General features: G+C 54.4%; 110 protein-coding genes, 1 tRNA gene, 1 other RNA gene and 1 pseudogene (1 of these 113 running past the window's edge). 45 read left to right on the top strand and 68 right to left on the bottom strand.

The features are described 5' to 3' along the window. The 4 genes in view from DBY68_RS09655 to hxlB are tightly spaced (at most 54 nt apart) and all read left to right on the top strand, a layout consistent with a single transcriptional unit that may run on beyond the window. On the top strand, window positions 1-546 hold the final stretch of the coding sequence (locus DBY68_RS09655) for a PTS transporter subunit IIC (protein WP_108475881.1). 825 nt of this gene lie to the left of the window's left edge; 546 of the gene's 1,371 nt are visible here — the last part of the coding sequence; the start codon falls outside the window, past its left edge; it ends in the stop codon at window positions 544-546. A 21-nt stretch (window positions 547-567) separates the two neighbouring features. Beyond that, window positions 568-861, top strand: a complete 294-nt coding sequence (locus tag DBY68_RS09650; RefSeq protein WP_108475880.1) for a PTS sugar transporter subunit IIB — start codon at window positions 568-570, stop codon at window positions 859-861. Further along, the gene (locus DBY68_RS09645) at window positions 861-1,319 is read left to right on the top strand and encodes a PTS sugar transporter subunit IIA (protein ID WP_108475879.1); all 459 of its coding nucleotides are present in this window, start codon (window positions 861-863) and stop codon (window positions 1,317-1,319) included. Before DBY68_RS09650 ends, DBY68_RS09645 begins: the two co-directional genes overlap by 1 nt. 54 nt (window positions 1,320-1,373) lie before the next feature. Continuing rightward, window positions 1,374-1,895 (top strand): 6-phospho-3-hexuloisomerase, encoded by a 522-nt coding sequence (gene hxlB, locus DBY68_RS09640; protein WP_108475961.1) that lies wholly within the window; start codon window positions 1,374-1,376, stop codon window positions 1,893-1,895. Between the two features lie 29 nt (window positions 1,896-1,924). Here hxlB and DBY68_RS09635 read toward each other — a convergent pair whose 3' ends face one another. From DBY68_RS09635 to DBY68_RS09620, 4 genes and pseudogenes are all read right to left on the bottom strand, one after another. Beyond that, on the bottom strand, window positions 1,925-2,890 hold the full coding sequence (locus DBY68_RS09635) for a sugar-binding domain-containing protein (protein ID WP_108475878.1): 966 nt from the start codon (window positions 2,888-2,890) through the stop codon (window positions 1,925-1,927). 385 nt (window positions 2,891-3,275) lie between these two features. Then, a tRNA-Gly gene (locus DBY68_RS09630) sits at window positions 3,276-3,349 on the bottom strand. A gap of 82 nt (window positions 3,350-3,431) precedes the next feature. Further along, on the bottom strand, window positions 3,432-4,166 hold the full coding sequence (gene actS / locus DBY68_RS09625) for an amidase activator ActS (protein WP_108475877.1): 735 nt from the start codon (window positions 4,164-4,166) through the stop codon (window positions 3,432-3,434). A 67-nt stretch (window positions 4,167-4,233) separates the two neighbouring features. Further along, window positions 4,234-5,136: pseudogene (locus tag DBY68_RS09620) on the bottom strand (LysR family transcriptional regulator). 169 nt (window positions 5,137-5,305) lie between these two features. Between DBY68_RS09620 and DBY68_RS09615 the strand changes: the two are divergent. From DBY68_RS09615 to idi, 4 genes are all read left to right on the top strand, one after another. Continuing rightward, window positions 5,306-6,778 carry a UbiD family decarboxylase gene (locus tag DBY68_RS09615; protein WP_199538660.1) on the top strand — a complete coding sequence of 491 codons (1,473 nt, stop codon included), beginning with the start codon at window positions 5,306-5,308 and terminating at the stop codon, window positions 6,776-6,778. 10 nt (window positions 6,779-6,788) lie between these two features. Beyond that, on the top strand, window positions 6,789-7,373 hold the full coding sequence (locus DBY68_RS09610; RefSeq protein WP_304598579.1) for a UbiX family flavin prenyltransferase: 585 nt from the start codon (window positions 6,789-6,791) through the stop codon (window positions 7,371-7,373). Window positions 7,374-7,391: 18 nt separating this feature from the next. Continuing rightward, window positions 7,392-8,108 (top strand): DUF554 domain-containing protein, encoded by a 717-nt coding sequence (locus DBY68_RS09605; RefSeq protein ID WP_108475875.1) that lies wholly within the window; start codon window positions 7,392-7,394, stop codon window positions 8,106-8,108. 120 nt (window positions 8,109-8,228) lie between these two features. Beyond that, the gene (idi, locus tag DBY68_RS09600; protein ID WP_108475874.1) at window positions 8,229-8,792 is read left to right on the top strand and encodes an isopentenyl-diphosphate Delta-isomerase; all 564 of its coding nucleotides are present in this window, start codon (window positions 8,229-8,231) and stop codon (window positions 8,790-8,792) included. A gap of 135 nt (window positions 8,793-8,927) precedes the next feature. Here the strand turns inward: idi and lysS are convergent, their stop codons facing one another. From lysS to xerD, 5 genes are all read right to left on the bottom strand, one after another. Then, window positions 8,928-10,445 carry a lysine--tRNA ligase gene (gene lysS, locus DBY68_RS09595; protein WP_108475873.1) on the bottom strand — a complete coding sequence of 506 codons (1,518 nt, stop codon included), beginning with the start codon at window positions 10,443-10,445 and terminating at the stop codon, window positions 8,928-8,930. A gap of 9 nt (window positions 10,446-10,454) precedes the next feature. Continuing rightward, window positions 10,455-11,553, bottom strand: a protein-coding gene (prfB, locus tag DBY68_RS09590; protein WP_108475872.1) for a peptide chain release factor 2 whose coding sequence is annotated in 2 segments (ribosomal slippage) — window positions 10,455-11,477 and window positions 11,479-11,553 — 1,098 coding nt in all. Because the reading frame shifts where the segments join, the coding sequence is not laid out codon by codon here. 91 nt (window positions 11,554-11,644) lie between these two features. Beyond that, window positions 11,645-13,378: a single-stranded-DNA-specific exonuclease RecJ gene (gene recJ / locus DBY68_RS09585; RefSeq protein ID WP_108475871.1), complete on the bottom strand. Its 1,734-nt coding sequence runs from the start codon at window positions 13,376-13,378 to the stop codon at window positions 11,645-11,647. Between the two features lie 5 nt (window positions 13,379-13,383). Beyond that, entirely contained in the window at window positions 13,384-14,097 is a 714-nt protein-coding gene (dsbC, locus tag DBY68_RS09580) for a bifunctional protein-disulfide isomerase/oxidoreductase DsbC (RefSeq protein WP_108475870.1), read from the bottom strand. Window positions 14,098-14,120: 23 nt separating this feature from the next. Further along, window positions 14,121-15,017 carry a site-specific tyrosine recombinase XerD gene (gene xerD, locus DBY68_RS09575; protein WP_108475869.1) on the bottom strand — a complete coding sequence of 299 codons (897 nt, stop codon included), beginning with the start codon at window positions 15,015-15,017 and terminating at the stop codon, window positions 14,121-14,123. 102 nt (window positions 15,018-15,119) lie between these two features. Here xerD and fldB point away from each other — a divergent pair, with 102 nt between their 5' ends. Further along, complete coding sequence (gene fldB, locus DBY68_RS09570) at window positions 15,120-15,641, top strand: flavodoxin FldB (RefSeq protein WP_108475868.1); 522 nt, start codon at window positions 15,120-15,122, stop codon at window positions 15,639-15,641. Here the strand turns inward: fldB and DBY68_RS09565 are convergent. Further along, the gene (locus tag DBY68_RS09565) at window positions 15,638-16,054 is read right to left on the bottom strand and encodes a protein YgfX (protein WP_108475867.1); all 417 of its coding nucleotides are present in this window, start codon (window positions 16,052-16,054) and stop codon (window positions 15,638-15,640) included. The two genes, fldB and DBY68_RS09565, sit on opposite strands and share 4 nt — an antisense overlap. Next, the gene (gene sdhE / locus DBY68_RS09560) at window positions 16,035-16,301 is read right to left on the bottom strand and encodes an FAD assembly factor SdhE (protein ID WP_108475866.1); all 267 of its coding nucleotides are present in this window, start codon (window positions 16,299-16,301) and stop codon (window positions 16,035-16,037) included. The genes DBY68_RS09565 and sdhE overlap by 20 nt, the downstream gene beginning before the upstream one ends. A 247-nt stretch (window positions 16,302-16,548) precedes the next feature. Here sdhE and ygfZ point away from each other — a divergent pair, with 247 nt between their 5' ends. Then, on the top strand, window positions 16,549-17,529 hold the full coding sequence (gene ygfZ / locus DBY68_RS09555) for a tRNA-modifying protein YgfZ (RefSeq protein WP_108475865.1): 981 nt from the start codon (window positions 16,549-16,551) through the stop codon (window positions 17,527-17,529). 95 nt (window positions 17,530-17,624) lie between these two features. On the opposite strand, the gene DBY68_RS09550 is transcribed toward ygfZ, so the two are convergent. Both DBY68_RS09550 and yqfB read right to left on the bottom strand, forming a co-directional pair. Next, entirely contained in the window at window positions 17,625-18,284 is a 660-nt protein-coding gene (locus tag DBY68_RS09550; protein WP_108475864.1) for a hemolysin III family protein, read from the bottom strand. A 124-nt stretch (window positions 18,285-18,408) separates the two neighbouring features. After that, complete coding sequence (gene yqfB, locus DBY68_RS09545; RefSeq protein WP_108475863.1) at window positions 18,409-18,759, bottom strand: N(4)-acetylcytidine aminohydrolase; 351 nt, start codon at window positions 18,757-18,759, stop codon at window positions 18,409-18,411. A gap of 51 nt (window positions 18,760-18,810) precedes the next feature. Between yqfB and DBY68_RS09540 the strand changes: the two genes are divergently transcribed. Further along, on the top strand, window positions 18,811-19,539 hold the full coding sequence (locus DBY68_RS09540; RefSeq protein ID WP_108475959.1) for a MurR/RpiR family transcriptional regulator: 729 nt from the start codon (window positions 18,811-18,813) through the stop codon (window positions 19,537-19,539). Window positions 19,540-19,658: 119 nt separating this feature from the next. Then, window positions 19,659-21,092: a 6-phospho-beta-glucosidase BglA gene (gene bglA, locus DBY68_RS09535; protein WP_108475862.1), complete on the top strand. Its 1,434-nt coding sequence runs from the start codon at window positions 19,659-19,661 to the stop codon at window positions 21,090-21,092. Window positions 21,093-21,274: 182 nt separating this feature from the next. On the opposite strand, the gene DBY68_RS09530 is transcribed toward bglA, so the two are convergent. The 8 genes from DBY68_RS09530 to DBY68_RS09495 form a co-directional block, all read right to left on the bottom strand. Further along, a complete protein-coding gene (locus tag DBY68_RS09530; protein ID WP_108475861.1) occupies window positions 21,275-22,018 on the bottom strand; it encodes an SDR family oxidoreductase in 744 nt (247 codons plus the stop codon). Between the two features lie 56 nt (window positions 22,019-22,074). Next, the gene (gene gcvP / locus DBY68_RS09525; RefSeq protein WP_108475860.1) at window positions 22,075-24,948 is read right to left on the bottom strand and encodes an aminomethyl-transferring glycine dehydrogenase; all 2,874 of its coding nucleotides are present in this window, start codon (window positions 24,946-24,948) and stop codon (window positions 22,075-22,077) included. Between the two features lie 125 nt (window positions 24,949-25,073). Beyond that, window positions 25,074-25,463, bottom strand: coding sequence for a glycine cleavage system protein GcvH (gcvH, locus tag DBY68_RS09520; RefSeq protein ID WP_108475859.1), 390 nt, complete (start codon window positions 25,461-25,463; stop codon window positions 25,074-25,076). Between the two features lie 25 nt (window positions 25,464-25,488). Beyond that, window positions 25,489-26,583 carry a glycine cleavage system aminomethyltransferase GcvT gene (gene gcvT, locus DBY68_RS09515; protein WP_108475858.1) on the bottom strand — a complete coding sequence of 365 codons (1,095 nt, stop codon included), beginning with the start codon at window positions 26,581-26,583 and terminating at the stop codon, window positions 25,489-25,491. A 407-nt stretch (window positions 26,584-26,990) separates the two neighbouring features. Beyond that, window positions 26,991-28,193 carry an FAD-dependent 2-octaprenylphenol hydroxylase gene (gene ubiI, locus DBY68_RS09510; protein WP_108475857.1) on the bottom strand — a complete coding sequence of 401 codons (1,203 nt, stop codon included), beginning with the start codon at window positions 28,191-28,193 and terminating at the stop codon, window positions 26,991-26,993. A gap of 9 nt (window positions 28,194-28,202) precedes the next feature. After that, window positions 28,203-29,381 (bottom strand): 2-octaprenyl-6-methoxyphenyl hydroxylase, encoded by a 1,179-nt coding sequence (ubiH, locus tag DBY68_RS09505; RefSeq protein ID WP_108475856.1) that lies wholly within the window; start codon window positions 29,379-29,381, stop codon window positions 28,203-28,205. After that, a complete protein-coding gene (gene pepP, locus DBY68_RS09500; RefSeq protein ID WP_108475855.1) occupies window positions 29,378-30,694 on the bottom strand; it encodes a Xaa-Pro aminopeptidase in 1,317 nt (438 codons plus the stop codon). The genes ubiH and pepP overlap by 4 nt, the downstream gene beginning before the upstream one ends. Window positions 30,695-30,727: 33 nt before the next feature. Continuing rightward, window positions 30,728-31,306, bottom strand: coding sequence for a YecA family protein (locus DBY68_RS09495; RefSeq protein WP_144052225.1), 579 nt, complete (start codon window positions 31,304-31,306; stop codon window positions 30,728-30,730). 160 nt (window positions 31,307-31,466) lie between these two features. Between DBY68_RS09495 and zapA the strand changes: the two genes are divergently transcribed. The 3 genes from zapA (at window position 31,467) to DBY68_RS09475 (ending at window position 32,640) form a co-directional block, all read left to right on the top strand. Continuing rightward, window positions 31,467-31,796 carry a cell division protein ZapA gene (zapA, locus tag DBY68_RS09485; RefSeq protein ID WP_015963113.1) on the top strand — a complete coding sequence of 110 codons (330 nt, stop codon included), beginning with the start codon at window positions 31,467-31,469 and terminating at the stop codon, window positions 31,794-31,796. A 41-nt stretch (window positions 31,797-31,837) separates the two neighbouring features. Further along, a non-coding RNA gene (gene ssrS / locus DBY68_RS09480) (6S RNA) lies at window positions 31,838-32,021 on the top strand. Window positions 32,022-32,043: 22 nt separating this feature from the next. Beyond that, window positions 32,044-32,640 (top strand): 5-formyltetrahydrofolate cyclo-ligase, encoded by a 597-nt coding sequence (locus DBY68_RS09475; protein WP_108475854.1) that lies wholly within the window; start codon window positions 32,044-32,046, stop codon window positions 32,638-32,640. 730 nt (window positions 32,641-33,370) lie between these two features. Here the strand turns inward: DBY68_RS09475 and serA are convergent. Beyond that, window positions 33,371-34,603 carry a phosphoglycerate dehydrogenase gene (serA, locus tag DBY68_RS09465; RefSeq protein ID WP_108475852.1) on the bottom strand — a complete coding sequence of 411 codons (1,233 nt, stop codon included), beginning with the start codon at window positions 34,601-34,603 and terminating at the stop codon, window positions 33,371-33,373. Window positions 34,604-34,865: 262 nt separating this feature from the next. Next, window positions 34,866-35,525, bottom strand: coding sequence for a ribose-5-phosphate isomerase RpiA (gene rpiA, locus DBY68_RS09460; protein WP_108475851.1), 660 nt, complete (start codon window positions 35,523-35,525; stop codon window positions 34,866-34,868). A gap of 148 nt (window positions 35,526-35,673) precedes the next feature. Between rpiA and argP the strand changes: the two genes are divergently transcribed. After that, a complete protein-coding gene (gene argP / locus DBY68_RS09455; RefSeq protein ID WP_015963109.1) occupies window positions 35,674-36,567 on the top strand; it encodes a DNA-binding transcriptional regulator ArgP in 894 nt (297 codons plus the stop codon). Window positions 36,568-36,610: 43 nt separating this feature from the next. Here the strand turns inward: argP and DBY68_RS09450 are convergent, their stop codons facing one another. The 8 genes from DBY68_RS09450 to DBY68_RS09415 form a co-directional block, all read right to left on the bottom strand. Beyond that, a complete protein-coding gene (locus DBY68_RS09450; protein ID WP_108475850.1) occupies window positions 36,611-37,357 on the bottom strand; it encodes an oxidative stress defense protein in 747 nt (248 codons plus the stop codon). A 91-nt stretch (window positions 37,358-37,448) separates the two neighbouring features. Continuing rightward, window positions 37,449-38,084, bottom strand: a complete 636-nt coding sequence (argO, locus tag DBY68_RS09445) for an arginine exporter ArgO (RefSeq protein ID WP_108475849.1) — start codon at window positions 38,082-38,084, stop codon at window positions 37,449-37,451. A 138-nt stretch (window positions 38,085-38,222) separates the two neighbouring features. After that, the gene (locus DBY68_RS09440; RefSeq protein ID WP_108475848.1) at window positions 38,223-39,077 is read right to left on the bottom strand and encodes a small-conductance mechanosensitive channel MscS; all 855 of its coding nucleotides are present in this window, start codon (window positions 39,075-39,077) and stop codon (window positions 38,223-38,225) included. Between the two features lie 123 nt (window positions 39,078-39,200). Further along, window positions 39,201-40,133, bottom strand: a complete 933-nt coding sequence (gene allS, locus DBY68_RS09435; protein WP_108475847.1) for an HTH-type transcriptional activator AllS — start codon at window positions 40,131-40,133, stop codon at window positions 39,201-39,203. Then, window positions 40,090-40,923 (bottom strand): DUF2877 domain-containing protein, encoded by an 834-nt coding sequence (locus tag DBY68_RS09430; protein WP_108475846.1) that lies wholly within the window; start codon window positions 40,921-40,923, stop codon window positions 40,090-40,092. The genes allS and DBY68_RS09430 overlap by 44 nt, the downstream gene beginning before the upstream one ends. 39 nt (window positions 40,924-40,962) lie before the next feature. After that, entirely contained in the window at window positions 40,963-42,225 is a 1,263-nt protein-coding gene (locus DBY68_RS09425) for a DUF1116 domain-containing protein (RefSeq protein WP_108475845.1), read from the bottom strand. Between the two features lie 15 nt (window positions 42,226-42,240). Next, window positions 42,241-43,902 carry an acyl-CoA synthetase FdrA gene (locus DBY68_RS09420; protein WP_108475844.1) on the bottom strand — a complete coding sequence of 554 codons (1,662 nt, stop codon included), beginning with the start codon at window positions 43,900-43,902 and terminating at the stop codon, window positions 42,241-42,243. Between the two features lie 12 nt (window positions 43,903-43,914). Beyond that, window positions 43,915-45,138 (bottom strand): MFS transporter, encoded by a 1,224-nt coding sequence (locus DBY68_RS09415; protein ID WP_108475843.1) that lies wholly within the window; start codon window positions 45,136-45,138, stop codon window positions 43,915-43,917. A 322-nt stretch (window positions 45,139-45,460) separates the two neighbouring features. Between DBY68_RS09415 and DBY68_RS09410 the strand changes: the two genes are divergently transcribed. Then, on the top strand, window positions 45,461-46,363 hold the full coding sequence (locus DBY68_RS09410) for a carbamate kinase (protein ID WP_108475842.1): 903 nt from the start codon (window positions 45,461-45,463) through the stop codon (window positions 46,361-46,363). Between the two features lie 66 nt (window positions 46,364-46,429). Here DBY68_RS09410 and fbaA read toward each other — a convergent pair whose 3' ends face one another. The 3 genes from fbaA to epd form a co-directional block, all read right to left on the bottom strand. Continuing rightward, the gene (gene fbaA / locus DBY68_RS09405; protein WP_108475841.1) at window positions 46,430-47,509 is read right to left on the bottom strand and encodes a class II fructose-bisphosphate aldolase; all 1,080 of its coding nucleotides are present in this window, start codon (window positions 47,507-47,509) and stop codon (window positions 46,430-46,432) included. 97 nt (window positions 47,510-47,606) lie between these two features. Then, window positions 47,607-48,770, bottom strand: coding sequence for a phosphoglycerate kinase (gene pgk, locus DBY68_RS09400; RefSeq protein ID WP_015963098.1), 1,164 nt, complete (start codon window positions 48,768-48,770; stop codon window positions 47,607-47,609). A 47-nt stretch (window positions 48,771-48,817) separates the two neighbouring features. After that, window positions 48,818-49,837, bottom strand: a complete 1,020-nt coding sequence (gene epd / locus DBY68_RS09395; protein ID WP_108475840.1) for an erythrose-4-phosphate dehydrogenase — start codon at window positions 49,835-49,837, stop codon at window positions 48,818-48,820. Between the two features lie 991 nt (window positions 49,838-50,828). Between epd and DBY68_RS09390 the strand changes: the two genes are divergently transcribed. Genes DBY68_RS09390 through DBY68_RS09370 form a run of 5 tightly spaced genes read left to right on the top strand, consistent with a single transcriptional unit; the run spans window position 50,829 to window position 58,226 of the window. Beyond that, on the top strand, window positions 50,829-52,460 hold the full coding sequence (locus tag DBY68_RS09390) for a PTS transporter subunit EIIC (RefSeq protein ID WP_108475839.1): 1,632 nt from the start codon (window positions 50,829-50,831) through the stop codon (window positions 52,458-52,460). Continuing rightward, window positions 52,460-52,810: a hypothetical protein gene (locus DBY68_RS09385; protein WP_108475838.1), complete on the top strand. Its 351-nt coding sequence runs from the start codon at window positions 52,460-52,462 to the stop codon at window positions 52,808-52,810. Before DBY68_RS09390 ends, DBY68_RS09385 begins: the two co-directional genes overlap by 1 nt. Continuing rightward, window positions 52,798-53,667 (top strand): CehA/McbA family metallohydrolase, encoded by an 870-nt coding sequence (locus DBY68_RS09380; protein ID WP_108475837.1) that lies wholly within the window; start codon window positions 52,798-52,800, stop codon window positions 53,665-53,667. The genes DBY68_RS09385 and DBY68_RS09380 overlap by 13 nt, the downstream gene beginning before the upstream one ends. Before the next feature lie 3 nt (window positions 53,668-53,670). Then, window positions 53,671-55,659, top strand: a complete 1,989-nt coding sequence (locus DBY68_RS09375) for a DUF5054 domain-containing protein (RefSeq protein WP_108475836.1) — start codon at window positions 53,671-53,673, stop codon at window positions 55,657-55,659. After that, window positions 55,656-58,226 (top strand): hypothetical protein, encoded by a 2,571-nt coding sequence (locus tag DBY68_RS09370; RefSeq protein ID WP_108475835.1) that lies wholly within the window; start codon window positions 55,656-55,658, stop codon window positions 58,224-58,226. The genes DBY68_RS09375 and DBY68_RS09370 overlap by 4 nt, the downstream gene beginning before the upstream one ends. Before the next feature lie 45 nt (window positions 58,227-58,271). On the opposite strand, the gene tkt is transcribed toward DBY68_RS09370, so the two are convergent. After that, window positions 58,272-60,263, bottom strand: a complete 1,992-nt coding sequence (gene tkt / locus DBY68_RS09365) for a transketolase (RefSeq protein ID WP_108475834.1) — start codon at window positions 60,261-60,263, stop codon at window positions 58,272-58,274. 280 nt (window positions 60,264-60,543) lie between these two features. Between tkt and DBY68_RS09360 the strand changes: the two genes are divergently transcribed. Then, window positions 60,544-61,302 (top strand): M48 family metallopeptidase, encoded by a 759-nt coding sequence (locus DBY68_RS09360; RefSeq protein ID WP_015963094.1) that lies wholly within the window; start codon window positions 60,544-60,546, stop codon window positions 61,300-61,302. Window positions 61,303-61,787: 485 nt separating this feature from the next. Further along, entirely contained in the window at window positions 61,788-63,056 is a 1,269-nt protein-coding gene (locus tag DBY68_RS09355) for an OprD family outer membrane porin (protein ID WP_015963093.1), read from the top strand. 241 nt (window positions 63,057-63,297) lie between these two features. Here the strand turns inward: DBY68_RS09355 and DBY68_RS09350 are convergent, their stop codons facing one another. The 14 genes from DBY68_RS09350 to DBY68_RS09285 all read right to left on the bottom strand — a co-directional run bounded on the left by DBY68_RS09350 (window position 63,298) and on the right by DBY68_RS09285 (window position 76,017). Then, on the bottom strand, window positions 63,298-64,938 hold the full coding sequence (locus DBY68_RS09350) for a thiamine pyrophosphate-binding protein (protein ID WP_108475833.1): 1,641 nt from the start codon (window positions 64,936-64,938) through the stop codon (window positions 63,298-63,300). Between the two features lie 15 nt (window positions 64,939-64,953). Continuing rightward, entirely contained in the window at window positions 64,954-66,423 is a 1,470-nt protein-coding gene (locus DBY68_RS09345; RefSeq protein ID WP_108475832.1) for an aldehyde dehydrogenase, read from the bottom strand. A gap of 9 nt (window positions 66,424-66,432) precedes the next feature. Then, entirely contained in the window at window positions 66,433-67,203 is a 771-nt protein-coding gene (locus tag DBY68_RS09340) for an aspartate dehydrogenase (RefSeq protein WP_108475831.1), read from the bottom strand. Window positions 67,204-67,212: 9 nt separating this feature from the next. Then, a complete protein-coding gene (locus DBY68_RS09335; RefSeq protein ID WP_108475830.1) occupies window positions 67,213-68,007 on the bottom strand; it encodes an SDR family oxidoreductase in 795 nt (264 codons plus the stop codon). Continuing rightward, window positions 67,991-68,761, bottom strand: a complete 771-nt coding sequence (locus tag DBY68_RS09330; RefSeq protein WP_108475829.1) for an alpha/beta hydrolase — start codon at window positions 68,759-68,761, stop codon at window positions 67,991-67,993. The genes DBY68_RS09335 and DBY68_RS09330 overlap by 17 nt, the downstream gene beginning before the upstream one ends. 9 nt (window positions 68,762-68,770) lie before the next feature. Further along, window positions 68,771-69,301, bottom strand: coding sequence for a cupin domain-containing protein (locus DBY68_RS09325; protein WP_108475828.1), 531 nt, complete (start codon window positions 69,299-69,301; stop codon window positions 68,771-68,773). 10 nt (window positions 69,302-69,311) lie between these two features. Continuing rightward, the gene (locus DBY68_RS09320) at window positions 69,312-70,568 is read right to left on the bottom strand and encodes an MFS transporter (RefSeq protein WP_108475827.1); all 1,257 of its coding nucleotides are present in this window, start codon (window positions 70,566-70,568) and stop codon (window positions 69,312-69,314) included. 26 nt (window positions 70,569-70,594) lie between these two features. Beyond that, window positions 70,595-71,791 (bottom strand): FAD-dependent oxidoreductase, encoded by a 1,197-nt coding sequence (locus DBY68_RS09315; RefSeq protein WP_108475826.1) that lies wholly within the window; start codon window positions 71,789-71,791, stop codon window positions 70,595-70,597. Next, window positions 71,788-72,714, bottom strand: a complete 927-nt coding sequence (locus tag DBY68_RS09310; protein ID WP_108475825.1) for a VOC family protein — start codon at window positions 72,712-72,714, stop codon at window positions 71,788-71,790. The genes DBY68_RS09315 and DBY68_RS09310 overlap by 4 nt, the downstream gene beginning before the upstream one ends. Before the next feature lie 87 nt (window positions 72,715-72,801). Beyond that, entirely contained in the window at window positions 72,802-73,590 is a 789-nt protein-coding gene (locus DBY68_RS09305) for an IclR family transcriptional regulator (RefSeq protein ID WP_108475824.1), read from the bottom strand. 16 nt (window positions 73,591-73,606) lie between these two features. Then, the gene (locus DBY68_RS09300; RefSeq protein WP_108475823.1) at window positions 73,607-74,356 is read right to left on the bottom strand and encodes an SDR family oxidoreductase; all 750 of its coding nucleotides are present in this window, start codon (window positions 74,354-74,356) and stop codon (window positions 73,607-73,609) included. Then, window positions 74,356-75,378, bottom strand: a complete 1,023-nt coding sequence (locus DBY68_RS09295; RefSeq protein ID WP_108475822.1) for an aromatic ring-hydroxylating dioxygenase subunit alpha — start codon at window positions 75,376-75,378, stop codon at window positions 74,356-74,358. The genes DBY68_RS09300 and DBY68_RS09295 overlap by 1 nt, the downstream gene beginning before the upstream one ends. Before the next feature lie 10 nt (window positions 75,379-75,388). Then, entirely contained in the window at window positions 75,389-75,697 is a 309-nt protein-coding gene (locus tag DBY68_RS09290) for a recombinase-like helix-turn-helix domain-containing protein (RefSeq protein ID WP_108475821.1), read from the bottom strand. Next, window positions 75,694-76,017, bottom strand: coding sequence for a non-heme iron oxygenase ferredoxin subunit (locus DBY68_RS09285; RefSeq protein WP_108475820.1), 324 nt, complete (start codon window positions 76,015-76,017; stop codon window positions 75,694-75,696). Before DBY68_RS09285 ends, DBY68_RS09290 begins: the two co-directional genes overlap by 4 nt. Window positions 76,018-76,432: 415 nt before the next feature. Here DBY68_RS09285 and DBY68_RS09280 point away from each other — a divergent pair, with 415 nt between their 5' ends. Further along, window positions 76,433-77,644 carry an MFS transporter gene (locus DBY68_RS09280; RefSeq protein WP_108475958.1) on the top strand — a complete coding sequence of 404 codons (1,212 nt, stop codon included), beginning with the start codon at window positions 76,433-76,435 and terminating at the stop codon, window positions 77,642-77,644. A gap of 4 nt (window positions 77,645-77,648) precedes the next feature. Here DBY68_RS09280 and speB read toward each other — a convergent pair whose 3' ends face one another. From speB to yqgB, 3 genes are all read right to left on the bottom strand, one after another. After that, window positions 77,649-78,569 carry an agmatinase gene (gene speB, locus DBY68_RS09275; protein ID WP_015963077.1) on the bottom strand — a complete coding sequence of 307 codons (921 nt, stop codon included), beginning with the start codon at window positions 78,567-78,569 and terminating at the stop codon, window positions 77,649-77,651. A gap of 220 nt (window positions 78,570-78,789) precedes the next feature. After that, the gene (gene speA / locus DBY68_RS09270) at window positions 78,790-80,766 is read right to left on the bottom strand and encodes a biosynthetic arginine decarboxylase (protein ID WP_108475819.1); all 1,977 of its coding nucleotides are present in this window, start codon (window positions 80,764-80,766) and stop codon (window positions 78,790-78,792) included. A gap of 8 nt (window positions 80,767-80,774) precedes the next feature. Continuing rightward, window positions 80,775-80,906: an acid stress response protein YqgB gene (gene yqgB, locus DBY68_RS09265; protein ID WP_144052291.1), complete on the bottom strand. Its 132-nt coding sequence runs from the start codon at window positions 80,904-80,906 to the stop codon at window positions 80,775-80,777. Window positions 80,907-81,544: 638 nt separating this feature from the next. Between yqgB and metK the strand changes: the two genes are divergently transcribed. The 8 genes from metK to ruvX all read left to right on the top strand — a co-directional run bounded on the left by metK (window position 81,545) and on the right by ruvX (window position 88,779). Next, a complete protein-coding gene (gene metK / locus DBY68_RS09255; RefSeq protein WP_015963075.1) occupies window positions 81,545-82,699 on the top strand; it encodes a methionine adenosyltransferase in 1,155 nt (384 codons plus the stop codon). 348 nt (window positions 82,700-83,047) lie between these two features. Beyond that, window positions 83,048-84,442, top strand: a complete 1,395-nt coding sequence (gene galP / locus DBY68_RS09250; protein ID WP_108475818.1) for a galactose/proton symporter — start codon at window positions 83,048-83,050, stop codon at window positions 84,440-84,442. Window positions 84,443-84,521: 79 nt separating this feature from the next. Then, window positions 84,522-85,022, top strand: coding sequence for a SprT family zinc-dependent metalloprotease (locus tag DBY68_RS09245; protein WP_108475817.1), 501 nt, complete (start codon window positions 84,522-84,524; stop codon window positions 85,020-85,022). A 94-nt stretch (window positions 85,023-85,116) separates the two neighbouring features. Further along, window positions 85,117-85,824 carry a deoxyribonuclease I gene (gene endA, locus DBY68_RS09240; protein WP_108475816.1) on the top strand — a complete coding sequence of 236 codons (708 nt, stop codon included), beginning with the start codon at window positions 85,117-85,119 and terminating at the stop codon, window positions 85,822-85,824. Between the two features lie 122 nt (window positions 85,825-85,946). Then, the gene (gene rsmE / locus DBY68_RS09235) at window positions 85,947-86,678 is read left to right on the top strand and encodes a 16S rRNA (uracil(1498)-N(3))-methyltransferase (RefSeq protein WP_108475815.1); all 732 of its coding nucleotides are present in this window, start codon (window positions 85,947-85,949) and stop codon (window positions 86,676-86,678) included. Window positions 86,679-86,701: 23 nt separating this feature from the next. Next, window positions 86,702-87,649, top strand: a complete 948-nt coding sequence (gshB, locus tag DBY68_RS09230; RefSeq protein ID WP_108475814.1) for a glutathione synthase — start codon at window positions 86,702-86,704, stop codon at window positions 87,647-87,649. A 144-nt stretch (window positions 87,650-87,793) separates the two neighbouring features. Beyond that, the gene (locus DBY68_RS09225; protein WP_108475813.1) at window positions 87,794-88,357 is read left to right on the top strand and encodes a YqgE/AlgH family protein; all 564 of its coding nucleotides are present in this window, start codon (window positions 87,794-87,796) and stop codon (window positions 88,355-88,357) included. Further along, a complete protein-coding gene (gene ruvX / locus DBY68_RS09220; RefSeq protein WP_108475812.1) occupies window positions 88,357-88,779 on the top strand; it encodes a Holliday junction resolvase RuvX in 423 nt (140 codons plus the stop codon). The genes DBY68_RS09225 and ruvX overlap by 1 nt, the downstream gene beginning before the upstream one ends. 94 nt (window positions 88,780-88,873) lie before the next feature. Here the strand turns inward: ruvX and DBY68_RS09215 are convergent, their stop codons facing one another. Then, window positions 88,874-89,527, bottom strand: coding sequence for a LuxR C-terminal-related transcriptional regulator (locus DBY68_RS09215; protein WP_015963067.1), 654 nt, complete (start codon window positions 89,525-89,527; stop codon window positions 88,874-88,876). A 484-nt stretch (window positions 89,528-90,011) separates the two neighbouring features. Further along, on the bottom strand, window positions 90,012-90,992 hold the full coding sequence (locus tag DBY68_RS09210) for a type IV pilus twitching motility protein PilT (protein WP_108475811.1): 981 nt from the start codon (window positions 90,990-90,992) through the stop codon (window positions 90,012-90,014). A 17-nt stretch (window positions 90,993-91,009) separates the two neighbouring features. On the opposite strand from DBY68_RS09210, the gene DBY68_RS09205 reads away from it, so the two are divergent. From DBY68_RS09205 to hemW, 5 genes are read left to right on the top strand one after another with little or no spacing between them, the layout of a single operon-like run. Further along, the gene (locus tag DBY68_RS09205) at window positions 91,010-91,723 is read left to right on the top strand and encodes a YggS family pyridoxal phosphate-dependent enzyme (RefSeq protein ID WP_108475810.1); all 714 of its coding nucleotides are present in this window, start codon (window positions 91,010-91,012) and stop codon (window positions 91,721-91,723) included. Window positions 91,724-91,731: 8 nt separating this feature from the next. Further along, entirely contained in the window at window positions 91,732-92,298 is a 567-nt protein-coding gene (locus tag DBY68_RS09200; protein WP_108475809.1) for a YggT family protein, read from the top strand. Further along, complete coding sequence (gene yggU / locus DBY68_RS09195) at window positions 92,295-92,585, top strand: DUF167 family protein YggU (RefSeq protein WP_108475808.1); 291 nt, start codon at window positions 92,295-92,297, stop codon at window positions 92,583-92,585. Before DBY68_RS09200 ends, yggU begins: the two co-directional genes overlap by 4 nt. Window positions 92,586-92,593: 8 nt before the next feature. Further along, window positions 92,594-93,187 carry an XTP/dITP diphosphatase gene (locus DBY68_RS09190; protein ID WP_108475807.1) on the top strand — a complete coding sequence of 198 codons (594 nt, stop codon included), beginning with the start codon at window positions 92,594-92,596 and terminating at the stop codon, window positions 93,185-93,187. Next, a complete protein-coding gene (gene hemW, locus DBY68_RS09185) occupies window positions 93,180-94,316 on the top strand; it encodes a radical SAM family heme chaperone HemW (protein WP_108475806.1) in 1,137 nt (378 codons plus the stop codon). The genes DBY68_RS09190 and hemW overlap by 8 nt, the downstream gene beginning before the upstream one ends. A gap of 38 nt (window positions 94,317-94,354) precedes the next feature. Here hemW and ansB read toward each other — a convergent pair whose 3' ends face one another. Both ansB and DBY68_RS09175 read right to left on the bottom strand, forming a co-directional pair. Beyond that, window positions 94,355-95,401, bottom strand: coding sequence for an L-asparaginase 2 (gene ansB, locus DBY68_RS09180; RefSeq protein WP_108475805.1), 1,047 nt, complete (start codon window positions 95,399-95,401; stop codon window positions 94,355-94,357). Between the two features lie 180 nt (window positions 95,402-95,581). Further along, entirely contained in the window at window positions 95,582-96,586 is a 1,005-nt protein-coding gene (locus tag DBY68_RS09175) for a DUF1202 family protein (protein ID WP_108475804.1), read from the bottom strand. 150 nt (window positions 96,587-96,736) lie between these two features. Here DBY68_RS09175 and DBY68_RS09170 point away from each other — a divergent pair, with 150 nt between their 5' ends. Continuing rightward, window positions 96,737-97,123 carry a DUF559 domain-containing protein gene (locus DBY68_RS09170; protein WP_108475803.1) on the top strand — a complete coding sequence of 129 codons (387 nt, stop codon included), beginning with the start codon at window positions 96,737-96,739 and terminating at the stop codon, window positions 97,121-97,123. A 363-nt stretch (window positions 97,124-97,486) separates the two neighbouring features. Here DBY68_RS09170 and DBY68_RS09165 read toward each other — a convergent pair whose 3' ends face one another. The 3 genes from DBY68_RS09165 to trmB are packed head-to-tail and all read right to left on the bottom strand — an operon-like array spanning window position 97,487 to window position 99,303. Next, entirely contained in the window at window positions 97,487-98,206 is a 720-nt protein-coding gene (locus DBY68_RS09165; RefSeq protein WP_108475802.1) for a DUF2884 domain-containing protein, read from the bottom strand. Between the two features lie 51 nt (window positions 98,207-98,257). After that, window positions 98,258-98,584 (bottom strand): YggL family protein, encoded by a 327-nt coding sequence (locus DBY68_RS09160; RefSeq protein ID WP_015963056.1) that lies wholly within the window; start codon window positions 98,582-98,584, stop codon window positions 98,258-98,260. Beyond that, a complete protein-coding gene (gene trmB / locus DBY68_RS09155; protein ID WP_108475801.1) occupies window positions 98,584-99,303 on the bottom strand; it encodes a tRNA (guanosine(46)-N7)-methyltransferase TrmB in 720 nt (239 codons plus the stop codon). The genes DBY68_RS09160 and trmB overlap by 1 nt, the downstream gene beginning before the upstream one ends. Before the next feature lie 150 nt (window positions 99,304-99,453). Here trmB and mutY point away from each other — a divergent pair, with 150 nt between their 5' ends. From mutY to mltC, 3 genes are read left to right on the top strand one after another with little or no spacing between them, the layout of a single operon-like run. Then, window positions 99,454-100,512 carry an A/G-specific adenine glycosylase gene (gene mutY, locus DBY68_RS09150; protein ID WP_108475800.1) on the top strand — a complete coding sequence of 353 codons (1,059 nt, stop codon included), beginning with the start codon at window positions 99,454-99,456 and terminating at the stop codon, window positions 100,510-100,512. Between the two features lie 26 nt (window positions 100,513-100,538). Then, window positions 100,539-100,814: an oxidative damage protection protein gene (locus tag DBY68_RS09145; RefSeq protein WP_108475799.1), complete on the top strand. Its 276-nt coding sequence runs from the start codon at window positions 100,539-100,541 to the stop codon at window positions 100,812-100,814. A 45-nt stretch (window positions 100,815-100,859) separates the two neighbouring features. Then, window positions 100,860-101,939, top strand: coding sequence for a membrane-bound lytic murein transglycosylase MltC (gene mltC / locus DBY68_RS09140; protein ID WP_108475798.1), 1,080 nt, complete (start codon window positions 100,860-100,862; stop codon window positions 101,937-101,939). Window positions 101,940-101,978: 39 nt separating this feature from the next. Here the strand turns inward: mltC and citG are convergent, their stop codons facing one another. Genes citG through DBY68_RS09100 form a run of 8 tightly spaced genes read right to left on the bottom strand, consistent with a single transcriptional unit; the run spans window position 101,979 to window position 109,321 of the window. After that, window positions 101,979-102,800 (bottom strand): triphosphoribosyl-dephospho-CoA synthase CitG, encoded by an 822-nt coding sequence (gene citG / locus DBY68_RS09135; RefSeq protein ID WP_108475797.1) that lies wholly within the window; start codon window positions 102,798-102,800, stop codon window positions 101,979-101,981. Next, complete coding sequence (gene citX / locus DBY68_RS09130; protein WP_108475796.1) at window positions 102,778-103,317, bottom strand: citrate lyase holo-[acyl-carrier protein] synthase; 540 nt, start codon at window positions 103,315-103,317, stop codon at window positions 102,778-102,780. Before citX ends, citG begins: the two co-directional genes overlap by 23 nt. Continuing rightward, a complete protein-coding gene (gene citF / locus DBY68_RS09125; RefSeq protein WP_108475795.1) occupies window positions 103,317-104,840 on the bottom strand; it encodes a citrate lyase subunit alpha in 1,524 nt (507 codons plus the stop codon). The genes citX and citF overlap by 1 nt, the downstream gene beginning before the upstream one ends. A gap of 10 nt (window positions 104,841-104,850) precedes the next feature. Next, entirely contained in the window at window positions 104,851-105,726 is an 876-nt protein-coding gene (citE, locus tag DBY68_RS09120) for a citrate (pro-3S)-lyase subunit beta (RefSeq protein WP_108475794.1), read from the bottom strand. After that, complete coding sequence (gene citD, locus DBY68_RS09115) at window positions 105,723-106,016, bottom strand: citrate lyase acyl carrier protein (RefSeq protein WP_108475793.1); 294 nt, start codon at window positions 106,014-106,016, stop codon at window positions 105,723-105,725. The genes citE and citD overlap by 4 nt, the downstream gene beginning before the upstream one ends. Window positions 106,017-106,034: 18 nt before the next feature. Then, entirely contained in the window at window positions 106,035-107,057 is a 1,023-nt protein-coding gene (gene citC, locus DBY68_RS09110; protein WP_108475792.1) for a [citrate (pro-3S)-lyase] ligase, read from the bottom strand. A 15-nt stretch (window positions 107,058-107,072) separates the two neighbouring features. Then, on the bottom strand, window positions 107,073-107,936 hold the full coding sequence (locus tag DBY68_RS09105; RefSeq protein ID WP_108475791.1) for a fumarylacetoacetate hydrolase family protein: 864 nt from the start codon (window positions 107,934-107,936) through the stop codon (window positions 107,073-107,075). A gap of 23 nt (window positions 107,937-107,959) precedes the next feature. Next, the gene (locus tag DBY68_RS09100) at window positions 107,960-109,321 is read right to left on the bottom strand and encodes a 2-hydroxycarboxylate transporter family protein (RefSeq protein ID WP_108475790.1); all 1,362 of its coding nucleotides are present in this window, start codon (window positions 109,319-109,321) and stop codon (window positions 107,960-107,962) included. A gap of 323 nt (window positions 109,322-109,644) precedes the next feature. On the opposite strand from DBY68_RS09100, the gene DBY68_RS09095 reads away from it, so the two are divergent. Together DBY68_RS09095 and DBY68_RS09090 are read left to right on the top strand one after the other, a co-directional pair. Next, window positions 109,645-111,282, top strand: coding sequence for a sensor histidine kinase (locus DBY68_RS09095; RefSeq protein ID WP_108475789.1), 1,638 nt, complete (start codon window positions 109,645-109,647; stop codon window positions 111,280-111,282). Continuing rightward, complete coding sequence (locus tag DBY68_RS09090; protein ID WP_108475788.1) at window positions 111,272-111,964, top strand: response regulator; 693 nt, start codon at window positions 111,272-111,274, stop codon at window positions 111,962-111,964. The genes DBY68_RS09095 and DBY68_RS09090 overlap by 11 nt, the downstream gene beginning before the upstream one ends. Window positions 111,965-112,073: 109 nt before the next feature. Here the strand turns inward: DBY68_RS09090 and DBY68_RS09085 are convergent, their stop codons facing one another. Next, window positions 112,074-114,209 (bottom strand): ornithine decarboxylase, encoded by a 2,136-nt coding sequence (locus DBY68_RS09085; protein WP_108475787.1) that lies wholly within the window; start codon window positions 114,207-114,209, stop codon window positions 112,074-112,076. Between the two features lie 259 nt (window positions 114,210-114,468). Here DBY68_RS09085 and DBY68_RS09080 point away from each other — a divergent pair, with 259 nt between their 5' ends. Then, window positions 114,469-115,179 (top strand): DUF554 domain-containing protein, encoded by a 711-nt coding sequence (locus DBY68_RS09080; RefSeq protein WP_108475786.1) that lies wholly within the window; start codon window positions 114,469-114,471, stop codon window positions 115,177-115,179. Window positions 115,180-115,343: the final 164 nt, after the last annotated feature.

Raw genomic sequence — 115,343 nt, 5'->3', positions numbered from 1 at the left:
GGCCTGGTTCCGCTGTCCAACGTGGCACGTAAGAAACTGGTTAAACGTTTTCCGGACCGCGAGATCACCGTCGGGATGGATACCGCGCTGATTGTGGGTCATCCTTCAGTTATCGCGCCAGCACTGCTGCTGATCCCGGTTATTGTTATCCTCGCCGTTGTCCTTCCCGGCAACCGAGTGATGCCTCTGGGTGATCTCTCGCAGTTCGTATTCTTTATTGCGTGCATGGTACCTGTTTTTAATGGCAACATTATTCGTACCTGGGTGACCTCCATCATCCTGTTTGGCGGCGGCTTATACATCGCTTCCTGGATGGCTCCAGCAACGAATGAAGTGTTCCAGAAATTCGGCACCAATCCTGATGCCAGCGTGATGTACTCATCGCTTAATCCATCAGCTAACCCGTTCACCGGTCTCTTTGCTGGACTCAGCCATATTGGCATCGCAGGCTATGTTCTTGCCGCTGTATTGCTGTTGTCCGTAGGCTACTTACTCAAACAAAAAGCGCGCCGTCAGTTGAAAACTGAGGCAGAAAAAACGGCTTAAAACTTCATAAGGTGATTGAAAATGAAAAAGATTTTAGTTGTATGTGGAAACGGTATTGCTTCTTCTTCCATTATGGTTTCTGTTCTGCAGGACTACCTGAAAGAACAGAATATCGAAGCGCAGGTAGATAAATCCTCATTGATGGCTTGTACCACAGATACGTTTAACAACTATGACCTGATTGTCTCTTCAACCAAGCTGGATAACCCAGGTATCACTACTCGTGTGATTGTGGGTGCAGGCCTGTTAACGGGTCTTGGCGAAGATGAGATTTTTGATGCTGTTAAAGAAGAAATGCTTAACCAGGTGAAATGATGAAGCTTGAGATTCTGGTAAATGACGTCGAGGGTACGATCGCTGACTGGTCTACAGCAATTGAGTTTGCAGGCCAGAAGCTTTTGGAGAAAGGCTATATCACTCCCGAGTATATTCAGGCCTGCCTGGAGCGTGAGAAGACTTATCCGACGGGTTTAATGATGGCGAACGGTCAGGGCATTGCCATCCCGCATGCAGACTATACGCTGGTAAAAACCAATAGCATAAGCATTGTGCGTTTTGATAAAGGGGTCGTGTTTGGTCAGATGGAAGATGCTGACCTCACAGTGGAATGCAGCATTATGTTTAATCTCGCATTCGCAACCAGCGATCAGCATATGTCTGTTCTACGTCGCCTCTTTACACTCTTCCAGGATATTTCGTTCATCGAGTCGTGCCGTAATCTTAAAACGCACGAAGTCGGGAAATATGTTGAAGAGATGCTTGCCGCATCCTGATAAACAAAAGGCAGATATCCCCTATCTGCCTTTTTTTAATAAAGAATGACCATCATGAAAAATTACTCCCTCGTTTTAAACGAGTTATCTTCGCTTATGGATAAAATCGATGAGAAAGAATTTCACTCACTCGTTGATTCTATTATCACAGCCGGTCATGTATTTCTTGCCGGTGCAGGACGTTCAGGGCAAATGATTAATGCTTTTGCCAACCGGCTGATGCACCTTGGCCTGTCCGTCAGCGTGGTAGGGGAAATCAGTTCTCCACATTCTCGCAAAAACGACCTTATGATCGTTGGTTCAGGTTCCGGAGAGACCCAACGCCTGATCAATCAGGTGAAAATAGCAAAGCGTAATGGCGTGTATATCGCGCTAATTACTACCGCACCAGATTCATCTCTGGCGACCCTGGCAGATTATGTACTCACCATTCCGGCAGGTCACAGCGCCCAACCAATGGGCTCTCTTTTCGAACAGGCTTCCCTCCTGACCTATGACGCTATTGTTCTGTCATTAATGACCAATCTTAATGAAACGAGTCAGACAATGAAGGAACGTCATGCCGATATTGAATAATACCGGCGAGGCGTAAGCGCGAGCGGCTATTAATCCAGAAGTTTAATAGCCGTATCAAAATCAGTGATCAGCACATTCAGAAGACCTGATTTGAGAGAGGCAACAATACCTTCATATTTTTCGTCCCCACCAGCCACACCAATCAGTTTCTTTGTGGCGCGCAATTGATCTGTCGTAATGCCGAAACCCAGGCGGTTCAGCGGACTATCCAGAATTTCCCCTTTGCTATTTACCAGTGTTACGCATACATCAGCAGTAATATCCTGACTCATTAAAGTCTCACGCCATGTTTCAGGGAAAATATCACATAAACTGGAAGAGCCGGTTTTCCAGGCGCCAATGCCGGTAATAACGACATCCATATTTGAATAAAATTTTTGTGTATCCTGAACAGCCTGATCGTCAGCGAGTTTCTGGGCTAAACCTTCATCATCCACCCACATAGGAACATACATCGGATGCGCTCTTCCGTGGGAAATGGCAGCCACTTTGTGAATTAAATCAATGGGGCCCTGACTAAATTCAATGCCCGGATGAACACCAGAAAGTTGAACCACATCCAGAACGGGTAATGTCGTCAGTTGACTCACCGTACTTGAAAGTACCCGCCCCCAGGCCAGACCAAACTTCATACCCTCTTTGAGATTTTCACTCAAGTAGGTCGCCGCTATCCCTCCCAGCTTGACGTTTAATTGTTCCTGAGAAGACCAGGACTCGGAAACGGAAAGTACAACGGCATCCTGCAATCCGTATTTCTTACAGAGATTTTGTGCTATTTCCTCGTCCAGAGCCTGCTGTTTAGGAAAGGTAAATTTGACATACTCTTGCGCAATCGCTTCATCAATCAGGCGTGCAACTTTGAAGCGAGACAGACCGAGTTCCTCAGCAATTTCTATCTTGGTCTTCATTTCAGAGAAGTAACGCTTCACAACAAGAGAGTAGATAAAACGAGGATCGTAGTTGCGCAGTTTCGGATTTTTGTTCTCTTTTGGCATAGCGGTTATCCATACGTAACATGAGGCATCACAAGTCATTTGAGCGGCATGCTCAGATGCAATACTCAAAAGAGTACACTTTTCCTTGCTCATCAGATACCTTTGCAGAAGGGGATTTTGTATTTTGTGATGTAAAACGTTTGGCTCATGTACGAAAGGAATCACTAAGAGCCTCAGTGCTATTTAGGTTATGCAGTTTTAACCTGATGAGTTGCCAGTTTCATAGGGGGATGTTTCAGCAGCGGGTACAATTATAGCCCCCCCCTCCCTTACATTTAGCTTAAACGAGAGGCGTACTATTGGGTTCAAATGACCAACAGAATTTTAAAATTTCTTATTAATCAATTGGATAATAAATTAAGGAAACGTCTGGAAGCCTTGAATCTGGAGCGGGCGAAGGGAATCGAACCCTCGTATAGAGCTTGGGAAGCTCTCGTTCTACCATTGAACTACGCCCGCTTCGGCGTGTGCGAGGAGCATTATAAACCTTATGCCTTCGCTGGCAAGCCTCATCGCCACTGACTGGCGATAAAATAGTCTTTTAGCACTTAGGCTTACTGCCCTGCGGCGGTAAGTAGCGCAGTGGATCAATCGCCGTCGCGCGGTAGCGGATCTGGAAGTGCAGTCGCACGGAATCAGCATCGCTGCTGCCCATGGTGGCAATCTTCTGACCTATCTTCACGCTTTGCCCGTTGTTCACCAGCAGCGTGTCGTTATGCGCGTAAGCGGTGATGTAATCTTCGCTGTGTTTAATCATGATCAGATTGCCGTAGCCACGCAGCTGGTTGCCGACGTAGACCACCTTCCCTGCCCCTGCGGCGTAAACCGGCTGACCACGACTGCCGGAAATATCGATACCTTTGTTACCGCCATCTGCGGTGGAGTACGGCATGATGACTTTCCCGCTGGTCGGCCAGCGCCAGCAGCGTTGCCCCACCGGCGGCCATGATGATTGCGGCACGGCGGAGGACGGTGTGACTTTTGCCGTGCTGGTCGGCTTTTTGCCGAGAAGTTTGGATGAACTTCCGGTTTTAATCTTTTGCCCCACTTCAATAATGTAAGGCGGTTTAATGCCGTTCAGACGCGCCAGCTCAGCCACGCTGGTGCCTGTGGCGCGGGAGATGCGCGACAGGGTATCGCCACGTTTTACGGTGTAGACCGAACCATCATAGCTGCCGGAGCCCGATTTGCTCCCGGAACAGCCCACCAGCACCACGCCGAGGAACAGGCACAGTAAAAAACGCATTGGCTGGGTACTCAGGCATCCTGCTAGCAAAACATCGTCCTCAGGTTAGTTCGGTCAGGTCGCCTATGATAGCAGGCTGATGGCGGATGCCAATATCTCAGACAGAAGGAGGAGAGTTAAAAGGATACCCTTCCGCCACCAACTCCATCACTTCCGGTACCCAGTTCGCGACGGGCATTTTCACCAGCGCGGGATAGAAAACCTGCGGCGAGGGGAAGACATCAACCACGTGGCAGTGGGATAAGCGCGTCAAGTCCACTTCCGATGAGGGTAGCAGCGTGGCGGCAGACAGCCCCGATTCGAGCCAATCGAGGATCATGCCCGGCTGGGTGATATGCATAATCACATTCGGATTTACCCCCGCCTTCCTGAACAGATCGATAAGCATCTCGTAAGTGCCGGAATCTTTCGCCCGATGCAGCAATACCAGCGGAAAGTCAGCCAGCGCCGTGTAGTCGAAAGGGTTCGCGGGTGCCTGGGGCAAACATTTTTTGCTGATGACCGCCACCAGCTTGATGGGATCAAATGAAACGAAATCAAACCCTTCACTGCGATAGGGTCGCTGAATTAGCGCTCAATCAATGGCCCCTTCATTGAGTAGCATCTCCAGATGACTGGAATCGGTGACCGAGATATTCACCTCAATGTTGGGATTGCGCTCATACAGCGCCAATAGCAATGGTTTAAAGTAGGACTGGAAAAGGTGCGTGAGGCCAAGACGAAACTGCGGATGATCTTTTTGCGCGATCTCCATGGTTTCTCGCGCGGTGTCTTCCACCTGACGCAAAATCTCGCAGGCTTTGCGATAAAGGAAAAATCCTGCCTCTGTCGGCTCAATTCGATTACCCCGACGGGTAAAGAGCGGTGTTTGCAGCTCATCCTCCAGCTCCTGGATACGTTTACTGAGCGGCGGTTGCGCCATATTCAGCACTTTCGCCGCCTGGCTTATCGAGCCTTGCTCCACTACCCGACAAAAATAGCGTAATCGTTTTAAATCCACGAAACCGTCCTCCTCGCCAACGTCCTGAAGGCTAGTGTACGTCAGCCACCACACCTGCCTCACACTTTTTTGATCTACTCAGACGCAGCTAAACGGTATTTGTCCCTTTTTCTGTTGGGGATTAGGGTAACCGCAGACAGTTTTACTGCTTACTCACAGGAATAGCACAATGAAAAGTAAGGTTCATGACCTACGCTCCGCGCTGGCGCTGTTGAAAACGCTGCCAGGCGAATATGTTGAAACCGATACCGAAGTTGACCCGCACGCGGAACTCTCCGGTGTTTACCGCTATGTTGGCGCAGGCGGAACCTGCCAGCGTCCAACCCGCAAAAATGGCCCGGTAATGATGTTCAACAAAATTAAAGGCTTTAACGATATCAGCGTCGCCATTGGCCTTAACGGTTCCCGTCACCGCGTCAGCCACTTCCTGAACTGCCCGCCGGAACGTCTGGGTCATCTGCTGAAAGATTCCGTACAGACGCCAATCGCGCCCGTTCTGACTACCGCACCTGCTGTAGGTCAGGAAGTGGTTCACCTCGCTACCGACGCCGGTTTCGACCTGCGCAAACTGCTGCCTGCGCCGACCAATACTGAAGAAGATGCCGGCCCGTATATCACCATGGGGCTGTGCTACGCCTCAGATCCGCAAACGCATGAATCGGATATCACCATTCACCGTTTATGCGTGCAAAGTAAAGATGAGCTTTCAATGTGGCTCACTCCAGGCCGTCATATTGATGCGTTCCGCATGAAAGCCGAAGCCGCGGGCAAACCACTGCCGATTTCTATCAGCATCGGCGTTGACCCGGCGATTGAAATTGCCGCCTGCTTCGAGCCGCCAACCACGCCACTGGGCTTCGATGAACTGAGCATCGCCGGTTCGCTGCGCGGTCATGCCGTTGAAATGGTACAGTGTAAAACCATCAACGAGAAAGCGATCGCCCACGCGGAAATCATCATCGAAGGCGAACTGCTACCTAACGTGCGCGTGCGTGAAGACCAAAACACTAACACCGGCAAAGCAATGCCGGAATTCCCTGGCTACACCGGCGAAGCGAAAGAAGCGATTCCGGTGATTAAAGTGAAAGCGGTAACGCACCGTAAAAACCCAATCTGGCGCACCACAGTAGGGCCAGGCGAAGAACACGTGAACATGGCGGGTATCCCGACCGAAGCGAGCATCCTCGATATGGTTGAACGCGCGATGCCGGGCAAACTGCTGAACGTCTTTGCGCATACCGCAGGCGGCGGCAAACTGCTGGCGGTGATGCAATTTAAAAAATCCGCCGCCGTTGATGAAGGTCGTCAGCGCCAGGCTGCCCTGCTCGCCTTCTCCGCGTTCCCGGAGCTGAAACACGTCATTCTGGTGGATGAAGATGTCGATATTTTCGATAGCGATGATGTGATGTGGGCGATGCAGACGCGCTATCAGGGCGACGTGGACACCGTCACTATTCCGGGCGTACGTTGCCACCCGCTCGATCCGTCTCAGGTACCGGCTTACAGCCCAAGCATTCTGCAACAGGGGATGTCCTGCAAAACCATCTTTGACTGCACCGTACCGTTCCATCTGAAAAGCCACTTTGAACGCTCGAAATTCAAAGAAGTCGATGTGAAACGCTTCCTGCCGGACTTCGAATAAGGAGAACACCGTGGCCACGAAACGCATGATTGTCGGCATTAGCGGCGCCTCCGGGTTCCAGTACGGCGTGAAAGCGCTGGAACTGTTGCAGAAACTGGACGTTGAGGTTCATCTCGTTGTCTCGAAAGGGGCGGAGAAAACCTGCCAGCTGGAGACGGATTACCGCCTGGAGGATGTCTTCGCCATGGCGGACGTCGTTCACCCGATTGGTCATCTGGGCGCGGCGATTTCCAGCGGTTCATTTAAAACGGCGGGGATGATTGTTGCCCCCTGTTCAATGAGAACACTGGGCGCTATCGCCCACTGCCTGACCGACAATCTGCTGACGCGGGCGGCAGACGTTGTGCTCAAAGAGCGCCGCCGTCTGGTGCTGCTGGCGCGAGAAACGCCGCTTAACCTCGGCCATATTCGCAATATGGGCGCGGTGACCGAAATGGGCGGCATTATCTTCCCGCCGGTACCTGCGCTTTATCAGCGGCCACAAACGGCTGACGAGATCGTTACTCATAGCGTCAGCCGTGCTCTCGATCTGTTTGATTTTGATATTAACGATCTTCCGCGCTGGGGCGAAGGATCTCTTAGCCACACTGAATAACTCTATCAGGACACTTCCATGTTAATTGGCCCCTATGTGAACGGCGCGGCGGTGATCGTCGGCGGCCTGTTCGGATCGGTCATCGGGACGCATATTCCCGATCGCGTTAAAACGGCGCTGCCGCTGACCTTCGGGCTTTGCTCGGTAGGCCTTGGCATCAATCTGGTCATCAAGGTGAAATTCATGCCCGCCGTGGTGCTGGCGATGGTTATCGGCGCGGTGATTGGCGAAATATTTTTCCTCGAAAAACAGATTGGTAAAGCCGCGGGCAGTACTCGCGGACTTATCAATCGCATCTTCCCGCCGGTTCAGGGCTTAACGCACGACGAGTTCACCGAGAAATTTGTCGCGATTCTGGTGCTCTTCTGCGCCAGCGGTACCGGTATTTTCGGTGCGATGCATGAAGGGATGACCGGCGATCCGTCGATCCTCTACATTAAAACCGTGCTCGATTTATTCACTGCGGCAATTTTTGCCACCATGCTCGGATTTTCGGTGATGACGATTGGCATTCCGCTGATTGCTGTTCAGGTTGCGCTGGCAGTGCTGGCGGTGCATATCCTGCATTTGATTACACCGGATATGATGGCCGATTTCTCCTGTGCAGGCGGGTTGATTATGGTCGCCACCGGGTTACGCATCTGTAATATCAAAGCGTTCCCGGTCGCCAATATGCTGCCAGGCTTAATTCTGGTTATGCCTATTTCCGCACTGTGGGCCAGTTTGTTCGCCTAAGCTTGAGGTATAATCGCTGTGCCCGGTGGCGCTTCGCTTACCGGGCCTACGGAGTAATATTCGTAGGCCGGATAAGCGCAGCGCCATCCGGCGTATTGGAATTCGCTATCGGGAGCCGTGATGAAAGGGCAAGAACACGTCATTTTACTGAATGAAAAAGGTGAATCGGTTGGCACGGCGGAAAAATATGCCGTACATACCGCCCACACGCCTCTCCACCTCGCCTTCTCCTGCTGGATCTTCAATAACGAAGGTCAGGTTCTGATCACCCGCCGTTCGCTCGGCAAAAAAGCCTGGCCGGGTGTCTGGACGAACTCTGTTTGTGGTCATCCTCAATTAGGTGAAACCTTCGAGCAGGCGATTACGCGCCGCTGCCGGTTTGAAGTGGGGGCCGAACTTACGAGTATCACCCCGGTTTTTCCTGAATTTCGTTATTGCGAAACCGACGCCAGCGGCATCGTGGAAAACGAAGTCTGCCCGGTGTATGCGGCGAGGCTAACCAATACCGTTGCCTTGAACCCGGACGAAGTAATGGATAGCCACTGGGTTTCATTAGATGCGCTTTTTCAGGCTCTGGCGGCCACTCCGTGGGCGTTCAGTCCGTGGATGGTGTTGCAGTATCGTTCGCAAGAAGCGCGGGATAAGCTGGTGCGGTTTGTCCCCTCACCCCTGCCCTCTCCCTGAGGGAGAGGGAGAAAACCTGCACCAGTCTCAACCACCAGCGCTATCTGTCCCCTCTCCCTTAGGGAGAGGGTTAGGGTGAGGGGTAAAAAAAAGCCCCGATGCTCACACATCGGGGCTTTTTCACATCTCAGTGATTTATTTCACCGGGCGCATCGCCGGGAACAGGATCACGTCGCGGATGGTGTGGCTGTTGGTGAACAGCATCACCATACGGTCGATACCGATACCCAGACCCGCAGTCGGTGGCAGGCCGTGCTCCAGCGCAGTCACGTAGTCTTCGTCGAAGAACATCGCTTCGTCGTCGCCCGCGGCTTTCGCATCAACCTGATCCTGGAAGCGCTGCGCCTGGTCTTCTGCATCGTTCAGCTCGCTAAAGCCGTTACCGATTTCACGGCCACCGATGAAGAATTCGAAGCGGTCAGTGATTTCCGGGTTCACGTCATTACGACGCGCCAGCGGAGAGACTTCTGCCGGGTATTCGGTGATGAAGGTCGGCTGAATCAGGTGCGCTTCGGCCACTTCTTCGAAGATCTCGGTCACGATACGGCCCAGACCCCAGCTCTTCTCAACTTTAATACCGATGCTTTCGGCAATCGCTTTTGCAGAGTCAAAGTTATCCAGATCCGCCATATCCGTTTCCGGACGGTATTTCTTGATCGCTTCGCGCATGGTCAGTTTTTCGAACGGTTTACCGAAGTCGAAGGTTTCTTCGCCATAAGGCACTTCAGTGGTACCGAGAATATCCTGCGCCAGGGTGCGGAACAGAGATTCGGTCAGTTCGATCAGATCTTTGTAATCCGCGTACGCCATATAGAGTTCCATCATGGTGAACTCTGGGTTATGACGTACTGAGATGCCTTCGTTACGGAAGTTACGGTTGATTTCGAAGACGCGCTCGAAGCCGCCAACCACCAGACGTTTCAGGTACAGTTCCGGCGCGATACGCAGGTACATGTCCAGGTCCAGGGCGTTGTGGTGGGTGATGAACGGACGGGCAGAAGCACCGCCTGGGATCACCTGCATCATCGGTGTTTCCACTTCCATAAAGTCGCGGTTCACCATGAACTGACGGATGCCAGCCAGGATCTTAGAGCGAATTTTGAACGTATTGCGGGATTCATCGTTAGAGATGAGATCCAGGTAACGCTGACGGTAGCGCGCTTCCTGATCCTGCAGACCGTGGAATTTGTCCGGCAGCGGGCGCAGGGCTTTAGTCAGCAGACGCAGCTCGGTGCAGTGGATAGACAGTTCACCAGTTTTGGTTTTGAACAGTTTACCTTTCGCGCCGAGGATATCGCCGAGATCCCATTTCTTGAACTGCTCGTTGTACACGCCTTCCGGCAGATCGTCACGAGCAACGTACAGCTGGATGCGGCCACCCACGTCCTGTAAGGTCACGAAAGAAGCTTTACCCATAATACGACGGGTCATCATTCGGCCAGCGACAGACACTTCAATGTTCAGCGCTTCCAGCTCTTCGTTCTCTTTCGCGTCGAAGTCAGCGTGCAGTTGGTCTGAGGTGTGATCGCGGCGGAAATCGTTCGGGAACGGGAGCCCCTGCTCGCGCAGTGCTGCCAGTTTCTCGCGGCGCGCTTTCAGTTCATTGTTAAGGTCAGCTACCGCGTCAGCACCTTGTGCGTGTTGTTCAGACATGTTGGTTCCTCATAACCCTGCTTTCAAACTTGCTTCGATAAATTGATCCAGACTGCCGTCCAGCACCGCCTGCGTGTTTCGGGTTTCTACACCGGTACGCAAATCTTTGATGCGGGAGTCGTCCAGGACATAAGAACGAATCTGGCTACCCCAGCCGATGTCAGACTTGTTGTCTTCCATCGCCTGTTTCTCCGCGTTCTTCTTCTGCATTTCCAGTTCATAAAGCTTCGCTTTCATCTGCTTCATGGCCTGGTCTTTGTTCTTGTGCTGAGAACGGTCGTTCTGGCACTGCGTTACCGTGTTGGTTGGAATGTGGGTAATACGTACCGCAGATTCCGTACGGTTAACGTGCTGACCACCTGCCCCGGACGCGCGATACACGTCGATGCGCAGGTCAGCCGGGTTGATTTCGATATCAATATCGTCATCCACTTCCGGGTAAACAAACGCAGAGCTGAAAGAGGTGTGGCGACGGCCACCGGAGTCGAACGGGCTCTTACGCACCAGGCGGTGAACGCCGGTTTCAGTACGTAACCAGCCGTACGCGTAATCACCGGAAATCTTGATGGTGACGGATTTGATACCCGCAACTTCACCTTCAGATTCTTCGATGATCTCGGTTTTGAAGCCGCGCGCTTCGGCCCAACGCAGATACATACGCTCAAGCATGCTGGCCCAGTCCTGCGCTTCGGTGCCGCCGGAGCCTGCCTGGATGTCCAGGTAGCAATCAGCGCTGTCATATTCACCGGAGAACATGCGACGGAATTCAAGCTGCGCCAGTTTCTCTTCCAGGGTATCGAGTTCCGCAACGGCTTCGTTGAAGGTCTCTTCGTCATCGGCTTCTACTGCGAGCTCCAGCAGACCGGAAACATCTTCCAGCCCCTGAGACATTTGATCCAGCGTATCGACGATGGCTTCCAGAGAGGAACGCTCTTTACCCAGCGCCTGTGCGCGCTCAGGTTCGTTCCAGACGTCCGGCTGTTCCAGCTCGGCGTTTACTTCTTCAAGACGCTCTTTCTTGGCATCATAGTCAAAGATACCCCCTAAGAACGTCAGAGCGCTCCGTGAGGTCCTGAATGCGGTTATTTACCGGGTTAATTTCAAACATGGTCTGTTTTCTTTTAATGGACTTGTCAAAATGCGGTTATAAGGGCGAGATTTTACCGGATCTGCGCCCTTATTTATAGCGATTACTGGCGCTAAATTGGCCAGATATTGTCGATGATTAACTGCAAACTGCGGTTTCCGCGAAACTCATTGATATCGAGCTTATAGGCAAGCTTAACTTCGCGCACGCCGTTATCCGGCCAGCAGGTCGTATCAACGTTGAACGCAATGCCGTCCAGCAGCGGGCCACCGCCTACGGGTTCCACCATCACCTTCAGATGACGTTCGCCAACAATCCGCTGTTGCAACAGGCGAAAATGCCCATCAAACAACGGTTCCGGGAACATCTGCCCCCACGGCCCCGCGTCACGCAGCATCTGCGCCACGTCCAGCGTCATTTCCTGCGCGGAAAGTTCGCCATCCGAAAGAATTTCCCCCTGCAGCAGGGCCGGGTCGAGCCATTCGGTGACCAGTTCGCCAAAGCGCTGCTGGAACTCATCAAACTTCGCTTCTTCCAGCGATAAACCGGCCGCCATCGCGTGGCCGCCAAACTTCATCATCAGGCCAGGATAAAGCGTATCAAGGCGTTCCAGGGCATCGCGCATATGCAGCCCCTGAATCGAACGGCCAGAGCCTTTCAACATACCGTCTCCGGCAGGCGCAAACGCAATCACCGGGCGATGGAAACGCTCTTTAATGCGCGAAGCCAGAATACCCACCACGCCCTGATGCCATTCAGGATGATACATCGCCAGCCCGCCGGGCAGAGTTTCGCTTCTGCGCTCCAGCTTTTCGCACAGCGTCAGCGCTTCCGCCTGCATGCCCTGCTCAATCTCTTTGCGCGTCTGGTTAAGGGCATCAAGTTCATTCGCCAGCATGCGGGCTTCACCGAGGTTTTCGCTCAGTAATAGCGCCACGCCCACTGACATATCATCCAGCCGCCCGGCAGCGTTCAGACGCGGGCCAAGGGCAAAGCCGAGATCGCTTGCCACCAGCTTTTGCGGGTCGCGATTGGCAATTTCCAGCAGCGCTTTAATGCCCGGACGACACACGCCCGCGCGAATACGGCTCAACCCCTGCCAGGTCAGAATGCGGTTATTGGCATCCAGCGGCACCACATCGGCGACCGTACCCAGCGCCACCAGATCGAGGAACTCGACGATCTTCGGCACCGCGATGCCGCGAGACTCGAACCAGCCTTTCGCCTTCAGATGATTACACAACACCAGCATCAGATAGAATGCCACGCCGACACCCGCCAGCGATTTCGACGGGAACGGGCAGTCCACCAGGTTTGGGTTCACCATCGCATCAGCGTTCGGCAGCGTCTCGCCCGGCAGGTGGTGATCGGTGACCAGCACGCGGATCCCCAACGCATGCGCGTGATCGACGCCCGCGTGGGAAGAGATCCCGTTATCCACCGTCATGATCATCTGCGCGCCGCGTGCGTGCGCCTGATCGACGACTTCCGGGCTCAGGCCATAACCGTCTTCAAAGCGGTTCGGCACCAGATATTCTACGCTATGGCAGCCCATCGCGCGCAGCGAGAGCACGCTTAGCGCGGTGCTGGTCGCACCATCGGCGTCAAAATCGCCCACCACCATAATGCGCAGATTCTTTTCGAACGCATCGTGCAGCATCTCAACGGCTTTTTCGACGCCCGTTAATGTGCGCCAGTGCAGCATGCCCTTCAGGCCGCGCTCCAGATCGTCCGCCGATTTCACGCCACGACTGGCATACAAACGACGCAACAACGGCGGCAAATCAGCAGGCAACGAATCTGAATCAACCGCCTCACGGCGGCGAAGTTGAATCTGTGGTTTCACGCGAATTATTTACCGCTGGTCTGTTTTTTGTGTTCGTCGAGGAAGGCTTTCATCTCTTTCGGCCCCTGATAGCCCGGCACAACGTAGCCATCGTTCAGGACAATCGCCGGGGTGCCGCTAACGCCAAACTGCACGCCCAGGGCGTAGTGATCCGCGATATTGATATCGCAGCTGGCGGGCTGAACGCCTTTGCCGTTCATTGCGTCATCGAACGCTTTGTTACGATCTTTCGCACACCAGATGGCTTTCATATCCTGCTCAGCCTGGCTCTGAAGCCCCTGGCGCGGGAAGGCAAGATAGCGCACGGTGATGCCCAGTGCGTTGTAGTCGCTCATCTCTTCATGCAGCTTGTGGCAGTAGCCGCAAGTGATATCGGTAAAGACGGTAATCACGTGCTGCTCTTTCGGTGCCTTGTAGATAATCATCTCTTTTTCCAGCGCGTTGAGATGCGTCATCAACAACTGGTTGGTTACGTTCACCGGCTGTGCGCCGCTGACGTCATACATAGGCCCCTGAATGATATGCTTGCCGTCTTCAGTCACATACAGCACGCCGCTGTTGGTCAGCACGGTTTTCATGCCCGCGACCGGTGCATTCTGGATATCTGTGCTTTGTACGCCCAGTTTAGCCAGCGACTGTTTAATAGCCGCATCATCCGCATGGGTGGTCGCGGAAAAAGCCGCCGCCAGCAGGGTGAGCATCACTAAACCTTTTTTCATAAAATCGTCCTTTGTAGTCAGCATCACGCGCGTGGGTGGTGCTGTTGATGAAGTTGCCGCAGTCGCTCGGTCGCCACGTGCGTATAAATTTGTGTTGTCGATAAATCACTATGACCTAACAACATTTGCACCACACGCAAATCTGCGCCATGGTTGAGCAAATGCGTGGCAAATGCGTGACGTAATACGTGCGGGGAGAGCTTTTCGCTGTCGATACCCGCCAGTTGAGCATAGTGTTTAATGCGATGCCAGAACGTCTGGCGCGTCATTTGTTGCGCGCGCTGGCTGGGGAACAGAACGTCTATCGATACCCCGTTAAGCAGCCACGGGCGACCATGTTCCAGATACGTTTCCACCCAATATACCGCTTCTTCCCCCAGAGGGACGAGCCGCTCTTTATTGCCTTTACCGATAACGCGCACCACGCCCTGACGCAAACTGATATCGCTCATTGTCAGCCCAACCAGTTCAGAGACACGAAGCCCGGTGGCGTAGAGTACCTCAAGCATCGCTTTATCGCGCAATTCCAGCGGGATATCGGTTACCGGCGACTGCAGCAGCCGGTCAACCTGCGCTTCACTTAAATCCTTCGGTAAACGCTGCGGCAACTTCGGTGAGGCCAGTTGCGCACTCGGATCATCGACGCGTACTTTCTCGCGATAAAGATGCTGGAAGAAGCGGCGCATCGCGCTTAACAGACGCGCCGAACTGGTGGCTTTATACCCGCCCTGTTGGCGTTCTGCGAGCAAATTTTGCAAATCGTCATGCTGTACGGTCTCAAGCGTCAGGCCACGATGCGCCAGCCATTCGACCACCATGGTAAGATCGCGACGATAAGCGCTCAGCGTGTTTTCGGCAAGATTGCGCTCCAGCCACAGCGCATCGAGAAATTGTTCGATTCGTGCGAGATCCTGTTCCACGTTCGCCCCTTTGCCTGTTTCATCGGCACCATTATGCCTGAATCTTTAGGCTTTCTGGTACACTGCGGGCATAGTCACTGTAAGAATCGAGACCTTTACGTTATGAACATCGGCCTTTTTTATGGTTCCAGTACCTGCTACACCGAAATGGCGGCAGAGAAAATTCGCGACATCATCGGCCCGGAACTGGTGACGCTGCACAATGTGAAAGATGACGCGCCAGCGTTAATGGAGCAGTACGATGTGCTGATCCTCGGCATTCCGACCTGGGATTTCGGTGAGATTCAGGAAGACTGGGAAGCCATCTGGGAACAACTGGATACGCTGAATCTGGAGGGCAAAATTGTTGCACTCTATGGAATGGGCGATCAGCTAGGTTACGGTGAATGGTTCCTGGACGCGCTCGGCATGCTGCACGATAAACTGGTGACCAAAGGCGTGAAGTTTATTGGCTACTGGCCGACCGAAGGGTATGAGTTCACCAGCCCGAAACCGGTCATCGCCGACGGTCAGTTGTTTGTCGGCCTCGCGCTCGACGAGACCAATCAGTACGACCTGAGCGATGAACGCATTCAGAACTGGTGTGAACAAATTCTTGGCGAAATGGCCGAACAGTTCTCTTAATGCTTACTCGGCGCGGGCTGCTGCATCATTATACGCCGCAGATCGCGCCACTCCTCAGCATCCATACTGTCTGCCGCAATCCACAAATGCTGACGACGACGGCTGGCCAGCCTGCGCAAACGCAGCATCATGCCTGAATTCAACACCCACGGCTGCCCGAGTATTTCCCACTCCTGATCGCGCCAGCGAAGACGAGAATCCATCAGCAGTTTAATCTCTCCCTGATGGCTGTTGATGCGCCGTTGGCTGCGTACGCAGTCAAAAACCACCAGCGACAGCAATAATAACCACAGTGGGGTGTAGCTCAACGGCCAGGGCATCAGCAAAATGAATGCCGCCACGAGGCCGTGGAGCAGTAAAGAGAGCCATTGTGAGCGCCAGGAGACGCGTAAATCAGATTGCCACAGGACCACGTTCCCGATTCCGAGTCTGAATTAAATGCACCATGCGCTGGAGATCCGCATCCGCCGGCTTACCGTGATTCATCAGCCAGTTGAACAAGTCTGGATCGTCGCACTCCAGCAGACGAATAAAAATCGCTTTGTCGTCATCGCTCAGCGAATCGTACTCATGCTCGAAAAACGGCATGATGGAGATATCGAGCTCACGCATACCGCGACGGCATGCCCAGTGGATACGGGCTTTATTATTGATGTCCATAATTTCCTTCCAGCATAACGATGTCATTAGTCTAACGTGTTTTTTGCACTTACTTTACAGCAATCTCGTTAATCGCGGGCAACATTCAGAAAACCCACGCAAACAAAATGGATTTTCAGGTTGCCTGCGTACCTTATCGCAAACCGCGCGTCAGGGCACGAATCGCCTGTTGAAAGCACTTGCATTGATGACCATCTCTTTTACCATGAGTTATCTACCCGTGCGTTAAGCAATTCAGGACATCATTATGGCTTTTACACCTTTTCCACCACGTCAGCCTTCCGCTTCTGCGCGTTTACCGCTGACGCTTATGACACTTGATGACTGGGCGCTGGCGACCCTTACCGGTGCCGACAGTGAAAAGTACCTGCAAGGCCAGGTTACCGCCGATGTCGCGGAACTGGGCGTCAATCAGCATCTGTTAGCGGCCCATTGCGATGCTAAAGGCAAGATGTGGAGCAACCTGCGCCTGTTTCGCCGTAATGAAGGATTCGCCTGGATCGAACGCCGCAGCCTGCGCGACGCACAACTGACGCAGCTGAAAAAGTACGCGGTGTTCTCAAAAGTGGTTATCGAACCGAACGATACGCTGGTGCTACTGGGCGTAGCGGGCTTCCAGGCGCGTGCCGCGTTGGCGAATCTGTTTGCCGAACTGCCGGATGCCGACAAACCACTGGTACAGGAAGGCGAAACTTCACTGTTGTGGTTTGCCCACCCGGACGAGCGCTTCCTGCTGGTCACCGACGAAGCCACCGCCACGCGCGTCACTGACGCCCTGCGCGGCGAAGCGCAGCTCAACAACAGTCAGCAGTGGCTGGCGCTGAACATTGAAGCGGGTCTTCCGGTTATTGATGAAGCCAACAGTGGGCAGTTCATTCCGCAGGCCACCAACATTCAGGCGCTGGGCGGTATCAGCTTTAAGAAAGGCTGTTACACCGGGCAAGAGATGGTGGCGCGCGCCAAATTCCGGGGTGCCAATAAACGTGCCTTGTGGTCACTGGCGGGAACGGCCAGCCGCGTACCGGAAGCCGGGGAAGATCTGGAACTGAAGATGGGCGAGAACTGGCGCCGTACCGGTACCGTTTTAGCCGCGGTACAACTTGATGATGGCCGACTGCTGGTGCAGGCGGTGATGAATAACGATATGGAACCGGACAGCATCTTCCGCGTGCGTGATGATGCCAACACCTTAAGCATTGTGCCGCTGCCGTATTCGCTGGAAGAGTAAGGGTGTCAGTGCCGGATGCGGCGTTGCCTTGTCCGGCCTACGACAGGCATGACGCAGTTTGTAGGCCGGATAAGCGAAGCGCATCCGGCAAACAATTACGCCTGCCCGATATAAAGATAAATCGCCAGGAAGTGACACACGCTGCCGCCTAACACGAAACCGTGCCAGATAGCATGATTGTAGGGGATGCGTTTGCAGACGTAGAAAATTACCCCCAGCGAATAAATCACCCCGCCGACTGCCAGCAGCGTCACCCCACCAATCGCCAGCTTAATCGCCAGTTGATACACCACAATCAGTGACAGCCAGCCCATTGTCAGGTAAGTCACCAACGACAACACTTTAAAGCGGTGAGCAATGGTGAGCTTAAACAAGATCCCCAGCAGCGCCAGGCTCCAGATAACTATCATCAACCCGCGCGCCAGCGGTGAATCCAGGCCTACCAGCAAAAATGGCGTATAGGTGCCCGCAATCAGCAAATAGATAGCGCAGTGGTCAAATTTCTTCAGCCATATTTTGGCCCGCTGATGTGGTATCGCGTGATACAAGGTCGAGGCGAGAAACAGCAAAATCATGCTGCCGCCATACAGGCTGTAGCTGGTGATCGCCATTGCGCTGGCGTTGGTGTGCACCGCCTGCACCAGTAGCAACACCAGCCCCACAATACCAAATACAAAACCCACTCCATGGCTGATGCTGTTGGCAACTTCCTCTGCCAACGAGTAACCCTGTTTAATGAGCGGTTTCTGGTCCATTTCGTACTCCGGGTGAACAACACTATCTGTTAAACACCCCTAGCGTAACTGAGAATGATTCCAGTGAACACATGTTAGCTAAAATAAAAAGATGTAATTTTGTAACTTATTAAAAATCATTAAGTTATAATGACCATTCACCTAACACTTGTTCACCGTTTTCGTGAAGAAGCTTGAACTCAATCACGTGATAGGTCGTTTGACCAGGATAAATATCGGTGATTACCCGACGCAGTTCGGCAAGCGTCATGTTTTCCTGCTGCGCGTGCCGCTCTTTCAGCGAATCAAGCGTAATGCGCGACGTTGCCAGCACTTCGATAGTGCAGAAGTAACCATCATCTTCATAGCGCCCAACGCGTAAAATATCACCGGTTTTAAAATGCGATTCTGTGTCATCGCGCAGGGTAATGGTTTTACGCCCAGCCAGAATGTCCTCCTGAAAACGGCGAAAAAAAGTGATGTCGTTGGGCTGCATGATACTATTCCTTTAAGGTCTATGAATTATACGAGTATCGCCACCGTGAGCATGTTTACCCACACCGCCGTCGCCAGCCTCAATAATCTTGAAATGATGGTCTATCACTACGTTGTTAAAAACCGTGACAAAGTGATGTACATGACCATCCGTGAGCTGGCCGATGCGGTGGGTGTCTCTACCACCACGGTGATGCGTTTCTGTCGCAAGCTCAACTGCGACGGTTACTCTGAATTTCGTGTTCGTTTTAAATTGTATCTGGAACAAAACGAGCCGCAACCGGCTAATTTCGGTGCGAGTGAAATTATTGGCTTTTTTAAAAGCGTCAACAATGATGAGTTTGATAAATTACTCGATGATGCCGTTGATATTATATTATCCTCCGAACGTATTATTTTCGTTGGCGCAGGAACATCAGGCTCCCTAGCCAAATACGGCGCACGTTTTTTCTCCAATATTGGTAAATTCAGTAACCATATTGATGATCCCTATTTCCCGGTAACCAATGACATGGCGAAAAACGCGTTGGCGATTGTGCTTTCAGTTTCCGGTGAAACGGAAGAGATCCTGCGCTTTGCCAGCCAGTTTAGCCTGCATCACTGCAAAGTCATGTCAATAACCAGCCATGAGCACTCGCGTCTTGCAAAGCTCGCCGATTTTAATCTCTCCTGGCATTTCCCCCAAACACGTATTGGCGGAGTATATGATATTACGACGCAAATCCCGGTGGTTTATATTCTCGAATCTCTTGGCCGTAAACTGGCGAAGAAATTAGCATAAAAAAACAGGGTGTATTTTCGATGTAACATATTCCACGACGCAAGATTTGTTATATCGTGACTTTTCCAGGCCCTTTGTTAGACTCACTTTAATTGTCTTAACGAGTGAGTAGAGCAACAATGAAAAAACTGACCTTACCGAAAGATTTTTTATGGGGCGGCGCGGTCGCGGCACACCAGGTTGAAGGCGGCTGGAATAAAGGCGGTAAAGGCCCGAGTATCTGCGATGTACTGACCGGCGGTGCACACGGCGTGCCACGCGAAATCACTCAGGAAGTCGTGCCGGGTAAATATTACCCGAACCATGAGGCCGTCGACTTTTACGGGCATTACAAAGAAGACATCAAACTGTTTGCTGAGATGGGCTTCAAATGTTTCCGTACTTCTATCGCCTGGACACGAATCTTCCCGAAAGGTGGCGAAACGCAGCCGAATGAAGAAGGCTTGAAATTCTACGACGACATGTTCGATGAACTGCTGAAATATAATATCGAACCGGTTATCACCCTCTCCCACTTTGAGATGCCGCTGCACCTGGTGCAGGAATACGGCGGCTGGACGAACCGCAAAGTGGTTGATTTCTTTGTGCGTTTCTCCGAGGTTGTGTTCGAGCGTTATAAGCACAAGGTCAAATACTGGATGACCTTCAACGAAATCAATAATCAGCGTAACTGGCGCGCGCCGCTGTTCGGTTACTGCTGCTCCGGCGTGGTCTACACCGAACATGAAAATCCGGAAGAGACCATGTATCAGGTGCTGCATCACCAGTTTGTCGCCAGTGCGCTGGCGGTAAAAGCGGCGCGTCGCATCAACCCGGAAATGAAAGTCGGCTGCATGCTGGCGATGGTGGCGCTCTATCCGTTCTCCTGCAAACCGGAAGACGTGATGTTTGCTCAGGAATCAATGCGTGAACGCTATGTCTTTACCGATGTTCAGCTGCGCGGCTACTACCCGTCATATGTGCTGAACGAGTGGGAGCGCCGTGGCTTTACCATCAAAATGGAAGACGGCGACGAGGCCATTTTGCGCGAAGGTACCTGCGACTATCTTGGTTTCAGCTACTACATGACCAACGCGGTTAAAGCGGAAGGCGGCAGCGGCGATGCCATTTCCGGCTTCGAAGGCAGCGTGCCCAACCCGCACGTGAAGGCCTCCGACTGGGGCTGGCAGATTGACCCGGTAGGCCTGCGATACTCGCTGTGTGAACTGTACGAGCGTTACCAGAAACCGCTGTTTATTGTCGAAAACGGCTTCGGCGCGTATGACAAAGTGGAGGAAGACGGCAGCATCAACGATGACTATCGCATCGACTACCTGCGCGCGCACGTTGAAGAGATGATGAAAGCGGTCACTTACGATGGTGTGGATTTAATGGGCTACACGCCGTGGGGCTGCATCGATTGTGTATCGTTCACCACTGGCCAATACAGCAAGCGCTACGGTTTTATTTACGTCAATAAGCACGACGACGGCACGGGTGACATGTCGCGTTCACGCAAGAAAAGTTTTGAGTGGTACAAAGCGGTGATTGCCAGCAACGGCGAATCGCTTTAAACATCCCCCCTCACCCTGCCCTCTCCCTCAGGGAGAGGGTAAAAACCAGCGCAGTTCTTTAGACCACGCTCGATCGGTTCCCTCTCCCTGCGGGAGAGGGTTAGGGTGAGGGGAAACAAAACACGCATTTCCCGCCCGCAAGTTGTAGGTCGGGTAAGGCGCAGCCGCCACCCGACAACGAACTACTTCCCGCCCGCTAGCTCAAGAAAACTCCCCGTCACATATGACGCTTTATCGCTCAACAGCCAGACAATCGCCTGTGCCACTTCTTCCGGCTGGCCGCCGCGCTGCATCGGCAATACCGATTTCACCCGGTCAACCCGCCCCGGCTCGCCGCCATCGGCATGCATTTCGGTATAAATAAACCCAGGCCTCACGCCATTAACCCGAATCCCCTGCGCCGCCACCTCCAGCGCTAACCCGGTGGTTAAGGTATCCACCGCCCCTTTCGACGCCGCATAATCCACGTATTCACCTGGCGCGCCTAATCGCGCCGCCGCAGAAGAGACATTTACAATCGCCCCACCTACACCACCATGCTGATGCGCCATGCGTTTAACCGCTTCGCGACAGCAGAGAAAATATCCCGTCACGTTGGTCGCCAGCACCCGGTTGATGCGATCTGCCGTGAGCGACTCCACGCGGCTTTGTTGGAACAGAATGCCCGCGTTGTTCACCAGTGCGACCAGCGGTTGATGATGTTTATCAATGGCCTCAAACATCGCCATTACCTGCGATTCATCGCTGATATCGGCACGCAGCGCGAAGGCTTCACCGCCCGCTTCGGTTATCTCGCGCACCACGTCGGCTGCTGCCTGCACGTTATGCCGATAGTTCACGGCAACGCTGTACCCTTCCTGCGCCAGCTGCAGTGCAGTAGCCCTGCCAATTCCCCGACTCGCGCCGGTTACCAGTGCAATTCCCATAAATATCCCCCATAAGAAAGGGCGCCGAAGCGCCCTTAAAAGCATAGCCGAATAACTTATTGGTACTCGCTCATCGGCACACAGGAGCAGAACAGGTTTCGGTCGCCATAAACGTCATCCAGACGTTTCACAGTCGGCCAGTATTTGTTCTCCACGCCTGCCGGGAAGACCGCCACTTCGCGGCTGTAAGCGTGGTTCCACTCAGAAACCAGCTCATTCTGTGTATGCGGAGCATTCACCAGCGGGTTATCTTCCAGCGTCCACTCGCCCGCTTTCACACGGTCGATCTCCGCACGGATGGCCAGCATCGCGTCAATAAAGCGATCCAGCTCAACTTTGCTTTCCGATTCCGTCGGCTCAACCATCAGCGTACCTGCAACCGGGAAGGACATGGTCGGCGCATGGAAACCGTAGTCGATCAGACGCTTAGCGATATCCAGTTCGCTGATGCCGGTTTCTTCTTTCAGCGGACGAATATCAAGAATGCATTCGTGCGCCACGTGACCGTCACGGCCGGTATACAGTACCGGGAACGCGTCTTTCAGGCGGCTGGCAATGTAGTTGGCATTCAGAATCGCCACCTGACTTGCCTGCTTCAGTCCTTCTGCGCCCATCATGCGGATGTACATCCAGCTAATCGGCAGGATAGAGGCGCTGCCGAACGGTGCGGCAGAAACCGCGCCCTGACGGGTCAGCATGCCTTCAATCTGAACCACGCTGTGGCCCGGAACAAACGGGGCCAGATGCGCTTTCACACCGATTGGGCCCATACCCGGGCCGCCACCGCCGTGCGGAATACAGAAGGTTTTATGCAGGTTAAGGTGCGAAACATCGGCGCCGATAAAGCCCGGCGAGGTAATACCTACCTGTGCGTTCATATTCGCGCCATCAAGGTAAACCTGACCGCCGAACTGGTGCACGATTTCACACACTTCACGAATCGTCTCTTCATACACGCCGTGGGTAGACGGGTAGGTCACCATGATGCATGAGAGGCTTTCGCCGTGCTGCTCGGCTTTGGCACGCAGATCCGCCAGATCGATGTTGCCCTGCTTATCACACGCGACCACCACCACCTGCATTCCAGCCATCTGTGCAGAAGCCGGGTTGGTGCCGTGCGCTGATGCCGGGATCAAGCACACATCACGATGGCCTTCATTGCGGCTTTCGTGGTAATGGCGAATCGCCAGCAGGCCCGCATATTCGCCCTGTGCGCCGGAGTTCGGCTGCATACAAACCGCGTCATAGCCGGTCAGTTTCACCAGCCAGTCAGAGAGCTGACCGATCATCTGATGATAACCTTCTGCCTGCTCTGCCGGGCAGAACGGGTGCAGTTCGGCAAATTCAGGCCAGGTGATCGGGATCATTTCCGCTGCCGCGTTCAGTTTCATGGTGCAGGAACCCAGCGGGATCATCGCCTGGTTCAGCGCCAGATCTTTACGCTCCAGCGAGTGCATATAGCGCATCATCTCGGTTTCACTGTGATAGCGGTTAAATACCGGATGGGTCAGGATCGCGTCGTCACGCAGCATCGCTGCCGGGATCGAACGGCTATCGAGCGCCACGTCTTTATCCAGCGTGTCGATATTCAATCCGTGGTTGTCACCGAGGATCACGCTGAACAGCTTCAGCACATCATCACGCGTGGTAGTTTCATCAAGCGTAATCCCCACCGCATTGTGGATGTCGCTGCGCAGGTTAATTTCCGCTGCTTCGGCACGCGCCAGCACGCTGGCTTTATCTGCCACCTCTACACACAGCGTGTCGAAGAAGTGCGTAAAGCGCAGTTTTTGCCCTTTCTGCTGCAGACCTGCCGCCAGGATATCGGTCAGGCGATGAATACGATTCGCGATACGTTTCAGGCCAACCGGGCCGTGGAAGACAGCATACAGGCTGGCAATGTTTGCCAGCAGAACCTGAGAAGTACAAATGTTGGAGTTCGCTTTCTCGCGGCGGATGTGCTGCTCGCGAGTCTGCATCGCCATACGCAGCGCGGTATTACCCGCCGCATCTTTCGATACACCGATAATACGTCCCGGCATAGAGCGTTTAAATTCATCTTTCGCCGCAAAGAACGCCGCGTGCGGGCCACCGTAGCCCATCGGCACGCCAAAGCGCTGAGCAGAGCCGAAGACAATGTCTGCGCCCTGTTTGCCCGGTGCGGTTAACAGCACCAGCGCCATAAAATCAGCGGCAACGCTGACAACGACTTTGCGGGATTTCAGTTCCGCCATCAGCGACGTGTAATCGTGAACTTCGCCGGTGGTGCCAACTTGCTGAAGCAGCACACCGAAGACGTCCTGGTGATCCAGCGCTTTGCTGGCATCATCAACAATCACGTCAAAACCGAACGTTTCTGCGCGTGTACGTACCACATCCAGCGTCTGCGGATGGACATCGGCAGCCACGAAGAAACGGTTGGCGTTTTTCAGTTTGCTGACGCGTTTTGCCATCGCCATCGCTTCGGCGGCGGCAGTGGCTTCGTCCAGCAGAGAAGCGGAGGCGATATCCAGACCGGTCAGATCCAGCGTCACCTGCTGGAAGTTCAGCAGCGACTCAAGACGGCCCTGCGAAACTTCCGGCTGATAAGGCGTGTATGCGGTGTACCAGCCCGGGTTTTCCAGCATGTTGCGCTGGATAACCGGCGGCAACTGAACGCCCGTATAGCCCATGCCAATGTAAGACTTAAAGCGCTTGTTACGTCCGGCAATCGCTTTCAGCTCCGCCAGTGCGGCGAATTCTGTCGTCGCGTCACCCACCTGCGGCGGGGTGGCAAGCTGGATATCTTTCGGCACGATTTGGGAAATCAGTGCAGTTAATGAATCCGCGCCAACCGTTTTCAGCATCTCCTGCTGTTGCTGAGCGTCCGGCCCGATGTGACGTTCGATAAAAGCATCACGGTTTTCAAGCTGGCTTAAAGTCTGTGTCATGAGCGATGGTTCCTGAAACGTGCGGTGATTTTAGAATGCCCTCTCCCCTGGGGAGAGGGTTAGGGTAAGGAGCACATTGGCACCCTCACCCCGGCCCTCTCCCTGAGGGAGAGGGAGAGAAACGGTTACTCGTCTTCCAGTAATGCAGCATACGCCGTCGCATCCAGCAGCGCGGCAACTTCTGCTTCATCGCTGGCTTTGATTTTGAAGATCCAGCCGCCCGCGTACGGTTCGCTATTGACCAGCTCCGGCGAGTCGCTCAGTTCATCGTTAACCGCGACGATTTCACCGCTGATTGGCGCGTAGATGTCGGACGCCGCTTTAACGGATTCCGCGACTGCGCAGTCATCGCCTGCGGCAACGGTCGCACCGACATCAGGCAGGTCAACAAACACCATATCGCCCAGTAATTCCTGCGCGTGTTCGGTGATGCCTACGGTGTATGAGCCATCGGCTTCTTTACGCAGCCATTCATGTTCTTTGCTGTATTTCAGTTCTGCGGGTACGTTGCTCATCAAAATGTCTCCAGAAAAGGGGGAATTACGCGACGGCCTTGCCGTTACGCACAAAAACAGGTTTCGTTACTTTTACCGGCATTTCACGGTTACGGATCTGCACGATCGCGGTTTCGCCAATGCCCGCCGGAACGCGAGCCAGCGCAATACTGTGACCCAGCGTCGGGGAGAATGTCCCGCTGGTGATCACGCCTTCCAGCGCATTACCGTGAGCGTCAGTGAAACGCACCGGCAGTTCGCCGCGCAGCACGCCTTTTTCGGTCATCACCAGGCCAACCAGTTGCTCGGTGCCTTTTTCACGCTGCATCTCCAGCGCTTCACGACCGATAAAATCACGGTCGGCAGGTTCCCAGGCAATGGTCCAGCCCATGTTGGCCGCCAGCGGAGAGATACCTTCATCCATCTCCTGACCGTATAAATTCATCCCGGCTTCCAGACGCAGCGTATCGCGCGCGCCCAGACCACACGGTTGTACACCCGCTTCAACCAACGCGCGCCAAAAATCGGCGGCTTTTTCGCGCGGCATCGCAATTTCGTATCCTGCTTCGCCGGTATAGCCGGTGGTAGCCACAAACAAATCACCCGTCTGTACGCCAAAGAACGGCTTCATGCCCTCAACGGCTTGACGCTGTTCATCGCTAAACAGGGTTTCGGCTTTTGCTTTGGCATTTGGCCCCTGCACCGCGATCAGCGACAGGTCATCACGAACGGTGATTTCAATGGCGAACGGTTCAGCGTGTTGGGTAATCCAGGAGAGGTCTTTTTCGCGGGTGGCGGAGTTTACAACGAGGCGGAAATACTCTTCGGTGAGGAAATAGACGATAAGGTCGTCAATTACGCCGCCCGAGGCGTTTAGCATACCGCTGTATAGCGCTTTGCCCGGTTTCGTCAGTTTGGCGACGTCGTTTGCCAGCAGATAGCGCAGAAACTCGCGGGTGCGGCTGCCGTGCAGGTCGACGATGGTCATGTGCGACACATCAAACATTCCGGCATCGGTACGCACCGCGTGGTGCTCGTCAATCTGCGAACCGTAATGCAGCGGCATCATCCAGCCGTGGAAATCCACCATTCGCGCGCCGCACTGCACATGTTGATCATACAAAGGCGTTTGTTGTGCCATCTTGTCCTCGTTGAGTAAGCAAAGCCAACCACTTTCCATTACAAAAACCCGGCGCCGACACTTCGAACAGCCCCGACGCAAACGTTCTCTTTTGCCTGAACTTACCACCGAAATCGGCAGTAAACCATAAGCAAAGATGGGTCATCAGATTAGCTTATGGTCAAAATCAGCCCAAAAGCTTACAGAGTTATTCGCTATAAAAATGCGAATAACACCACATATAATTAACATTGGCGCACGAACATTTAGCATAAAACCATATTTAGTGCGGAAAACGAGGCGTGTTTTTCGTTATCTCAAAAATGCTGAATTAGAAAAACTAATGCGAAATAAGGCGTGAAATTAGAATTTTTCAAACGAGAGGGTAGCACTCCCGACAGAGCGTCGGGAGCAGAAGTGTGACGCAGTTAACGAAGCCATTCCGGCAGATCATTCAGACCCATTGCCTGACGAATTAACTGGGGTTTAACACCCGGTAATGTATCGGCGAGTTTCAGGCCAATGTCGCGCAGCAGTTTTTTCGCCGGATTCTCGCCCGCGAAGAGTTCGCGGAACCCCTGCATGCCTGCCAGCATCATCGCCGCGCTGTGCTTACGACTGCGCTCGTAGCGGCGCAGATAGAAATGCTGACCGATATCTTTGCCCTGCGCATGCAGACGACGAACTTCATCAATCAATTCCGCCGCATCCATAAAGCCCAGGTTGACCCCCTGCCCCGCCAGCGGATGAATGGTATGCGCGGCATCGCCAACTAACGCCAGACGGTGTGCAGCAAACTGGCGCGCGTAACGCCCGGTTAGCGGATAGACCTGACGTTCGCTCTCAAGCGTACTCAGACCAAGACGATTATCGAAAGCGATGTTCAGCGCTTTGGTAAACACGTGCTCATCGGCCTGCTGCATCCGTTCGGCTTCCTGCGGCGACAGCGACCAAACGATTGAACAAAGGTGCGGATCAGAAAGCGGCAGGAAGGCCAGAATGCCTTCGCCATGGAATGCCTGACGGGCGATAGCATCATGCGGTTCAGTGGTGCGAATGGTCGCCACCAGCGCATGATGTTTATAATCCCAGAAGGTTAACGGGATATCCGCTTTATTCCGCAGCCAGGAGTTTGCACCATCGGCCCCCACCACCAGACGCGCCGTGAGCATGGAGCCATCTTTCAGCGTCAAAAACGCGTCGTTCTCGCCCCAGGCAACCTGCTGAAGTTCAGCGGGAGCCATCAACGTAATATCCTGACAACGCTGCGCTTTTTCCCACAATGCATTGTGGATCACCGCATTCTCAACAATATGGCCGAGATGACCGTAGCCCAGACTTTTATCATCAAAAGCGATGCGCCCGAAGCTGTCTTTATCCCACACTTCCATGCCGTGATAGGGGCTGGCGCGATGGGCAAGAATAGAAGACCAGACATCCAGCCTTGTCAGTAATTTTTCGCTACCCGCATTGATTGCCGACACACGCAACGCCGGAGGCGCATCGGCCGCCAGCGGCTGGGGCAACGTCTGTTCCAGCACCGCGACGCGCAGGCCGCTGCCCTGTAAACCACAGGCAACCGCCAGGCCCACCATTCCACCGCCAACGATAGCGACATCTACACTCTGCACATTGACTCCTTAACGGGCTACCCAGCCCAGCGTACGCTGCGCCAGCACATCGCGTGCCGGGGTGAATAATTCCATCGCCATTAAACCGACATTACGCCCAACAACCAGCGGGGCCCAACGGTTGGCGAACAGGTGCACTAAACCATCGGTCACGCCGATGGTGGCGGCTTTATCATCCGCACGCTGACGTTGATAACGACACAGCAGCCCATAGCTGCCAATATCCTGGCCCGCGTCAAACGCCTGCGCCAGCAATTCCGCCAGCGACATAACGTCACGCAGACCAAGGTTGAAGCCCTGACCGGCTATCGGATGCAGCGTTTGTGCCGCGTTGCCCACCAGCGCCAAACGGTGTGATACCGCACGTGTCGCCGTGGTGAGAGACAACGGATACGCATGGCGTGCGCCAGCCTGTGTGATGCGCCCCAAACGCCAGCCAAACGCCTGCTGGAGTTCATTGCAGAAACGTTCGTCCGACCAGCCCATCACCTCGTCACGATTCTCCAGCGCATGGCACCACACCAGCGAGCAACGCCCTTGTGACATCGGTAGCATCGCCAGCGGGCCATTCGCGGTGAAACGTTCATACGCGCGCCCCTGATGTGGCACGGCGGTGGTGACATTGGCGATAACCGCAAGCTGTTGATACGGCTCCTGTTGCCAGCTAATGCCGCACTGTTCACCCAGCGCCGAGCGCGAACCGTCGGCTGCCACCAGCATCTGCCCGCTGATCGTCTCGCCGCTTTCCAGCGTGACGCTCACGGCATCCTGAGTACGATTAACGCTGGCTACGCGCGCCGGGCAATGCAACGTAACACCCGGCGCTTTACGCAGCAGCGCGAAAAGGCGTTGTCCGACGTCATGCAGTTCCACCACGTTGCCCAGAGCAGGCAAGCGATAATCTTCTGCTTCCAGCGTAACGAACCCGGCATGGCCGCGATCGCTGACATGGACGGTGTTGATTGCCGTCGCGCAGCTGGCGATGGCCTGCCAGATACCGACTTTCGCCAGTTGCTGACACGTGCCTGCCGCCAGCGCGATCGCCCGGGCATCAAAGCCCGGATGCTGCAGAGAATCCACTTCCGCCGCTTCAATCAGATGCACGGGCAAACGCCCGCCGGTCATTTGCGACACCGCCAGCGCAAGCGTCGCGCCGGTCATCCCGCCACCAACAATAATCAGGCTCATAAGCGACGCGCCGCCGCCATCAGCGCTTCAATATCGTCCGCGCGTTTAACCACCGAGGCGGTCAAATTTTCGTTACCGTCTGCGGTAATCAGAATATCGTCTTCGATACGAATGCCAATGCCGCGATACTCCGCGGGTACGTCCGCATCCGGCGCGATGTAGAGGCCCGGCTCGACGGTCAACACCATGCCAGGCTCCAGCACGCGCGAGCGATCCACACCGTAAACACCAACGTCATGTACATCCAGCCCCAGCCAGTGGCTCAGGCCATGCATAAAGAACGGACGATGGGCGTTTTCCGCGATCAATTCATCGACTTCACCGTGCAGAATACCCAGATCGCGCAGGCCGGTAATCATGATGCGCACCACTTCAGCGGTGACTTCCTGAATAGAGGTGCCTGGGCGATAGAGTTTGAGCGAGGTTTCCAGCGATTCCAGCACGATGTCATAAATGGCGCGCTGCGCCGGGGTAAATTTGCCGTTCACCGGGAAGGTACGGGTGATGTCACCGGCGTAACCTTTGTATTCACAACCGGCGTCAATCAGCACCAGATCGCCATCGCGCAGTTCAGATTCATTTTCGGTGTAGTGCAGAATGCAGCCGTTTTCGCCGCCGCCAACAATCGTGTTGTAAGAGGGGAAACGCGCACCGTGACGGGTAAATTCATGCAGAATTTCCCCTTCGAGCTGATATTCGAACATGCCCGGCTGGCATTTCTCCATCGCGCGCGTGTGGGCCAGTGCGGTAATTTCGCCGGCGCGACGCATTACGGCAATCTCTTCTTCCGATTTGAACAGGCGCATTTCGTGCACCAGCGGACGCCAGTCAATTACCGTGGATGGAGCCACCAGATTCTGGCGCGAACCCTTGCGCAGTTTGTCCAGGGCAGTGAAGACGATTTCATCGGCCCAGGCATATTCGCCCTGCGCGTGATAAATCGTGTCCAGACCGTTGAGCAACTGGAATAACTGCTGATTGATTTCACTGAAGGCCAGCGCGCGATCTACGCCCAGTTTTTCCGGAGCCGCATCCTGCCCCAGCCGGCGACCAAACCAGATCTCCGCCGTCAGGTCGCGCACGCGGTTAAACAGCACGCTGTGATTGTGAGTGTCATCACTTTTAATCAGCACCAGCAAGGCTTCCGGCTCGTTAAAGCCCGTGAAGTACCAAAAATCGCTGCTCTGGCGATAGGGATACTCGGAATCCGCGCTGCGGGTGACTTCCGGCGCGGCAAAAATCAGCGCCGCGCTGCCTGGCTGCATTTGCGCCAGCAGTGCCTGGCGGCGACGGAGAAACTCTTGCTGTGTCATGACATCTCCTTATTCTGCGACAATCAATAATGTTTAGTGTAACGTCGGCTTTTGCACTTCTGGCGCAGTCGGCTGTGGGCGCGTGAAGGTATCGTGGCACAGCAGCGCCGCAACGCGCACATACTCGATAATCTCTTCCAACGACATCTCCAGCTCTTCCTGGTCTTCGTCTTCGTCGTAGCCCAGTTGCGCGATATTACGCAGATCGTCGATTGCTTCCCCGGTTTCGCCTTTCACTTTATCCAGCTTCGGCTGCGACACGCCCAGCCCCAGCAGGTAGTGATTCACCCAACCAGAGAGCGCGTCGGCGCGTTCGAACACGCTGACGTCGTCGCCATCAGGCAGATAAAGCTGAAAAAGAAAACCGTCGTCTTCCAGCGAATCGCTGGTCACCGCGTGCATGGTGCGTAGCGCTTCAGCCAGCTCGTGACCGAACGCCAACCCTTCGTTGGTGAGGTCGTGAAGCAGCGGCTGCCATGAGCTGTCGCTGTTCCCGCCACAGAGCATCCCGCTGATGAGGCCATGCATTTCCGCAGGCGTCAGGCCTACCCCTTGTTGGTTCAGTAACTGGTTCACATCGGTGTAACCAGGCATTTCGTTCTGTATAGACATGCGCATTCATCATCGTTGGGAGGAATATTCATGGTATGCTACCACTTTGGACCCTGGTGATACCAGAAAAGGGCTTGTATGTTCATACCAGGGTAGCTATAGTGTCGCCCCTTCGCATCCTGGGTGTGAAGGCCGCGCAGTCAATCAGCAGGAAGGTGGCATGTCTGCAGAACCCGTCGATATTCACATTTTTGGCCGTTCGCTTCGCGTGAATTGCCCGCCTGAACAAAGGGATGCTTTGAATCAGGCTGCGGACGATCTGAATCAGCGGTTGCAAGATCTGAAAGAACGCACTAGAGTCACAAATACTGAGCAGCTGGTTTTCATCGCCGCGTTGAACATCAGCTATGAATTAACTCAGGAAAAGTCCAAGACGCGCGACTACGCTTCCAGTATGGAGCAGCGCATTCGGATGCTTCAGCAGACCATTGAGCAAGCATTGCTTGACCAGGGTCGCACCTCCGAAAAGTCGGGGCAAAACTTTGAATAACACTTTGCAGTTTACTGTGGTAGAGTGACTGTGAAGACAAAATTTCTCTGAGATGTTCGCAAGCGGGCCAGTCCCCTGAGCCGATATTTCATACCACAAGAATGTGGCGCTCCATGGTTGGTGAGCATGCTCGGCCCGTCCGAGAAGCCTTAAAACTGTGACGACACATTCACCTTGAACCAAGGGTTCAAGGGTTACAGCCTGCGGCGGCATCTCGGAGATTCCCCTTCTTTTACCACTACCCCCTATGACACAACTTCCTGAACTCGCTCTCTCCCGACAAGACATCCGCAAGATGATTCGGCAGCGTCGTCGCGCGCTCACAGAACAACAGCAAATTGATTACGGCGAACAGGCCGCAACGCGCATGATGGCGTATCCGCCCCTAGTGATGGCCCATACGGTGGCGCTGTTTCTTTCCTTTGATGGCGAGCTCAATACCCAACCGCTAATAGAGCAACTTTGGCGAGCGGGTAAACGTGTTTATCTACCGGTGCTTCATCCTTTCAGTCCGGGAAATCTGCTGTTCCTGCACTACCACCCGCACAGCGAACTGGTGATTAACCGTTTGAACATTCACGAACCCAAGCTGGATGTGCGCGATGTTCTTCCCCTGAGTGAACTGGATGTACTGATTACGCCGCTGGTGGCGTTTGATGAACAGGGGCAACGACTGGGTATGGGCGGCGGTTTTTACGATCGCACACTGCAAAACTGGCAACAGCATGGCATTAGCCCGGTAGGCTACGCGCACGATTGTCAGTTGGTGGATCGGTTGCCGGTTGAAGAGTGGGATGTTCCGCTGCCAGCGGTGGTGACACCGTCGAAAATTTGGGCGTGGTAGGGCGAAGCTTCCGACTCCGCCCCGATTGACTTTGCTGATTCTTTGACCTAATTTAGTGAGTAAGGGTAAGGGAGTATTGCTCCTCCCTCTGGAACTCTGTTTAGAAAGCTGGCGGGCTTATCATCAACAGAATAACCAGGATGATGACTAACTTCATCATAACCCTTCTCCTTTGAGCCCCTGCTTCGGTAGGGGCTTTCCCGTTTAGCACCATGCTGCCCCTATCCTAATCTTTCTTACGCACGCAAAAACGCCGTCGCGCGGCTTTAGTTGCCTTTTACGACTCGCTTCGCAAAGTGATTTACATACGTTTCAGAAGGTTTCAAAAGTGAAGTGACGACCTCTTACGGCACAGATTTCCACCGATTGACACCGCCGTTTTTTTGACCTACATTCCTCGGTAAAGGGTGAGGGAGGCGAACCTCCCTCCTGCGTCTTTGTTAATATGCCGGGAAAGCGATTATTAACAGAATCAGCAGCATGATGACGTAGCTCATCATCGTCCCTTTCCTTATCAGAGCCCCTGCTTCGGTAGGGGCTTTCCCGTTTTAGCAGCATGCTGCCCCTATCCTAATCTTTCTTACGCGCGCAAAAACGCCGTCGCGCGGCTTTAGTTGCCTTTTACGACTCGCTTCGCAAAGTGATTTACATACGTTTCAGGATGGAATACAGCAGCGGATGAACGGGAAAGAACGGGCAGGCCAACGGCCCGCCCGTAGGGTGATAAAAATCAGAACAGCATACGTGCGCGAACCGTGCCCGGAATCGCTTTCATACTTTGCAGCGCTTTCTGCGCCACGTCTTCTTCCGCTTCAATATCGATGACCACATACCCCATCTGCGGTGTGGTTTGCAGGTACTGTGCTGCAATGTTGACGCCCTGCTCAGCGAAGATCTGGTTAATCGCGGTTAACACACCAGGACGGTTTTCATGGATGTGCAGCAGACGACGGCCACCGTGAATTGGCAGCGAGACTTCCGGGAAGTTCACCGCAGAAAGGGTTGAACCGTTATCAGAATATTTAGCCAGTTTACCCGCCACTTCCAGGCCGATATTTTCCTGTGCTTCCTGCGTTGAGCCACCGATGTGTGGCGTCAGGATCACGTTATCAAACTCGCACAGCGGCGAGGTGAACGGGTCGCTGTTGGTCGCCGGTTCGGTTGGGAAGACATCGATCGCCGCCCCCGCCAGGTGTTTACGCGCCAGCGCATCGCACAGCGCCGGGATATCCACAACGGTGCCGCGAGAGGCGTTAATCAGCAGTGAACCTGGCTTCATCAGCGCCAGTTCTTCTACGCCCATCATGTTTTTGGTGGAGGCGTTTTCCGGCACGTGCAGACTCACCACGTCGCTCATATTCAACAGATCGGAAAGATGCTGAACCTGCGTCGCGTTGCCCAGCGGCAGTTTATTTTCGATGTCATAGAAGAAGACATGCATCCCCAGCGATTCCGCCAAGATGCCCAACTGCGTGCCGATATGACCGTAGCCGATAATACCCAGCTTTTTACCGCGTGCTTCGAACGAGCCCACCGCCAGCTTATTCCACACGCCGCGGTGTGCTTTGGCGTTCGCTTCCGGCACGCCGCGCAGCAGCAGCAGCAGTTCGCCAATCACCAACTCGGCCACGGAACGGGTGTTCGAGAACGGTGCGTTAAAGACCGGCACGCCGCGTTTGGCAGCCGCTTTCAGATCAACCTGGTTTGTGCCGATACAGAAACACCCGACCGCCACCAGTTTTTCCGCTGCCTCAAAAATTTCTTCGGTCAGATGCGTACGGGAGCGCAGGCCAATGAAATGGGCATCACGGATAGACTCTTTCAGTTGTTCGCTGTCCAGCGCGCCTTTGTGAAACTCGATGTTGGTGTAACCTGCTGCACGAAGGCTATCCAGCGCCTTCTGATGTACGCCCTCTACCAGCAGAAATTTAATCTTCTCTTTTTCCAGTGATACCTTAGCCATTTCCCCGCCCTGTCTCTGTTTTACTCATGTTGTGATGAACGAAAGTTCACCTAAGCAACATATCAAAAAAAACTATCGCGGCAATCTAAACGTTTGCGTGTGAGTCATGCGGAAATTTCACGCAGGGCGCAATGTCAGAATAAAATGCTATGCATAAGAAATTAGATGGGATGTTAATGAAGTGGTTTTATGAAATGTGACACAAGTCACCAAAATCGGGCAGGTAAAAAATTTTGGGGGAATTGCGCTTCCCCCAGTCAGATCATTTCGTGATAGTTTTCACACCATCAGCCGTACCAATGAGTGCCACGTCAGCCCCACGGTTGGCGAACAATCCTACGGTCACCACGCCAGGAATGGCATTGATGGCGTTTTCCAGCGCGATGGCATCAAGAATTTCCAGACCGTGTACGTCCAGAATCACGTTGCCGTTATCGGTTACGACGCCCTGACGGTATTCCGGACGACCGCCCAGCTTCACCAGTTGGCGTGCCACGCAGCTGCGCGCCATCGGGATCACTTCAACCGGCAGCGGGAAATTACCCAGAATATCAACCTGTTTAGAGGCATCGGCGATGCAGATAAATTTGTCAGCCACCGAGGCAATAATCTTTTCGCGCGTCAACGCCGCGCCACCGCCCTTGATCATCTGCATGTGGCCGTTGATTTCATCCGCACCGTCAACGTAGATACCCAAGCGGTCAACTTCATTGAGGTCAAAAACGGTGATTCCCAGGCTTTTCAGTTTCTCGGTGGAAGCATCCGAGCTGGATACCGCGCCTTCAATCTGCCCTTTCATGGTGCCCAGCGCATCGATAAAGTGCGCGGCGGTAGAACCCGTACCCACACCGACGATGGTGCCTGGTTGTACATATTGAAGCGCCGCCCAGCCTACTGCTTTTTTCAGTTCATCCTGCGTCATGATTATTGCCCGTGCTGTAATGATATTTGGCGCATTATAGAACATATGCGCAGGTTGTCGCATTGCGCCAGGCACCAATTTCGTCTGTATCTGCCTGCAATTTATGTCATAGTGCGAGATAACGATTTTAGAGGAGCCCCTCAACGCAATGAAACGTCCTGACTACAGAACATTACAGGCGCTGGATGCGGTTATTCGGGAACGCGGCTTTGAGCGCGCAGCGCAAAAGCTTTGTATCACCCAATCAGCCGTGTCGCAGAGAATTAAACAACTGGAAAATATGTTCGGGCAACCGTTGCTGGTGCGAACCGTTCCACCACGCCCGACAGAGCAAGGGCAAAAGCTGCTGGCGTTGCTGCGTCAGGTTGAACTGCTGGAAGATGAGTGGCTGGGCGATGAACAAACGGGTTCAACGCCGCTGCTGCTGTCGCTGGCGGTCAACGCCGACAGTCTGGCAACCTGGCTGCTTCCGGCACTCGCGGATGTACTGGTCAACTCGCCTATCCGTTTGAATTTGCAGGTTGAGGATGAAACCCGTACGCAAGAGCGGTTGCGTCGCGGCGAAGTGGTTGGCGCGGTAAGTATTCAACCTCAGGCGCTACCGAGCTGCCTGGTCGATCAGTTGGGCGCGCTGGACTATCTGTTTGTCGGCTCGAAAGCCTTCGCAGAACGCTACTTCCCAAATGGCGTGACGCGTTCAGCGCTGCTCAAAGCCCCTGCCGTGGCATTTGACCATCTCGACGATATGCATCAAGCCTTCCTGCAGCAAAACTTTGATTTGCCGCCGGGCAGCGTGCCGTGTCATATCGTGAACTCCTCAGAAGCGTTTGTGCAACTCGCGCGTCAGGGCACAACCTGCTGCATGATCCCGCATTTGCAGATTGAGAAAGAGTTGGCTTCAGGTGAGCTTATCGATTTGACGCCAGGGCTCTTCCAGCGTCGGATGCTCTACTGGCACCGCTTTGCACCGGAAAGCCGCATGATGCGTAATGTGACGGATGCGCTGCTGGCCTACGGACGTCGGGTACTACGACAGGATTGAAGGTAAACGCCGGATGGCGCAGCGCCATCCGACATATCAACAATTACTGCGCTTTCGCAGGCGTTTCTGGCTGAGACTGCGCCTGAGCCGGTTGCAGCTCAAACACCACATCGACCTGGTCGCCAAACTGAATGGTTGGCTGTTCGTAAGTTTCTTCCGCTGATACCGGCGCGGCATCGGCTTTCATCATGCGAACCATCGGGCTCGGCTGATAGTTCGACACGTGATAACGCACGCTGTAAACCGGCCCCAGCTTGCTGTTAAAGCCTGCCGCCAGTTCTTTAGCCTGATGAATCGCATCGTCAATCGCCGCTTTACGCGCTTTATCTTTATAGGCATCCGGCTGAGCCACGCCCAGCGATACAGAGCGAATTTCGTTCAGGCCAGCTTTCAACGCGCCGTCCAGCAGTGAATTAAGCTTATCCAGTTGACGCAGCGTCACCTCAACGGTGCGCACCGCGCGATAGCCTTTCAGGATGCTTTTGCCATTCTGGTAGTCATAATCAGGCTGAGTACGCAAATTCGCCGAACTGATATCTTTTTTCGCTACGCCGTTCTGCTCCAGGAAGGAGAGGTACTGCGCAACGCGTTGATCTGCCTGCTTCTTCGCCGTTGCCGCATCTTTTGCCGCAATATTCACTTCAATTGCCAGGGTGGCAATGTCCGGGGTCGCATCTACGCTGGCCGTACCGGAGGTGACAATATGCGGGCCGTTAGGTAATTCATTCGCCTGTACCGACATCGCGCTCAAACCCATTAATGCTGTCAGCGCCATCACTTTAAACTTCACTGTCGTCTCTCCATGTTACGTTATCACCCGAAAATACAGGTACTCGCATCCAAGCTTAGCGCTTCAGATGTGAAAGTCCATCGGACAACGCTTAGTTGAACAAGGCGTGAACATGCCCGATGCCCTCTTTTGCCAGCTGGAAGGCGATAAACCACATCACCCCACCGACCAGGGTATTAATAATGCGCTGTGCTTTGGCGGTACGCAGGCGCGGTGCCAGCCAGGCAGCCAGTAGCGCCAGGCCAAAGAACCAGAGGAACGATGCGCTCACGGTGCCGAGCGCAAACCAGCGCTTAGGTTCCACATCAAGCTGCCCGCCAAGGCTTCCCAGCACCACAAACGTATCGAGGTAAACATGTGGATTCAGCCAGGTCACCGCCAGCATGGTGGCGATAATTTTCCAACGTCCCTGCTTCAGCACTTCGGCGCTGGCCAGTTCCAGATTGCTGCTCATGGCAGTTTTTAATGCGCCATAGCCATACCAGAGCAAAAACGCGACGCCACCCCAGGTGACTAACGCCAGCAGCCACGGCGACTGCATCAGCAGCGCGCTGCCGCCAAAAATACCTGCGCAAATGAGCAGCAGATCGCTAACGGCGCAGAGCAGCGCAATCATGATGTGGTATTGACGACGAATGCCCTGGTTCATCACAAAAGCGTTTTGTGGCCCGAGCGGAAGGATCATGGCTGCACCAAGCGCAAGCCCTTGAAAATAGTAAGATATCACGTGGTATTATCCTGAGCGGTGTCTGTTTACGGCAGACTATAGCGCGGGATAATCATTAGCGGAAATTGATAATTTTAATCACTGATTAGGAAGGCTAATAATGGCGGAGCCACGCTCCGCCATCGGCAGGAAATGTTATTACGCGTCTTCTTTCACGCGTTTGAAATTAACGTCCATTTGCGGATACGGGAAACTAATACCGGCGGCATCAAATTCACGTTTAACGCGTTCCAGCACGTCCCAGTACACATTTTGCAGGTCGCCGCTGTTACTCCAGACGCGCACCACAAAGTTAATTGACGATGCGCCCAGCTCATTCAAACGCACGGTCATTTCGCGATCTTTGAGGATACGTTCATCGGACTGAATGATATTGGTGAGAATGGATTTCACCTGATCGATATCCGAATCATACGCCACGCCGATGATAAATTCGTTACGGCGCACCGGCTCACGCGAGAAGTTAATGATATTGCCGGCAATGATTTTCCCGTTCGGGATCACCACGATTTTGCCGTCGACCGTACGCATGGTGGTGGAGAAAATCTGCACGTTCAGCACAGTACCGGCCACGCCGCCGAGATCTACATACTCACCCGCACGGAACGGACGGAACATCACCAGCAATACGCCAGCCGCCAGGTTAGAGAGCGAACCTTGCAGCGCCAGACCTACGGCTAAACCCGCGGCACCCAGTACTGCAATCACCGATGCGGTCTGAACCCCCACGCGTCCCAGCGCGGCAATCAACGTAAACGCGATAATGGCGTAACGGACCAGCGCGGAAAGAAAATCGGCGACGGTCGCGTCAATATGGCGCGCGCGCATCAAACGGTTTACGGTGTTAGAAACCAGACGCGCGATGATCATCCCGACGATGATAATCGCGATAGCCGCGACGATGTTCACGGCATAACTGAGCAACAGCGCCTGGTTGCGAACCAGCCAGGTGCCCGCACCATTGATGCTGTCGACAACGTTTAAATCTTCCATTCAAACTCCCCGAAAATAAAAAAGTGTGAGTTGGCTCTCACGAAAAATGACTCTTTAAAGGTAAACAAAAAGCATCAAATATGCCATTTTTCAATATGATTCAGGGAATGAATGGACGGTAATTCAGATTCCAGCAGGGCGATCAACCATACGCAGGAAGCCGCTCACTAACGCGTTTCTCTGCTTAAAGACTTCTGCAATTTCGCTCACCACCTTGCCGCTGCCAGCATTCTTCCAGGCAATTGAAAGCGGTGAAGGCTGGCGCGGATGAACAACCTCGCGGGCCACCAGCGCTCCCGATTCCACATAGGGGCGGCACATCCGTTCCGGCAGAAAACCGACCCCAAGGCCGCTTAAATGACAGGCCAGCTTAGTGCTGAGATCGGGCACTTTGATCTCTTTTTGCCCACTCAGCAACCATGCCACCCGCCGCGTCAGGGTTCGGGAGGTATCTTCGATATTAATGGCGGGATAACGCCGCAGCACATCATCCGGCAGCAGCCTGACGGGATGAGTGGCAAGCGGATGGGTGGCTGCCACCACAAACTGCCAGCTGATATCGCCCAGCGGCAGCAATGAAATGTTATTAGAAAGCGATTCCGACCCCGTAACGCCTATCGCCAGTTGAAAATCGTCATACAGCAGAGAGTCCCACACGCCCATATAGACCTGACGCGAAATCTGAAAGCGGGTAAAAGGAAACTGTTGATGCAGCCAGGTGAGCAGGTCTGCGGTGGTTTGCGGTTGATAAAGCAGATTATTGATTACAATATTCACCTGCCGTTCAACGCCCGCGTTGATTTGCTGTAGCTCATCCGGCATGGCATCCAGCCAGTTGAGCCACTGACGGCAGTGCTCAAGCAGATGCTGCCCGGCGCGGGTGAGGCTGACGGAGCGAGTGGTGCGTAAAAAGAGTTGCGTGCCGACCTGCTCTTCGAGGGTTTTAATGCGATAGCTGATCGCTGCCGGTGTTTTATGCAGCGAGCTGGCCGCACGAGAAAAACTCTCCGTCTCAGCGACCCGAATAAACGTACGAATTGTTTCCTGATCGAGCATGCACTCTCCTTGATTCCCTCTGCCGCAACCCCTGTTGCGCCATCGCCATTCCCAACAAGATGTCCGCCCCAGACGTGTGCCCAACGTTCAGCAAACGCTGAACCGCAAAGTGTGCGTTGCGTATAGATTGCCATCGCCGTAGCAACCTTAACACTGGCGTTGAGAACGTGCCGTGACGTGCGCTGTTAAGATAGCGACAGCTTACCGAAGTTGTGAGATGAGCGAGTTGATCCGCCGGGGGTAAAAATGGACGCTGCGGTGAGGCAAGACCTGCCGCGTGAAGTATAGCAAGCGCCCCCACCAGCATGTCGTCACCGCTTGGCGTCAGTCCGGGGCCGCAGCCAATCAACCATGACCAGTTCGGCATTTCACCGTTTTGCCAGCGTTCCAGTTCCTGCGTAAAACGGTCAAAAATCGGCATGGCTGCCAGTGGCTGATTCAGCGCGCCGCACAATCCACTCAAATGAGGCGAGACGTGTACGTTATCCTGCCTGAGTTCGGCCACTTCCGGCGTGAGTGAAAGCACGCGACGTGGGCGAATCAGAATACTCCCTCCCCAAAGCAAATTGCCCTGCTTGATAACTCGCGAAAGGTGAAAACAGTCTGCAAAGTGACGGGTTGAAAGCAATACCCCCACCGGGCCCATTCCTTTGCCGAAACGGAAAAGCGTTAACAGCTCGCCATCCGGGCGACAGTAGTTTATTGCCTGTGAGAAGCGGCTGTGCAACGTCCATTCGCCATCGGGTAAATGAGATAGCCCGGAACTCGCCAGAGCATTAATGATTTTCATCAGCGGCACTCCGGGGCGGCAGCGCCGCCCCTGTTTTTGTTACGCGGTGATGTGGTGCAACTCCGCCAGCGCTTCCAGCGCTTTTTCGAAGCAAAGCAGCGGTGCGCGTACGGTGCCCGCGCCAACCTGACCAATACCCGCCTCGCGGTGTGCGATACCGGTGTTAATCAGCGGCGTAATGCCCGTTTCCACGACGCGGCGAATATCCAGCCCCAGGCACGCGCCTTTAAAATCCCAGGAAGGGATCTGGAATAGCGGGTTGTGATCAAGGTAGATCTCCGCCATTTCTTCCGACGTTTCCAGCGCCGCGCCCATGCCTCCTGCGCCAACAAAGCGGGTTACGCCCGGTGCCGCAATCATCGCCGCACCCCCAATACCCAGCGTTTCAGTGATCGCACTATCACCAATATCCGGGTTTGCATCGGCCTGACTGTAACCAGTGAAGAACAGCCCCTGCGGCGTGTTGACCGGCGCGGTGAACCAGCGAGCGCCGGTACCGCTCACGCGAATACCAAATTCGCGACCGTTGCGCGTCATCGCCGTCACCACCGAGCCCGCTTTAATCACCGCCGCGGCATCCATCACCGCCTTGCTGTAAGCCATCGCCAGGTTCAGGAAGAACTGATCGGTCACGCTCAGGAATTGTAATACCTCAATCACTTCGGCTTTGGGGCGATCCAGACCCGCGATCACTGGCGACAGTGTACGCAAAAGTAACGAAGAGGCGGCGATATTTCGCTGATGGAATTCATCGCCCATGGTGATGGCTTGCGCCATCAGCGCGGTGAGATCGACGCCGTTTTCCAGCTTGCCAATTGCATCCTGAAGTACCGGTGCCAGCGTATCGCGCATCCAGCGCAAACGTTTTTGGACATCGTCACCGTAGGCACCAAAGCGCATCACCTTGCCAATGCCTTCGTTCAGGTTGCAGCAAGCGTGATTGCCATGGACTACATCTTTGACCACCAGAACCGGCATATTCGCAGAAGTAATGCCGCCCATTGGCCCCACGGCCCCCACATGATGACAAGGGATGAACTCGACCTCCCCCTGACCAAGCAAGCGCACGGCCTCTTCTTCCGAGGCAGCCCAACCCTCAAACAGTGATGCCCCAATACAGGCGCCACGCATTGGCCCGGTCATCTCTTCCCAGGCAATTGGCGGCCCGGCGTGAAGCAGTTTGCGGCCTGATGCCAGCGTCGTAACGACTTCCTTAGCGGGGCGAACAGCTACCCAATGCGGGCGGGCCGCTTTAATGCGTTCAATGATGGCTTCGTTAGCCTGTGCAATAGATGAATACATATCCGTACCTCTAACTTAATGTAACTGTTTGAGAAGACTGGCAAGATGCGCGTTACCACCGGCAACAGGCGCCCACTGATAGTGCACAACGGGTGTGCCACTGCTTTGCAGATCCAGCGCGAAGCTGCGTAAACCGGCGTTAATAACCTGCACGCCATCCAGCAACGGATACTGTTTTTCTGCCGGACGGCTTTCCTGATGATGCGTCAGGCTGATAGCCAGCAGAATCGCCTCTTCTAACGTCTCGACGACCGCAACGCCCGCAGCCTGGAGTTTTTCGCTTTGCGCGGCACGCCCCTGCGGATCGCCATCCGTGCCCGTCAGGGTGGCGATGGTCACCAGCGGCGCGGCACGGCGTGTGCGTACCTGTTCCAGGGTTTCAACCACCGCTCCCGCCGGGTCTTCACAGGCTCCGTAGCCGAGCACCACATCCAGCAGCAGCACGCCAACATCCGGTAGTGCGGCCAGTTTTTCGATTTCGATACTGCGGGTGGTTGGATCAATCATCGGATGCGGCCTGCCGAGGGTGTAACTGTCATCCCCCAAATCAACAATTCGATGGCCGCCAGCATCCAGCATCACGCCTTGCGCGTGGCTTTCACTCACCGGCACATTTAACCCCGCAGAGAGCAACATTGCGGCTTCCGCTGCCAGGGTTCCCCCGGCGTACAGCCCATAAATGCCTTTGCCCGCCACTTCCGGTTGAATCTGTCGCTGTTGTGCGACCCGCATGAGCAATACCGCCAGACGTGCGGCTTCCGACAACGAGTTCGCCAGCCAGACGTTCCCTTCTCGGCGCTGTTCCGGCTTACTGCCGAGGAAGAGTGCCACGACGGGCTTCCCGACGTTCTGCATCGCGGCAATAATTCGCGTGCGAACCTGCGGTGACGGAGGCTTGGAAACAAAGGCAATCACCTGAGTGGCCTCATCAGAAGCCAGCATCTCAAGCGCGGTTAACGCGCTAATGCCGCCGACATCGGCACTTAAGTCACGTCCGCCGAGGCCAATCGCATGGCTAATGCCCTGTTGATGCAGTGCCACCTGCGAGGTGATCTCCTGAATCCCCGTACCCGATGCGCCAATCACGCCAATCCCGCCTTTCGGCAGCACGTTTGCGAAGGCCAGCGGGCTCCCGGCTATCATCGCGGTACCACAGTCTGGGCCCATGACGATAAGTTCACGCTCACGCGCCAGCGTTTTCAGCTCCACCTCTTGCGCCAGCGGGACGTTATCGGAAAACAACATCACGTTTTTGCCTGCGAGCAGACCCTCTTTCGCCACCGAGGCGGCGTACTCTCCCGCTACCGAGACCAGCAACAAGTTGGCTTGCGGCAATTTTTGACACGCGCTTTCCCAGCGTCGGGCTTTCAGTAGTTGCTGCGAGCTACCTGAAGCATTGGCAATGGCACTAAGTTCTTTCTCCAGTTGCTCACGAATTAAATCCATAATCGCCGGTTGTTCTGTTTCAGTGCGCACCGCCACACAAATATCGTTGGGTGTGGCATCCGCGAAATCGTCATGCCAGAAACCGGTAGATTCCAGCATTGATTTATTTGCGGGCGTACCCATCATTACCGACACTTGATCCACTTCCGGGCGTTCGCTCAGTTTGCGGGAAATAATCATCAGGCTGACGGAGTCCTGAAAACTTCCCTTTTTAATAAAGGCGTAAATCATTACCGCTACCTCTTATGTACGTTTTTCTTTTAAAAACAGCATGGCAACCAGGCCGATAGCCAATAAGACGGCTGAAACATAAAAACTGGAGGCCAGACTTCCGGTCATATCACGTGCTGCACCAGCAATAATCGGTGCAAGAATTGATGAACTCATACCGATGAAATTAAATAAGCCAAAGGCGGTGCTGTAATTATTTTCATCTACGCTATCAGCAACCAGTGCGACCAATACCGGGTCAAGCGCCAGTTTCCCCACCAGACCATAAACGCACAGGGCCACAACAACGCCGGTCATATTTGGCATCCAGACGATGGATAGCATGCTGAGAATGGCAACCGGCACCAGGAACATAATTAATGGCTTACGTTTTCCTAATCTGTCCGATAGACTGGAGAATAACAGCGCACCTGGGATAGAGATCCACGCAACCAGTGAAGAAATAAAGCCTGTTTCGCTACCCGCAATACCACGTTCATTTTGCAAATAATAAGGGAGCCAGGTCAGTATGACGAAGAAACCGAACAAGCTACAGAACACCATAATATAGGTAAGAATCAAATTACGGTTTTTCAGCAGATCGCTAAACTTACCTTTCTGAACGGGCTTACCGTCAACAGCCGCTGTGCGTTTTTTCTCTTTAACAAAAAACCAGATGGCCAGTCCGACGAGCACGGAGGGCACTGCCATCGCATAGAACGGCATCCGCCAGGAATGGCCCTGATCGTAGACCAGCCAGCTTGAGGTCATCAGGCCCAGCGCAATACCAAACGCCATACCGCTGTTAATGATGGCGCTACCCAGCGAGCGGAATTTCTTTGGAATTTGCTCGGAAGAGAGGCCATATTGCGGGCCGTAATAGGTTCCCTCGCCCGCCCCGGTTACCACGCGGGCAAACAGCAATGTGTACCAGCTTTTTGCCCAGCCTGTTACCGCAGTAAAGACGCCAAATAAAATAAATCCCGGAACCAGAACCTTTTTCTTACCGATTTTATCGCCAAGGATCCCCGCGGGTACCTGCAATAAGGCGTAGGAAAAATAGAATACGGAATTAAGAATACCCAACTGTGTTCCTGTTAAGCCAAACTCTTTTTCCAGTTCCCCCATTACCGGATTCAGAACGGTACGGTCGGCATACATGAAAATCCAGCCCAGCCAGAACAGAAATACTGTGACCCACCAGGCCGGTATTCCTTTTCTTTTTGTGACATCAGTCACTTCACATGAATCAGACATAAGTGAACTCCCGGTAATCATTACCGCTGAATGCCTCTGTCAGGAGGCTTGATGTTTAAACTGACTTAACCATATCGGGGTTAACCCTCTTTTCATTTGAGCAAAGTCACACTAAAACCATTGTTATAAATTCCTGGTAACTCAACGCGTAATTATTAAAAAAAGTCTAATAATCATTTTTAAATTTAGTTTTATAAAAGCAATTAAAACATCAGTGATTGACAAGTTATTTTTCGCGATAATTAAATCATTATCGCCGTCACAACGAATAGAAATAGAAAAACTATATTGAGCGCGACATCATCTATTTTGTGAGGCAACAATGAAAAAGAAACTGGTCATTGCCCTTGGGGGCAATGCGTTATTACAACGTGGTGAGATTCTCAGTGCCGAGAATCAACAGAAAAGTATCCAACTCTTTTCCCAAATGGTGGCCCAGCTGGCGCGTGATTATCAGTTGGTGATCGTTCACGGTAACGGCCCGCAGGTCGGACTACTGGCCTTACAGAATGCCGCCTATCAGGATGCGCCAGCCTGGCCACTGGATATCCTGGTTGCCGAAAGTCAGGGAATGATCGGATTTGCGATTGCGCAGGAGCTTACCGCCAGCAGCAGCGGCCCGGTCACCACGCTGATGACTCGTGTAGAAGTCGATCCGAATGACCCTGCGTTTGCATCGCCGGGCAAATATATCGGACCCGTTTATCCGCCAGAACAACAAGCCGAGCTTCAGGCACGCTATGGTTGGCAAATGAAGGCTGACGGCCAGTACATCCGCCGCGTGGTTGCCTCACCCACCCCTTTAAAAATTATCGATAGTGAGGCGATCCGTACGCTAATGGATGACGGGCATCTGGTGATTTGCTGCGGAGGCGGGGGGATTCCGGTCATTGCAAAAGGGGGCGGTTATCAGGGTACTGAAGCCGTAATTGATAAAGATTTGACCGCGGCCGTGCTGGCTAAGGCAATCAGCGCTGATCATTTGCTTATTTTGACCGATGCCGATGCGGTGTATGAAAATTGGGGTACGCCACAGGCGCGCGCTTTACGTCACGTTACCCCGGCAGAACTGGCACCGTTCGCCGCACCGGACGGGGCGATGGGGCCAAAGGCCGCTGCGGTCATTCAGTTTGTAACGCAAACAGGCAATGCGGCGTTTATTGGCGCGCTGAAAGATGCGCCAGAGATCCTTGCAGGGCAAAAAGGGACGTGCATTTCAGAATAATGCTTTGTTTTTAAAGCAAAAAAAGGCTTCCCGGAGGAAGCCTTTTATCAATCATGCTGCGTCAAATTACAGAACGTCAACCGCGTTCAGTTCTTTGAAAGCCTGCTCCAGACGAGCGCTCATGCTGGTCTGGCCAGCGCGCAGCCATACGCGCGGATCGTAGTATTTCTTGTTCGGCTGGTCTTCGCCTTTCGGGTTGCCCAGCTGGCCCTGCAGGTAAGCTTCGTTGGTTTTGTAGTAGTTCAGAATACCTTCCCAGGTCGCCCATTGGGTGTCGGTATCGATGTTCATTTTCACTACGCCATAGCTTACGGAGTCTTTGATTTCCTGAGCAGAAGAACCGGAACCACCGTGGAAGACGAAGTTCAGGCTGTTGTGCGGCAGGTTGTGTTTCTTAGAAACATACTCCTGAGAATCACGCAGGATGGTCGGGGTCAGAACCACGTTACCTGGTTTGTAAACGCCGTGTACGTTACCGAAGGAAGCGGCGATGGTGAAACGCGGGCTGATTTTGCTCAGCTCGGTGTACGCGTAATCAACGTCTTCCGGCTGGGTGTACAGTGCAGAAGCGTCCATGTGGCTGTTGTCCACACCATCTTCTTCGCCACCGGTGCAACCCAGTTCGATTTCCAGGGTCATGCCCATTTTGGACATGCGCGCCAGGTATTTGGAGCAGATTTCGATATTTTCGTGCAGAGACTCTTCAGACAGGTCAATCATGTGAGAAGAGAACAGCGGTTTGCCGGTAGCAGCGAAGTGTTTTTCACCCGCGTCCAGCAGGCCATCGATCCACGGCAGCAGTTTTTTCGCGCAGTGGTCAGTGTGCAGGATAACCGGAACACCGTAGTGCTCAGCCATCTGGTGAACGTGATGCGCACCAGAGATTGCGCCCAGGATTGCTGCACCCTGAGGAACGTCAGTTTTCACGCCTTTACCTGCGATGAATGCTGCGCCACCGTTGGAGAACTGAACGATAACCGGTGCTTTAACTTTCGCAGCGGTTTCCAGAACGGCGTTGATGGAGTCGGTGCCCACGCAGTTTACTGCTGGCAGTGCAAAGTTGTTTTCTTTTGCTACCTGGAACACTTTCTGAACGTCATCACCAGTGATAACACCAGGTTTTACGAAATCAAAAATTTTAGACATGTTTACGAGTCCTATCTGTATCTTCGGCCGTTAGAAAAAGAAGCGCGAGCTATGTAGCGCGCTGAAAAACAGGCGGGTTTCCCCGCCTGCTCAAACATTACTTCTTAGCGCGCTCTTCGAGCATTGCAACTGCTGGCAGTACTTTGCCTTCCACGAATTCGAGGAATGCGCCACCGCCAGTGGAGATGTAGGAGATTTTGTCAGAGATACCGAACAGGTCGATTGCAGCCAGAGTATCGCCGCCGCCTGCGATGGAGAACGCGTCGCTGTCTGCGATAGCGTTAGCCACGATTTCAGTACCTTTACGGAAGTTCGGGAATTCAAACACGCCAACCGGGCCATTCCACAGGATGGTTTTCGCGTTTTTCAGGATCTCAGCCAACTGCTGTGCAGATGCGTCACCGATATCCAGGATCTGCTCGTCTTCTTTCACGTCAGATACGGATTTCAGCGTCGCTGCTGCCGTTTCAGAGAACTCAGTTGCCACGCGAACGTCAGTCGGAACCGGAATATCGCAGGTGGTCAGCAGACGTTTGGCTTCATCAACCAGGTCAGCTTCGTACAGGGATTTACCGACGCTGTGGCCTTGAGCGGCAACGAAGGTGTTCGCGATACCACCACCAACGATCAGCTGGTCAGCGATTTTAGACAGAGAGTCCAGAACGGTCAGTTTGGTCGACACTTTAGAACCACCAACGATAGCGACCATCGGACGAGCCGGTTCTTTCAGTGCTTTACCCAGCGCATCGAGTTCAGCAGCCAGCAGCGGGCCTGCACACGCAACGTCAGCAAATTTGCCGATACCGTGAGTAGAAGCCTGCGCGCGGTGAGCGGTACCGAAAGCATCCATTACAAATACGTCACACAGTGCAGCGTATTTTTTGGACAGTGCTTCGTCGTCTTTTTTCTCGCCTTTGTTAAAGCGAACGTTCTCCAGAACAACCAGTTCACCCGCAGCAACTTCAACGCCGTCCAGGTAATCTTTAACCAGACGTACCGGGTTAGACAGTTTGTCTTTCAGGTAATTAACAACCGGCAGCAGAGAGAATTCTTCGTTGTACTCGCCTTCGGTCGGACGACCCAGGTGGGAGGTTACCATCACTTTCGCGCCTTGTTTCAGGGCCAGTTCGATGGTTGGCAGAGAAGCACGGATACGCGCGTCGCTGGTTACTTTCCCTTCTTTAACTGGTACGTTCAGATCCGCACGGATAAAAACACGTTTACCAGCAAGATCCAGATCGGTCATCTTAATTACAGACATGGTGAATCCTCTCGTTGATTCTAAAGTTTTGCAGACGCATTCGCGTCCTACCTGAAACCTTGTGCGGCCATCGCTAACGTAGTGTCGAGCATTCGGTTAGCAAAGCCCCATTCGTTATCGCACCAGACCAATGTTTTGATCAGGTGCGCTCCACTCACTCGCGTCTGCGTGCCATCGACAATGGCGCTGTGCGGATCGTGGTTAAAATCTGTTGAGACCAACGGTAATTCCGTATAGTCAACTATACCATGAAATGCATCCCGTGCTGCTTTTTGCAGCAACTGGTTGACTTCATTAGCGTTTACCGGATTTTTTACCGTAACGCTAAGGTCGATTGCCGTGACGTTAATCGTCGGTACGCGCACCGCAATCGCTTCAAAACGGTCGTTAAACTGCGGGAAAATACGTGTAATCCCTGCGGCAAGCTTCGTATCCACCGGAATGATCGACTGACTGGCGGCACGCGTGCGGCGCAGGTCAGGATGGTAGGCATCGATCACCTGCTGATCGTGCATGGCAGAGTGGATAGTCGTGACCGTCCCTGACTCAATGCCCCAGGCATCATCCAACAATTTTATAATGGGGATTATGCAATTCGTGGTACAGGAGGCATTGGAGACAATGTGATGTTCAGGGCGTAACGCATCATGGTTTACGCCATACACCACCGTTGCGTCGAGATCGTTGCTACCGGGATGTGAAAAGAGCACTTTCTTCGCGCCTGCGACGATATGGGCTTCGCCATCAGCTCGGCTACCGTACACACCGGTACAATCGAGCACCACATCAACCGACAGTTCACGCCAGGGCAGCGCGTTAATCTCGCGCTCATGCAGTAGACGAATGCTATCGCCGCCGACAAACAGCTGTTCCCGTTCCTGGCGCACATCCCAGGCAAAACGGCCATGGCTGGTGTCATATTTCAATAAATGTGCGATGCCCGCAGCATCCGCCAGTTCATTGATTGCCACCACGGTGATTTCCGCACGGCGTCCGGATTCATACAAAGCACGAACCACGTTACGCCCAATGCGACCGAAGCCATTAATCGCTACGCGTACGGTCATAGGTCTCCTGCAAGGTCATCCCAAAGCAATGTGGCTGACAGAGTAATGCAGCAATTCATTCCGGGAAACCTTACCTGCCACAAACAGTGACTGATTGGTCAAATGTCGAACACTTCAACAACTGAAACGCTTCAGCCAGAATAAGCGAAAGCTGGAATAAAAGGAATGATTGTCCAGACAAACGCACCAGGAATCTGACATACATCACATTTCTACAGGAATAATTCACAGCGTTATGCCAGAACAGGTTGAGCGATGGAATAAAGAGCGAGTACGGATTCAGACTGTCTCTGAATGAGTGATTAAGCGAAATGAAGGGTAAAATTTGCGTGTCGATGCGTCAGTCATCGGCAGGTGCAACGGCGCGGGGACTTTTTCCGTGCGGCTCCTTGCACTGGATAAAGAAAACCCCCGTCGTTGCGGTATAAATACAGGCAAACTACGGGGGTGATCCATGACTCCAAACAGGTCTAGGATAGCCGCTGACGCTTGCCGCTTCAAGCAGGATTTGCGGTATGGATATTCTGAAATTCGCAGTGTTGATGGTTGTACTTCATTTAATTGTATCGTCAATGATACATCACGCTTTACAACCCTCTTTGGTTAATCGCGTTATAAATACGCAGAGCGAAGGAGGGATGCCACACCGCTATTCTTAAACTTGAAACTGGCTAACGTTGCCCCTTGATTAGCCCCGCTTCGGTGGGGCTTTTCTTAGGCATAAATAAATACACAAGAAATATAGATATTATCAATATTTATTTATCGCTGCCCCTGTCACAAAATCCAGTTTTTACGATGATAAACTCCCCTCTTGTTTTTTAAATGCAGCAACCATGCGCCTGCATGATGGCTAATAATTATTAGCGCCATCAATAAAAATCACCTTAATTACATTTACATAATAAATATAAAAATTCAGAAGGTCGCGAATAAAAACAGAGGAATTCATCCGATTTATCGTCGGACGAAATATTCACAAGGATAATTTATGAAGCTGCAGATGCAAATGATTGGCCAGGCCATGTTGGTCCCCATATCAATTATCACCATCGGCTCCATGTTTATGGGCTTTGGCAGCGCCTTCACCAATACAGAAACCCTTGCGGCGCTGCATCTCTCCTCGCTTATCAGCAAAGGTTCGCCAGGATACATCGCGTTTAGCGTCATGAAAGCCACTGGCGATGTGGTTTTTCGCAATCTTCCGCTCTTTTTCTCCATTGGCGTCGCGTTCGGGTTGGCAAAGAAAGAGAAAGCCTGGGCCGCGTTTTCCGGCGCGGTCTGCTTTATGGCAATGCACTACATCCTCAACACGCTGCTGGATTCCCAGGGCATCAGTGCGCAAACCACCACCGCTGACTGGTTTATCACTCAGCAGCACATGACCCCCGTCTCTGCCGTGCAGAAGGCCTCTATCTATACTACCGAGCTGGGCATGTTCACCTATCGCATGAGCGTTTTCGGCGGAATGGCGGTTGGCCTGACTACCGCCTGGCTGCACAATCGCTTGTATAACGTGAAGCTGCCGCTGGTGCTCTCATTTTTTGCCGGTACGCGTACGGTTCCTATCGTGACGCTGGTTGTCGGGGCGCTGATGGGCGTGCTGCTCTATTTCATCTGGCCGCCTATTGGCTGGATGCTGGCGCAGTTCAGTAAAATGATCGGCGATTCCGGTCTGTTTGGCACCTTTATTTGGGCGATTGCTGACAAATCGCTTCTGCCCGTAGGGCTGCACCATCTCATCACCACGCCTATCCGTTTGACCGAACTCGGCGGAACAATGGAGATTTGCGGCAATCTGGTTAGCGGCACCACCAATATTTATATGGCGCAACTGGGCTGCGAATCCTCACACGAGCTACTGGTACGCGGTTTTCAATCTGGCCGCGTAGTGATTCACTTCGGTGCGCTCCCCGGTGCTGCGCTGGCGATGTACCACTGCTCACGCTCAAGTCATAAAAAAGTGGTTGCCGGCTTACTGCTCCCTGTCGTCGCGACCATGATGCTGTTTGGCATTACCGAGCCCATTGAATACACCTTTTTGTTCGTCGCGCCGTGGCTGTTCTACTTTGTGCACGTACCGCTGACCGGCCTGATTTTTGTTTTGTCGGAAATGGCGAATATTTCCGTGTATGGCGGCTGCCTGAAGGACATTCTTCCCGTTCTGCTCCAGCCGGATAAACTCGATATGTGGGGCTACCTGTGGCTGAACCCACTCTTCTTCGCCGTTTATTATTTTTTATTCCGCTATCTGATTACGCGTTTCAACGTAATGACGCCAGGGCGTGAAGAGGACTCCGCCGCAGACGAAGATGTGAGGCTATTCAGCAAGCAAGATTTTAAAGACAAAGTGAATGCCAGCACGCCGCAATCCCCTCTTTTCGCCCAGCAGATTATCGATGCCCTGGGCGGCCCGCACAATATTTCGCAGTTTGATAACTGTATTTCCCGGCTGCGTGTTGAGGTCATTGACTCCTCTCGTGTCGCCAGCGATGACGTCTGGAAAAAAAACCTGCGCGCGAAAGGCGTCGTTCACGTCAGTGAGAAAGGTCTGCAAGTCATTTATGGTGCCGAAGTGGTGATGATCGCCGGCGACTGCAAAGAACTGCTGGGGGAGGCGTAATGGGATCCACTACCCTGCATCAATCCGTTGTGGTTCATCCTTATGACGAGAAACAGCTCAGGCCCGTTACCTTTGAAATCGATGGCGAGGTTGAGCGGCTGATTATCAACTACCGCTTTAGTGAAGGTAACGTGGTGGATCTGGGCCTCGCTCGCGGCGATGACATCATTGGCTGGAGCGGCGGCGCGCGTAAAGAGCTGATTATCAGCGAATCATTCGCCACGCCAGGCTATCTCCACACGCCCATTATACAGGAACCTGGTCCGTTCTGCTCGGTTTGTACAAAATTCGTGGCGAATGCCGCATCGATATCGACATCACACTCCAGCGTAAAACAATGCGCTGGCTGACGGGCGATACGCATGTTCACTCTGAACACAGTGATGGCAAGCTTTCTGTCGATGCGTTAATTGAGCGCGCGATGAGGCTGAATTTCGATTTCCTGTGTCTGACCGATCACAATACCACGTCGCAAAACCGGCTGATCGCGGGAATGAACGCACCTCTGACCCTGATTCCGGGGATGGAGCTGACCACCGATCGCGGGCACGTTAATTTTCTTGGCCTGACGCAGCCCGTTGAGCGCTTTCTTCCCCATTTCAGCGAACAAGATATCACGGCCAAAATGGACGAGGCTCGCCGTAACGGCGCACGCATTGGTATCAATCACCCTTTCTGTCACTACTGCCCCTGGATGCTGCCGTTTCATGGCCACGACTGGCTGGAACTGTGGAATGGCCCCTGGGATGGCACCGGCAATGAAATGACCTTCCAGTACTGGTTACAGTTGCTCTACGACGGCATCAAAATGCCCGTCACCGCAGGCAGTGATTTCCATAAAGAAAAAGATCAGATTCTGCCGCGCATCCGCGTACGGGCGCACAGCGCAGAGCGGGAGGACATCCTGCAGGCACTTGAACGTGGACAAAGCTATCTGCAAAGCGACAGTGAAACCCAATTAAACCGCTTTGTCATGGGCGACGCCCATATCGGTGATATCTCTGACAGTGCCCTGCTTCAGGTCAATCTCGATACCCATCCCGACAACCAGGTTCTGCTTTACACGCAAAAGAAAATCCACCTGCTTAACAACCGTAACGGCCACATCAATCAGGAAGTGGATTGCAGTCAAAGCTCATTTGCTTTTCTGCGAGTCAATCGCGACCAGACGACCCAGTTGATTACCAACCCCATTTTCAGGGAGTGAAAAATGAAACGTGTACACGTTATCTATAAAACGCATCTGGATATCGGCTTCACCGATTTTGCCGAGGTGATTGAAGATAAATATCTGAATGACTTTATTCCATCGGTCATTAACCTGGCGCAACAGGTGAACCGCAACGGGCAAAAAAACTTTATCTGGAGCTGCGGCTCCTGGCTTATCCATCGCTATTTCCAGAAGGCCGATCGCACGTCTCAGGCGCGCCTTACCGAGGCAATTAACCAGGGTGATATCGTCTGGCATGCGCTGCCGTTCACCACGCACAGCGAACTGCTGACGCCACAATTGTTGCAGCACGGTCTCTCTTATAGTCAGGCGCTGGATGCGCGCTTCGGGCGTCGCACTATCGCCGCGAAAATGACGGATGTTCCCGGCCATCCGCAAACGCTGATCCCCTGGCTTGCTGATGCAGGCGTGCGTTATTTGCATCTTGGCGTTAACCCGGCCTCCTGCCCGCCCGATGTGCCGCCACTGTTTCTGTGGAAATATGGCGATCGTAGCCTCATCGTTAACTACTCCTTCGGCGGCTATGGCAATGAAACCTGGTGCGAAGCGCTGGATGAACTATTGGTCTTCTGCCATGCAGAAGACAACTGCTCGCCGCCCTCGGCAAGCGATGTATTGCAGCTTATCGATCGCTACCGGGAGCGCTATCCGGAGGCGGAAGTCAGCGCATCAACACTCGATACCTTCGCCGCGCGTCTGGAAACTATCCGTCATACGCTGCCGGTAATTGAAGCCGAGATGGGCGATACCTGGAACCACGGTATCGGCACCGACCCGGCGAAAGTGAGCCGCTACCGCCGGCTGACAAACCTGCTTGCATCAATGCCGCAGCCCAACCCCCAGGCGCTGGATGCACTGCTTATGATCCCGGAACACACCTGGGGGATGGATCTCAAACTGCATCTTGGTGATTACAGCCACTATCTGCCCGAGGAGTTTGACAGCGCACGTAAAGCCGACCACGTCACCGACCCGTTGCCCGAGAAATACGCCTTTATTCAGCAATTTGTTGATAAATTACCGCATCGCAAAATTCGGGGATATTGCCATTTTGCTCGTTCCTGGCAGGAGCAGCGAAACTATCTGGAAAGCGCATTTATCCATCTTCCCGATGCGCTGGTGCAGGCAAGCCAGCCCGTTCCCGTTGAGGTAAAAGGTGACGTTACGGTTTCTCGCACATTCCACTTTGGTGATTACACCCTCTCTCTGGCGCAGGACGGTAGCCTGGCGGCGTTGCAAATAGAGGACGCTGAACAGCTTCAGGCTCCCTTTGGGCGGCTTATTTACCGCCAGGTGGGTACACAGGAATACGATCGGTTCCGCGCGCGCTATATGCAAAACATGGAGGTGACCTCCGTCTGGTCGCTCTCCGATTTCACCAAACCAGGCATAGAACTCTATTCTCAACCAATCACCACGCAACAGGTGGAGTTCACGCTACATCAGACACGCTGGCGTGAAGATGATGAAGCCTGGTACTTACAGGCGATAACACGCCCGATGGCAAGCGACAACCTGATCATCCGCCTGCCAGAGGAGATCCGCATCGAGTACCGCTTTAGTAAAACTCGCCACGATGTCACCCTGCGCGCCAGTATTGTTGGCAAACAGGCAAACCGCCTGCCGGAAGAGATCTGGCTGCAACTCGGCCTTGCCGACACACAGTACAGCCAGTGCCATAAGCTGGGCTACCCGCTGAACTGGCATAACATCATTAAAAATGGCAACCGTAACCTGCACGCAGTTGAGTCAGCCAACAGTCGCCACTGGACGCTGGAACCCGTCGATGCCCCACTGCTGGCGCTGTACGAACCCCGCGTACTCTGTTTTAACGATCACCCGCTCACCAGTACCAGCCTTTATGGCCAGCTTTACAACAACATCTGGGGAACCAATTTCCCAATGTGGTATGAAGAAGATATTCACGCTGAATACCGACTGCGTTTCCATAGGGGGGAAAGCGAATGAACGACACTCGCACCATCCACGCGGTATCGCACACCCACTGGGATCGTGAATGGTATTTCTCGACGCTCGATACCCAACTGTTTGCCCTCAAGGCCTTCAGCGAATTAATCGAGGCGCTGGAAAACAACCCGCGTTTCGTTTTTCATCTGGATGGGCAAAGCTCAATTTTCGATGACTTCGTTCGTCTCAGACCCGAAATGACCGAGCGCGCCCGAGCGCTGGTTGCCCAAAAGCGCTTGCTGATTGGCCCCTGGTACACCCAACCAGACCTGTTCAACATCTGCACTGAATCGCTGTTCCGCAACCTGCGCATCGGTATGCATCATGCTAAACAGGCGGGTTACTGCATGCAGGTGCTTTATTTGCCCGATACCTTTGGCAGCCACGCGCAACTCCCGCAAATCGCCCACGCGTTTGGCCTACCCGCCATTTTGCTACGTCGTGGGTATGATCCCAACGTGATGGGCCCGACAGAGCTGAGTTGGGAGGCGCTTAACGGCGACACGGTGACCACCGTCATCACGCCGTTCGGCTATTCGCTGGCGCACCCGGAACGCGGCGGCCGCTGGCGAAATTTCTCACGCCACCATCTGGATGAAGAGACCTTTCCACTGATCGCGCGAATGAAAACCTTAACGGCGTCAGAGGATCTACTCTGCCCGATCGGCGGCGATCAGGTCAGTTGCGATGCGGATTTTGAAAAGCTCATCAACGCGATCAACCTTCACAGCCAGGATCGCTGGGAAGTGAGCAGCTACGAACGCTTCTTTGCCACATTAGACGGCAAAACGTTACCGCACTGGCGCGGGGAGTTTCGCATACCACGCTTCGCGCGCGTGCACAAAAGTATTGGCTCATCGCGCTACGACATCAAAAAAGCCAACTTCGATGCCGAAGAGATCCTGACCCGTCTGGCGGAACCAATGCTGGCGATCGCCCGTTTAAACGGCATCGCACACGGTGATGCACTGCTCGAACAGGCGTGGCGCTGGCTGCTGGAAAGCCACGCACATGACAGCATGGGTGGCTGCAATAGTGACGAAACCAACCGCGATATCCTTCACCGCTGCCGCCAGGCGCAACAGATTGGCGAGGCCATTTACAGCCTCCACGCGCGTCAGATTCTGGCGAACCTCGCCCCAGACAAAAACTACCGTTTCCTGCTCAGCAACGGCACCAGCAGCCCAACCGTCACGGTGCGCCAGCAAACGCTAATCACGCCGCAAGCCAGCTTCTGCGTGCTGGATGAAACAGGCCAACCGGTGCGGGTTGTCTTACGTCAGCAGCAAAAAATTCAGCGCCCGCGTCACGTATTGCTCACCCCGGATGGCGAAGTCGAAACCGAACAGCAGGCGTGGTACTACGAAAATGTGGTGGATATCCTGAATGCGCCGGTTCCGCCACTGGGTCTGGCGCTATTTTTCGTCGCCCCAGCCTCTGCACCACAGCCTTTGCTCACTCACACGCCCGACGCCATGGCGATTGAAAATACCTGTTATCGCCTGAGCCTGCACCGCAACGCATTGCGACTGGAGGACAAAATTCAGGGCCGCGTATTAGAGCCCCTGCTTCTTCTTCATGACATTAGCGATGACGGCGATCTTTATGATTTTTCTCCCCTTCCCGATGATGACGGCCTGCTCTTTTCGGCATTTCAGCGCGTAGCGATACACCACCACCCGCAATGTCAGGAGATGCACCTGCGCGCCACGCTCACTTTGCCGGAAGGTCTGAACGACGATCGTTGTACGCGTAGCGAAACGACGCATCCTGTCGCTGTAGATCTGCTCATTTCGCTCGAAGAAGATGTCATCCGTTTTGCAATGCGCGTGGATAATCAGGTACGCGAGCATCGTCTGCAGCTACGTTTTAACAGCGGCAAAGTGATAAACGCAGTAACCGCCGATGTGCCTTTCGGATCAATAACGCGTCAAAACCAGACCATCAACAGCGCTATGGGCTTTGCCGAAATGCCTGTCGATAGCGAACCGTTTATGCATCAGTTAAGCGCACATTCGGATTTCCACTTTTTTGCCCGTGGTTTGAAAGAGTATGAATATCATGAAGAAGAGCTGCGGGTAACGCTGTTTCGCGGTACCGGCAATCTGGGCAAAGATGATCTGCTCTATCGTCCGGGTCGCGCCTCCGGACAGCGAATGGCAACGCCAGAAGGCAATCTTATCGGCAAACTGCATTTTGAATTTGCGCTTTGCCTGGCCCCCCTTTCGCCCGCCCAGCTCGCCGTTCGCCAGCAACACTATAGCTTCTCGCCTGTACTCTGGCAGTGGCAGCAAGATCGCAGTTGTCTGCAGAGGCTGGATAACGTTGATCTGCATATTGCACAGCAGGAGATCGTGCGACGGAAGATTATTGATGCGCTCCCAGAAGGTTATATCGTCAGTGGCGTTGACGTACCGTACGGGCAAACGCTGGTGCGGCTTTACAACCCTTCAGCCGAGGAATTACCTATTCCCGCGCAGTGGCTACCGTACCTGTGCAATGCCATGGGCGAGCCGGTGAAGAAATCCCGATTACGGGGATGCGATCATTTGACGCTGAAAATATAAAAAAAGGGCCGCTTTCGCGGCCCTTCTCATACAACATCTTACCGATTACAGCAGCGCTTTTGCTTTCGCAACAACGTTGTCGACGGTGAAGCCGAACTCTTCAAACAGCTGTTCTGCCGGCGCAGACTCACCAAAGGTGGTCATGCCGACGATAGCGCCGTTCAGGCCAACGTATTTGAACCAGTAGTCTGCAATACCCGCCTCCACTGCAACACGCGCGGAAACCGCTTTCGGCAGGACGGATTCACGGTAAGCCGCATCCTGTTTGTCGAATGCATCAGTAGACGGCATGGAAACCACGCGCGCTTTTACGCCTTCGGCAGTCAGTTTTTCGTATGCGGCAACAGCCAGTTCAACTTCAGAGCCGGTCGCGATGAAGATCAGTTCCGGCTGACCGGCACAATCTTTCAGCACGTAACCACCGCGAGCGATGTTTGCCAGCTGCTCTTCAGTACGTTCCTGCTGCGCCAGGTTCTGACGGGAGAGGATAAGCGCGGTCGGGCCGTCCTGACGCTCGACGCCGTATTTCCACGCGACCGCAGATTCAACCTGGTCACACGGACGCCAGGTAGACATGTTCGGCGTTACACGCAGAGAGGCCACCTGCTCAACCGGCTGGTGAGTCGGGCCATCTTCGCCCAGACCGATGGAGTCGTGGGTGTAGACCATCACCTGACGCTGTTTCATCAGCGCGGCCATACGCACGGCGTTACGCGCGTATTCCACGAACATCAGGAAGGTAGAGGTGTACGGCAGGAAACCACCGTGCAGAGAGATACCGTTAGCGATCGCGGTCATACCGAATTCACGTACACCGTAATGGATGTAGTTACCGGCGGTATCTTCGTTGATAGCCTTAGAACCAGACCACAGGGTCAGGTTAGACGGTGCCAGGTCAGCGGAGCCGCCCAGGAATTCCGGCAACAGCGGGCCGAACGCTTCAATCGCATTCTGAGACGCTTTACGGCTGGCAATTTTCGCCGGGTTAGCCTGCAGTTTAGCGATGAATTCGTTAGCTTTCGCGTCGAAGTCAGACGGCATTTCGCCTTTCATACGACGGGTGAATTCAGCGGCTTCCTGCGGGAAGGCTTTTGCGTAAGCCGCGAATTTCTCATTCCAGGCTGATTCTTTCGCCTGGCCTGCTTCTTTCGCATCCCACTGAGCATAGATTTCAGACGGGATTTCAAACGGCGCGTATTTCCAGCCCAGTTTTTCGCGGGTCAGCGCGATTTCAGCGTCGCCCAGCGGCGCACCGTGGGAGTCGTGGGTACCGGCTTTGTTCGGCGAACCGAAACCGATGATGGTTTTGCACATCAGCAGGGACGGTTTGTCAGTCACCGCGCGCGCTTCTTCTACTGCGCGTTTGATGGAATCGGCATCGTGGCCATCAACACCGCGAACAACGTGCCAGCCGTAGGCTTCGAAACGTTTAGCGGTATCATCGGTGAACCAGCCTTCAACGTGACCATCGATAGAGATGCCGTTGTCATCATAGAACGCAACCAGTTTGCCCAGTTTCAGGGTGCCTGCCAGAGAACATACCTCGTGGGAGATACCTTCCATCATGCAGCCGTCGCCCATGAACGCATAGGTGAAGTGGTCAACGATGTCGTGGCCCGGACGGTTAAACTGCGCCGCCAGCGTTTTTTCTGCGATTGCCATACCGACTGCGTTCGCAATACCCTGACCCAGCGGGCCAGTGGTGGTTTCTACACCAGCGGTGTAGCCCACTTCCGGGTGACCCGGCGTTTTGGAGTGCAGTTGACGGAAGTTTTGCAGTTCAGACATCGGCAGATCGTAGCCGGTGAGGTGCAAGAGGCTATAAATCAGCATGGAGCCGTGGCCGTTAGACAGCACGAAGCGGTCACGGTCAGCCCAGGAAGGGTTCTGTGGGTTGTGGTTCATGAAATCACGCCACAGGACTTCGGCAATGTCAGCCATACCCATCGGGGCACCCGGGTGACCGGATTTGGCTTTCTGTACTGCGTCCATGCTCAGCGCACGAATAGCATTAGCAAGCTCTTTACGTGAGGACATTTTGACTCCAGTTCGGACTGTTGAAGGCCATGCCCTTAACGACTTGACGACTGCGCGTTTTGGGCTACGCCAGAAAAAAGTGCCAACAATGTAACCCAAGCGACAAGTCATGTACATGGAGCATCCTTTTGCCGCTTCAGAAATCTCCGGAACAGGGCACACTCTGTGCAAACCCCTCGCTCATTTGTAAGGATTTTCTTTATACTAGAGGCATCTCTCGCTCCGTTTCTCTGGAGCAACTTTCAGATTTTATATAGATGAGTGAGTTCGGAACAACATCATGAAAACACGTGCGATCGTGCTGGCTCTGGGTGCGTCACTGCTGCTGAGCGGCTGTCAGAATATGGATTCAAACGGCATGTTAAACTCCGGCGCGGGTGCCTTTCAGGCCTTCTCGCTGAGTGATGAACAGGTACAAGCGCTGAGCGATCAGGCCTGTAAGGATATGGACGCAAAAGCTACCATTGCCCCTTCTACCAGCGACTACAGCAAGCGTCTGAGTAAAATTGCCGCCGCGCTGGGTGATAACATTAACGGTCAGCCGGTGAACTATAAGGTGTACGTGGCGAAAGACGTCAACGCCTTTGCGATGGCAAACGGCTGTATTCGTGTTTATAGCGGCCTGATGGACATCATGACCGATAACGAAGTCGAAGCGGTAATTGGCCATGAAATGGGTCACGTTGCGCTGGGCCACGTGAAAAAAGGGATGCAGGTGGCGATTGGTACCAACGCCCTGCGCGCCGCCGCCGCATCAGCGGGTGGCATCGTAGGCAGCCTGTCGCAATCGCAGCTTGGCGATTTGGGTGAAAAACTGGTGAATTCCCAGTTCTCCCAGCGTCAGGAATCGGAAGCGGATGACTACTCTTACGATCTGCTGCGTAAACGAGGCATTAATCCCACCGGCCTTGCCACCAGCTTTGAAAAACTGGCGAAACTGGAAGACGGTCGTCAGAGTTCCATGTTTGACGATCACCCGGCATCGCAGGAACGTGCGGCGCACATTCGTCAGCGTCTGGCGGCAGACGGGATTAAGTAACTCCCTTAACCCTCTCCCTGAGGGAGAGGGAACCGTTCTGCACCGGTTTTCTCCCTCTCCCCGTGGGAGAGGGCCGGGGTGAGGGCTTCAGCGCGCACATCCCCGCCCGTTTAACCTCGTTATCAATAATTGTGCAAAGCTAATGCGATTATTTTATTCATCATTAAATCGCATCAATCGCTAATTAAATAGCACGATTTGCTAACAATAACTGAAAATCGCCAAATAAATAATTTCAAAAGATCGCGTTTCAAAAGATATTTATTTTGTCATTTACAAACTTCCTGTTCATTCTCTCCTTAAGAATAAACCAATGCCATATAATCCATAGTCCATCCCCTGTAAGCCTTACCAGCCGTGGCCTGACATACCCGGCAATAGTGAAGAAACATTTACACACATAATGATTGCAATCGTTTTTCATTCAGGAGAATATCGCGAAGAACTCAATACTTTTAATATAGACAGACAGAGACGTTCCCGCCGTGAAAAATAAATTATCGTTAATTGCATTAGGCCTGATCGCCGCTACACCTGCATTTGCCAGCCAGCAATCTGAAAGCCAGGGCTTTGTTGATGACAGCCATTTAGATGTATTTTTGCGCAATGCGTATATCAACCGTGATTACCAGGATGGACTAAAAGATAAAGCCGAATGGGGTCAGGGCATTGTCGCGACCTTTGAATCGGGCTTCACCCAGGGTGTGGTCGGTTTTGGCGTTGACGGTATTGCGCAGTATGGCGTGCGTTTAGACGGTGGACGTGGCCGCAGCGGCGCGGGCGGGATCGACTTCTTCGCTCAGGATAACGATGGCCGAGCAAAATCTGACCTCGCGAAATTTGGCGCGACGGTTAAAGCCCGTTTCTCAAATACCGTACTGAGCTACGGCACCCAGCGCCCGGCGCTGCCGATTCTGACCGCGGATGATTCTCGTCTGTTGTACGAAACCTACACCGGTACCCTGTTGACCTCGAAAGAGATTGACGGCCTGGAAGTGAACGCCGGTTACTTCACCGACGAACAGCGTAAGAGTGACGACAGCCATAACTCTGGCCTCGAAAGCATCTCCTTCGGCGGTGCGAGCTACCAGTTCAACGACCAGTTCAGCGGTGCAATCTACGCATCTCACATTGAAGATGTGATGAACAAACAGTACCTGGGCCTGAACTACAAACAACCGTTCAGCACCGGCCAGCAGTTGGTTCTTGATTTCAACGGTTATAACTCTCGCCTCACCCCAGGCTATGCTGAATCGCTGGATACCGGCCGTAGCAACAGCATCTGGAGCCTGGCAGCCAGCTATATCTGGGATATTCATACCTTTAAAATTGCTTATCAACAGAGCAGCGGCAGCACCGGTTACAACTATGGCGGCTACCGTAACCAGGGCGGCGTAGGCGATGGCGGCAACACCATCTGGCTGGCGAACTCCTACTGGTCTGATTTTAACGGTGAAGATGAACGTTCATGGCAGGCATCTTACGGCCTGGACTTCGCGGGTCTTGGTTTACCGGGCCTGAGCTGGACCACTGCTTACGTGCGCGGCGATAACATCAAAACGTCACAGACCAGCAACGGTAAAGAACACGAATGGTTCAACCAGGTGCAATACCAGGTTCAGGACGGTGTGGCGAAAGATCTGAAATTCAAAGTCCGTTACTCCGTACTGCGCGTCTCTAACAACGCCAGCGACTATAACGTGAGCGGGAACGAGGTTCGCGTGTACGTTGAATACCCGTTCAACGTCTTCTGACCCTCACCCTGCCCTCTCCCAAAGGGAGAGGGTAAAACCCTGCGCAAAATATCACATCTCACACTGTTTGTTCCCTCTCCCTTTGGGAGAGGGTAAAACCCTGCGCAAAATATACATCTCGCACTGTTTGTTCCCTCTCCCTTTGGGAGAGGGTAAAACCCCGCGCAAAATGTACATCTCGCACTGTTTGTTCCCTCTCCCTTTGGGAGAGGGTTAGGGTGAGGGGGATAAAGACAGCACCTTAATACAACGTCTTCTGAGGCGGCCCGGCAAAACGCAGCGCGCCAATCTCGCCCATTCGCACTTCCACCACCGACGGCCCCGGCATTGCCAGTGCTTCTGTCATCGTGGCCTGAAAATCTTCCGCACGATTAACCGTCCACGCCTGTAAGCCGATGGCCTGCGCCAGCGCGGTGAAGTCCGGCGTGTGCAGTTCGTTATAATACTGACGGCCACCGAAGTATTTATCCTGAATACCGCGCATCACACCGTAGCCGCCATCATTCATAATCAGCAGCGTCACGTTGGCTTTTTCCTGTGCCAGCGTCGCCAGTTCACCCAGATTCAGGCTCAGGCCACCATCCCCCACCAGCCCCACCACTTTGTGCTGCGGGTTAGCAATGGCGGTGCCAATCGCCATCGGCAGCCCCATACCAATTGCCCCGGCGAGGGAGTGAATATTTTTCAGCGGCTGATGGGCGCGGAACAGACGGCTGCCCCACAGGCTGCCGGAAACGGTAATATCCCGCACCAGAATGCCGTCGTCCGGCAGCGCATGTTCAATAGCGTCATTCAGCCCGGCATACGCGCCGCACTGCTCGCGCAAACCTTGTTCCGCCGCCACGACTGCCTGCTGCACCTGCTCATCCCACGCGCTGTTGCCCCATTCACGCCCCTGAGCTTTCGCGGCTAACGCCGTCAGCAATGCATCACAGTCAGCGATAATCGTCTGATCCATCAGGTAATTACGGCTTGCCGCCGCCGGGTCGATATCAATCTGCACGCGCGGCTCCGGCAGCGTCAGCGTCCAGGAGCGGGTCTCATTACTGCGCAGACGTGAGCCCGCCACCAGCGTGAAATCACAGGTTTCCATCATCGCTTCCACGGAGGGCGAGTTATGGAACGCGCGCAGGCTGGCGCGATGATTATCCGGCAACACACCGCGAGCATGGGTGCTGGAAATAACCGTCATCCCGGCATCCGCCAGCGTTTTGACTGCCGCGGCGCTCGCCAACGCACCACCACCTAACCACAACAGTGGTTGCTTCGCCTGCTTAAGCTGCGCCCACAGCGCATCAACGGTTGCGGCATCCACCGCCGCAGGCGTCGCCGGACGTATCGCGGTCGTCACCAGCGAAGCGGGGATTTTCGCGCCCTGAATATCAATAGGAATTTCCACCGACACCGGGCCACACGGCGGTGTCTGTGCGTCCTGAATCGCTTTATGCAAAATCGCTACCGCCTGATTGGCATTGCTGATGCGGTAGGCGCGTTTTGAGCTGGCCTTCAGAAAAGTTAGCTGGTCGCGCGTCTCGTGAATAAACCCGGTATCCGCATCCAGCCAGGCTTTTTCCACCTGGCCGGTCAAATGCAACAGCGGCGTGCAGGCGTTCATCGCCTCAACCAGTGCACCAACGGCATTACCCGCACCTGCGCCGGTGCTGGTCAGCGCCACGCCGAGGCCGGAAAAACGCCCGTGCGCATCCGCCATCGTCACCGATCCCGCTTCACCGCGCGCCGGGACGAAACGGATGTTGCCACGCTGCCCAACGGCATCGGCAATCGGCAGGTTGTGGATAGAGATAACGCCGTAGATGGCGTCTACCTGATACTGCTCCAGCGTTCTGGCAATGGCCTCGCCGACGGTAATCATTTCACTCATAACTCACCCTTATTCTTAGTCGCACCAGCGGTTGACGCTATTACCCGTCGCCAGATAAATGCTCTTTTGTTGCATCCAGGCTTTCAGCCCCTGAATACCCTTTTCGCGGCCCAGACCGCTCTCTTTAAAGCCCCCGAACGGGGTCGAAATGGCGAAAACTTTGTAGGTGTTGATCCACACCGTGCCCGCTTCCAGCTGCTCGCTTAAACGCAGCGCTCGTCCGGTGTCGCGCGTCCAGATACCCGCCGCCAGCCCATAAACCGATGCGTTCGCCTCAGAAATCAGCGACGCTTCGTCGGCAAACGGCATCGCCACCAGCACCGGGCCGAAGATCTCTTCCTGACAAACGCGCGCCTGATTATTCAGGCCATCAATAATCGTCGGCTGGAAATAGCTGCCACAGGCAAGCGCCGGGTCAGCGGGAATTTCACCACCGCACAGCACGCGTCCGCCCTCTTTCTGCGCCAGTGCGACGTAATCCATTACGCTTTTGCGATGCTTTTCGTTAATCAGCGGCCCAATGTGCGTGCCTTCCTGATGAGGGTGCCCGACGCGCAGCGCGCGCGTTAATTCCAGCAGCCGCGCCATCAGCGGTTGATAAACCGACGCGTGAATAAACAGACGCGAACCGGCGATACACGCCTGCCCTGCTGAACTGAAAATGCCGTAGCAAATGCCGCGCGCCGCCTGCTCGATATCGGCGTCTTCCAGTACGATGGTCGGTGACTTACCGCCCAGTTCCAGCGAGGCGGGGATCAGTTTTTCCGCCGCCACGTGCGCCAGATGCCGCCCGGTGGTCGTGCCGCCGGTGAAAGAGATTTTCCGAATCAGAGGATGGCGCGCCAGCGCATCGCCAATCACCGAGCCTTTCCCCGGCAGCACGCTCAACAGCCCGGCGGGAAGTCCAGCCTGTTCAAAAATACGCGCCAGCTCCAGCGCCATCAGCGGCGTAGCTTCCGCTGGTTTGAGGATTACTGCATTGCCCGCGGCAATCGCCGGAGCGACCTTCTGCATTTCGCTGGCAATCGGCGAGTTCCACGGCGTAATGGCCGCTACTACGCCCAGCGGCTCATAGCGGCTGAGGGTTAATACCTCCGCCATGCGCGGGGTCGGCAATTCGCCCTCCAGCAGTTCGCAGGCCGCCGCAAAATAACGCGCCGTTCCCGCCGCACTCATTACCAGTCCACGCGCTTCCGGCAACGGTTTGCCGTTGTCGCGGCTTTGCATCAGGGCCAGTTCCTCCACGCGCGATTCGATAATGTCCGCCACGTTGTGCAGCACTTTCGCCCGCTGATGCGGCAGCGCATTGCGCCATGCCGGGTCACGCCAGGCGCGCTCGGCGCTTTTTACCGCGTCGTTCATGTCGTCGATGCTGGCGGCGTTAAGCGTGGCATTCAGCGAACCGTCCGCCGGGAACGTACTTTGCATCGCTTCGCCGTTGCCGCGTCGCCAGACGCCGCCCACAAAAATTGAGAGTTCTTGCATATCAGCCTCTTAGCACTGAGCCAGTTCACGGCAGGCGCGCACCGCGCTCAGTGCCGCCAGAGTGGAGGTTTTCGGGTTGCTGGCGAGCGGCAAGCCGCTGAGTTCGAGGTGGAATTCGCCAAACAGGCCCTCGACGTGCAGGGTATGGGTGTTACGTTTCGTCGCCGGGTCAACCATTAACTGAACGCGAGTGTCATCCATTCCCACGCCACCCAGCGCCACGGTTGCCGCCACGTTGGCATTCGCCGGAAAGAGGCGTGCGGCTTCCCGCGCACTGCCTTCGAAAAAGATTTGCGCTTCCTGCACCGTCGCCAGGTCAATCAGCTGTTCGGCGTAGCTCCCGCGCCAGCTGGCCGGGCTTTTACGCGACTGATAGGTGACGCGCTGCAAGCCACCCTCTTTTGCCGCCGATAAACCGTCGATGCCTGCCACCGCGCCTGCCAGCAGGGTTAATTTCCCGCCCGCGTTCAGCAGCCGCTGTTCAAGTTCGCTGTCCGCCAGCGCACCAGTAGAGATAACCGACAGATGCCAGCCACGTTTGAGGACCGCTTCGCCGTACTGCGCCACCGCCTGCTGACTGGCACACTCCAGCACCAGATCCGGCGCGGCATCGCATGCCAGTGGATCAACCAGCGGGGTAACCTCACCGTGAAAACGATCCAGAATCGCCTGATGATGTGATTCCCGCGCCACGATCCAGCCGATCGCCACGTTGGCAGGTAAACGTTCGATCACCGCCTGGGCCATCGCGCCGTAGCCAATTAACATGACCTTTTTCATCATTGCTCCTTAAAGGTGACGGCAGAAACCGCCGGAGACATCCAGCGCGGCCCCGGTGGTGAAAGAAGCCAGCGGTGACGCCAGGAATAACAGTGCCTGAGCGGGTTCCTGTGGTTTACCCAGACGCCCCATCGGAATGCCGCGCTTGCGGGCGATATCGCCTGTCCACGCCGGCCAGCTCTGGCTTTTATCGCTGCGCTGCTCATAGCGGCGCTGCCATTGGCCGGATTCCACCATCCCCAGCAGAATGGAATTCACGCGGATGCCTTTCTCCACCAGGTCTTTCGACAGGGTGAGCGTCATGTTCAGCAGCGCGGCGCGCGCGGCGGAGGTGGCGATCATGTGCTCTTCCGGCTGTAGCGCCAGCAGCGAATTGACGCAGGTGATCGACGCGATATCCGACGCTTCAAGCTGGCTTAAAAACGCCTGCACCGGGTTAATGACGCCAAATAATTTCAGCTCGGCTTCATGCAGCCATGCGCTGCGCGGGGTGTCAGCAAAATGGGCGACGAAGCCCTGCCCGGCGTTGTTGATCAGCATGTCGGCGCGGCCCAGATTCGCCTCAACGGCGGCGGCGAATGCCTGTACATCCTCTTCTTTCAGTACATCGCAGCAGGCAGAGAAAATCTCGCCCTGCGGAAATTCGTTGAGCAACGCGGCGTGCGCGCTGGCGAGCCTGTCCGGATCACGGCCACAAAATGCCACTTTTGCGCCTTCGCCCAGTAACAGGCGCAGGGTTTCGAAACCGATCCCCGACGATCCTCCGGTGACTACCGCTACACGCCCTTCAATTTGTGCATTCATCGCGCACCTCTTCCATTGCCTGCAAAAGCCATTGATTAAATGTCGTTTCGTTATCGAGATAGCTGGCATGCCCGGCCTTCGGAACGGCGGTGTATGGCATGCCGTAGCGTGCGGCCAGCGCCTGCGCGGCCTCCGGCGGCGTGATGGTGTCCTGCTCACCGCAGCACACACTGAACGCACCGCCGTACTGTTCAAGCCAGCGGTGAATATCGTCGTGCGCCAGCATCCATGCCGCCGCCAGATAGCCTTCCGGGCGCAGACGTCGCATCCCTGCCGCCACCGTCGCCACATCGTCCTGGTGTGCCGCCGGTTGCAGCAGGGCCGCCGCGCGGGTTTGCGCGAGGATCTCACCGCCCATCGCGATTTGCTGTTCCCGACTGCGCCATACCTGCTCGCGTTTTTGCGCCGTCGCGTTGCCGTAACCCTGCGCCGGGTCAGCCAGCAGCAAATGCACAACCCGTTCGGGGTAACGCGCGGCAAAGGCGCTGGCCACCAGCGCGCCCAGCGAATGCCCTACCAGCACTGTTTGCCAGATGCCAGCACGGTCAAGCAACAGCGCGAGCGCATCGGCGTAGTCGCCCGCATTCGCCCGCTCGGTTGCCAGCATCGGGCTTTCGCCATAGCCCGGCATATCCCAGGCCAGCACGCGGCAGCCCGGTAGCGTCATCTGCTTATGCCAGGACGCCGCGCCGGAGCTAATACCATGCAGCAGCATCACCGGTATGCCATGGCCCTGTTCACGAAAACCCGTCATCGCAATTCCTTAGTTACGTTTCACTTTCGACAGCGGATGGTCTGCCGGATAGGTTGGGATCTCCGGCTTTTTGGTGCCGAGCATCACGCACATCAGCGCTTCTTCTTCGCCATGGTTAAACAGGCCGCGATAGATCCCCGCCGGAACGGAGATGAGATCGCGCTCGCGCAGCACCGTTTCGGTGTAGTTGTCACCATCCTGAATCATCAGGGTGATCTGCCCTTTCAGCATGAAGAAGACTTCTTCCACATCATCGTGCAAATGCAGCGGGCCTTCGCATTTCGACGGCAGCACCATGGTGGAGAAGGTGAAGTGCTCCGCCGCCACGGTGTTGGTATCGCTGGCGACACCGGTCGCCCCGGTGCCGATATAACGCATCTGCGCACGGCGATATTTCGGGTCAAAATCCGCCTGGAACTTCAGCGCGTTCCAGTCATATTTACGGCCTTCAAAGCGGGCAATACGCGACTCCACCCACTCTTCCATGGTCAGATTTTCTGGCTTGATGCCGGTTTTCGCGCTTACGGTTGAATCAGACATGACACACTCCTCAGTAACGTTTAAGCAGCGGCAGTAACAGGACGCACCCTACGGTCGCCATCACCACCAGAAAGATCAGCCCGGAATCCATGCTGTGAGTGAAGGCGATCAGCGCCCCCATCACCGCCGGCGACAACGCCCCGGCAAAGTTTCCCAGCCCGTTGAAAATACCGCCCGCCGTGGCGCTCACCCGTGGATGGGTCGCTTTTGCCAGCAGAGCGAAAATGTTCGGCGCGCCCACGCCCCACATAAAGGTGCTGAAGCTCATGGCGGCGATGATGGTCAGCGGCGTATCCAGATGCATGACCGCCGTCAGGCCAATGGCCGCCCCTGCCATTGAGATAAAGCAGGCGGCTGCGCGTTTATCGACGCGATCGGACAGCCACGCGCCAATCACTTCGCCCAGCAGCATGGCGATGAACGGCATCGACGACAGCCAACCCGCATGCTCCAGGTGAATGCCTTTGCCTTTAATCAGGTAGCCCGGCAGCCAGCCGTTGATGCCCCACAGATAGGTCAGAAAAGCGATGTTAAAGACGCAAATCATCCAGAAGTGAGTGCTGACAAACAGCTCCTGACGCGCCGCCCGACGCGTTAGCTGCGACTGTTGCGTCGGTGCCTGTTTCGCCTCAAGCTGCACGCCCCGCAGGCCAATGCGCACCAGAATCAACACCGGGATAGTGAGCAGCGCCATGGTGAAGAAGGTGCTCTGCCAGCCAAAGGTATTGAGCAGCCAGATGGAAAGCGGGAAGCCAATTGCCGCCCCCACGGGCGTGCCGAGCAGCCAGAGCATGGTGGCGCGCGCCTGCAAATGCTGCGGGAAGGAGTGGCGTACAATGGCGAACGCCAGCGGGAACAGCGGCCCTTCCGCCACGCCGAGCAGAATGCGCAGCGTCACCATCAGCGTGTAGTTGTGCGTAAAGCCCATCATCACCATCAATACGCACCACAGCACCATCATGCCGGTGAGCAGACGCAGCGGTGCGATCTTGTCGCCCAGCCCGCTCAGCAGTACGGAGGAAAAACCGTAGCTCAGCAGGAACGCACTCATCAGGATACCCAGACGCGTGGTGTCAAAATCGATGCCCATCGCCTGCTGGAAATGGCTATCGGAAAAGAGTGCGGCGATGCTGATTTTGTCGAAAAACGCCAACAGGACGCAGGCCAGCAGCGACAGCGGAATAGCCCAGCGAACGGTCGTTTCAGACGTGCAGACGCCCTCACCGCGCGCCTCTACGGGCGCGGTGTTGTTCTCTAATGTGCTCATGTTCCCCCCTGAGGGTTACGTCGCGGTTAGCGTAGTGACATCAGTGAAAAGTCAGGATCGCCCAATGGCTCAGCGTTCAGATCGCGTCCGCTTGCCATCCAGCGTTTCGCAAGCTTAACGGTGCGCGGATCGTTAAACGCCACCAGTTGATTCAGCGTACCGTCAGCGTTGAGCGAGAAGAAAAGCGGCCCTTTTTCTTCCCGGCGAACCACCGTCCGGCTGTTCGGCTGCGGAATGCCGAGGATCTGAATGTTGTGCTGGTATTGATCCGACCACAGCCACGGCACGTCGTCGTAACCGGGCGCGCTGGCATCCAGCATCGCTTTGGCCGTCGCCACCGCCTGATTCTGCGCAAATGCCCATGACTGCACGCACAGACCGTAACGCGCGTGCTGCGCCACATCGCCCACGGCGAAGATCGCCGGATCGGACGTGCGCCCCTGAGCATCGACCACAATGCCGCGATCGGTTTTCAGCCCGGCATCGCGTGCCAGTTCCAGATTGAGATCGACGCCGATCCCCACCACTACCGCATCGAAGATCTCACGCTGGCCGTCGCAGTGGATCACCGCATTTTTATCGCCTTCATCCAGTTCAATCGCGCCACATCCGGTGCGCACATCCACGCCCTGTTGCTGATGTATTGCCAGCAGTTCAGCGGACACTTCCGCGCTGACCGAGCGCATACAGAGCGCGGGCTGTTGTTCAAACAGAGTGACCGCGATACCGCTTTTGCGCGCCGAGGCGGCAATCTCCAGGCCAATCCAGCCGCCGCCGATAATCGCCAGCGTTTGGCTCTGCGCCAGGCGCTTTTTCAGACGCTGCGCATCCTGCCAGTGGCGCAGGGTATACACCTGCGGATGCGTCGCCCACGCGTCTCCCGGCAGGCGCGCCCGGCCTCCGGTGGCGATCAAAAGCTGGTTGTAGCTCAGTGACTCTCCGTTACTCAACGCAACGGTTTTTGCTTGTGGATCGATAGCCTGCGCGCGAAGCGGGCGATACCAGCGCAGGTTCAGCGCCTGCTGTGCCTCCTCGCTGAACAGGCGCGGCAGCGTCGGGGACGCTTCCAGCAGCGAGGCTTTTGACAGTGGCGGGCGTTCGTAGAAATCCCACTCCTCTTCTGCCACTACGCAGATCTCACCGTCGAAACCGTCGTCGCGCAGGGTTTTCGCCGCCCAGCCGCCCGCCTGGCCGCCGCCGATAATTACGATGCGCGCCGTCATACCGCCTCCGGCTTCTTCTGCTGGCGGCGGGTGTCGTGGTCGATACCGCCTTCCACCGCCCATTCGGTAAAGGAGACCAGCGAATGCTCCAGCTCGCGCGGTTGCCACTTCTCGGTGAGGTAGTCGTCGTTGGTGTAGTACTCAAACGCCCCGCCGGTTGGGCTGTTCACATACCAGAAATAGGCGGAAGAGACCGGGTGACGACCGGGGCCGATAAACGTGCTCCAGTCATGTTTGTTCATGGCAATGCCGCCGCCGATCACTTCATGGATGTCGCGTACGGTGAACGCGACGTGATTCAGCCCGCGCTTGCGGTTTGGCAATTGCAGCAGGAAAAGATTGTGATGGCCGCCGCGCGCCTGGCAACGCAGGAATACCGCGCGGTTGATGTAACGGTCAGAGACCTGGAAGCCCAGCACTTCACGGTAGAATTTCTCCACCGCCGCCAGTTCTTCAACAAAGAACACTACGTGGCCGATGTTGATCGGCTCTGCACGATCGTAAACCGGGCTTGGTGTGTCGATACGACGCGCATCGCCCCACTGGTTAATCGGCTCAACGTTCAGTTCAACTGGCTGCTGCTGGCTGACCTGCACGCGCAAGGTCATGCCGTTCGGGTCGCGGCATTCCAGCGCGCCGTCCACCTCACGAAAACCCGGCTGGCTGGCAAGCTTCGGGCGCAGCGCGTCCAGTTCACTCTGGGTAGCCACACCCCAGGTCATGCGACGCAGCGTGTTGCCTGCTTCAAAAGCGTCCGGCAGCGTGGGGGCATCCTGCGAATTTAACTCCACGCTGGCACCGCTCAGGGTGGTGAAACGACGCCCGCTGGCATCACCCTTCAGGCCAAAATCAGCCATAAATTTTGCGCTGTGGGCCACGTCATCGACGCCAAACTCCAGTTTTTCAATTCCGATTACACTCATGGTTCGTTGCCTCTTTGCCACTCAATGCCCAGATTTGGGCGTAGAGCATGCCCGACGCCGCTCAGCGCCTGCACCTAACTGTTTGATTTAACTGGCTTGTGACAGATACCCTAAAAAGCCAGAGATTTTGTCCGCCGCCATGCGAACGTCGTTTTGCAACCGATCGCGATCGGTTTGCGGCACCTGTTCCGAGGGCACCAGAATGCTTACTACCGCCGCCACGCGCCCGCTGCGGTCATAAACCGGATAGACAATGGAGGAGATCCCTTCACGGAAGAATGATTCGCCAATGACATAACCACGCGCTTTATCCTGCTGTACCATTTGCCACAGCGCTTCCCGGTCATGCGGCTGACCCAGCGTATTTCCGGGTAACCGCTCGTTCGGGAAAATCTGTTCGAACTCGCTGCGCGACACATCCGTCAGCAGCATGCGGCCCAGCGATGTGCAGTGCACCGGCAGACGTGTGCCAATACTGACATGATTGATACGCGAACCAGCGGCGCTGACGCGGGCGATGTAGATGATGTCGCGCCCGTCGCGGATCGCCAGATGGCTGCTGCACTGACTGCTGTCGCGCAGTTGCTCAATCACTGGCTGCCCGACCTGGGCAACATCCAGCGAGGCGATATATTCAAAACCAAGACGCAGCACGTTCATCCCGAGCGAAAAGGTATTGGTACGCGGGTTGCGCTCCAGAAACCCCATATATTCCAGCGTCTGCACCACGCGGTAAGCCGTCGCTTTCGGCATGTCCACCAGCCGATGCAGCTCGGCGAAGGTCAGGTCGCGATGCTGTTCACCGAAGGCCAGCAGCAGCTGTAAACCGCGCTCCAGACCGGGCACCAGGTACTTAATTTCGTGCTCGTTCGCCATACTGCCTCCGCCCTGCTCAGTTAAAAATAAAGCCACCGTTGACCGGAATAAGCTGACCGGTGACAAACCCGGAGAGATCGCTCAACAGCCACAGCACGCTACCGGTGACATCTTCCGGCTGCTGCGCGCCCGCCAGCGCCCGGCCATTTTCATACAATTGATGGCGCTCGGCAGGCACGTACTCCGTCGCTTCCACGCGCGTCAGACCCGGCGCAATCGCATTAATACGGATACGTTTTTCGCCCAGTTCACGCGCCATCGAACGCGTCATGGCAATCACCGCCCCCTTACTGGCCACATAGGCCATCAGGCGTGGTGCGCCCCACAGGGCAGTGTCCGAGGCCACATTAACGATTCCCGATCCTTCGCGTAGCAGAGGCACGGCGGCGCGGGTCACCAGCCAGGTGCCTTTGACGTTGACGTTCATGACCCGATCCCAGAGATCCGGATCGTAGTCGATCATATTTTTACCGCCGACGCCGGTCGCCATCGCCGCGTTATTCACTAATCCGTCTAGCAACCCAATTTCTGCGATGGCGGCAAACGTCATGTCGATGGATGAACTATCGGCTAAATCAATCACGTAATCTTCAATACGGTAACCCTGCTCACGCAGGCTGTGCGCGCTTTCCGCCAGTTCGCCCGCCAGGATGTCGCACATCACAACCGTCGCGCCCTGCTCTGCACAGGCTTTGGCAAAGTGAAAGCCGAGCCCGCGGGCCGCGCCGGTCACCACGATGCGCTTGCCATCGAGTAAGCCGTGCATCAGGCCGCTCCCTGCTGCGCGTCGCGCGTTGCCAGTTGCTCTTTCGCCGCTTTCTGCATCATGCGGCGCAGACGGGAAAGGCCGACATCGTGTTGATAGAGATATTCATGATCGCGGGCGTTCGGTGCCAGACTCTCCAGCACCACGCGATCCTGTTCCAGCACTTCCCAGTGCAGTTTTTCCAGACGGTTGCGGTACATGAAACGCCAGAGATCGCGCTGCCAGCCCTGTACGCGGCGAATACGCCAGAAGAAGACGCGGCAGTTGTCGTTATCTTCCGGCACCACCATGCCGACAATCCAGAAGTGACCACCCGGCCCAAAACGTCGTTTGTACGGAATCGAGAGTCGCATCCAGTAAGTGCCGCTGTTGCCCAGTTCAACCCAGTCGAAGTTAACGCCGCTTTGCCCTTTTTTCTCAAAGATGAAGCCGGTTTGGGTCGGTTGCAGGATCATGTCCGCTTTGCGATCGCCTTCCGCCATTGAGTGCGAAGATGAGTGAAGGTAGGTGCCGTGCATAGGATCCATCACGTTTTCCAGCGCGTACTGGTAATTGCATTTCCACGCGGCGGAACAGAGGAAGTTGCTGTAGCTTTCGGTGTCCGCCAGCTCTTCCGGGAAGGTGAGTTCTTCCGGCTGTTGGTCAGCGGTGACGCCAAACCACAGGAAAATCGCGCCGTGCGCTTCCTGCACGTTGTAGCTGCGCACGCACTGTTGGCCCACCAGCGGGCAGCGATCCACCGCCGGAACGTCTTTCACTTCACCGTTGCCCGCCACTTCTACACCGTGATACCAGCAGGCAATACGGTCGCCGAGGTTCCAGCCCATCGACAGACGCGCGCCACGGTGCGGGCAGCGATCTTCCAGCGCCTGTACCTGACCCTCTTTGTTACGCCACACCACAATTTGTTCACCCAGGCGGGTGATCCCGACCGGCGCGGACTGGACTTCCCAGCTTGCCAGCACCGGATACCATAAACCGCGTAACCCTTTATCGAGATAGCTCTGCACTGTTGTTGTCATCACCCGCCCCTCAGTAACCGTTAACCTGTAAAAATGCCTGGAAGCTGTCATCGTTCCACGGCGCGCCCTGCTGGTCGTACATGCGAATCGCGTTCAGCCCGTTGACCAGTTCCGGCAGCGTTTCCACGCCCTGCTCAAACAGCTCTTCCAGCGCGGTAATCAGCAGCAGCTCCCAGTTCTCTGGCACGCGGCTACGGGTTTGCCAGATGATGTTTTGGTATTCGCCTGGCTTATGAATATTGCCGTTACCGCCTTCTGCGGGCGGGGTAAACTGGCGGCTTTCCGGCAGCGCCGGGTTGAAATCCAGGGTTTCGCTCATACCACGGTCTCCTCAATGAAAGTGATCTGAATTTGGTTTTCGAATACCCGTACCGGGTAGCGATTCAGGTTGCGGCCTCCAGGCCCGTGCAGGCACTGGCCGGTTTTGACGTCGAACACCGCTTCATGCAGCGGACATTCCACCTTGCCATCTTCGACAAACCCCTGGCTCAACAGCGCGTAAGCATGAGGACAAACGTCTTCCAGCGCGTAAAACTCGCCATCGACCAGATAAATACCGATCTCTTTACCTTCAATGTTGCCGCTATAAGGGAAATCTTCCTGTACCTGCTCCGCGTCACATACGCCTATCCAGCTCATCGCATTCCTCCAGGCTTTTGTTTCATATATGAAACTGTGTTTCTTATTTAATACGCTCAATATAAAAGCGGTGAATGTTTCGTCAAGCGCAAATGTGACGTTTTTGTTAAGTGCAATGCAATTAATTAGCTAAGTGTGTAATCGATCACGAAAAACTGCATCGATATGAAATTGTGATTTATGAAGGAGGAAAGAATCGGTTTTATAAATAGCGTGACATTCACTTTCAAAGATATTGACTTTTGAATAACGGGATTATTAATAAATAGCGCGAGGCTTCATCGATGAGTTTCACAGGTGAAACCAAAAATTTCATTATCCATTAATATCAATAAGTTTCACAGGTGATACATTTTCATTGTGAAACTATAAACACAAAATAATAAATAAATTTTCTGGCAGGAGAAGTGAGATGATTTCAACACGCTGGCAGGGCGTCATCGCGTTATTGTTTCTAATTGTGATTTCTTATGTCGATAGAGTAAATATCTCGGTGATGATTCTTAATGCCGACTTCGTCACTCATTTTCATATAAATGAAAACAGAATGTTACAAGGAATGTTAATGACATTCTTTCTTCTGGGTTATGGGTTTTCGGCTCTTCTATTAACACCGGTAATGGAAAGTAAACTCAATTATCGTCAGGGGCTGCTGATTAGCATCACGGTCTGGGCGCTGGTTTGCGCCATCTCTCCCCTACTCGGGTCGCTGTTCGGTATGCTTATCGCGCGCGTGATCCTCGGCATTGCTGAAGGGCCGCTCTTTTCATTGAAAACTCGCTACATCAGCGACCACTTTGCCGCACAGGAGATTGGCAAACCGAATGCCGTAAGCGCCCTGGGCGTATCGCTTGGGCTGGCTGTTGGCTTCCCGCTGGTCACGTTTCTGATGCAACATCTGGGCTGGATGGGGGCGTTTTATGCGCTTGCCGCGCTGAATTTGCTGCTTGGTGGCGGGCTGATTTATCGCTTTTTGCCTGCGCCACAGAAAGCGAATCGCCCCCGCAAAAAGGGGTTGAGCGAGACCTTTATACTGGCCTGGCGCACGCCGTTGCTCGGCTGGATCTTGCTGGTTGAGATTGCCACGTTGAGCTATCTCTGGGGCAGCAGCGCATGGCTTCCGGCATGGCTGCGCGATGAACATCACTTCTCACTGCACGCAACGGGCTTTTTAGCGGCAATTCCTTTTCTGCTGAGTCTCGGGTCGAAATTTTTAGGCGGCGTTCTCCTCGATAAACTGCGCCCGGAACAGGCCCCGCTACTGTTTGTCACCGGTGGCGCGCTGACGGCGTGCTCGGTGCTGGCGTTGATGTTCAGCCATCAGCCCGCCATGCTGGGGCTATTTTTACTCTCGGCGAATATTTTCTGGGGATTACAGGGTGCAGCCATTCCGGCGGTGGTACAGCATCATGCGGCGCACGACGCGGTGGGCAGCGCCTATGGCATCATTAACGGGATTGGCAATATTTGCGCGGCGTTTATTCCGCTCATGATGGGCGTGGTGATGAAATATGCCGGGTCGGTGAGCGCAGGATTTTCGGTTCTGGTCGCGTCGCAAATCGTGACGCTGCTGGCGGGCGGAATGTTGCTGCTGCGCATGCGTCGCGCAGCAGCAGTAAGCGCGTAACAGATTACTCGCCTTTTTTTGCGGCCTGAATGTAGAGCATTTCCAGTGCGAGGGTCGCCGCTGCCAGCGCAGTGATTTCAGACTGATCGTAGGCCGGCGCCACTTCCACAACATCCATACCCACGATGTTGAGATCTTTCAGGCCGCGTACCAGTTTGATGGCGCGATCGGATGTCAGGCCGCCGATCACTGGCGTCCCCGTACCTGGCGCAAAAGCCGGGTCGAGGCAGTCGATATCGAAAGTCAGATAAACCGGCATATCACCGACAATCTGTTTCACCTGCGCGATGATGTCATCAGCGGTGCGATCGTTCACCTGGCAGGCGTCCAGCACGGTGAAACCATTGTCTTTATCAAACTCGGTACGGATACCAATCTGCACGGAATGGTTAGGGTCGATCAGGCCTTCATTCGGCGCGGTGTAGAACATGGTGCCGTGGTCGAATTCACAGCCGTTCGCATAGGTGTCGGTGTGGGCATCGAAATGCACCAGCGCCATTTTACCAAAGTGTTTGGCGTGCGCGCGCAGCAGCGGCAGCGTGACGAAGTGGTCACCGCCGAAGGAGAGCATGCGTTTACCCGCCGCCAGCAGTTTTTCCGCGTGCGCCTGCAGTTTTTCGCTCATTTCACGGGCATCGCCAAAGGCATACACCAGGTCGCCACAGTCAACCACGTTCAGGCGTTCGCGCATGTCGAAGTTCCACGGGAAGCGGTTGTGCTCCCAGGCGAGATTGGTCGATACCTGGCGGATGGCCGCCGGGCCGTGACGACCACCGGCACGACCCGAGGTCGCCATATCAAACGGTACACCGGTGATCACCCAGTCGGCGTCGCTGTCATACGGTTGGAAGTTCAGCGGCAGACGTAAAAAACCAAATGCGTTAGATACCAGGGAGTTATCGTACTGATTTCCTAAGGTACTCATGGCTATGACCTCTTCTAAAGTCGGTAAAAAAAATCCCCTCCGCGTCGTTAGGCCCGACGAGGAAGGGATTGATTTGAGTTACAGCGTGTTGGGGCGAATTATCGCCGTTATTTTGTGCGGGTTCAAGTGAGTGTAGCAAATGTGCGGTCTGATGCCCTCTCCCGCAGGGAGAGGGGAAAACCCGCACGCTCTGTTCCCTCTCCCTCAGGGAGAGGGTGTATTACTCGTCTTCCAGATACGTATACCCGTAAAGCCCCGCTTCAAACTCTTCCAGGAACTGCTGTTGCAGCGCGTCGTCCAGACCGGTGTTTTTCACTTGATCGCGGAACTGGGTCAGCAACGTGTTGGGATCAAGCTGCACATATTGCAGCATGTCCGCCACCGTATCGCCCTCATCAGACAATTCGACTTCCACGCTGCCGTCAGGGAAGACAAATACGTCAACCGCTTCGGTATCACCGAACAGGTTGTGCATGTTGCCGAGGATCTCCTGATACGCACCGACCATGAAGAAGCCCAGCATCGGCGGGTTATCCACATCGTACTGCGGCATCGGCATGGTGGTGGCGATACCATCACCATCGACGTAATGATCAATCGCACCGTCAGAGTCACAGGTGATATCGAGCAGCACCGCACGGCGTTCTGGAACCTGATTCAGCCCTTCCAGCGGCATCACCGGGAACAGCTGGTCGATACCCCATGCATCCGGCATTGACTGGAACAGGGAGAAGTTGACGTAAATTTTATCCGCCATACGTTCCTGTAACTCATCAATAATCGGGCGATGGGCACGGTTGCTCGGGTCGAGCTGTTTCTGCACTTCGTGGCACATGTTCAGATAAAGTTGCTCTGCCCATGCACGCTCTTTGAGGCTGAATGTCCCGGAGGAGTAGCCGATATGAATATCGTGCAGATCCATCTGGCTGTCGTGCAGCCATTCACGCAGCGAGCGGCGCGTGCCGGGTTCATGCATCTCCTGCCAGGTTTCCCACATGCTTTGCAGCGCACGCGGCGCGTCATCAGCCGGCGGAGTCGCCTCGGTATATTCGTTACGCTCAACGCCGATGATGTTCGATACCAGCACCGTGTGATGCGCGGTAACCGCGCGGCCCGATTCGGTGATCACCGTCGGATGCGGCAGGCCGTTCTCTTCACAGGCATCGCCAATCGCCCAGATGATGTTGTTGGCGTATTCGTTCAGGCCGTAGTTCACCGAGCAATCGGACTGGGAACGCGTCCCTTCATAGTCCACGCCCAGGCCACCGCCAACGTCGAAGCACTGAATGTTCACACCCAGTTTGTGCAGTTCAACATAGAAACGCGCCGATTCACGTACGCCGGTGGCGATGTCGCGAATATTGGCCATCTGTGACCCCAGGTGGAAGTGCAGCAGTTGCAGGCTGTCCAGATGTCCCGCCTCACGCAGGATATCCACCAGTTGCAGCACCTGCGTTGCCGCAAGGCCGAATTTCGATTTTTCACCACCGGAAGACTGCCATTTACCGGAACCCTGCGAGGCCAGACGTGCACGCACGCCAAGGCGCGGCACCACGTTCAGTCGTTCAGCTTCTTCCAGTACGATGGCGATTTCGGACATCTTTTCGATAACCAGATAGACCTTGTGGCCCATCTTCTCGCCCACCAGCGCCATACGAATGTATTCACGGTCTTTATAGCCGTTACACACAATCACGCTGCGGGTCATGCCAGCGTGAGCCAGCACAGCCATCAGCTCCGCTTTGGAACCCGCTTCCAACCCCAGCGGCTCGCCGGAGTGAATCAGGGATTCAATCACGCGGCGATGCTGGTTTACCTTGATCGGGTAGACCAGGAAATAGTCGCCGTTATAACCATAGGACTCACGCGCGCGCTTGAACGCGGCGTTAATCGAGCGCAAACGGTGCTGGAGGATCTGCGGGAAGCAAAACAGCGCTGGCAGACGTTGCCCCTGCGCTTCGCGCGCTTTGACCAGCTGCGCCAGGTCAACGCGGGCTTCCGGAACGTCTGGATCAGGGCATACGCTAATATGGCCTAACTCATTGACGTCATAGTAGTTATTGCCCCACCAGGCAATGTTGTATGTGCGTAGCATCTTGCTTGCTTCCTGGGAGCTCATCGCAACCTCCTGCATGGAACGTAGTACACCTTGTTCGCCCGCTGACGAAGGCAAACCCATAGACATGTCGTCAGACATAGCGAACCTCAATAATTTGTATCTAGTGTAAAACAGTTAACTACTATCGCAGCGTAACGATGCGATAACAACCCATATACAGCCTGATTTCCCAGCGCGTTATGCTGGTGCGTCGGCTGTGCGACCGGTTTCTTGTTCATATCATTGTAAAACACGCAACCGAACTTAAGACGATGTTCGGAGAAACCACGAGAAATCTCTTGCAGGTGCAAGAGCGCCCTTGTTCAGTTCCGGGAAGCCTGACCAGCCCTGGAGTCCTGAGAAGCGCCGAAATGGGTAAAACATCGGCAGGTATACAAAGCAGAGATACTGAGAACGGGAATCGGGTTCACACCAGGACGGTGTGACAGATTGGGCACAATACAACGGTTCATTATTTGATATCACCTCCACGCCAGCCCCGAAGGACTTGCTATAGCCAAAAAACACATGTTTTAGCCCGGCTGGAAGTGGCGTCACGAAGTCAACTTCGTACACTTTTTGGTATGAGCCGCGCGCCGCGTTTTATACCGGGAAGACGGGTAAAAAGCAAAATAAAATTACGGACTCTGCCAGCAATGTCAGGAAAAATTTCCACCTTGTGTTGCGCAAGAATGCGAGCCAAATCAAAAAACGCTGGAAATCGGATTAAGAAGTAACCTAGAATAGCCGTCCAGAAGTTAATCCGTCTATACTGACTTCTTGTGTGCCGACCTGCTGCCCTGTTATTGCGCATCGCATCGCGCGGGCACCGCCACATGAAGCTTATCGAACTCTCTTTTTCCAGGGTGAAGAAATTATGGCAAAACACCTATTTACGTCCGAGTCTGTATCCGAAGGGCATCCTGACAAAATTGCGGACCAAATCTCCGACGCCGTGCTGGACGCCATCCTTGAACAGGATCCGAAAGCGCGCGTAGCCTGCGAAACCTACGTGAAAACAGGCATGGTTCTGGTTGGCGGTGAAATCACCACCAGCGCATGGGTTGATATCGAAGAGATCACCCGTAACACCGTTCGCGAAATTGGCTATGTGCATTCGGATATGGGCTTTGACGCCAATTCCTGTGCCGTGCTGAGCGCAATTGGTAAACAGTCTCCGGACATCAACCAGGGCGTTGACCGTTCCGATCCGCTGGAGCAGGGCGCAGGCGACCAGGGTCTGATGTTTGGTTATGCAACCAACGAAACCGACGTGCTGATGCCAGCGCCAATCACCTACGCACACCGTCTGGTGCAGCGTCAGGCTGAAGTGCGCAAAAACGGCACCCTGCCGTGGCTGCGTCCGGATGCGAAAAGCCAGGTCACCTTCCAGTATGACGACGGTAAAATCGTTGGCATCGATGCGGTAGTGCTGTCTACTCAGCATGCGGAAAGCATCGATCAGAAATCCCTGCAGGAAGCAGTGATGGAAGAGATCATCAAGCCGGTTCTGCCGACTGAATGGCTGAACGCATCCACTAAATTCTTCATCAACCCAACCGGTCGTTTCGTGATCGGCGGCCCGATGGGCGATTGCGGTCTGACCGGTCGTAAAATTATCGTTGATACCTACGGCGGCATGGCACGTCATGGCGGCGGTGCATTCTCTGGTAAAGATCCATCAAAAGTTGACCGCTCCGCAGCCTACGCGGCACGTTATGTAGCGAAAAACATCGTTGCGGCAGGCCTCGCTGACCGTTGTGAAATTCAGGTATCCTACGCAATTGGCGTGGCAGAACCGACGTCCATCATGGTGGAAACCTTCGGTACTGAGAAAGTGCCTTCTGAACAGTTGACCCTGCTGGTACGCGAGTTCTTCGACCTGCGTCCGTACGGCCTGATTCAGATGCTGGATCTGCTGCACCCGATCTACAAAGAGACCGCCGCTTACGGTCACTTTGGCCGTGAACATTTCCCGTGGGAAAAAACCGACAAAGCGGCGCTGCTGCGCGATGCTGCCGGCCTGAAATAATCTCCCCACCGTTTTGCCTGAAGGCCAGCCACGTGCTGGCCTTTTTTATTGCCTGTGCGCCATTAATGAAAGCGATTACACAGCATAGCTAATGTACCATACCGATGCAGCCAGACGTGTTACACAGCAAATGCTTTGTTGTTACATTTATTTTTCAGGCTAATCTGAAGCATTATTTTTTCTCCCCGACTTTCACAATTAACCATTTGATTACTATAATTTTTAATGCATACGCACGATGAATGATAGTGTAACCGATTACACTCATGTGATTACTATCACATCTTTTTACGCCTGACTCACTTAACCTTTACATCGACCAATCTAATAATTCAAATGGAGGGCATAATGCCTGACAATAAAAAACAGGGGCGTTCTAACAAGACAATGACCTTCTTTGTCTGCTTCCTGGCAGCCCTGGCGGGACTTCTCTTCGGTCTTGATATTGGTGTTATTGCCGGTGCCCTACCCTTTATCACCGATGAATTTCAGATTTCTCCACACACCCAGGAGTGGGTGGTCAGCTCCATGATGTTCGGTGCCGCGATTGGTGCGGTCGGCAGTGGCTGGCTCTCCTTCCGGCTTGGGCGTAAAAAAAGCCTGATGATTGGCGCCATCCTGTTCGTGCTCGGCTCGCTGTTCTCCGCTGCCGCGCCTAACCCGGAAGTGCTGATCATCTCCCGCGTCCTGCTGGGCCTGGCTGTGGGTGTGGCGTCTTATACCGCACCACTCTATCTTTCTGAAATCGCCCCGGAAAAAATTCGCGGCAGTATGATTTCCATGTACCAGTTGATGATCACCATCGGTATTCTGGGCGCATACCTGTCGGATACCGCCTTCAGCTACTCTGGCGCATGGCGCTGGATGCTGGGCGTGATTATCATTCCGGCGATCCTGCTGCTGATTGGTGTGTTCTTCTTACCGGACAGCCCCCGCTGGTTCGCGGCCAAACGTCGCTTCCACGATGCGGAACGTGTGTTACTTCGCCTGCGTGATACCAGCGCAGAAGCGAAACGCGAACTGGATGAAATCCGTGAAAGCCTGCAGGTAAAACAGAGTGGCTGGGCGCTGTTTAAAGAGAACAGCAACTTCCGCCGCGCGGTATTCCTTGGCGTGCTGTTACAGGTGATGCAGCAGTTCACCGGGATGAACGTCATCATGTATTACGCGCCGAAAATCTTTGAACTGGCGGGTTATACCAATACGACCGAACAGATGTGGGGGACGGTAATTGTTGGCCTGACCAACGTGCTCGCCACCTTTATCGCTATCGGTCTGGTTGACCGCTGGGGCCGTAAACCAACCCTGACGCTGGGCTTCCTGGTGATGGCGGTCGGTATGGGCGTTCTGGGTACGATGATGCACGTCGGTATCCATTCACCGTCTGCCCAGTACTTCGCGATTGCCATGCTGCTGATGTTTATCGTTGGCTTCGCCATGAGCGCAGGCCCGCTGATTTGGGTACTGTGTTCTGAAATTCAGCCGCTGAAAGGCCGCGATTTCGGTATCACCTGCTCGACCGCAACCAACTGGATCGCCAACATGATCGTCGGTGCAACGTTCCTGACCATGCTCAACAACCTGGGGAATGCGAACACATTCTGGGTTTACGCCGGTCTGAACCTGCTGTTCATCGTACTGACTCTCTGGCTGGTTCCGGAAACCAAACATGTGTCACTGGAACATATTGAACGTAACCTGATGAAAGGTCGTAAACTGCGCGAAATCGGCGCACACGACTAATCATCCGGCAAGCTTCCTCCCTCTCAGGGAGGAAGCTTCTTCTTGCACATGCCCCTCTACCCGCACTATCCTCTGCTCCATGAAAAGCCCCCGAATTCCTATCGCCCTTCAGCAAAGCGTTATGCGTTGTCTGCGGGAAAATCTTGCCAAAGCGAATCTTGCGCTCAAGCGTAATTACCCCGAGCCAAAGCTGGTTTATCAACAGCGCGGCACCTCGGCGGGTACCGCGTGGTTGCAGGAGTATGAAATTCGCCTCAATCCGGTACTGCTGGCGGAAAACCAGCAGGCGTTTATTGATGAAGTGGTGCCGCACGAACTGGCGCATCTGCTGGTGTGGAAGCACTTTGGCCGCGTGGCACCGCACGGTAAAGAGTGGAAGTGGATGATGGAAGCCGTGCTCGGCGTTCCGGCGCGCCGCACCCATCAGTTTGAACTGAGTTCGATACGCACTAAAACCTTCCCCTATCGCTGCCGCTGCCAGCAGCATCAATTGACTATCCGCCGCCATAATCGCGTGGTGCGCGGTGAAGCGACCTATCGCTGCGTACACTGCGGCGAGCCATTGGTTGCAGAATTGTAACTGATGGAATTTTCTGGAAGTTTTCTGATCTGACTGATTGCATCTGACTCTTGCTTTCGCTACGTTGCGGGCTCGTTTTGAGACGGAGTTTGTGATGTCCCGTAAAGTAGCAATCGCAGTCGTGGTGTTAGCGACGGCGCTCTCAGGCCAGGCGCAGGCCGAAGGTATTAAAAGTTTTTCCCAGGCCAAAACCGCAGGGGTAAAAGTTAACAGCGATGTGCCGGGTGACTTCTACTGCGGCTGTAAAATTAACTGGCAGGGTAAGAAAGGCGTCATTGACCTTGAATCCTGCGGTTACAAAGTGCGTAAAAATGAAAACCGCGCCAGCCGCGTTGAATGGGAACACGTGATGCCCGCCTGGCAGTTTGGTCACCAGCGCCAGTGCTGGCAGGATGGCGGGCGAAAAAACTGCGCCAAAGATCCGGTGTACCGTAAAATCGAAAGCGATATGCATAACCTGCAGCCGGCGGTTGGAGAAGTGAATGGCGATCGCGGTAACTTTATGTACAGCCAGTGGAACGGCGGCGAAGGCCAGTACGGCCAGTGCGCCATGAAAGTCGATTTTAAAGAAAAAGTGGCCGAGCCGCCGGCACGCTCGCGCGGCGCAATCGCCCGCACCTACTTTTATATGCGTGACACGTACCAAATCAATCTTTCCCGCCAGCAGACGCAGCTTTTCAACGCGTGGAATAAGCTCTATCCGGTCAGCGAATGGGAGTGTGAGCGCGACAGGCGCATCGCCAAAATTCAGGGTAACCACAACCCTTACGTGTTGCAGGCTTGCCAGGCGCAAAAGAGCTAACCTACACTAGCGGCTAATTGTTTAATTTTCTGCCGGACATTTCCCCCTCACCCTTGCCCTCTCCCTCAGGGAGAGGGAACGGACAGTGCCTGGTACCTAAGCTATTAATGGAACGTCACATCATGCGCATCCCCCGTATTTATCACCCTGAACGCATCACCGCCGGGCATGAAATCGCCCTGTCGGAAGACGCGGCAAACCATGTTGGCCGCGTGCTGCGCATGGGGCCGGGTCAGGCAATTCAGCTCTTCGATGGCAGCAATCAGGTCTTCGACGCCGAAATTACCCACGCCGACAAAAAGAGCGTGCGCGTGAATGTCGTGAGTGGAGAAGTCGATAATCGTGAATCACCGATCCACATTCATCTGGGCCAGGTGATGTCGCGCGGCGATAAAATGGAATTCACCATCCAGAAATCAATAGAACTGGGTGTAAGCCTCATAACGCCACTGTTTTCTGAGCGCTGTGGCGTTAAACTGGATGCCGAGCGTTTGAATAAGAAGATCCAACAGTGGCAAAAAATCGCAATTGCCGCCTGTGAACAGTGTGGCCGTAACACGATTCCGGAAATTCGCCCGGCGATGGATCTGGAACAGTGGTGCGCCGAAGAAGATAGCGGGCTGAAGCTGAACCTGCATCCGCGTGCCAGCGCCAGCATCAACACGCTGCCGCTTCCGGTGGAACGCGTACGTTTGCTGATTGGCCCGGAAGGCGGTCTCTCGGCAGATGAAATTGCCATGACCGCACGCTACCAGTTTACTGATATCCTGTTGGGACCTCGCGTTCTGCGTACTGAGACTACCGCGCTCACCGCCATCACCGCACTGCAGGTGCGCTTTGGCGATCTGGGCTAATACCGGCTTCCAGGAGAACTAGAATGATTAAGCTCGGCATCGTGATGGACCCCATCGCAAACATCAATATCAAAAAAGACACCAGCTTCGCGATGTTGCTGGAGGCACAGCGCCGGGGCTATGAACTCCATTACATGGAGATGAATGACCTCTATCTGACCAACGGCGAATCCCGCGCGCGTACGCGTCTGGTGAACGTTGAGCAGAACTATGACAAATGGTATGAATTCGGCAGCGAGCAGGATATCGCGCTTGCCGACCTCGATGTGATTCTGATGCGTAAGGATCCGCCGTTTGACACCGAATTCATCTACGCGACCTATATTCTGGAACGCGCGGAAGAGAAAGGTACGCTTATCGTCAACAAACCGCAGAGCCTGCGCGACTGTAACGAGAAGCTGTTCACCGCCTGGTTCTCCGAACTGACCCCGGAAACGCTGGTCACCCGTAACAAAGCGCAACTGAAAGCGTTCTGGCAGGAGCATGGCGACATCATCATGAAACCGCTGGACGGCATGGGCGGCGCGTCGATTTTCCGCGTGAAAGAAGGCGATCCAAACATTGGCGTTATCGCCGAAACCCTGACCGAGCTTGGCAGCCGCTACTGCATGGCGCAAACCTATCTGCCGGCTATCAAAGACGGTGATAAGCGCGTGCTGGTCGTTGATGGCGAACCTGTTCCGTACTGCCTGGCGCGCATTCCGCAGGGCGGTGAAACCCGTGGCAACCTGGCCGCCGGTGGCCGTGGCGAGCCGCGTCCGCTGAGTGAAAGCGATTGGGAAATCGCCCGCAAAGTGGGCCCGACGCTGAAAGCGAAAGGTCTGATTTTTGTCGGTCTGGATATCATCGGCGATCGCCTGACGGAAATTAACGTTACCAGCCCAACCTGCGTGCGTGAAATCGAAGCGGAGTTCCCGATCTCCATCACCGGGATGCTGATGGACGCTATCGAAAAACGTGTAGGCAAGTAATCACTGCGGCGGGAGGGAACCCGCCACAACCAGGCTTTCCTGCCAGGCGCTTACGCGCGTTTACAGGACTGCCTGGTGACAGCACGCCTCTTTCCCCGCATACTGGACGTTGCTGCTTTTTGAACCAGGACAGAACCTCTGACAATGAATTTACAGCATCACTTTCTTATTGCCATGCCGGCTCTTCAGGATCCCATCTTCCGCCGTTCCGTTGTCTATATCTGCGAGTATAACGACGATGGCGCAATGGGGATTATCATCAATAAGCCGCTGGAAAACCTGCAAGTTGAAGGCATTCTGGAAAAACTGAAGATCACCCCCGATCCGCGCGATCCGTCGATTCGCCTTGATAAACCGGTGATGCTCGGCGGGCCACTGGCGGAAGATCGCGGCTTCATTCTGCACACGCCACCCGCGTCGTTTTCCTCAAGTATTCGTATCTCTGACAACACCATCGTCACAACGTCGCGCGATGTACTGGAAACCCTGGGCACCGCGGGGCAGCCAACTGACGTGCTGGTTGCGCTGGGTTACGCATCGTGGGAGAAAGGCCAACTGGAGCAGGAAATTCTCGACAACGCCTGGCTCACCGCGCCTGCCGATCTCAATATTCTGTTTAAAACGCCGATCGCCGATCGCTGGCGCGACGCGGCAAAACTCATCGGCATCGATATACACACCATGCCCGGCGTGGCGGGGCATGCATAATGAGCGGAACTTTTCTCGCCTTTGATTTTGGTACCCGCAGTATTGGTGTCGCGGTCGGCCAGCAGATCACCGGTACTGCACGTCCACTTAACGCGCTGAAGGCGCAAAATGGCACGCCTGACTGGAACCTTATTGAGAAGCTGCTCAAAGAGTGGCAACCGGCGTTAGTGATCGTCGGCCTGCCGCTAAATATGGACGGCACCGAGCAGCCTCTTACCGCGCGTGCACGTAACTTCGCCAATAAAATTCATGGCCGTTTCGGTGTGGCGATTAAACTGCATGATGAGCGTTTGAGTACCGTTGAGGCCCGCGCCGGGTTGTTCGAGCACGGCGGTTTTCGTGCACTGGATAAAGGCAGCGTGGATTCAGCTTCTGCGGTGGTGATTCTGGAGAGTTTCTTCGAGCAAAGTTTCGGTGAGTGATTCGCCCAACACGACGTACATACCCTGGACGTTCAAAAGAGGAAAGCCGGATGGCGCGAGCGCGTATCCGGCCTGCAACGTTTCCAGAGTAACCTTAGTGGCGCAAATTTTCATTCGCCCAGCTGACTGCCTGGGTTCTGTTTTTCACGCTTAACTTACGGAAAACATTATATAAGTGCGTACGCACGGTGTTTTCACTGATGAACAATGCGCGCGCAATATCCATATTGGTCGCACCATGACGTAATTCATTAAGAATTTCGCATTCACGTTCAGTCAGGGGAATATTGTCTGATGATTCAGTCGGCTGTTCAACTGCGTACATTGCCGGATGCATTACGCTCAATTCAGCAGTCTGTTCACCGTTCAGCACGGCTTTGACACCCTCAATTAAGCGCGATTCTTCATCATCATGACGGAACACACCGTACAGCGCTGGCCACTGCGCCATTTCGTATAATTCATACTTTTGCGCACTGTTAATAATCAGCAAACGCGGAGAATCAAACTGCGAGCGGATAATATCGCGCCAGATACCGTTCAGTTTTTTGTTCGATACCGCAATGTCAAACAGCACCACAGTACCTTTAGCAAGGCGCTGTACCATCGGCTTATTGATATTGTGAACATCTACAGAAACTGAAAGTAAATCAGAAAGATAACCAGCGAATGCATTGGCCTGAACTGACGGGTGGGTGATTAAAATGATTTTGCGGGATTTAGATACACTCTCTGATACATCAAGCATTTGAAACTCTCCTTAGTATTTTGCCACCATCATGGTGTTTTAATAAATCAAAGCAATCTTAATTATCAGGGATAATAATAATCAAGACAGTATGAAGTGAAACAATATTTCATAAGAATTATCCTAATTCCATAATTAGGATAGAACGATCCCCGCTGAGTGTCAAAAGAATATCAACCTTTTTTTCTATGTCTACACAACATAATGTTGTGCATCGGTGTAAAAATCCGTCAGCCATATTACTTAGTAATTATAGCTTAGATGCAACATGTTTCGCCGGTGATAATATTTCACAGAATAATAACGGGGCAACGGATTTACAAATAAAACATTATCACAACAGAATGACGAATAAACATCACATTCCCAATATATTGAAACATTTTTTCTTGTCGATTAATTCTAAAAACCTTACTGTCGTCACAGTAATAACACTTATCTATTAGAAATAGAATTAATAAGCGTCGGAGAAATAGCCTAATCCTTATAGCTTACCCCTCGCCATACATTGTTGATAGCTCTGCGTAAAAGTTTGCATCCCTGCCTGCTGTCCAGTTTGCATGACACCCGGTAGCTGATGGGTTTTGCCTTCGCGGATCAGATTTCCCACCGCCGGGGTGTTCACCAGCAGTTCGAAGAGCGCCACGCGCCCGCCTTGCTTATCCGCCACCAGTTTTTGCGCGACGACGGCACATAAACTGTTCGCTAATTGATTGCGTACAGGCTCTTTTTCCTGCGCCGGGAAAACGTCCACCAGACGCTCAATCGCCTGGGCTGCCCCACGCGTGTGCAATGTTGCCAGCACCAGATGGCCTGTTTCAGCAGCCGTTAATGCCAGCCGGATCGTCTCGCTATCGCGTAATTCTCCCAGCAAAATAACATCGGGGTCCTGACGTAACGCGCCACGCAGTGCATCAGCAAATGAAGAGATATGCAGGCCAATTTCGCGTTGTTGAATTAAGCAGCGCTGACTGGCATGGATAAACTCCACCGGATCCTCCAGCGTCAGAATATGCCCATCCAGCGAGTGATTCAGATGGTCGACCATCGCGGCAAGGGTCGTCGACTTCCCGCTGCCGGTCGCGCCAGTGACCAATATTAGCCCGCCCTCTTCGTGTAACAGTTCAGGGAGGGCCGCAGGCACGCCGAGTTCAGTGAGTGTTGGGCAGCGCGACGGTAGCACACGCAATGCCAGCGAAACGCCGCGCGCATGGCGAAATGCGCTGGCGCGCAGGCGTGTTCCTTCAGATGGCACTATCGCAAAATCAAGCTGGCCCTGCGCTCGCCATTGCGCATGCTGTGCTTCACTTAACCAACCGCGCAGCAGTTCTTCCGGCTCTGGCGATGAAAATGGCGCAGACTCCAGCATTCCGCAACGCCGCCATCGCGCCATTGCCCCGCTACACAGGTGTAGATCCGACACGTTATGCTTTACACTAAGCGCCACGATTTCTTGTATTTCCATAAGACCCACCAGCAAATATGAACGATATAGCGCATAACCTGGCACAGGTCCGGGACAAAATCTCAGCCGCTGCATCACGATGCGGCCGGCTTTCAGAAGAAGTTACACTGCTTGCAGTGAGCAAAACAAAACCTGCGAGCGCCGTCGAAGAAGCGATGGCCGCCGGGCAGCGCGCGTTTGGCGAAAACTATGTTCAGGAAGGCGTGGAAAAAATCCGCTTCTTTCAGGACAAAGGCATAACGACTCTACAATGGCACTTTATTGGCCCGTTGCAGTCCAATAAAAGTCGCCTGGTGGCGGAGCATTTCGACTGGTGCCATACGGTCGACAGGCTCAAGATCGCCACCCGACTTAGCGAGCAGCGCCCTGCGCATTTGCCGCCGCTTAACGTGCTGATTCAGGTCAATATTAGCGATGAGCAAAGTAAATCCGGCATTGAGCCCGAGGCGATTGACGCATTAGCGGCGGAGGTTTCCGCCCTGCCCAATCTCTGCCTGCGCGGTTTGATGGCCATTCCGGCACCGGAAACTGAGTACGAAAAGCAGTTTGCCGTCGCTCAACAAATGGCGGTAGCATTCGCGCGGCTGAAGACACACTACTCTACAGTCGATACGCTCTCACTGGGCATGTCAGACGATATGGAAGCCGCCATTGCGGCGGGTAGCACTATGGTACGCATCGGCACCGCGATTTTCGGTGCGCGTGATTACACAAAAAATAAGGAACTCTGAGGAACGCCATGAAGACGTTGACTTTCCTGCTCTCTACAGTGATTGAACTGTACACAATGGTGCTACTGCTGCGCGTCTGGATGCAGTGGGCGCGCTGTGATTTTTACAACCCGTTCTCTCAGTTCGTGGTGAAAATCACCCAGCCTATCGTGGGGCCGCTGCGCCGCATCATTCCGGCGATGGGGCCACTCGACAGTTCCTCGCTGCTGGTTGCCTTTATTCTGAGCGTCATCAAGGCGATCACCCTGTTCATGGTTATCACCTTCCAGCCGATTATCTGGATTGCGGCGGTGCTGATCCTGCTGAAAACCACCGGCCTGCTTATCTTCTGGGTACTGCTGCTGATGGCGATTATGAGCTGGGTAAGCCAGGGCCGTAGCCCGGTTGAGTTTGTACTGATGCAGCTCGCCGACCCACTGCTGCGCCCGATTCGTAAGCTGCTGCCTTCAATGGGTGGTATCGATTTCTCGCCGATGATCCTCGTGCTGCTGCTCTATGTCCTTAATATGGGCATCGCCGAAGTGTTACAGGCCACGGGCAACATGCTGCTGCCGGGGCTGTGGATGGCGCTATGAGTGCCGTTACATCCTGCGACGACGGGCTGGTGCTGCGGCTGTATATTCAGCCGAAGGCCAGCCGTGACAGCATTGTGGGTGAACATGGCGACGAATTAAAAGTCGCCATTACCGCCCCGCCGGTCGATGGGCAGGCCAATGCCCATCTGGTGAAATTCCTCGCCAAACAGTTTAAGGTCGCCAAAAGCCAGGTCATCATTGAGAAAGGTGAACTGGGCCGCCATAAACAGGTTAAAATCATTCATCCGCAGCACATCCCAGCGGGCGTCGACGCCCTGATTAATTAGGATATCCCATGCAAAAAGTTGTCCTCGCTACCGGTAATGCCGGTAAAGTGCGCGAGCTCGCCTCGTTGCTAAGCGATTTTGGTCTCGATATCGTTGCGCAGACCGACCTTGGCGTCGATTCTGCCGAGGAGACCGGCCTGACGTTTATCGAGAACGCCATCCTTAAAGCACGCCATGCGTCTCAGATTACCGGCCTGCCCGCGATTGCCGATGATTCCGGGCTGGCGGTGGATTATCTCGGCGGTGCGCCGGGTATCTATTCCGCACGTTATTCCGGTGAAGACGCGACCGACGAGCGTAACCTGCAAAAGCTGCTGGAGACGCTGAAAGACGTGCCGGACGACCAGCGTCAGGCGCAGTTCCACTGCGTGCTGGTCTATCTTCGCCATGCGGAAGATCCAACGCCGCTGGTGTGTCACGGTCGCTGGCCGGGCGTTATCACCCACGCGCCTGCGGGCAACGGTGGCTTTGGCTACGATCCTATTTTTTATGTCCCCTCTGAAGGGAAAACCGCCGCTGAACTGACGCGTGAAGAGAAGATTGCCATCTCTCACCGTGGTCAGGCGCTGAAACAGTTACTGGAAGCGTTACGTAATGGCTAATTTGCCGCCTCTGAGCCTTTATATTCACATTCCGTGGTGCGTGCAGAAATGTCCGTACTGCGACTTTAACTCGCACGCGCTGAAAGGCGAGGTGCCGCACGACGATTATGTTCAGCATCTGCTGAGTGATTTAGATGCTGACGTGGCTTACGCGCAGGGACGTGAAGTAAAGACCATTTTTATTGGCGGCGGTACGCCGAGCCTGCTTTCAGGCCCGGCGATGCAAACATTGCTGGATGGCGTGCGTGCACGTCTTACTCTGGCAGCAGATGCGGAAATCACTATGGAAGCGAACCCGGGTACGGTGGAAGCGGATCGCTTCGTCGATTACCAGCGTGCGGGCGTGAACCGTATTTCCATCGGCGTGCAGAGCTTTAGCGAAGCTAAACTGAAACGTTTGGGGCGCATTCACGGCCCGGAAGAAGCCAAACGCGCGGCGAATCTGGCGACGGGTCTGGATCTACGCAGCTTCAACCTTGATCTGATGCATGGCCTGCCTGACCAATCTTTAGAAGAAGCGCTGGATGATTTGCGCCAGGCGATTGCGCTCAATCCCCCGCATCTCTCCTGGTATCAGCTCACCATTGAACCGAATACCCTGTTTGGCTCGCGTCCACCGGTACTGCCGGATGACGACGCGCTGTGGGATATCTTCGAGCAGGGCGACAAACTCCTGACCGCGGCAGGTTATCAGCAATATGAAACCTCGGCTTACGCGAAGCCGGGATATCAGTGCCAGCATAACCTCAACTACTGGCGCTTTGGCGACTACCTCGGCATTGGCTGCGGCGCACACGGTAAAGTTACCTTTCCGAACGGGCGTATTCTGCGTACCGCCAAAACGCGCCATCCGCGCGGGTATATGGAAGGGCGCTACCTGGAACGCCAGCACGATGTCGACGCGGCAGATAAACCGTTTGAGTTCTTTATGAACCGCTTCCGCCTGCTGGAACCCGCTCCACGCGCGGAGTTTAACCGCTATACGGGGCTCAGCGAGCAAGCGATTCGCCCACAAATTGACGAAGCGCTGGCGAAGGGGTATTTGACCGAGTGCGAAGAGTATTGGCAGATTACCGGGCACGGTAAGCTGTTTCTGAATTCACTGCTGGAACTGTTTCTGGCTGAATAACCGATACCGGATGGCGACAAGCCATCCGGTCATTTCCGTTAATATTGATTAAACATCTGCTGAATTTGTTTTGGATCTTTGGTTTGCGTTAACGCAAGCTGCAGCAGGACACGCGATTTTTGCGGATTCAGCGTTCCCGAAGCGACAAAGCCATATTTCGCGTCATCAATTTCCGCATCTTCCGTTGTCGCGCCTGTCGGAACGCGGGATGATCGAACCACAGCAACGCCCTGATGTGCCGCGGTTGCCAGCGTATCGAAGATCGTTTTATAAAGATTGCCGTTACCCACACCCGCGCTCACGATGCCCTGATATCCCGCCTCAATCAACGCTTTTGCCGGAAGATCGGAAGCATTGGCGTAGTTATAAACAATACCCACTTTCGGCAATTCACTCAGGTTAGAAACATCAAAAGGCGTGGCGGCAGTATGCTTACGTGCCGGCGTGCGTTGATAATCAACTTTTCCATTATGGATATACCCCAACGGCCCGAAATTCACTGAGCGGAACGTCGCGACATCGGTGGTATTTGTTTTGGTTACATCGCGCCCGTCCATAACTGTATCGTTCATTACGACCAGCACGCCGCGTTTTGCAGATTGCGGGTCAACCGCCGTTACCACCGCGTTGTAGAGGTTAAACGGGCCGTCCGCACTCATCGAGGTTGATGGGCGCATCGCGCCGACCAGTACGACAGGCTTATCGCATTTGACGGTGAGATCGAGAAAATAAGCTGTCTCTTCCATCGTATCCGTGCCATGCGTGATCACGAATCCATCGGTAGCCGCACAATCATGATTAATCTTTTTCGCCAGCGTCAGCCAGACGTCATCATTCATATCCTGAGAGCCGATATTAACCACCTGCTCCCCTTTAACGACGGCAATATCTTTTAATTGAGGTACCGCATTCACGAGGTTCTCCACGCCCACTTTACCTGCGGTGTAATTGGATTTTGTCGCTGAATCACCGCCACCCGCAATGGTTCCTCCGGTCGCCAGTATCGTCACATTGGGTAGCGCTAACGCAGTACTGCTGCACCCCATAACCAGTGCAGCCAGTGCCGTTTTCCTGAAAAACTCCATGTTATTTCTCCAGTTACGTGAATTTGTCGCATTATCCCAATGCAGAAGATGAATAATGTGACCCCATTCCATTAACCAGATAAATATCTTAATAAGATTGTGTATTTTAGACATTGCTATCAAAACGGCACTGGTGCGTGCCGTTGATGGAGGGGCGCTATTTTGCCCCCTATATTTTGTTTACTGGATAACGCCCTCTTTTTTCATTTTCTCAAGCGCTTCTCGCCACCACTTATAATCACGAGTGAATTCGCGGGTACTGACCTCCAGCGCAACCAGTTGCTTGCGCAGCTCCCCCTGCTCTTTACGCAACGGCGCGACGTTATTATCCAGCGCGGCCATTTCCTCACGAATTTTGCCGGCCATTTGCGTATGTTTTGTATAGTACGCGTTGCGATGCTCGGCAAAAGCTTTGTCGCGAGCGTCGTACAGCGGCGTTGCATCACAGGAGAGTTTTTGCTGGCATGCCGCGAGCGCGGGCTCGTAGACAGTTTCGAGGTAGTGATTTTCGAATTTTAGCGGATCGTTTTCACGATCCACGGCGTACATTTTTTCCAGTTTTTCTTGCTGTACCGCGCTGCGATCGCGCGGTTTACCGTTGGCATCTTTTCCCCACGAGAGGCTGATTTTCTCATCGAGAGCAGCAATTTTCTGCTTCAGCACCTTTTGCTGAGCAAGGTCTTTATCTGCCGTCGCTTTCCTCCGTGCAAAGTCGGCTTCCACCTTGCCAAGCTCGGTCATGAAGTGAGCGTCGTTAACCACCAGCATTTTGCTGCGATCTTCTCCCGCTTCAAATGGCCTGCCGACATTTTTCGCAGCGGTTTGCATAGAAAAGAAGGTCGTTTTCCAGCCGGAGTCTTTCGTTCCCACGGCCTGCATCATGGCTGAAAATTTAACGGGCTGCCCTTTTGTCCACATCCTTTCGTAAAAGAGATAATCACCCGCACCCCCAACAATAGAGTACAGATCGTCAGTGGAGGACATTTCGCCCTCTACCTGATACGTCGCCTGATTTCCCAGCGCATCAAGCTGGCGCAGGGTGAATGTATCCAGGCGCACTATCCCCCCGGACTCTTTGGCGAACTGTTGTTTGATAACGTCATCTGTCGGCGTGTTATCGACCGCCAGCGCGTGAAGTGAAAAACACCACAGCAGCAACGCCGCCGTTTTCCAGGCTCGTTTCATTGGCTAAATCCTTTTAGTGAGTAAGGACATCATCATACGAAACTCCCCCACGGAGGAAGGATAAACAGAATCCGAAAGTACTCTGGAAGACCGGTTCCAGTTTTGATGATGAGATCTGACGGTGGTTGAGCGCGGTGGCAAGATGAGGGCATGGAGAAACGACGGGAATATGCAAAAACGTTACGTGGCCAGCAAACGAGAGAAGAGCTGCGGCTGTGGTATTTGTTGAGGGGGCGACGGTTTCATGGTTTTAAGTTTCGTCGGCAAATGCCAATTGGGAATTACATTGTTGATTTTGCCTGCTACAAAGCGGCACTGATTATCGAACTGGACGGAGGGCAGCATGCTGAATGTGTGAGATATGACGAGACGCGCACTGGTTTCTTAGAACGGCAGGGGTGGTTAGTTTTACGTTTCTGGAACAATGACTTCAGAAATAATGAAGAGGGCGTTTTGCTGACCATTTTAAGACATCTGCAAACCCGCGCCCCTCACCCCGGCCCTCTCCCACAGGGAGAGGGAGAAAATCGGTGCTGAGCTCAAACAATTGTGCTGTTGCTTCCCCTCACCCCGCCCTCTCCCACAGGGAGAGGGAGAAGGTCGGTGCTGAACTCAAACAATTGTGCTGTTGCTTCCCCTCACCCCGGCCCTCTCCCACAGGGAGAGGGAGAAGGTCGGCGCTGAGCTCAAACAAGTGTGCTGTTGCTTCCCCTCACCCCGCCCCTCTCCCACAGGGAGAGGGAGAAGGTCGGCGCTGAGCTCAAACAAGTGTGCTGTTGCTTCCCCTCATCCCGGAACGCTCCCACAGGGAGAGGGAGAAGGTCGGTGACAACACGACGTATTTGCACTATCGGTCCCCTCTCCCTGTGGGAGAGGGTTAGGGTGAGGGGTCAGCGCGCTCTACTTCAGCGTCCCCACCAGCGCCTTACGGCTGTCCTCAAGCGCAATCACGCGCCCGCAGACATCTTTGCCGAACGCTTTAAAATCGGCTTCCTGGTTTTTCCATTCGTTCTGAATAGAGGTTTGCAGACCACCCAGGCTACCCAGCACACCCTGCAACGGGTTACCGCCGCCTTTAAGCACCGCTTTCGCGCCCATTTCGTTGATGCTGTCCTGCAGAATGCCGCCCATCGCCTGGTTCACCAGGTTCTGGCCATCAGCACGCACTTCATCAATCGCTTTATAGTGGAACGTCAGACCATCGGTGCGATGCTCGATAATACGGTTCATCTGCGCTTTGAGCTGAGCATCCAGCTTGGTCAGACGGCTGCGCATGTTACTGCTCTCGCCCACTTCTTTGGCGATGATTTTGTCCAGTGCAACGCGGCCTTTTTCAACGCGTGTTCTCGCGCCTTCGTCGATCCACGGCAGTGCGCTGCGCAGTTCGGTTTGATAATCTTTTGCCTGTTCGCGCTGTGCCGCGTTCAGGGCGTATTGTTTACCGTTAAAGGTCACACCGCCGTCGGGGGTGATGACCAGATTGCCATTCTCGCCTTTGACCTGCACCGTTTGCGGGCTCAGGATCACATCATCACGCGGGGTGACGCTGCACTGGTAATCCGCGTGAGCGGATAATGCCGTTAACGAAAGTGCCGCCGCCAGCAGCGTTTGACGCATCATACAAATCCCTCGATAGAAAACGGGCCAGCGTGTGCTGGCCCCGATGCTAATTTAGTCCCACCAAACGTCGAAAAGTTCGCTGGTGCGCACTTCTTCGAATTTGTGGTCTTCCAGCCATTTACGCACCTGAGCCTGATGGTCCTCGGTGCATTTGCCGATTTCCTGGGTGCAAATCAGACCTTCCCAGGCCAGATAGCCGCTGCCGTCAAACGCCAGCTTGTTCGGCTCAATCACTTCTTCAATGAACTTATCAACCGTCTGGTCGATCTGCTCTTCGCTGGTGCCTTCCGGGAAACGCCAGGCTACAGAGAAGCCAATTTCCTGAAACTCATCGATGTGCATTTTTTTGCGCAAACGACGGCTACGATTCTTTGCCATTATTTCACCCTCTCGAACATTAAGTCCCATACGCCGTGACCAAGACGATGGCCACGTTGTTCAAATTTGGTTACCGGACGTGATTCCGGGCGCGGTACATAGTCGTTTGTCTCTGAACGGTTTTTATACCCTTCAATGGAAGACATCACTTCCAGCATATGTTCCGCGTAGGCTTCCCAGTCGGTCGCCATATGGAAAACACCGCCCAGTTTGAGCTTGCTCTTCACCAGTTCAGCAAACGGTACCTGAACGATACGGCGTTTATTATGACGCGCTTTATGCCACGGGTCAGGGAAAAAGAGCTGTACCATGGTTAAAGAATTGTCAGGGATCATTTTGTGCAGCACTTCCACCGCGTCGTGGCACATCACACGCAGGTTTTCTATGCCCTCTTCATGCGCGGTCGCCAGGCAGGCGCCGACGCCCGGCGAGTGAACTTCAATGCCGAGGAAGTTTTGATGCGGATTCGCTTTCGCCATCGCCACCAACGATGCCCCCATGCCAAATCCGATTTCCAGGGTAGTCGGCGCTTCACGACCAAACAGCGCGGCAAAATCGACAGGTTCTTCGCTGAATTCAACGCCCATCACCGGCCAGTAGTTTTCTAATGCGTGTTCCTGCCCTTTGGTCAGTCGCCCCTGGCGACGCACAAAGCTGCGAATTCGGCGCAGCGGGCGGCCGTTTTCATCAAATTCCGGTGAAATGACGTCGTTCTTCATAAAAGTATTGTCTGCTTGTGAGAGTGTTCGGGAAACGGGCATTATCCAAAGATAGTTGTCGGATGCAAGCACCGGAAAGTTCCTGTTTACACCATAGTGCCGCTGTGCTGCAATCTGCCACCCAAATAGTGCGATATCGGAAACCCTGCTTTGACCCTACAAGCGTCTCAATTTTCGGCCCAGGTGCTGGAGTGGTACGACAAATACGGGCGTAAAACCCTGCCCTGGCAACTTAACAAGACGCCCTACAAAGTATGGCTCTCTGAGGTGATGTTGCAACAGACTCAGGTCGCCACCGTCATTCCCTACTTTGAGCGCTTTATGGCGCGTTTTCCCACGATTACCGACCTGGCTAATGCGCCACTGGATGAAGTGCTGCATCTGTGGACTGGCCTCGGCTATTACGCCCGCGCGCGTAATCTGCATAAAGCCGCGCAGCAGGTGGCAACGTTGCACCACGGGCGCTTCCCGGAAAACTTTGAAGAGGTTGCCGCGCTGCCTGGCGTCGGACGGTCAACCGCAGGGGCGATTCTCTCTCTGTCGTTAGGGCAGCATTTTCCTATTCTTGATGGAAACGTCAAACGCGTGCTGGCGCGCTGCTATGCTGTAAGCGGCTGGCCCGGCAAGAAAGAGGTTGAGAAAAAACTGTGGGAGCTCAGCGAGCAAGTGACGCCCGCGAATGGCGTGGCGCGCTTTAACCAGGCGATGATGGATTTAGGCGCGATGGTCTGTACGCGCTCGAAACCGAAGTGCGAGCTTTGCCCGCTCAACACCGGGTGTGTGGCGTACGCGAACCATAGCTGGGCGCAATATCCTGGTAAAAAACCGAAGCAGACTTTACCTGAACGCACCGGTTATTTTCTGATGATGCAACAGGGTGACGAGGTTATGCTGGCGCAGCGTCCGCCGAGCGGATTGTGGGGCGGGCTGTACTGTTTTCCACAGTTTGAAGATGAAGCTGCGCTTCGCGAGTGGCTGGCAGCGCGTCAGATAAACACAGAGCATCTCACGCAGCTAACCGCATTTCGCCACACATTCAGCCATTTCCATCTGGATATTGTGCCAATGTGGCTTCCCGTGTCCTCATTCACCTCTTGCATGGATGAAGGCAGCGCTCTCTGGTATAACTTAGCCCAGCCACCGTCCGTTGGACTGGCGGCTCCCGTGGAGCGGTTGTTGCAGCAGTTACGCGCGGGCGCATTCGTGTAAGCGTCCGCGAACAAAGAGGATTTATCATGAGCAGAACGATTTTTTGTACTTTCCTGCAGCGCGACGCTGAAGGTCAGGATTTTCAGCTCTACCCAGGCGAGCTGGGCAAGCGTATTTATAACGAGATCTCGAAAGAGGCGTGGAAGCAGTGGCAGCACAAGCAAACCATGCTCATCAACGAGAAAAAACTGAACATGATGAACCCGGAGCATCGCAAACTTCTGGAAGAGGAAATGGTCAATTTCCTGTTTGAAGGTAAAGATGTGCACATCGAAGGCTACACTCCGCCAGAAAAACAGTAAGGGCCTCAGGCCCTTTAGCCCAACACAACACGCGCTCCCGGAATGATGAAAAAATTATTTGCACTGGCTCTGATTGCGCCGTTGCTTATCTCCTGCTCAGGCTCAAAAAAAGGTGATACCTATAATGAAGCCTGGGTTAAGGACACCAACGGTTTTGATATTCTGATGGGGCAGTTTGCCCATAACATTGAAAACATTTGGGGATTTAACGAAGTTCTTATCGCAGGCCCAAAGGACTACGTTAAATACACCGACGGCTACCAGACCCGTAGCCACATCAACTTCGACGAAGGTACCATTACCGTCGAGACCATCTCCGGCACCGAACCGGCGGCTCACCTGCGCCAGGCGATTATCCAGACGCTACTGATGGGCGACGATCCCGGTTCAATCGACCTCTACTCCGACGCCAACGATATCCAGATCTCCAAAGAACCGTTCCTTTATGGACAGGTCGTGGATAACACCGGTGAGGCGATTCGTTGGGAGTGGCGTGCAGCGCGCTTTGCCGATTATCTGCTGCAAACGCGGATGAAAAGCCGCAGCAACGGCATTCGGATGATCTACAGCATTACTATCAATCTGGTGCCGAACCACCTCGACAAGCGTGCACATAAGTACATCAATATGGTGCGCCAGGCGTCGCGTAAATATGGCGTCGATGAGTCGCTTATCCTGGCGATTATGCAGACCGAATCCTCTTTCAACCCGTACGCCGTCAGCCGTTCCGATGCGTTGGGTTTGATGCAGGTTGTGCAGCACAGCGCCGGGAAAGATGTTTTCCGTTCACAGGGAAAATCAGGCACGCCGAGCCGCAGTTTCCTGTTTGATCCTGCCAGCAACATTGATACGGGTACGGCGTATCTGGCGATGCTGGGTAATGTGTATCTCGCCGGTATCGATAACCCAACATCGCGGCGTTATGCGGTAATTACCGCCTACAACGGCGGTGCGGGTAGCGTGCTGCGCGTCTTCTCGAACGATAAAGTTCAGGCCGCGCAAATCATTAACAGCATGGCACCGGGCGATGTGTATACCACCCTGACCACCCGTCACCCATCGGCGGAATCTCGTCGTTATCTTTACAAGGTGAACACGGCGCAGAAGAGTTATCGACGCAGGTAGCATCAGCCGACATTAGCCCCTTCCTGTTAGCGGAAGGGGCTAATGTGTACACTCGCCCAGCACCCACGCCACCGATAACAAATCTGCGCTCCCGCCCGGGCTTAAATTTCGCGCAATCAATTGGTTATCCATATCGATCAGGTCATCGTGCTGCCAGCCTCGCGCTAACAGCTGTTGCGCATGGTTTTGTACGTAGCGCATGCCAGCCATACCGCCTCGGGAAACCAGATTACTGTCGGGATTCACCGCCATCAAACGCAGCAGCATTTCGTGCATTGATCGTGGATTCCAGTGAGGCAACACATGACGCATCACCGTCGCAAACCCGCTTTCGGCCTCGCCGCGTGCGCCGGTCAGGCCGAACTGATGGAACTGTTTTTCACCTGCTGTCGCTCTACTCTGGCGGCTGGCTAATTCCCGTTGAACCATTCCCTGGCATATTTCGCTTACCTGCGTAGAAAGCGATAATGCATTCATCTGCATCCCTTTTTCCGCCAGCCGTCCGGCGGCAAAGCACAGCAGCCCTAACGCAAAAATACCGCCTTTATGTGTGTTCACCCCGTGAGTTACGCGCAGCATGGCCTGTTCGCAGGCGATGCCGATGGGGCGCAGTAAGGCGAGCTGCTCACGATCGGTACGCGGCGCAAACTCACGCCCCGCAGCTTCAAAGCGAGCAAACCACGGCGAGATGGCCTGAATACTGCGCACAAACAACGCGTGGTTCATGTCGCGGTGCGAACCGGTATTGTTTTTATCTACCAGGCCCGGCTTTGGCGTTAGTTCAAGCTCCTGCCACAGCGCTTCTTCTGCCAGCGACGCCACGTTAATGGCGCGGGGGTTAATCGCGAGCAAACCAGCCATCAATCAGGCCCTCCACGCGAGCGACAACCTCTTCCACCGGATGGGCGCGCGAGCGGGCGCAGGCGTGTGCTGCTTCATCGCAAATCAGGCAACGGCGCATAGAGGAACCGAGCGATAAGCGCCCAACGTGGCCATTTTGCGGGCAGATCACATCTAAATCCCACAGACGTCCCAGCGGATGGGTGTGTTCCAGCGCCGCACAGTGCGCTTTAATTTCCGGGGCCTGATGTGCAACGCACCATAGCGCTTCCGGGCCCGTGGGCAGCCACAGCACCTGGCGGTCGAGCACTTTCCAGCCATTGCCCCACAGCATCTGGTCGCAGGCCTGCAGCGCCACGCCCATGGTGTTGCGGTAGCGAATGCTGTCTTTTACCGCGCCGGGCGTCACCAGCGTCAGCGAAATCAGCGATTGTTGATAGTGTTGCAGCCAGTCAGCCTGACGCGCGGCGCGGCGTTCTTTTGCCGCCAACAGCGCATCGAGACTGACGCCCTCACGCGCGGGCGCCATCGTTTCCATTATGCGTACTCCTTCACCTGGCGGACGACGTCAATCACGCTGCCGTCGCGATAGCGGATCACGCCGACGATTTTGTCGGTAAATTCAATCGGCTTCGGGTTGCCGGTCAGGGAAATCGCGCGTTGATAAAGGTCATCGATATCCACCACTTTTAGCCCCGCCGCCACCAGACGCTGGCGAATTTCCGGGCGAGCCGGATTCACCGCGATGCCGTGGTCGGTGACCAGCACATCGATACTTTCGCCGGGTGTTAAGCGAGTCGTCACGCGTTTCACCACGGTTGGGATGCGGCTACGCAAAAGCGGCGCAACGACGATAGTGAGGTTGGCCGCCGCCGCTACGTCACAGTGCCCGCCGGATGCCCCGCGCATTACGCCATCTGAGCCGGTGATCACGTTGACGTTAAAATCAACGTCAATCTCCAGCGCGCTCAGAATCACCACATCCAGTTGATCGCAGCAGGCGGCTTTACTGCCCGGGTTGGCGTAAACATTGGTGGAGATTTCGACGTGATTCGGATTTCGCGCCAGTGACGCTACGGCCTGACCGTCGAAGCACTGGGTATCAAGCAGTTTGCCAATCAGCCCTTTCTCATGAAGATCGACCAGACTGCCGGTAATACCGCCAAGCGCGAAACTGGCTTTAACGCCGCTGCGCTCCATTTTCTCTTCCATAAAGCGCGTGCAGGCGGTCGCCGCCGCGCCGGAACCGGTTTGCATCGAGAAGCCATCACGAAAGTAGCCGGAGTGCTCAATCACATCCGCCGCATAACGCGCAATCATCAGTTCGCGCGGATTGCTGGTCACACGCGCTGCCCCGACGCTGATTTTCGCCGGGTCACCGACGCTTTCCACCTTCACGATGAAGTCCACCTGATCCTGCACCAGGCTCGCCGGCATATTGGGGAACGGCACCAGTTCTTCGGTCAGCAGCACCACTTTACGGGCAAACTGCGCGTCAACCATCGCATAGCCCAACGAACCGCAGCTCGATTTTCCCTGCGTGCCGTTGGCGTTGCCGAATTCATCGCTGCACGGCACGCCGAGAAACGCCACGTCGATGTTCAGCTCACCGTCCTGCAACAGTTTTACGCGGCCCCCGTGAGAGTGAATTTGTACCGGCTCATCCATCAAACCGTGGGAAATCGCATCTGCCAGTTTGCCCCGCATGCCGGAGGTATAAATCCGCGTAATCACGCCGCTTTCGATGTGCTCAATCAACGCGTCGTTACAGGTCATCAGCGAACTGGAGGCCAGCGTCAGATTTTTAAACCCCATTTTCGCCAGCAGGGCGACCACGGTGTTAATCACCCGGTCACCTTCGCGAAACGCATGGTGGAAGGAGATGGTCATGCCATCACGCAGGCCACTACGTTCGATCGCCTGTTCCAGCGAGTCGCAGAGTTTACGTTGGTGTTTCGATTCCAGATTATCCAGCCACGGTGTGGCGCTGTGTGCGTTATCAAAAGGTTTTAACGCCCGCAGATGCGGGAAATTCACATGAAGAAGTTCTGTCTGATTCATTGTTCTGTCCTTAACGACGCACACCGGATGCGGCGGCGCGTTCCAGCACGCGCTGCGCGTGATTAATAATCGGCGCATCAACCATTTTTCCGTTGAGCGACACGACGCCCAGGCCGTTACGCTCGCCCTCTTCTGCCGCTTCAATGACGCGTTGCGCGTGGTCTACTTCCTGCTGCGTTGGCGCATAGGCGTTATGCAGCAGGTCAATCTGGCGTGGGTTAATCAGCGATTTGCCGTTGAAGCCCATTTTGCGGATCAACTCGACTTCGCGCAGGAAACCCGCTTCATCATTGACGTCTGACCACACCACGTCGAACGCATCAATCCCTGCGGCGCGGGCCGCATGCAGGACAGCGCAACGCGCGTAGAACAACTCGGTGCCGTCGCTGCGCTCGGTTTGCATATCCATCACGTAGTCAAACGCCGCCAGGGCGATACCAATCAGACGCGGGGAACTGCGGGCAATCGCCACGGCATTAATCACGCCTACGGCAGATTCAATCGCTGCCATCACGCCCGTGGAGCCCACTTCACGCCCGCATTCACGCTCAATGCGCTCAAGGTGGCCTTCGAGTTCAAAGATATCTTCCGGGGTATCGGTTTTTGGCAGGCGAATCACGTCAACGCCCGCACGCACCACCGCTTCGAGATCCGCCAGACCAAACGGTGTGTTCAGCGGGTTAATACGCACCACGGTTTCGATATCCTGATACATGGGGTGTTGCAGAGCATGGAACACCAGCAGACGCGCGGTGTCTTTCTCACGCAGCGCCACGGCGTCTTCAAGGTCGAACATGATGGAGTCGGGGCGGTAGATGAATGCGGTAGAGAGCATGGCGGCGTTCGCGCCGGGTAAAAACAGCATACTGCGGCGAAGTGTGTTCATGAGAGAACCTCCCAGGCGATTGCTTTTTCATCGGCGGCACGCAGCAGCGCACTCTGTAAACGGGCGCGAATGACACAATCCAGCGCGCCTTTGTCTTCGATGATAATGAGCCCCTGCACCACGCCCATGCGCTGCAACGTCTCTTCCACTACCCGGCGGATCTGCTCGCCAAACTGTTTAATCACTTCACTGTGGATGATAATCTCCAGCTCGCCGTCGGCGGGGGCGATTTTCACCATCAGGTCGCTGGACTCCTGCGTACCGGCCAGCGCCTCCCTTACTATTTTCATGATGTATTCCCTGAATGTTTACGCCACTTCCACCGCGCCATAATGCGCTTCCAGGTGGGCGAAAGTGGTTTCTGGTACGATCTCCCGAATTCGGGAAAACTGTTCTGTTTTTAATAATCTGCGCACTTCGGATGCGGAAATCGCGCTGCCGGTTGCCCGGATACGCGGCACTTCCACCACCTCAATACGGCCCGCCAGCAACTGATGCAGCGTTTCGTTGTACTGCCGCGTGACGTCGCAAAACGGTTCAGAGCCGATAAAACGGTGGGTAATGCCTAATGCCGGGGCGATGTGGTCGCGGAAAATCAGCGCATCAATTTCGCTCCAGGCGCGCTGCACCTTGCCGGTCTCTTTCAAAAAGTAGGCCGGGAAAGTGGCACGGGAAATGATGTACTGCGAACCTTCATGCACCGTGACATTCGGCAGATGGGCCACGCCTGCGCGCACCATCGCCAGCCGAGCGCTAAACGGGAAAAATGACGCGTCTTCTCGCACCACAAAGAGATGTAGCCAGTCGCAGCGCGATGCCGCCAGTTCAACCAGATGACGATGCCCGAGTGTGAACGGGTTAGCGTTCATGACGATAGCGCCCTTGCGCGAGCCTTCGTGGCGATAACGGTGCAGCGAGCGACAGTAACGAGCGATCCCCTGCGGCGTGTTTTCCATCAGTACGGCATTACTGCCGCTTTGCGCAATCGGCCAGAAGCCGCTGCGCTGAAAGCGCTCTGCATTGCAGGGGCGGGTACACAGAAAGAGATGAAAGTGACCGCGATCCACGGCCAGGTTTTCCACTTCCGCCAGCAGTTTCGCGCTGAGGTTTTCGCCACGGAGTTGCTTATCCACTGCCACACATTTGATAACGTTAGCGGCAAGGCCCGCGCATCCCACCAGCTGCGAATCGGACCAGGCTTCAACAAACAACGTGATGTCGGCATCCATGCCCAGGCCGCTGTCCGCCAGAAGCTGGCGGATCTGCATCAGACGTGCCGGGTGTTTAGCGACTTCCGTCACCCTGAAGTCGATTGCGGGTTGCGACTGCATCCTGTCACCTGCCGGTTAGTGTGCTGCCGTCAGCGTCTGCGCTGGCGCTTCCATAATCACATTGCTGAGGTGACCGATATGTTCGATCTCGACTTCAATGCGATCGCCTTCGTGCATAAACAGCGGCGGATTGCGCTTTTTACCCACACCGCCAGGGGAGCCGGTAATGATCACGTCGCCCGGGCTTAAACGGGTGAAGGTGCTGATGTACTCAATCAACTCGGCGACTTTGTGGATCATGCTGCTGGTGTTGTCTTCCTGCACCATGCGGCCATTGAGCCAGGTGCGAATAGCCAGTTGATGCGGATCAGGAATTTCGTCCGCCGTCGCCATCCACGGGCCAAAAGCCCCGGTCTGGCGCCAGTTTTTCCCGGCGGTAAACCAGGTGTGCTGCCAGTCGCGGGCGGAGCCATCCATATAGCAGCTGTAACCCGCCACGTGGTTCAGAGCCTCATCACGAGTAATATTTTCGCCGCCTTTACCAATGATGACCGCCAGTTCACCTTCGTAATCAAACTCATTGGAGCTGCGTGGTTTCAGTACCGGCGAGTTGTGGCCGGTTTGCGAATCGGGGAAGCGCACAAACAGCGTGGGCGCCGGGTTGTGCTGGTCAAACTCTTTGCGTTTTTCGGCGTAATTCATGCCCACACAGAGGATCTTTTCCGGATGTTCAATCACCGGTAAGAAGGTGATGGCCTCCATGTTCAGATCGGCCGGTTCATTGGCAAACAGGCGGGCCTGAATTAAACCATCGCCCTGTAACAGCGCCTTAAGGTCACTGTAGCGGTCGCCAAGACGGCGACCTAAATCCACCACACCTTCGGCATTGACGATGCCGTAGCTGCGAATACCCTTATAAGTAAAGCTTGCGAGTTTCATTGTTCTGTTCCTGCGTACATCAATTAAACAAGGAAGTTGCCGAGTACCAGCAGCGAGACGGAGACGTTAATCGCGCCGCCAATACGGGTAGCAATCTGGGCGAATGGCATCAGGCTCATGCGGTTGCCTGCGGTCAGGATCGCCACATCGCCGGTGCCGCCCTGGCCGCTCTGGCAGCAGGAGACGATGGCGACATCAATGGGGTGCATACCGATCTTTTTACCGACGAAGAAACCCGTGGCGACCAGTGCGGAGACGGTGCTGACAATCACCAGCAGGTTGCTGAGGGTGAACGCATTCACCAGTTCCTGCCATGGGGTAATGGCCACACCAACGGCGAAGAGAATCGGGTAAGTGACTGACGTCTGGAAGAATTTATAGACCACCTGCGAACCTTCCAGCAGGCGCGGAGACGCTCCGTTGCACAGCTTGACCAGTACCGCGACAAACAACATGCCGACCGGTGCTGGCAGGCCAATCAATTTGTGGCCGAGCATACCAATCATATAGAGCAGCACCGCCAGCAGTGCACCAGACGCAATGGTCGTGACATCCGTTTTGCCAGACACAACAGGCTGGGAAGAGGCGGTATCCGCGTTAGCGTGATTCGGCATCAACTGGCCTTCGCCGGTCAGATGCGGGTAGCGTTTTCCCAGTTGGTTGAGGCAACCGGAGATAATAATCGCCGTCAGGCCGCCAAGCATAACCATCGGCAGCACGCGTCCCAGCGCCACGCCCTGATCCATATGCAGCAGCGTGGCATAACCGATGGAGAGCGGAATCGCCCCTTCCCCGACGCCGCCCGCCATAATCGGCAGAATGATAAAGAAGAAGATCTGGAACGGTTCCATCCCCAGCGCCAGTCCGACGCCCATCCCGACAATCATGCCGACGATTTCGCCACACAGCATCGGGAAGAAGATGCGCAGGAAGCCCTGAATCAGCACCGTGCGGTTCATGCTCATGATGCTGCCAACGATAATGCAGCAAATGTAGAGATAAAGAATGTTGGTCGATTTGTAGAATTTAGTGGTGGACTCGACCACGACATCCGGCAGCAGCCCGTAATAAACCATCGCGGATGGAATAAAGGTGGCGCAAATCGCCGCCGCGCCCAGTTTGCCGACGATCGGCAGGCGTTTACCAAATTCACCACAGGCAAAACCGAAGAACGCCAGGGTGGCGACCATTACCACAATATCGCTCGGCAGCTTGCCGCCTAAACAATCGATGGCAATCAGTACACCGGCCAGTAAGAACAGCGGCAGCGGAATAATACCCACTTTCCAGGTATCCATAATGTGCCACCAGCGCTCTTTCAGCGCCGGGCGCTGCATATCTATTGGGTCGTGAGGTACAGAGAAAGAATCATCAGTTGTGCTCATAATAAGCCCCTTGGTTATTTTTCACGTTCAGCTTAGGGCTACGAAGGCATACTTTATGTGAGGGAATGCATATTAAAACCAGAGTTTTAATGGCATCTATGGTTTTTAAGGTTTCTTTTATTTTATGTGACTCACCGCTTATTTATTAGCGTGGTTTTTATGGTTTCTTTTATAAAGTCTCGAATAATTACTTTCTTGCATGAATTATTTTTCGCAAAGATTGAAGGTGATGTGCAAAGGCTCACAACTTTCCGTAAAAACAGCAGCTACCCGCACAAAAGGTGATACATTAGGCCTTCCAACTGCTAACGTGCGTGATAGTCATGAAGTTGTCATTCCAGATAAAACTGTTTATATCGCTGGTTGCTTTTTTCTCGGTGCTGTTTGCATTACTGGGTGGCTATTATTATGTCGATATGGAAAGACAGCTTTATCAGGAAATGAGTGGGCGTGCCAGAATACAAGCAGAGGAGATTGCGCTTATTCCGTCCCTCCGTCAGGAAGTCGCCGATAAAGATATTGCAGCAATTAAAGCGTATATGCAGAAACTGGCCGCGCACAGCGATGCCAGTTTTATTGTGATTGGCGATAATAAGGGAATGCATCTGTTTCATTCGGTATTTGAAGACCGCGTGGGGAAAGAACTGGTGGGCGGCGATAACACTGAAGTGCTGGCAGGGAAAAGCACCATCACCATTCGCAAAGGTGGGCTTGGGATTTCACTGCGTAGCAAAGCGCCTATTTTGAATGACGCCGGTCAGGTGGTGGGGATTGTTTCGGTGGGATACCTCACCAGCTATCTCGATGCGATTACGGTGAACAAAGTCGTCAATATTCTGCTGGCCGCCGTTTTGCTGCTGATCGCCCTGTTTATTTTTTCATGGTTCTTCACCCGCAGTATTAAGAAGCAGATTTTCTCGCTGGAGCCGCGCGAAATTGGCCTGCTGGTGCGTCAGCAAAAGGCGATGATGGAATCCATCTACGAGGGCGTCATCGCCATTGATAAAAACTGCCGAATCGAGGTGATTAACCAGGCCGCGCGGAAACTGCTTTCACTGAGCCAACCCACGCGCCATCTGCGCGGGCAGCTCATCAGCGAGGTTATCTCACCTGTGCCTTTCTTTAGCCCTGAAACCATGCTCGCCCGCGATACACATGACGAAATCTGCCACTTTAATCAGTCGATGGTTATCGCCAGCCGGGTACGCATCATGCTTGAGAACGAGCTTCAGGGTTGGGTGATCACCTTCCGCGATCGTAACGATATCGATTCGCTGAGCGCGCAGCTTAGCCAGGTGAAGCGCTATGTCGATAATCTGCGCATCATGCGCCACGAACAGCTTAACCGCATGACGACATTATCCGGCCTGCTGCATATGGGGCGCTATGAAGAAGCGGTTAGCTACATCCAGGCGCAGTCTGAACACGCGCAGGAACTGCTCGATTTTATCTCCTCACGTTTTGCATCACCGACCCTGTGTGGGCTGCTGCTGGGTAAAGCTGCGCGCGCGCGTGAGAAAGGCGTCGAGCTGGCGTTTGATCCTGCCTGTCTGATGGATAAACCTTTCACTACGCTTAGCGAAACGGAGCTCATTTCTATTATCGGCAACCTGCTGGACAACGCGATCGAAGCTACCCAGCGTTCTGCGCTTCCCCACGCGCCCGTTGAAGTGCTGATAAAACTCACTGAACATGAGCTGATTATCGAAGTGGCGGATCAGGGTGTCGGCATCGCCCCTGAACTGCGTGACCGCATTTTTGAACGTGGCATTACCACCAAAATTCACGGCGACCATGGCATTGGCCTGTACCTGATTGAAAGCTATGTTACTCAGGCAGGCGGTGCGATAGAAGTGGCGGATAACACGCCGCGCGGCGCCATTTTCTCTCTTTTCATCCCCGCAGGGGGAGAGGCACGACGCGCCACGCCAGCGCAGGAAGAGACTGACTATGCAACATGAACTTATCGATGTACTGATCGTTGAAGATGAAAACGAACTGGCCCAGCTCCATGCGGAACTGATTAGCAAGCACCCGCGATTGCGCCTGGTGGGGATCGCCGGGTCACTCGCCGAGGCGCAGACGCAGCTTGCGGAAAAGCAGCCGCAGCTGGTTTTGCTGGATAACTATTTGCCGGATGGCAAAGGCATCACGCTTATTAACAATCCCCTGGTGGCGCGGGCTAACTGTTCGGTGATTTTCATTACCGCCGCCAGCGATATGGACACCTGTAGCCAGGCCATTCGCAACGGAGCCTTCGACTATATTCTCAAGCCAGTATCATGGAAGCGGTTGAGCCAGTCGCTGGAGCGCTTTGTGCAGTTTAACGAGCAACAGCGCGTGTGGAAGATTGTTGACCAGCAGAACGTTGACTCGCTCTACCAGTTGCAGGCGAAAAATTATCGCCAGGACGGCGGCAGTAAAGGCATTGAAGAGAATACGCTGGCGCGGGTGCAAAAACTGTTTAATGACCAACCGGCGTACTGCTTCTCGGTGGATGAGGTGGTGAGCGAAACCGGGTTGAGTAAAACTACAGCACGCCGTTATCTGGAGCACGGCGTGGATAACGGCTTTCTGAGCGTTGAAATGCGCTACGGCAAGATTGGGCATCCGCGCAGGATGTATAAAAGGAGTGCGGCCTGAAGGGGCCCTCACCCTAACCCTCTCCCACAGGGAGAGGGGACTGACTGTGCAGAACTGAAAGATCAGTTCTGGTTTTCTCCCTCTTCCTGTGGGTGAGGGGCTCAAAAAATTACTTCAACATATACCCAAACAACCGCTCGATCCCATCGGCATCGGTTTCGCTGTAAACCCCCTGCAACTCCGGTGAGAAGCCCGGCAGCAGGTTGACACCCTCTTCCAGCGCCAGGAAGTAACGTTGAACCGCACCACCCCATACCTCACCAGGCACCACACAGAGCACGCCTGGCGGATATGGTAGCGCGCCTTCAGCAGCTATCCGCCCTTCGGCTTCACTGATGCGAACCAGCTCCACGTTGCCACGAATGAACTCGCGATTGGCATCCTGGGGGTTCATCACCACCTTCGGCAGGCTCTCTTTGCGGAACATCGCCTTTTGCAGATCTTTTACGGCAAAGCTGACATAAAGGTTGTGCATCTCCTGGCACAGTTCGCGAAGGGTGTAATCGCGGTAACGCACCGGATACTTGTTGAATATCGTCGGCAATACGTCTGCCAGCGGCGTGTCATCTTCGATGTGCTGCTCGAACTGGGCCAGCATTGCCACCAGTTGCGCCAGCTTGTCGCGACTCTCAGCAGGCGTCAGAAGGAATAATATGGAGTTGAGATCGCACTTCTCCGGCACAACACCGTTCTCGCGCAGGTAATGCGCCAGAATCGTCGCCGGGATCCCGAACGCTGTATATTCGCCGGTTGCGGCGTCAATCCCCGGCGTGGTGAGCAGCAGTTTGCAGGGATCAACAAAGTATTGATCCTGCGCGTAACCTTCAAAACCATGCCAACGCGCGCCTGGCGCGAAACTGAAGAATTTGCGATCGCTGGCAAGCGTTTGGGTCGAATAACTCTGCCATGGGCGACCCTCCACCTCTGGCGGGACAAACGGCTGGATCATTTTACAGTTAGCGATGATCGCTTTACGCGCGTCGATCCCCAGCTCAACGCATTCTGCCCACAAACGACGCCCGCTTTCACCTTCATGAATTTTGGCGTTGATATCCAGTGCGGCAAACAGCGGATAGAACGGGCTGGTAGAGGCGTGAAGCATAAAGGCATTGTTCAGCCGCTTGTGCGGGCAGAAGCGCGCCTGACCGCGAATATGGTTATCTTTTTTGTGGATCTGCGAGGTTTGGGAGAATCCGGCCTGCTGCTTGTGTACCGATTGGGTGACAAAAATCCCCGGATCGTTCTCGTTAAGTTCCAGCAGCAGTGGAGAGGTGTCGGCCATCATATCGATAAACTGCTCGTAGCCGACCCACGCAGAATCAAACAGAATGTAGTCACAGAGATGACCGATTTTATCCACCACCTGACGCGCATTATAGATAGTGCCATCGTAAGTACCGAGCTGGATCACCGCCAGGCGGAACGGGCGCGCGTCCTCGGCTTTTTCCGGCGCAACGTCGCGGATGAGCTCACGCAGATAACGATCATTAAAGCAATGCTCATCAATCCCACCGATAAAACCGAACGGGTTACGTGCAGCTTCCAGATAGACAGGGGTCGCCCCGGCCTGAATCAGCGCGCCATGATGGTTGGACTTGTGATTGTTACGGTCAAACAGCACCAGGTCGCCACGCGTGAGCAGTGCATTAGTGACGACTTTGTTCGCCGCCGACGTGCCATTAAGCACAAAGTAGGTTTTGTCCGCGTGGAATACCTTTGCCGCAAATTTCTGCGCATCTTTCGCGGAGCCTTCGTGGATCAGCAAATCGCCCAGTTTGACATCGGCGTTGCACATATCCGCGCGAAAGACGTTCTCACCGAAGAAATCGTAGAACTGGCGGCCAGCCGGATGCTTTTTAAAAAAATCACCGTGCTGATGGCCCGGGCAGGCGAACGTGCTGTGGCCCATTTCGACATACTGACTCAGCGTATCGAAGAACGGCGGCAGCAGATTTTCTTCATAGCGACAGGCAGCAGATTCAAGTTCAAGCCACTCCTGCGCTTTGCCAGTGATCACCGCATCAACACCCGCAGGGGCATTTACCCCCTCCGTCGCCAGCAAAAAGACCGGCAGATTAAACCCGGTGCGCTTAAGGAGCGCCAGAATACCGCTACGGCTGTCTGCCACGGTAATGACGACGGCCGCAACGTCGGTGAAGTCGGTACTGTCCAACGCCACCACGCGACGGTGGGTGGAGAGTTGAGAGACCAGCTCCGCGCTGGCGGCGATATGCAGTGATTTCATCGGCGCAACAACCCATTTCGGAAAAGTAAAAACCAGGACAAGACAGTCAGTCCTGCCCCGCGAAACATCAGGGGCCCAACGGAATTCCAGCTTCGACAGCAATAGCATAGCTGGGGAAAAATCGCGCAATCATGGCACCTTTCACCCACAGGGGCAAGATGAAAACCCCATCACCGCGAATGTCGATTTAACGCGCACTGAACCGATTAACCAGGTCATAATAGCGCCCTACTGAAGGGATCATTTTACAGGAGTCAACGTGGTTATCGGGCCATTTATTAATGCCGGTGCTGTCTTAACAGGCGGTATCCTCGGCGCACTTCTCAGCCAGCGTTTACCGGAACGTATTCGCAGCTCCATGACCTCAATTTTTGGTCTGGCTTCGCTTGGTATTGGTATTTTGTTAGTGGTGAAGTGCGAAAACCTGCCGGTTATGGTGCTGGCAACATTAGTGGGAACGCTTATCGGTGAGTTCTGTCTGCTCGAAAAAGGCATCAATGACGGTGTGAGCAAGCTGAAGAAACTGCTGTCGCGTAAAAGTAAGAGCAATAACAACCATGAAACGTTTATTCAGAGCTATGTCGCCATTATCGTACTGTTCTGCGCCAGCGGGACGGGGATTTTCGGCGCGATGCGCGAAGGGATGACCGGCGACGCCTCGATTCTCATCGCCAAGGCATTTCTCGATTTCTTTACGGCGACAATTTTCGCCTGCACGCTAGGCATAGCCGTTTCGGCGATAGCCCTGCCGATGCTGATAATTCAGATTGCATTGGCCATGTGCGCGTCGCTTTTGCTCCCGCTTACCACACCAATGATGATGGCCGACTTCACCGCCGTTGGCGGCATGCTGCTACTGGCAACCGGATTGCGGATTTGCGGTATCAAAATGTTTGCCGTGGTAAATATGCTGCCAGCCCTGATACTGGCGATGCCGATTTCAATCTTGTGGACCCACTTTTTCGCCTGAGTCGCGTGCAAATGCAGCAAGGTGATGATATATTGCGCAATTCGCATCAAATTTTATAAATTCCGTTGACGCGGAGAGGTGAATAAGGTTTAATGCGCCTCGTTGCCCGGATAGCTCAGTCGGTAGAGCAGGGGATTGAAAATCCCCGTGTCCTTGGTTCGATT

The organism is Pseudocitrobacter sp. RIT415 (genome assembly GCF_003057695.2).
Classification (GTDB): Bacteria; Pseudomonadota; Gammaproteobacteria; order Enterobacterales; family Enterobacteriaceae; genus Pseudocitrobacter; species Pseudocitrobacter faecalis.
The sequence above is the reverse complement of the archived record's forward strand: the minus strand, read 5'-3'. Positions and strand labels throughout refer to the sequence as shown.

Excerpts from the sequence above, each read along its gene's own strand:
- DBY68_RS09650 (WP_108475880.1), top strand. The coding sequence starts at position 568 with ATGAAAAAGATTTTAGTTGTATGTGGAAACGGTATTGCTTCTTCTTCC.
- DBY68_RS09645 (WP_108475879.1), top strand. The coding sequence starts at position 861 with ATGAAGCTTGAGATTCTGGTAAATGACGTCGAGGGTACGATCGCTGAC.
- hxlB (WP_108475961.1), top strand. The coding sequence starts at position 1,374 with ATGAAAAATTACTCCCTCGTTTTAAACGAGTTATCTTCGCTTATGGAT.
- DBY68_RS09635 (WP_108475878.1), bottom strand. The coding sequence starts at position 2,890 with ATGCCAAAAGAGAACAAAAATCCGAAACTGCGCAACTACGATCCTCGT.
- DBY68_RS09615 (WP_199538660.1), top strand. The coding sequence starts at position 5,306 with ATGAAAAGTAAGGTTCATGACCTACGCTCCGCGCTGGCGCTGTTGAAA.
- DBY68_RS09605 (WP_108475875.1), top strand. The coding sequence starts at position 7,392 with ATGTTAATTGGCCCCTATGTGAACGGCGCGGCGGTGATCGTCGGCGGC.
- idi (WP_108475874.1), top strand. The coding sequence starts at position 8,229 with ATGAAAGGGCAAGAACACGTCATTTTACTGAATGAAAAAGGTGAATCG.
- lysS (WP_108475873.1), bottom strand. The coding sequence starts at position 10,445 with ATGTCTGAACAACACGCACAAGGTGCTGACGCGGTAGCTGACCTTAAC.
- dsbC (WP_108475870.1), bottom strand. The coding sequence starts at position 14,097 with ATGAAAAAAGGTTTAGTGATGCTCACCCTGCTGGCGGCGGCTTTTTCC.
- fldB (WP_108475868.1), top strand. The coding sequence starts at position 15,120 with ATGAACATCGGCCTTTTTTATGGTTCCAGTACCTGCTACACCGAAATG.
- sdhE (WP_108475866.1), bottom strand. The coding sequence starts at position 16,301 with ATGGACATCAATAATAAAGCCCGTATCCACTGGGCATGCCGTCGCGGT.
- ygfZ (WP_108475865.1), top strand. The coding sequence starts at position 16,549 with ATGGCTTTTACACCTTTTCCACCACGTCAGCCTTCCGCTTCTGCGCGT.
- DBY68_RS09550 (WP_108475864.1), bottom strand. The coding sequence starts at position 18,284 with ATGGACCAGAAACCGCTCATTAAACAGGGTTACTCGTTGGCAGAGGAA.
- yqfB (WP_108475863.1), bottom strand. The coding sequence starts at position 18,759 with ATGCAGCCCAACGACATCACTTTTTTTCGCCGTTTTCAGGAGGACATT.
- DBY68_RS09540 (WP_108475959.1), top strand. The coding sequence starts at position 18,811 with ATGTTTACCCACACCGCCGTCGCCAGCCTCAATAATCTTGAAATGATG.
- bglA (WP_108475862.1), top strand. The coding sequence starts at position 19,659 with ATGAAAAAACTGACCTTACCGAAAGATTTTTTATGGGGCGGCGCGGTC.
- DBY68_RS09530 (WP_108475861.1), bottom strand. The coding sequence starts at position 22,018 with ATGGGAATTGCACTGGTAACCGGCGCGAGTCGGGGAATTGGCAGGGCT.
- gcvP (WP_108475860.1), bottom strand. The coding sequence starts at position 24,948 with ATGACACAGACTTTAAGCCAGCTTGAAAACCGTGATGCTTTTATCGAA.
- gcvH (WP_108475859.1), bottom strand. The coding sequence starts at position 25,463 with ATGAGCAACGTACCCGCAGAACTGAAATACAGCAAAGAACATGAATGG.
- gcvT (WP_108475858.1), bottom strand. The coding sequence starts at position 26,583 with ATGGCACAACAAACGCCTTTGTATGATCAACATGTGCAGTGCGGCGCG.
- ubiH (WP_108475856.1), bottom strand. The coding sequence starts at position 29,381 with ATGAGCCTGATTATTGTTGGTGGCGGGATGACCGGCGCGACGCTTGCG.
- pepP (WP_108475855.1), bottom strand. The coding sequence starts at position 30,694 with ATGACACAGCAAGAGTTTCTCCGTCGCCGCCAGGCACTGCTGGCGCAA.
- DBY68_RS09495 (WP_144052225.1), bottom strand. The coding sequence starts at position 31,306 with ATGTCTATACAGAACGAAATGCCTGGTTACACCGATGTGAACCAGTTA.
- zapA (WP_015963113.1), top strand. The coding sequence starts at position 31,467 with ATGTCTGCAGAACCCGTCGATATTCACATTTTTGGCCGTTCGCTTCGC.
- DBY68_RS09475 (WP_108475854.1), top strand. The coding sequence starts at position 32,044 with ATGACACAACTTCCTGAACTCGCTCTCTCCCGACAAGACATCCGCAAG.
- serA (WP_108475852.1), bottom strand. The coding sequence starts at position 34,603 with ATGGCTAAGGTATCACTGGAAAAAGAGAAGATTAAATTTCTGCTGGTA.
- rpiA (WP_108475851.1), bottom strand. The coding sequence starts at position 35,525 with ATGACGCAGGATGAACTGAAAAAAGCAGTAGGCTGGGCGGCGCTTCAA.
- argP (WP_015963109.1), top strand. The coding sequence starts at position 35,674 with ATGAAACGTCCTGACTACAGAACATTACAGGCGCTGGATGCGGTTATT.
- DBY68_RS09440 (WP_108475848.1), bottom strand. The coding sequence starts at position 39,077 with ATGGAAGATTTAAACGTTGTCGACAGCATCAATGGTGCGGGCACCTGG.
- allS (WP_108475847.1), bottom strand. The coding sequence starts at position 40,133 with ATGCTCGATCAGGAAACAATTCGTACGTTTATTCGGGTCGCTGAGACG.
- DBY68_RS09430 (WP_108475846.1), bottom strand. The coding sequence starts at position 40,923 with ATGAAAATCATTAATGCTCTGGCGAGTTCCGGGCTATCTCATTTACCC.
- DBY68_RS09425 (WP_108475845.1), bottom strand. The coding sequence starts at position 42,225 with ATGTATTCATCTATTGCACAGGCTAACGAAGCCATCATTGAACGCATT.
- DBY68_RS09420 (WP_108475844.1), bottom strand. The coding sequence starts at position 43,902 with ATGATTTACGCCTTTATTAAAAAGGGAAGTTTTCAGGACTCCGTCAGC.
- DBY68_RS09415 (WP_108475843.1), bottom strand. The coding sequence starts at position 45,138 with ATGTCTGATTCATGTGAAGTGACTGATGTCACAAAAAGAAAAGGAATA.
- DBY68_RS09410 (WP_108475842.1), top strand. The coding sequence starts at position 45,461 with ATGAAAAAGAAACTGGTCATTGCCCTTGGGGGCAATGCGTTATTACAA.
- fbaA (WP_108475841.1), bottom strand. The coding sequence starts at position 47,509 with ATGTCTAAAATTTTTGATTTCGTAAAACCTGGTGTTATCACTGGTGAT.
- pgk (WP_015963098.1), bottom strand. The coding sequence starts at position 48,770 with ATGTCTGTAATTAAGATGACCGATCTGGATCTTGCTGGTAAACGTGTT.
- epd (WP_108475840.1), bottom strand. The coding sequence starts at position 49,837 with ATGACCGTACGCGTAGCGATTAATGGCTTCGGTCGCATTGGGCGTAAC.
- DBY68_RS09390 (WP_108475839.1), top strand. The coding sequence starts at position 50,829 with ATGAAGCTGCAGATGCAAATGATTGGCCAGGCCATGTTGGTCCCCATA.
- DBY68_RS09385 (WP_108475838.1), top strand. The coding sequence starts at position 52,460 with ATGGGATCCACTACCCTGCATCAATCCGTTGTGGTTCATCCTTATGAC.
- DBY68_RS09380 (WP_108475837.1), top strand. The coding sequence starts at position 52,798 with ATGCGCTGGCTGACGGGCGATACGCATGTTCACTCTGAACACAGTGAT.
- DBY68_RS09375 (WP_108475836.1), top strand. The coding sequence starts at position 53,671 with ATGAAACGTGTACACGTTATCTATAAAACGCATCTGGATATCGGCTTC.
- DBY68_RS09370 (WP_108475835.1), top strand. The coding sequence starts at position 55,656 with ATGAACGACACTCGCACCATCCACGCGGTATCGCACACCCACTGGGAT.
- tkt (WP_108475834.1), bottom strand. The coding sequence starts at position 60,263 with ATGTCCTCACGTAAAGAGCTTGCTAATGCTATTCGTGCGCTGAGCATG.
- DBY68_RS09360 (WP_015963094.1), top strand. The coding sequence starts at position 60,544 with ATGAAAACACGTGCGATCGTGCTGGCTCTGGGTGCGTCACTGCTGCTG.
- DBY68_RS09350 (WP_108475833.1), bottom strand. The coding sequence starts at position 64,938 with ATGAGTGAAATGATTACCGTCGGCGAGGCCATTGCCAGAACGCTGGAG.
- DBY68_RS09345 (WP_108475832.1), bottom strand. The coding sequence starts at position 66,423 with ATGCAAGAACTCTCAATTTTTGTGGGCGGCGTCTGGCGACGCGGCAAC.
- DBY68_RS09340 (WP_108475831.1), bottom strand. The coding sequence starts at position 67,203 with ATGAAAAAGGTCATGTTAATTGGCTACGGCGCGATGGCCCAGGCGGTG.
- DBY68_RS09335 (WP_108475830.1), bottom strand. The coding sequence starts at position 68,007 with ATGAATGCACAAATTGAAGGGCGTGTAGCGGTAGTCACCGGAGGATCG.
- DBY68_RS09330 (WP_108475829.1), bottom strand. The coding sequence starts at position 68,761 with ATGACGGGTTTTCGTGAACAGGGCCATGGCATACCGGTGATGCTGCTG.
- DBY68_RS09325 (WP_108475828.1), bottom strand. The coding sequence starts at position 69,301 with ATGTCTGATTCAACCGTAAGCGCGAAAACCGGCATCAAGCCAGAAAAT.
- DBY68_RS09320 (WP_108475827.1), bottom strand. The coding sequence starts at position 70,568 with ATGAGCACATTAGAGAACAACACCGCGCCCGTAGAGGCGCGCGGTGAG.
- DBY68_RS09315 (WP_108475826.1), bottom strand. The coding sequence starts at position 71,791 with ATGACGGCGCGCATCGTAATTATCGGCGGCGGCCAGGCGGGCGGCTGG.
- DBY68_RS09310 (WP_108475825.1), bottom strand. The coding sequence starts at position 72,714 with ATGAGTGTAATCGGAATTGAAAAACTGGAGTTTGGCGTCGATGACGTG.
- DBY68_RS09305 (WP_108475824.1), bottom strand. The coding sequence starts at position 73,590 with ATGGCGAACGAGCACGAAATTAAGTACCTGGTGCCCGGTCTGGAGCGC.
- DBY68_RS09300 (WP_108475823.1), bottom strand. The coding sequence starts at position 74,356 with ATGCACGGCTTACTCGATGGCAAGCGCATCGTGGTGACCGGCGCGGCC.
- DBY68_RS09295 (WP_108475822.1), bottom strand. The coding sequence starts at position 75,378 with ATGACAACAACAGTGCAGAGCTATCTCGATAAAGGGTTACGCGGTTTA.
- DBY68_RS09290 (WP_108475821.1), bottom strand. The coding sequence starts at position 75,697 with ATGAGCGAAACCCTGGATTTCAACCCGGCGCTGCCGGAAAGCCGCCAG.
- DBY68_RS09285 (WP_108475820.1), bottom strand. The coding sequence starts at position 76,017 with ATGAGCTGGATAGGCGTATGTGACGCGGAGCAGGTACAGGAAGATTTC.
- speB (WP_015963077.1), bottom strand. The coding sequence starts at position 78,569 with ATGAGTACCTTAGGAAATCAGTACGATAACTCCCTGGTATCTAACGCA.
- speA (WP_108475819.1), bottom strand. The coding sequence starts at position 80,766 with ATGTCTGACGACATGTCTATGGGTTTGCCTTCGTCAGCGGGCGAACAA.
- yqgB (WP_144052291.1), bottom strand. The coding sequence starts at position 80,906 with ATGAACAAGAAACCGGTCGCACAGCCGACGCACCAGCATAACGCGCTG.
- metK (WP_015963075.1), top strand. The coding sequence starts at position 81,545 with ATGGCAAAACACCTATTTACGTCCGAGTCTGTATCCGAAGGGCATCCT.
- galP (WP_108475818.1), top strand. The coding sequence starts at position 83,048 with ATGCCTGACAATAAAAAACAGGGGCGTTCTAACAAGACAATGACCTTC.
- DBY68_RS09245 (WP_108475817.1), top strand. The coding sequence starts at position 84,522 with ATGAAAAGCCCCCGAATTCCTATCGCCCTTCAGCAAAGCGTTATGCGT.
- endA (WP_108475816.1), top strand. The coding sequence starts at position 85,117 with ATGTCCCGTAAAGTAGCAATCGCAGTCGTGGTGTTAGCGACGGCGCTC.
- rsmE (WP_108475815.1), top strand. The coding sequence starts at position 85,947 with ATGCGCATCCCCCGTATTTATCACCCTGAACGCATCACCGCCGGGCAT.
- gshB (WP_108475814.1), top strand. The coding sequence starts at position 86,702 with ATGATTAAGCTCGGCATCGTGATGGACCCCATCGCAAACATCAATATC.
- DBY68_RS09225 (WP_108475813.1), top strand. The coding sequence starts at position 87,794 with ATGAATTTACAGCATCACTTTCTTATTGCCATGCCGGCTCTTCAGGAT.
- ruvX (WP_108475812.1), top strand. The coding sequence starts at position 88,357 with ATGAGCGGAACTTTTCTCGCCTTTGATTTTGGTACCCGCAGTATTGGT.
- DBY68_RS09215 (WP_015963067.1), bottom strand. The coding sequence starts at position 89,527 with ATGCTTGATGTATCAGAGAGTGTATCTAAATCCCGCAAAATCATTTTA.
- DBY68_RS09210 (WP_108475811.1), bottom strand. The coding sequence starts at position 90,992 with ATGGAAATACAAGAAATCGTGGCGCTTAGTGTAAAGCATAACGTGTCG.
- DBY68_RS09205 (WP_108475810.1), top strand. The coding sequence starts at position 91,010 with ATGAACGATATAGCGCATAACCTGGCACAGGTCCGGGACAAAATCTCA.
- DBY68_RS09200 (WP_108475809.1), top strand. The coding sequence starts at position 91,732 with ATGAAGACGTTGACTTTCCTGCTCTCTACAGTGATTGAACTGTACACA.
- yggU (WP_108475808.1), top strand. The coding sequence starts at position 92,295 with ATGAGTGCCGTTACATCCTGCGACGACGGGCTGGTGCTGCGGCTGTAT.
- DBY68_RS09190 (WP_108475807.1), top strand. The coding sequence starts at position 92,594 with ATGCAAAAAGTTGTCCTCGCTACCGGTAATGCCGGTAAAGTGCGCGAG.
- hemW (WP_108475806.1), top strand. The coding sequence starts at position 93,180 with ATGGCTAATTTGCCGCCTCTGAGCCTTTATATTCACATTCCGTGGTGC.
- ansB (WP_108475805.1), bottom strand. The coding sequence starts at position 95,401 with ATGGAGTTTTTCAGGAAAACGGCACTGGCTGCACTGGTTATGGGGTGC.
- DBY68_RS09175 (WP_108475804.1), bottom strand. The coding sequence starts at position 96,586 with ATGAAACGAGCCTGGAAAACGGCGGCGTTGCTGCTGTGGTGTTTTTCA.
- DBY68_RS09170 (WP_108475803.1), top strand. The coding sequence starts at position 96,737 with ATGGAGAAACGACGGGAATATGCAAAAACGTTACGTGGCCAGCAAACG.
- DBY68_RS09165 (WP_108475802.1), bottom strand. The coding sequence starts at position 98,206 with ATGATGCGTCAAACGCTGCTGGCGGCGGCACTTTCGTTAACGGCATTA.
- DBY68_RS09160 (WP_015963056.1), bottom strand. The coding sequence starts at position 98,584 with ATGGCAAAGAATCGTAGCCGTCGTTTGCGCAAAAAAATGCACATCGAT.
- trmB (WP_108475801.1), bottom strand. The coding sequence starts at position 99,303 with ATGAAGAACGACGTCATTTCACCGGAATTTGATGAAAACGGCCGCCCG.
- DBY68_RS09145 (WP_108475799.1), top strand. The coding sequence starts at position 100,539 with ATGAGCAGAACGATTTTTTGTACTTTCCTGCAGCGCGACGCTGAAGGT.
- mltC (WP_108475798.1), top strand. The coding sequence starts at position 100,860 with ATGAAAAAATTATTTGCACTGGCTCTGATTGCGCCGTTGCTTATCTCC.
- citG (WP_108475797.1), bottom strand. The coding sequence starts at position 102,800 with ATGGCTGGTTTGCTCGCGATTAACCCCCGCGCCATTAACGTGGCGTCG.
- citX (WP_108475796.1), bottom strand. The coding sequence starts at position 103,317 with ATGGAAACGATGGCGCCCGCGCGTGAGGGCGTCAGTCTCGATGCGCTG.
- citF (WP_108475795.1), bottom strand. The coding sequence starts at position 104,840 with ATGAATCAGACAGAACTTCTTCATGTGAATTTCCCGCATCTGCGGGCG.
- citE (WP_108475794.1), bottom strand. The coding sequence starts at position 105,726 with ATGAACACACTTCGCCGCAGTATGCTGTTTTTACCCGGCGCGAACGCC.
- citD (WP_108475793.1), bottom strand. The coding sequence starts at position 106,016 with ATGAAAATAGTAAGGGAGGCGCTGGCCGGTACGCAGGAGTCCAGCGAC.
- citC (WP_108475792.1), bottom strand. The coding sequence starts at position 107,057 with ATGCAGTCGCAACCCGCAATCGACTTCAGGGTGACGGAAGTCGCTAAA.
- DBY68_RS09105 (WP_108475791.1), bottom strand. The coding sequence starts at position 107,936 with ATGAAACTCGCAAGCTTTACTTATAAGGGTATTCGCAGCTACGGCATC.
- DBY68_RS09100 (WP_108475790.1), bottom strand. The coding sequence starts at position 109,321 with ATGAGCACAACTGATGATTCTTTCTCTGTACCTCACGACCCAATAGAT.
- DBY68_RS09095 (WP_108475789.1), top strand. The coding sequence starts at position 109,645 with ATGAAGTTGTCATTCCAGATAAAACTGTTTATATCGCTGGTTGCTTTT.
- DBY68_RS09090 (WP_108475788.1), top strand. The coding sequence starts at position 111,272 with ATGCAACATGAACTTATCGATGTACTGATCGTTGAAGATGAAAACGAA.
- DBY68_RS09085 (WP_108475787.1), bottom strand. The coding sequence starts at position 114,209 with ATGAAATCACTGCATATCGCCGCCAGCGCGGAGCTGGTCTCTCAACTC.